The following is a 107,312-nucleotide window of genomic DNA, read 5'->3' as shown; positions in this document are numbered from 1 at the left end:
GCTTGTTCTTCCTTTCGTTAATTCATTTCACATATTAATTCATATATTAGAAAAGATTTATTTCGTTCAACATAGAATGAGATAATTTTTTTTATGTGATTTTTGTTGAAACTGTTTCGTTCGTATTCACAAAAAAAAGAAACGCCCTGTTAGATATTTAATAGAAAAACAGAGCTATAAAATATGAACTTTATCAATAAAAAACACTTTCATACACATACCCACACACTGTGGATATGTGTTATACAATTGCCGGGGAAATCATTGTCCACAGATTATCAACAATTGTGGATAAAATATTTCCCAGAAAAGAATTCCACAAAGTAAAACACAGTTATCGTATCAAATAAAGTGAGCTATTTCAATACTTAATCAATCTTATCCACATAATCATATGTTATTCGAGTCATAGTTGTCCACAGGGAATTTATATGTGAAAAAGCTGTAGATAAACGTTGTGGATAATTTTTTAAGAAAAAAAACTACTCACAGGCTGAAGTTGAAAAAATTTTATGGATTGTGGATAACTGTATAGAGGAAAGGTAAGGGGAATGAACTAACAAATTCTTTTTAAAATAGAAAAATAAATAGAAGGATTGACAAATGGGTTTCATTATTTATATAATATCATGGTCTGTATGTAGAGATAGATATAGTAACGCTCGAATTCAGGAGGTGTATATAAATGAAACGCACGTACCAACCTAAAAAACGTAAGCACTCTAAAGTTCACGGTTTCCGCGCTCGTATGAGCACTAAAAACGGCCGTAACGTATTAGCTCGCCGTCGTAAAAAAGGAAGAAAAGTATTATCAGCATAAGTCCACTGAGCCACATCAGTGGTCTTTTTTTTCTTTTATCTTCATTCAGTAGAAAATACTTATCTGTATAGGTAGGGGATGCATGCTTGTTTTGTCAGTTCCGTCAGGTGTTGTAAACACTGAATGAAGATAAGCCTCTGGCAGATGGCTCAGATTTTTAAAGGTAATTTTTTACCGGAAATCTGGACGCAATTACGCCTAGGTGTAATTGATTGTTTCGACAGAAGCAAAAAAAGTACCAATGATTAGATGGAGCAGGTGAATGGATCATGAATAAACGCCAACGAATAAAGAAAAATGAAGATTTTCAAAAGGTGTTTAAAAAAGGTAAGTCATTTGCGAATCGCCAATTTATTGTTTATTGCTTGAAAAAAGAAGAACAAGAGGCGTTTCGTATTGGCTTATCAGTAAGTAAAAAAGTGGGGAATGCTGTCACTCGAGTTCAAGTGAAGCGTTATATTCGCCAGGCTTTTCTGGAAATAAAAGATGAAGTAAGACAAGATATGGACTATGTTATTATCGCCAGAACGCAGGCGGCCACAATAGATTTTCATGAAACCAAAAAAAGCTTGCAGCATGTATTAAAGGTTGCAAGAGTATATAAAGGTTAATATCGCACTAAAAATTTACTATAAAATTATTCGATAGTTTGAAATAAAGATACGATAAAATTTAAATTATCGGAACAATTAGTAGTGTACAAACGTATGCACATGGTAAACTGTTGTCATAAAAAATTGAATAGGTTTGCTTTAGGAGGAAGAAGGTTGAAGAAAAATCTTTGGATAATGCTGTCGCTTGTCTCTGTAGTATTACTACTTTCAGGCTGTACAGAATTTGACCAGCCGATTTCATCTGAAAGCGATGGCTTTTGGAATGAATATATCGTTTGGCCACTCGTATCATTCATCAAGCTTTTTGCTGATATGTTCGAAGGCAATGCTGCGAATTATGCTTTTGCAATTATTATCGTAACAGTTATTATTCGTTTAATTATTTTACCTTTAACAATCAAACAAGTTAAAAGCTCTAAAAAAATGCAGGAAATGCAACCAAAGTTAAAAGAGCTTCAAGCAAAATACAGCTCTAAAGACGCAGCAACTCAACAAAAGTACCAGCAGGAAATGATGCAGTTAATGCAAACTTCAGGTGTTAACCCATTAGCTGGATGTTTACCGATTCTTATTCAAATGCCAATTCTGATTGGTTTCTATCATGCAATTAGCCGTATGAATGCAACACCGGACGCATTTGAATTAGGAACATTTTTAGCGGTTCCATTAGCAGAGCCAAGTATTGTATTTGCTGTTATCGCAGGTCTTATCCAGTATGTTGTATTAATGACTGGACCAGCAGTAGATAATCCGCAAATGAAAATTATGATGTACATTATGCCATTAATGATTGTTGGTTTCGGTATTATTTTACCTGCCGCTTTATCATTATATTGGGTAGTCGGAAACTTTGTATCTGTATTACAAAACCTTGTTATTTACAAACCTTGGAATAAAAATAAACCGGATGCTACCGATGCAGGAGGAGCGAAATAAGTGAAACAAACTACGCAAATAGGCGCAACAGTAGAAGAAGCGATCTCATTAGCGTTACAAAAGCTTGGCCATACTCGGGAACAAGTTGATGTAGAAGTTTTACAAGAAGGTAAAAAAGGATTTTTAGGTTTTGGTGCACGAAATGCAGAAGTTCGTGTTACTGTAAAAGAAATTGTTCAGCAACAAGTGAATAAAGAAACGACTTCACATCCTACACCTGTAGTAGAAGAACAGTCATTTATCGAAGAGACCTTTGAAAATGAGTCGGTTTTAGTTAATGAAGATCAATCAATTCATCATGAACAACAACAACAAGTGGACCCTATTGAAGAAGCAAAGTCGTATTTAACGAATATTGCTTTAGGAATGGGAATTACAGATTTAACAATTGAACATGAATCAGATGGCAAATATGTTTCTTTTAAGTTATCGAGTGAAAAAGCAGCATTATTAATTGGTAAGCGTGGTCTTACTTTAAATGCGCTGCAACATTTAACACAGCTCATTCTTAATAAAACTGCCAAATCATTTATGGTTTTACAAATGGATGTAGAAGATTATCGTGAACGACGTCAAGTTGCGCTTGAGCAGCTAGCATTGCGGATGGCCGACAAGGCAGTACGTACACGAAAACCGGTCTCATTCGAACCAATGGCTTCTTATGAAAGAAAAATTATTCATAATGCATTGGCTAACCGTCTGGATATTGAAACATATTCAGAAGGTACAGAGCCAAATCGCTATTTAGTCATTGAGCCAGTAAAATAAATGCATACAGACAGTGTCGGCCTATTCATTTGGATAGGCCATTTTTTTATGTTAATAATACATGTAAAAAACAACATTGCTTTAGATTTTTTTTAAAATATGTTAGTCTAAATTGTTAGAAAGTGTAGCACGGATGTGATTTATCCACATGTGGATAACACAAAATTAGGAGGATATAAGATGGAATTCGATACAATTGCTGCGATATCCACACCAATGGGCGAAGGAGCCATTGCCATTGTTCGTCTAAGCGGAGATGAGGCAGTAGCGATTGCAGATAAAATATTTAAATCACCAAATCATAAGCGTTTAAACGAAGTAGCATCACATACGATTCACTATGGACACTTAATCGATCCAAAAACGGATGAGGTCGTAGAAGAAGTGATGCTGTCACTGATGCGCGGTCCAAAAACGTTTACACGTGAGGATGTAGTCGAAATAAACTGTCATGGTGGTATTGTGTCAGTTAATCGTGTTTTACAGCTTGTATTACGCTATGGTGCACGTTTAGCTGAACCTGGGGAATTTACTAAGCGGGCATTTTTAAATGGTCGTATAGACTTATCACAGGCAGAAGCTGTTATGGATTTAATTCGTGCAAAAACAGATCGTGCTATGAATGTTGCACTCGGTCAAATGGACGGGAAGCTTTCGCGTCTCATTACGTCTTTACGCCAAGCATTATTGGAAACATTGGCACAAGTAGAAGTAAATATAGATTATCCAGAGTATGACGATGTTGAAGAAATGACGATTCCGGTACTGCTTGAAAAATGCGGTTGGGTACGTGAAGAAATTATTAAATTACTTCAAACATCATCACAAGGGAAAATTTTGCGTGAAGGCTTATCAACCGTTATTTTAGGTAGACCAAATGTAGGAAAGTCTTCTCTTTTAAATAGTTTAGTTCAAGAAAATAAAGCGATTGTAACCGACATCGCAGGTACTACTCGTGATATTATTGAAGAATACGTAAATGTACGCGGTGTACCTTTACGTTTAGTTGATACTGCGGGTATTCGTGAAACAGAGGATATCGTAGAGCGAATAGGTGTTGAACGTTCTCGTGAAGCGTTAAAAGACGCTGATTTAATATTGCTTGTTTTAAATTATGGAGAAGCATTGACGATTGAAGATGAGCGGTTATTTGAAACTATTCAGGCAATGGATTATATCGTCGTTGTTAACAAAACAGATATCGAGCGCAAAATCGATTTAAATCGTGTCCATGAATTGGCAGGTAAACATCGTGTCGTAACGACTTCGCTATTAAAAGAAGAAGGTGTAATGGAGCTAGAAGAAGCGATTGCAGCGTTATTCTTTGAAGGGCAAGTAGAAGCAAATGATTTAACATATGTATCAAATGCACGTCATATCGCTTTATTGCATCAAGCTCAACAAGTAATTGAGGATGCGCTGGCTGCAGCAGAATCTGGTGTACCAGTTGATATGATTCAAATAGATGTTACGCGTACGTGGGAAATTCTTGGTGAAATTATAGGGGATACTGTTCAGGAAAGCTTAATTAATCAGCTATTCTCACAGTTCTGTTTAGGAAAATAAATTTAAGTAAAGGAAAGGAAGAACAACATGTCATTACAATATGAAGCAGGTAATTTTGACGTAATCGTTGTTGGTGCAGGACATGCTGGTGTGGAATCAGCATACGCTGCCGCGAAAATGGGTGCTAAAACACTCATGCTTACAATTAATTTAGATATGATTGCGTTTATGCCATGTAACCCTTCAGTCGGCGGACCTGCAAAAGGAATCGTTGTTCGTGAGATTGATGCACTTGGCGGTTTAATGGGACGTATTATCGATAAAACACATATCCAAATGCGTATGTTAAATACGGGGAAAGGTCCAGCAGTACGCGCATTGCGTGCACAAGCGGATAAATTCCAGTATCAACATGAGATGAAACGTGTATTGGAAGAAGAGCCAAACTTGCAAATTCATCAAGCAATGGTCGATGAACTAATTGTAGAAGATGGAGAAGTAAAAGGTGTAATTACACAAGTGGGAGCCATTTACCGCGCACCAGCTGTTATTATTACATCAGGTACGTTTTTACGTGGAGAAATTATTTTAGGGAATCTGAAGTATTCTTCAGGTCCAAATAACCAACAGCCATCGATTAAATTGGCGGATAACTTAAAAGAATTAGGATTTGACTTAGTCCGTTTTAAAACGGGGACACCACCACGTGTAAACAACCGTACAATTGATTATTCAAAAACCGAAATTCAGCCAGGTGATGAAGTACCGCGCGCATTTAGCTTTGAAACGACAGAATATATTATGGATCAGCTACCTTGCTGGTTAACTTATACAACAGAAGAAACACATCGTACAATTGAAGAGAATTTACATTTATCGCCAATGTTTTCAGGGATGATTAAGGGGACAGGTCCACGTTATTGTCCATCAATTGAAGACAAAGTAACGCGCTTTAGTGATAAGCCTCGTCACCAGATTTTCTTGGAGCCTGAAGGACGCAATACACGTGAAGTATATGTCCAAGGGTTATCGACAAGCTTACCTGAACATGTTCAAAAGAAATTACTTGCCTCTATTCCAGGATTGGAAAACGCGGAAATGATGCGTGCCGGCTATGCGATTGAGTATGATTCAGTAATTCCAACACAATTATGGCCAACACTAGAAACGAAAAAAATTCAGGGTCTTTATACGGCTGGTCAAATTAATGGTACTTCAGGTTATGAAGAAGCAGCAGGTCAAGGTTTAATGGCTGGTATGAATGCAGCAGCAAAAGTTTTAGGGCGTGAAGAAATTATTTTAGGTCGTTCTGATGCTTATATCGGTGTTTTAATTGATGACTTAGTGACGAAAGGTACAAATGAGCCTTATCGTTTATTAACATCTCGTGCAGAATATCGACTACTTTTACGTCATGACAACGCGGATTTACGTTTGACGGAAGTAGGCTATAAGGCGGGTATGATTTCAGAAGAACGTTATGCAAAATTCCAGTTGAAAAAAGCAAAAATCGAACAGGAAATTGCCCGTCTACGTGAAGTTATCATCAAACCAAATGCTACTACTCAAGAGGTAATCCGCTCTGTTGGCGGAGCAGAACTTAAAGATGGTATCCGCGGAGCAGACCTTTTAAAACGTACAGAAATGACGTATGATTTAGTTGCTTCGTTAACACCTTCAGAAATTGAACTATCAGACGATATAAAAGAACAAATTGAAATACAGCTAAAATATGAGGGTTATATTCAAAAAGCACTTCAACAAGTAGAAAAAATGAAGAAGCTTGAAAATAAGAAAATCCCTGAAAATATTGATTATGATGCGATATCAAGCTTGGCGACAGAAGCTCGTATGAAGCTAAAAAGTGTTCGACCACTTTCCATTGCACAGGCTTCACGTATTTCTGGAGTTAATCCTGCAGATGTATCGATTTTACTTGTTTATATTGAGCAAGGGAAAATTGCAAAAGTAAGTACGAACTGAATGATGTGAGCGTCTTTATTCAGAAAGGCGCTCATTCTTTTGAATATGGAGGAGTGCATTTTATGAACGAAAAGCAGTTTATTGAAGCATTGAAGGAAAAGGGTATTGAGCTTTCAGAGCAGCAAATTGCACAGTTTAATAAATATTTTGAGCTATTAGTTGAGTGGAATGAAAAAATGAACTTAACTGCCATTACAGATCTAGAAGGCGTATATTTAAAGCATTTTTATGATTCTATTAGTGCCTCATTTTATTTTGATTTCACGAAAGTCACATCGGTATGTGATGTAGGGGCAGGAGCTGGATTCCCAAGTATTCCAATTAAAATCTGTTTCCCACATTTAAAAATTACGATTGTGGATTCTTTAAACAAACGAATTACATTTTTAAATCATTTAACAAATGAGTTAAATCTTGAAGGTATGACATTTGTACATGCCCGTGCAGAAGAGTTTGGACAAAATACTGCATATCGTGAAAAGTTCGATGTTGTTACTGCTCGCGCGGTTGCACGTCTTTCTGTTTTATCTGAATTATGTCTGCCAATGGCAAAAGAAGGCGGATATTTTGTGGCATTAAAAGCCGCTGCAGGTGCAGAAGAGTTAAAAGATGCGACGAAGGCTATTTCCACTTTAGGAGGCAAACTAAAAGAAGAATTTGCGTTCCACCTACCTGTTGAAGAAAGTGAACGCTCGCTCTATGTATTTGATAAAATTAAGTCAACACCAAAAAAATATCCCCGTAAACCAGGTGTACCAAATAAGACACCAATTATTTAAAATTTAAATAAAAAATAAAATAAAAATATAAAATATGAAATGTTTTCACCTTTTGAAGCATACATATTTATATTTATGTTGTTTTTAAAAAAATTACTGTTCATTGAACACTGTACATTTTCGTATGAATCATAAATAATATGGTATAAGAGATAGATAGTTTCCTAAAGGTGGTGCCACACGGATGAAAAGTACTTTTTCACGTTTTTTCGGAGGCGGGAGCAAAGAGCCAGAAGTAAAAAGTGAAGTAGAAGTAATAGAGAACTCGTTGGCTTCAGAAGAAGTAATAGAGAATATCTCGATGGCTTCAGAAGAAGTAGTTAAAATTCCAATAGACAAAATCATTCCGAACCGTTATCAGCCACGTACAGTTTTTGATGATGAGAAGATTGAAGAATTAGCAAGAACAATTCATACACATGGTGTTATCCAACCGATTGTTATCCGTCCTATGAGCGATGATTCAGATAAATACGAAATCATTGCTGGAGAACGTCGTTATCGAGCTATGAAATCACTACAATGGACTGAAGTTCCTGCTATTGTCCGCCAATTAAATGATCGTGAAACGGCTTCCATTGCACTTATAGAAAACTTACAACGTGAAGAATTATCAGCAATTGAGGAAGCGCTTGCTTACCAACAATTATTAGGCTTGCACTCGCTCACACAAGAAGCACTCGCACAACGTCTTGGAAAAGGCCAATCAACGGTAGCTAATAAATTACGTTTATTAAAATTACCTCAGTTTGTCCAAGATGCTATATTAAATCGTGAAATTTCAGAGCGTCATGCGCGTGCTTTAATTGCTATTAAAGATGAGCAATTACAAATGCAGCTTATTGCTGCTACTAAAGAATATGATTGGAATGTAAGACAACTAGAAGAGCAGATTAAAAAACTTCTTAATCCAGAAGAACCAGAAGTGAAAAAACGCAAACCTACTCGTAAAGCGATTAGTAAAGATGTGCGTATTGCCCTGAATACAATTAAGCAATCGTTAACAATGGTGACGAAAAGTGGAATCGACGTGAAAACGGAGGAAGAGGATACAGATGATTACTATCAAATCACTGTTAAAATTCCGAAGAGAAAATAAATTATTTAGCTGCCCGAAAGATTCTACCTTTTGAGGCAGTTTTTTAGTGGATAGAAAGTATTAAGTTTTAAAAATAAATTTATTTTCATAGCATCGCTTTGTCACTATTTTTGTTAATATAAAAGTAGATGTGTCATAATAGAGAAATATTCTAAGTTTTTTAAACTTTGAAAAAATACCTAAATTGAAGTGATGAAAGCAGGTGCGGATATTGGGACGTATAATTGCGATTGCCAATCAAAAAGGTGGCGTTGGAAAGACGACATCTTCTGTAAACTTAAGTGCATGTTTAGCTTTTTTAGGAAAGAAAGTGTTATTAATCGATATCGACCCACAGGGAAACGCTTCAAGCGGACTAGGTGTGCGAAAGGGAGACTTAGAAAGCTGTATTTATGATGTAATAATTAATGATGAAGATATAAAAGAAGTGATACAACAGACAGATGTGGAAAATTTATATATAGTTCCCGCTACAATTTCATTAGCGGGTGCGGAAATTGAGCTTGTCTCAACCATTTCACGTGAAGTAAGACTAAAAAAGGCGGTACAGGAAATTAAAAATAATTTTGATTTTATTATTATTGACTGCCCACCGTCTCTTGGCTTATTAACTATAAATGCATTAACCGCTTCTGATGCATTGATTATACCTGTTCAATGTGAATACTATGCATTAGAAGGTTTAAGTCAATTGCTCTCTACGGTTCGTCTTGTTCAAAAGCATTTAAACAAGGAATTAATGATAGACGGTGTGCTATTAACGATGTTGGATGCACGTACCAATTTAGGGCTTCAAGTAATAGATGAAGTAAAACGCTACTTCCAGGATAGGGTTTATCGTTCTATTATCCCCCGCAATGTGCGGTTAAGTGAAGCACCCAGTCATGGAAAACCCGTAATTTTATACGATTCAAAATCACGTGGGGCAGAAGTATATTTAGAGTTAGCAAGGGAAGTGATTAAAAATGGTTAAAGGGTTAGGTAAAGGGATTGACGCGCTTTTTAGAGAAGAGGCCGTACATAAGGAAGATCAGGTACAGCAAATTGCCGTCACAAAAATTTTGGCAAATCCATTTCAGCCACGTAAGATTTTTGATGAAACCGCTATTGAAGAATTGGCAAGTTCCATTATTGAGCATGGTATTATTCAGCCAATTGTTGTTAGAAAATCCGGCAGAAAGTATGAAATCGTTGCTGGGGAACGGCGATACCGCGCTGCTAAGCTTGCCGGATTAGCAGAAGTACCTGTCATTGTAAAAGATTTTACAGAGCAGCAAATGATGGAAGTCGCAATTTTAGAGAACTTACAACGGGAAGATTTAACTCCAATTGAAGAAGCAGAAGCATATAATAGTTTAATTGGTAAACTGAATTTCACACAGGATGATTTAGCGAAGCGATTAGGAAAAAGTCGCCCGCATATTGCAAACTTAATTCGTTTATTACAATTACCCGATGAAATTCGTGACCTTGTCAATGAAGGAAAACTGACAATGGGCCATGGGCGAGCATTGCTTGGTTTAAAAAACAAACGACGAATTCCAGAAGTGGCGAATAAAGTAATTAAAGATCATTTAAATGTACGTCAATTGGAAAAGTACATCCAGGATATAAACGAAACCGTTTCACGTGAAACAAAGGCTACGAATAAGGATATTCATACAGAAGCAACAGAATCCCAACTGCGTGAATATTTCGGAACGCAAGTACAAATAAGAAAAGCAAAAAATAAAGGGAAAATCGAAATCGAATTTTATTCAGAGGATGATTTACACCGTATTTTAGAAATATTAAATATAGAAGAACAGTAAAAAATGTGCTGAGCATTACGTTTCAGCGCATTTTTTACTGTGAATGTAATGATTATTATCGTAGTACATAGGCTATAAAAGAATAAGCAGATAGCAACTAGAAAGAGGAAAGATCATGGTATTATTAGGCTCTTTATTAAACTCACTATTTATTGTAATTGGGACATTAGTGGGACGATTATTTAGAAATATTCCGGAATCAATGCAACAAACTGTTATGTCAATTATCGGTTTAGTTGTTGCTCTCTTAGGAGTTCAAATGGGATTAGAGGGTGATAACTTCATTCTATTAGTAATTAGTTTAATAGTGGGAGCTGTTATCGGAGAATGGCTCAACCTAGAGGAAAAGTTCAACCGCTTTGGTCAATGGATTGAATCCCTTTTCGGAAAACGTGCACAAAAAGGAACGATTGCAGAGGGGTTTATTACTGCATCGCTCATTTTTGTTATAGGTTCCATGGGAATTATTGGTGCCCTTGATAGTGGTTTACGTAATGATCATAATGTATTAATTACAAAAGGAATAATTGATGGTTTTATGTCGATCATTTTAGCCTCAACGTTAGGCATTGGCGTAATATTGTCAGCAATATCTGTATTAATATATCAGGGAAGTATTGCATTATTTGCAGGTGTCATTAGTACATATATTCCAACAGAAGCGCTTAATCTATTTATTAAAGAAATGACAGCTACAGGTGGTGTTATGATTATAGCAATTGGGTTAAATATTGCGGGTCTAACGAAAATTCGAATAGCCAATTTGCTGCCAGCGATTTTGATGGTCGGAATACTCGTAACGATTATTTTTCTGTTTCAGTAAATGACGCTGCCATGCTAAAACGAGTGCACGTACAATTTTATCACTCATAGAATAGGTAACATGAAGCCTTGTATTTTGAAGTACTTTTGCTTCCATAAAGCCTCCTACATTAACAATTCCTTTAATAGAAACATTTCCAATGGGAGGTAATTCCTTTTTAACAGCCTTTCCAGGAAAAAGAGGACCATGCTGGATTAAAATTGAACCAATTGCATTAGACTCTCCTAAACAAGCATCAATGGCGATGATGAATGCATTTTCATTTTCTTTTATGAGCTGCTCGTAACGGTCAACGATATTCAATGCATGAAGGGGTGCTTCTAGGGTTCCAACAACCGGGAATGGGAAAGAAAAGGTTTGGTGCAGCTGGCTCCCGATAATCGGACCTAATGCATCCCCAGTTGAGCGGTCTGTACCGATACAACAAAAAATAAGTTTTTCATGTTCAAATGGAACCATTTTCAAAAAGATTTCACTTAGCTCCCAAACAGCGCTTGTCTGTTCATAATGGACGCTATAGTTTTCTGGACAGGCTTGTGTCACATGTAGTCACTCCTTTAAATTTAAGTAGATTATATTACTCGAGAAATAGTGTGAAATACGATATATTTATGCAGTATATTCATTTTTAAAGTTTGTTATACAAGAGGTGGTAAATTTGGAAGAAGATTTAAATTTAGAAGAAGAAATTAATTTTGAAGATATAGCCACTACGGATTTAAAAGGGCTTGCTCGCTATACGACACAACTTTGGGATTACGTCACTAGCCAGGATTTTTGGGATATGATTATATTGGCTAGCGCAAAAATCCTAGCAATCCTTGTTATTTCATATATCGTTGTTTTTGTTGGTAAAAAGGTGATTCATCGTGTCTTTATGCTGCGTGTAAGAAATAATGAGCGTCGACAGCTTACGATTGTAAAGCTCTTACAAAGTGTACTGAGTTATTTAGTGTATTTCTCTGCTATTATGGGAATTTTATCTGCTGTGAATATTCAGGTAGCAGGTCTATTAGCAGGGGCAGGTATTGCTTCTGTGGCAATTGCTTTTGGAGCTCAAAACTTAGTGAAGGATGTCATTACTGGTTTTTTCATTATTTTAGAGGATCAATTTGGAGTAGGGGATTTTGTGAAAATTAATACGGCAGAAGGTACCGTTATGGAAATTGGTCTTCGTACAACGAAAGTAAAGGGCATAACAGGGGAACAATTCATTATTCCAAATGGAAGCATTATAGACGTTGTTAACTATTCCATCAATAACTCAAAAGCTACGATTAGTATGCAAATTCCGCTTGAGACAAATATTGAAAAAGTTCAAATGATAATTCAAAACTATTTGGATACGTTGCCTGAAAAACACGAAGAGCTTGTTACTGCTCCTGTCTTTTTAGGAATCACAAATACGACAAGCACAGAAGCTACAATTGGCATTACACTCGAAACATTGCCTTTACAACAGTATTCAATTTCTCGAGTGATTCGAAAAGATGTAATGGATATCTTAACACGTAACGGTATCCCTCTTGCTGTACCAAAAATGATGTTTTATGAGCGAAATCAAGGAGGAGAATAAAAGATGGAAGCAAAACAATACGCTCTTAATGACGTTGTAGAAATGAAGAAACAACATCCTTGTGGCACAAACGAATGGAAAGTAATTCGACTAGGTGCTGATATTCGCATAAAGTGTGAGGGCTGCGGACATAGTGTTATGATTCCACGGCGTGAATTTGAGAAAAAAATGAAGAAAGTTTTACGTCAAGCAGAAGAAGTATAAAAGCAAAATAGACTTTTAAGTGTGTAATCAATATAATAGACAAGGTTATAGAAATTTAATGGACAGAAAAATCCATATAATTTATGATTTCAAATAAAAATGAAGTGAATATAGAAAGGTTGTGTCAAAATGGCATTAACAGCTGGTATCGTAGGTTTGCCGAACGTAGGGAAATCGACTTTATTCAATGCAATTACAAAAGCAGGTGCTCTTGCGGCTAACTATCCGTTCGCAACGATCGAACCAAACGTAGGTAGCGTAACTGTTCCAGATGAGCGTTTAGACAAATTAACAGAATTAGTTGTACCGAAAAAAACAGTTCCAACTACATTTGAATTTACAGATATCGCGGGTATCGTAAAAGGCGCTTCTACTGGTGAAGGACTAGGGAATAAATTTTTAGCTCATATTCGTGAAGTAGACGCAATTTGCCAAGTTGTTCGCTGCTTTGAAGACGAAAATATTACCCATGTTTCCGGCACAGTAAATCCAATTGATGATATTGAAGTTATTAACTTAGAGCTAATCTTAGCGGATATGGAATCAGTGGATAAGCGTATTGCACGCGTTGCAAAAATGGCAAAGCAAAAAGATAAAGAAGCAATGGTAGAAGAACCAATTCTTCAAAAAATTAAAGAAGTATTAGAAGCTGAAAAACCAGCTCGCTCGGTAGAGCTTTCAGATGATGAGAAAAAGATCATCAAAGGACTACACCTTTTAACGATTAAACCAATGCTTTACGTTGCAAATGTTTCAGAGGATGAGGTAGCTGATCCATCTGAAAACAAATATGTGAAAATGGTGCAAGAATACGCAGCAACTGAAGGCGCTCAAGTAATTACAATCTGCGCGAAAATTGAAGAAGAAATTTCTGAGTTGGAAGATGAAGAGAAAAAAGAATTTTTAGCGGAATTAGGAATTGCTGAATCAGGTTTAGACCAATTAATTAAAGCTTCATATAGCTTATTAGGTTTAGCAACTTATTTCACTGCTGGTGTTCAAGAGGTTCGTGCATGGACATTCCGTAAAGGGATGAAAGCACCACAATGCGCGGGTATTATTCACTCTGACTTTGAGCGTGGCTTTATCCGTGCTGAAACTGTGGCATATACGGATTTAGTAGAGTACGGTTCGAAGCCAGCTGCTAAAGAAGCAGGACGCGTACGCGCTGAAGGTAAAGAATACGTTGTACAAGATGGCGACGTACTGGAGTTCTTATTTAACGTATAAAATTTAAGCGAAGGAATTGACCGGAAAATGATTTTCGGGGCAATACCTTCGCTTTTTCTTATTCAATTTAGCCATTAGATTACTAGAAAACAATTAGAAATAAACATATAATTTTGGCTCTTTCGAATCGTCCTTTACAGTTGCATCGTTAGGGTATTTCCGCAATTCTTTATACATATAAAAATCGCCCATTGCTCCAGCTATTAAAAACGCTCCGACAATAACTATCATAAAGTTATCAAGCGTTAAACCGATAATTGTGGGTACAATACCTGTAGTCCAAAATGGAAGTAATAATGCTTTTTTCATGGCCGCATTTGTTAGTGGTTTTTTTGTAGTGGCATAGGCGACACCAAGTTTTAAATTGATACCATAATCCAGTTCTTTATATGGAACACCGCCAAATAGCATAAAACCAATTAAGTGAAACGCTTCATGAAGAATAATGAGTACTATATATGCTACAAAAAAATTGAAAAAATCAAACAAGGTAAATTCACCTGTAAAACGCTGATGAATAAGGGCATTTAAACCAACTAATAAAACAATTAAAATGATAGTTAATATTAGATTATCCCGCGCTATCTTTTTCATATTCAATTCAATTACTACTGGCTTTTTATCATACATAAAATCCCTCCCTTACAGAGAAGTATAACAAAAATTGAATAAACATAAGAGTTATATTAGGTTGCGTCTAATAGGAAACTATGTTACAATTCATTGATGTGAGTAATAAGAATTTACTTACTCCTTGCTCCCTATTTAATAGGAGAGCCCAAGTCCATAAGGAGGTGCAAACACAAATGAGAAAGTACGAATTAATGTACATCATCCGCCCAAACATTGAAGATGAAGCGAAGAAAGCTTTAGTAGAGCGTTTCAACGAGATCTTAACTTCAAATGGTGCAGAGATCACAGAAGCAAAAGATTGGGGTAAGCGTCGTTTAGCTTACGAAATCAATGACTTCCGCGAAGGTTTCTACCAAATCGTGAAAGTTAACGCTGGTACTGAGGCTATCAACGAATATACTCGTTTAGCAAACATCAGCGAAGACATCATCCGTCACATCGCAGTACGCGAAGAAGAAAAATAATTTTTAACTTAAATGCTGAAAAAAGGAGGGTGCATTGATGATTAACCGTGTAGTATTAGTCGGAAGACTTACAAAGGATCCAGAGCTTCGTTATACGCCGAGTGGAGTTCCAATGGCACGTTTTACGGTTGCCGTAAATCGTACTTTTTCGAGCCAGTCAGGTGAACGCGAAGCAGATTTCATAGGCTGTATTGCTTGGAGAAAACAAGCTGAAAACTTAGCAAACTTCATGAGAAAAGGGAGTTTGATTGGTGTAGAAGGTCGTATTCAAACAGGAAGCTTTGAAGGACAAGATGGAAAGCGTGTGTACACAACAGATGTCATTGCCGATGCAGTGCAGTTCTTAGAACCGCGTGGAGGAGCTAATGCATCTCAAGGTTCACAAGGTCAACAATACAGTGGTGGGCAAAATTATGGTGGTCAGCCATCTTATAATCAGCCAAACCAGCAATTTGGAGGCTCGCAACAACCACAGGATTCTTACGGTTCTTATCAACAGCCATCTCAAAATCAGCAAAATTATACACGAGTAGATGAAGATCCATTTGCGAATAGCAAAGGACCAATCGAAGTTTCTGAAGACGATTTACCGTTCTAAGAACTTAGCATCTATTATTAAAAATTAAAAGGAGGAACACGATAATGGCACCACGTCGCGGAGGCCGCAAACGCCGTAAAGTTTGCTACTTCACTTCAAATAACATTACGCACATCGACTACAAAGATGTAGATCTTTTAAAGAAATTCATCTCTGAGCGCGGTAAAATTTTACCACGTCGCGTAACTGGTACTTCTGCTAAATACCAACGTAAACTTACAAACGCAATCAAAGTTTCACGTATTATGGCATTACTACCATTCGTTGCTGAAGAAAAATAATATGTTTAAAAGTACAACACAGGCTTAATTGACCTCTGTTGTACTTTTTTTGTTTTCTAAAGTTTTTGCCTATATTCCCATAATAAAAGCTGCCACTAAATTTCTTGTGGCAGCTACAGGAATGCAACAGCCTATTTGCAGACCGTTACATGTATTTCTATTTATTTTTTAATTAACTCAAGCTTTACCGGTATAGTATTTTCAACTGTTTCACCGTTTAAATAAGCAATCGCAGTCTCCATCGCAATATTCCCGATTTCATCTGGTTTTTGTGCAACAGTAGCGGCTAGTTTCCCTGCCTTTACAGCAGCCACAGCATCATCAGTCGCATCAAAGCCCACTACGACAATCTTTTTACCCGAAGCAGAAATGGCTTCTTGTGCACCTAATGCCATTTCGTCATTGTGTGCAAATACGGCAGTAACATCAGGATTGGATTGCAAAATATTCTCCATTACCGTTAAGCCTTCTGAACGATTAAAGTTTGCTGTTTGCTTTGCAACGACATTTAAAATACCTGTAACAGCTTCATTGAACCCTTGTCCGCGATCACGTGCAGCAGAAGAACCTGCGACACCTTCCAATTCAACGACTTTGGCACCTTCACCAACTAACTCTGTAATATATTCACCAGCCAGCATCCCGCCAGCCACGTTATCAGAAGCGATATGTGATACGACTTCGCCACCTTCAGATGAACGATCCACTGTAATTACAGGGATATTTACTGCATTCGCAGATTCTACAGCAGTTGCAACAGCAACAGAATCTACCGGATTAATGATGATTAAATCAACTTTTTGTTGGATTAAATCTTCAATATCAGAAGCTTGCTTTGACGCATTATCTTGCGCATCTACAACCGTTGTTTTCACTCCGAGCTCTGTTGCCTTTGCTTCCGCATTTTCACTTAACGTCACGAAAAATGGATTATTTAAAGTTGAAATAGATAAACCGATTGTCAACGTATCATTACTACTCTCAGAAGATGTAGCAGATGTACCAAAAGAAGGCTCCAAAGAGAAACCAGGCTTTACCGAACAAGCCGATAACATTACAGTGGCCATAAGTACCATTAAAAATATCAATCGTTTTTTCAAGCTAATGACCTACTTTCTATGCTGTTTTTTTACGGTCAATTAATACCGCGATTAAAATAACAATTCCTTTTACAACTTGTTGGAAGAATGAAGAAACACCGATTAAGTTTAAACCGTTATTCAACACACCGATAATTAAGGCACCAACTAATGTACCAAAAATCCAACCTTTACCACCTGTTAAACTTGTACCACCTAAAACCACTGCTGCAATAGCATCTAACTCATAAGAAGTACCAGCTGTTGGCTGTGCAGAGTTAAGGCGAGATGTTAAAATTAGTGCGGATAACGCAGCTAACATACCTGTTAATGAATAGACAGCAATTTTTATACGATCTACATTGATTCCTGATAATTTAGATGCTGCTTCATTGCCGCCTACTGCATAAACACGACGACCGAATGTTGTTTTATGCATAATTACATATAACGCAATGAAAGCTAGAATCATGGTACATACCGGAACTGGAATACCGAAGAAGTATCCTTTCCCTAACATTTGGAATGTAATTTCATTTCCTAAGTCAGAAACAGGGCGACCATCCGTGTATACTAACGTTAATCCACGGTAAATTGTCATTGTTGCCAATGTTGCGATGAATGGTGCAACTTTACCTTTTGCGATAATAACACCATTTACAGCACCTAGAATAGCGCCTAACAGTAGTGCAGCAAAAATTGTTAACACGGGGTCCATACCTGAAGCAAGCATTGTGGCAGCTACGGCACCTGTAAGGGCTAATGTCGAGCCAACCGATAAATCGATCCCGCCGGTTAAAATAACAAAAGTCATCCCAAATGCGATAAGCGCACTTATTGATACTTGACGTAAAATATTTAAAACATTATCTGTTGTCATAAAGCTTGGATTTAAAATCGTAATGACAATTACAATTAAAAATAATCCTAAAAGAGGACCTAGCTTTCCTAACATTTCTTTTGAGCTAGTTTTTAACAACTTCTTCTCCTCCTGTTGCGTAATGCATAATAGTTTCTTGTGTTAAGTCAACATTGTCTAAAATAGCTGTTTGACGTCCTTCGTGCATGATCATTACACGGTCCGCCATACCTAACACTTCCGTTAGCTCTGAGGAAATCATTAAAATGGCTACACCTTCCTCGGCTAACTGGTTCATAATCGAGTAGATTTCTTTTTTTGCACCGATATCAACACCGCGAGTCGGTTCATCCAAGATTAAAATATCCGGTTTTGTACTTAACCATTTCGCGATAACTACCTTTTGCTGATTCCCGCCGCTTAATGAGCCAACAGCTTGTGTCGCATCACTGCAGCGAATATTTAGCTGTTCAATATATTTTGCTGCTTGTAATTGCTCTTGTTGTGTTTGAATAAAGCTACCCTTTGCAATTAATTTCAAATTTGTTAAAAACATATTTTCTTTAATTGAAAAATCTAAAACAAGACCCTCTGTTTTACGGTCTTCCGTCACAAATCCAATTCCGTGTTTCATCGCTTGGATCGGATTTTTTATCGTCACCTTTTCACCGTGAATTAAAATCTCACCTTTTGACTTTTTAAGGTTTCCGAAAATTGCTTGGGCCACTTCTGTACGGCCTGCTCCCATTAAACCGGCAAAGGCTAAGATTTCCCCTTTACGAATTTGGAAGTTAATATCTTTGCATACCGCAGGACATGTTAGCCCTTTTACTTCTAATGCAACCTCACCAATTTTTGCGTCACGGCTTGGGTAACGTTCACCAAGTTCACGTCCAACCATCATTTTGACTACTTCATCAAAAGTTGTACTAGGAATTTCACGTACGCCAACATATTCACCATCACGCAAAATCGTAATACGATCACAAATTGCAAAAATTTCTTCCATACGATGCGAAATATATACAAAGGAAATGCCTTTCGCTTTTAGTTCGCGAATCGTTTCAAAAAGCGTTTCAATTTCACGGTCTGTTAAAGCAGCTGTCGGTTCATCCATTACGATGTATTTCGCTTCTGAATTAATTGCTTTGGCAATTTCAATGAGTTGTTGTTTTCCCACTGATAAGGAACCTGCAGGCTGACGTACATCAATGTGTAAGCCGAGCTTTGCTAACAGGGTCTGTGCTTCTTTATTCATTTGGCGCGTACGCAGGAACCCCGTACGACCAATTGTTTTTTCTTTTCCTAAAAACAGGTTTTCCGCTACAGATAAATGCGGCAGAATATTTAATTCTTGGTGAATTACGTGAATACCTAAGCTTTCCGCGTCCTTTGCAGAAGTAAAGGTATAGGACTGTCCGTCTACCAGCACATCACCTTCGTCACGTGAGTAGATGCCAGCCAGAATCTTCATCATTGTTGATTTACCGGCACCATTTTCACCCATTAGCGCGTGGATTTCTCCATCTAAAAGCGTAAATTCAACATTGTTTAATACGACGTTGCCGCTGAATGCTTTTTTTATGCCCTTCATTTCGATCATATTCCGACACCTACCTTAGAAAATTACGCCACTTTGCAGCATGATGTTAGCGTATGGCGTCATTTCGCCAGTGCGAATAATGACCTTTGCTTCGCTAGACATCTGTTTGAATTGCTCATGTGATAAATATGTAACCGGTTCCACATTTTGCAAAATAAATGAATGAATTGTTTTGTTTGCTACTTTAATTTCTTCAGCTAAGTAACTATGTTCTACCTCTAAATCTTGTAACACAGTTTCTAAAATAGCTTTAAATCCGGGTTCACCTAATTTATAGGCTAAATCTATACATGTGACACCGTCTGGAATCGGTAAGCCACAATCTGCAATGACAATTTTATCTGTATGACCTAAACGTGCAAATATACCTGCTAATTCACGATTTAAAATGCCTTGTTTTTTCATTTTGTGCCTTCCTTTCGAGCAATCAGTTCCTCTAATTTTGGCATACCACCTTGAGCGCCAAATTTTTCAACGGATAATGAGGCTGCAATATTTGCGAAAAATACCGCTTCTTCAATTGATTGTCCATTTGTAACAGCATGCGCGAATGCACCGTTAAATGTATCCCCGGCACCTGTTGTATCAACAGCTATCGTTTTGTATCCTTTTACATGTACATGTTTTTCACCATCAAAGTAGCGCGCACCATTATCGCCTAATGTCACAATTAATTGATTTGGATATTTCTCTAATGCTGCTTCTACATCATTTCCAAATAATAGAGCACACTCAGTTTCATTTGGTGTTAAGTACTTTATATATGGCATCCATTCTATATCGAAGTTTGCTGCTGGAGCAGGGTTAAGTAGTACTGGCACTTGAAGCTCTTTACATAATTTCAAGCTGTATTCAATCGTTTCTACTGGGATTTCAAGCTGCATTACAACTAACTGACTGTTTTCAATAACAGTTTTAGCAGAAGCAATCACCTCTGGGGTTACTTTAGAATTGGCACCTGGTACAACGACAATACGATTATCTGATTCATAAAGTAAAATATTTGCGATGCCTGTCGCCCCATTTGTATTCATAACTAAGCTAGTATTTATATTTTCTTCATTCAGATTTGCACGAAGTTCCGTACCGAAACTATCTGAGCCAACAGCACCTAACATTTTAACTTGACTGCCTAAACGTGCAGCAGCTACAGCCTGGTTTGCCCCTTTACCCCCTGGAACCGTTGTAAATAGACTTCCTAAAACGGTCTCTCCTTGTTTTGGAAATACATCCATTTGAACGACTAGGTCCATATTGATACTTCCTATTACCGTTATCATTTTGCAGCTTCCTTTCTCGTCGTACCACGTACAATTAATTGTGCATCTATATTTAATACCGTTTGTTTCATTTCTTTGCCTTTAATTTGCTCAATTAACATGGTTGCAGCAGCAGCACCCATTTTATATAAGTCCTGACCGACTGTTGTTAGAGCAGGTGATACCATCTCACCGAGCGAGATTCCGTCAAAGCCTACAATTTGCAGTTCTTCCGGTACACGCTTTCCTAGTTTGTGTGCAATATGAAGCGCAGCAATTGCTAATGTATCGCTGCTCGCAAAAATACCATCAATATGAGGGTGTATAACTAAAGTCTGTTCAATCACCTTAGCAGCTTCTTTAAAATCAAATGAAGTTGCTACAACAATTGGATCTAGTCCTTGTTCATCAATCGCTTCAAGAAAACCTAAAAGGCGATCATCTGCAGTTTTTAAACCTTGTGGACCTCGTATACATAATAAATTTTCTGCACCATTTGTGAGCAAATATTCAGTCCCAAGCTTGGCCCCTTTTCGGTTATCAGTCGTCACAGTAGGTATTGTTACATCAATTATCCGGTCAAGTGCAACTATTGGTGTATTGATGGACATGTAAACTGAGGGATCCATTAAGCTTGTCGTCACAATTAAACCTGCAACATATGTTTGCGATAACCGCTCGATATATAACAATTCTTTTTCAATTTGCTCGTCTGAATTACAAAGAACTACCGTATAACCATAAGACCAGGCCATGTCTTCAACGGCACGAGCTAACTCTGGAAAATATGGGTTTTTTATATCTGGCACAATCAGGCCGATTATATTTGATTGTTTTTTACTTAATGAACGTGCAACACTGCTTGGCTTATAATCAAGCTCTTGAATGGCTTGTTCAATACGTTCTGAGGATCTTTTACTTACATAACCATTTTGGTTTAGGTAGCGTGATACTGTCGCCACAGAAAGATTCGCAATCTTTGCAACATCTTTAATGTTAACCATCACTACGCCCCCATAAAATGAAATATGTTACCGGTTACATAATATATGCTATACAATACAAAATGTCAACGAAATAAAGGACATAACAGACAGGAAATGGGCTTTTAAAACATAGAATTTGGTTATTCAAAAGAAAAATACTCCATATTAAGCTATACTAAAATATTTAAAATGACATACTATTACTTTGTTTAGTGTTTTTGTTACTTGAATAATAAGGTAAAAACCCAATCTACTCCTATAAATGGTAGGATATCATCCCGCCCATTACACGAGGTCGAAGCTGAATGTATTATATATCGACTAATTCGTACTTCTCATCGTAACCGTTAGTTTGTTTGGTCATTCAAAAATGGTACAATGGAAAGGTGAGAAAAGTTGAAAGTAGACAAGTCAAAATATCGACAAAAGATGGTTGCAAAGCTCTGTATGCTACATGCACCATAGCGTCTTACCAACAACAGATAAGGAAGGTTCTCCATGCAAATTAATCAAACAAGAAAGTTAGCACATGGTGCTATGATGATAGCTATTTTTACTGTGCTTATGGCTATCGTATTTTATATTCCTATGGCGAATATTATTGCAGCCGTCATAGCTCCTTTACCGATGATTTGGTATAGCGCCAATTACGATCGAAGGTCATCATTTTTAGTTGCAATAATTGCTGTAATCGTCACTTTTTTTATTGGCGGTTTACTACTGATACCCGCTTCACTGATTTTTGCAGCATCAGGTGTGGCAATTGGGGATGCTATTTACAATAAAAAAAGCAAAGTATTTATGTTTATATCTACGAGCATTGTCTTACTCGTAACATTTGCTATTCAATATGTCATATCATTACGTTTGTTTGAAGTAGATTTTATCCGTGATTCGATGGAACTCATGAAGACAAGCTATATTGAATCGATTAAAATGACGGAAAAGCTTACAGGACAGGCAACACCAAAAGAAGTAATGGATAATATAAACAATATGCTGAATATGTTAGAAATGACTCTACCTGCTTCCATTACGTTGGCAATGCTGCTTGTATCCTTCATACTCATCACTGTTAACTTACCGATTCTAAAGCGATTGAAAGTAGATGTACCAAAGTTTGGGAAGTTTAGTGAGTTACGCTTACCAAGATCGGTCCTATGGTATTATCTCATTGCTTTATCCATTAATTTATTTGTTCAGCCTGAACCAAACTCTTCATTAGCCGTTATTATGTTAAATATTTCAATGATTTTATGGATATTGCTAACATTACAGGGGATTTCTTTTATCCATTTTGCTATAGATGCATTTGGTTATCCTAAATTTATAAAAGTACTAAGTACAATTGTTGCCATTCCACTTTATTCTTTTGTTATATTAATTGGTATTATCGATTTAGGCTTTAATGCAAGAGATTACATTCGGGAAAAGAGTCAAAAGTGAGGAGCTGATTGAAATGGGCAATTTTCGCAAAAGACCAATTCGATATCCACTAGTAGTCTTGTTTTTACTAGGTGTAGTGGCAGCTATCCTTATGATGATATGGAATGTATGGATTGGGGTCGCATTTATAATCGTGTATTTAGGAGTTGCCTATTATACGTTAAAGATTGAAGCATTGACGTACAAAGACACAGAGCAACATATAGAAGCACTTTCCTATCGGATGGAAGATGTGGGAAAAGAGGCATTTCTTGAAATGCCATTCGGAATTGTATTATTAAATGATGACTTTACTGTGGAATGGGCAAACCCATTTATGCTTCGGGTATTACAGCAAGAATCATTAGTCGGAGTTGAATTGGATACGATTTCAGATGAATTACCTATACTTATAAATGAAGAACAGAAGAATGAAACGGTTGTGGCGATACATGACCGAAAATATCATATTTATTATAAAGAAGATGAAAAGTTATTTTACTTCTTTGATGTTACCAAACAAGTTCAGATAGAAAAGCAGTACTTGGCAGATCGTACCGTGTTGGCAATACTATTTATTGATAATTATGATGAGCTTACATCAGGTATGGATGACCAAGCGAGAAGTGTAACAAACACAATGATGACTTCTATTGTGAATGAATGGGCCGCACATTACGGTATTTTCGTAAAAAGAATAGCATCCGATCGTTTTATGGCCGTATTGAATGAATCGATATTAGCAGAGCTTGAGCAAAAGCGTTTTTCTATATTAGATGTAATACGAGAGCGAACGATGATGCAGAAGAACCTGTCATTAACTTTAAGTATTGGGATTGGAGCAGGCTCTCAATCATTAGTGGAGCTTGGCCAATTAGCACAGTCAGGTCTGGATTTAGTATTAGGACGCGGCGGTGACCAAGTGGCTATCAAGCAATCAAATGGTAAAATTCGCTTTTATGGTGGGAAAACAAACCCTGTTGAAAAGCGAACGAGGGTGCGTGCCCGTGTAATTTCGCATGCACTTAGTGATTTAATACAAGATAGTGATCAAGTATTTATAATGGGACATAAAAATCCAGACATGGACTCAATAGGGGCTAGTGTCGGTGTACGTAAAATGGTCGCAATGAATGGAGTCGAAGGATTTGTAATCGTAAATTTTGATGAAGTGCGCGGCAGTGTAGGCCGTTTGATGACCGAATTGGAGCAAAAAACGGATTTTTACAATCGTTTTATAACACCTGATGAAGCTTTATCAAAAATAACACCAAAATCTCTCGTAGTCATTGTGGACACTCATAAGCCAAGTATGGTAATTGATAGCCGATTATTAAGCAGGACAGATAAGGTTGTTGTCATTGACCACCATCGTCGCGGTGAGGAATTTATTAATAATAGTCCAACATTGGTATATATGGAGCCATATGCTTCCTCCACTGCAGAACTTGTTACAGAATTGTTGGAATATCAACCACAAAACGAAAAATTACTGCCTCTTGAAGCAACAGCGTTATTGTCTGGTATTATAGTTGATACAAAGAGCTTTACACTTAGAACAGGTGCACGTACATTTGAAGCTGCTTCCTATTTACGTACATTTGGAGCAGATACGGTTTTAATTCAACGCTTGCTAAAAGAAGATGTAGGAACATATGTCGAGCGATCAAAAATTATTCAGACAGTTCAATTTCCTTATACAGGCATTGCAGTCGCGCATGGTGAGGAAACTAAAGTATATGATTCAGTATTAATCGCCCAAACTGCGGATATTTTACTGACTATGAAAGATGTGGGTGCTTCTTTTGTTATTGCACATCGCAATGATGGATTAATTGGCATTAGTGCACGTTCTTTAGGAGACATCAATGTACAGCTTGTAATGGAAAAGCTTGGCGGCGGCGGGCACTTAACCAATGCAGCTACACAGATGAAAGCAGAAACTATTGAAGAAGTAAAAAATCATTTAATTGAAGCTATTAGCGAAATAGTCGAAGGGAGCAAGGAATCATGAAAGTAGTATTTTTAAAAGATGTAAAAGGTAAAGGTAAAAAAGGTGAAATTAAAGAAGTTGCTGAAGGTTACGCACGTAACTTTTTAATTAAAAATGGTTATGCAAAAGAAGCGAATAATCAAGCGTTGAGCGAAATTCAAGGTCAAAAGCGTTTAGAAGAAAAAAATGCAGCTGCAGAACTACAAGCAGCGAAAGATCTAAAAGAACAGTTAGAGGCTATTACAGTAGAAGTAAAGGCGAAATCAGGTGAAGGTGGACGTTTATTTGGTTCAGTTTCTACAAAGCAAATTGCAGATGCACTACAAAAAAAGCATGGCTTTAAAGTAGATAAGCGTAAAATGGATTGTAATGATGGAATCCGTTCATTAGGCTTTACAAATGTTCCTGTTAAGTTACATCAAGATGTAAAGGCAACGTTAAAAGTACATGTAATTGAAGAATAAGGAGCGACAACAATGAACGAATCCATGATGGACCGCGTTCCGCCGCATAATAATGAAGCCGAACAATCGGTTATTGGCGCAGTTTTCCTTGATCCACAAGCTCTTATAACAGCATCTGAAATTGTTATTGCAGATGATTTTTATCATATTGCACATCAGAAGATTTTCCAAACGATGCTGAATTTAAGCGATCAGGGGAAAGCGATTGATGTTGTAACTGTTACAGAAGAATTATCAGCGAAAAAAGAGCTGGAGGATATAGGTGGCTTAAGCTATATAACGGAACTGGCAAATGCAGTACCGACAGCTGCCAATATTGCACACTACGCAAAGATTGTAGAAGAAAAGGCGATATTACGTCGCCTTATTCGCGTTGCCTCTAAGATTGCGGATGATGGATATACGCGTGAAGATGAAGTAGAAGTGCTCTTAGCAGAAGCTGAGAAAAAAATGCTTGAAGTTTCAAACCGAAAAAATGCGGGAGACTTTAAGCACGTAAAAGATGTATTAGTTCAGACATTCGATAATATTGAACAGCTACAATCACGTGCCGGAGACGTTACAGGTATTCCAACCGGTTTCCGTGACTTAGATAAAATGACTGCTGGTTTCCAACGCAATGATTTAATTATCGTGGCAGCTCGTCCATCGGTTGGTAAAACAGCCTTTGCATTAAATGTTGCACAAAGTGTTGCCGTAAAGGCGCGTGAAAATGTTGCGATTTTCTCTCTTGAGATGGGTGCCGATCAACTTGTCATGCGTATGTTATGTGCGGAAGGCAATATTGATGCACAACGCCTACGTACAGGGGATTTGCAAAATGAGGACTGGGGTAAGTTGACGATGGCGATGGGAAGTTTATCGAATTCGGGAATTTATATTGATGATTCACCAGGTGTTCGGATGGCGGATATTCGCGCCAAATGCAGACGATTAGCAAAAGAGAATGGGTTAGGAATGATTTTAATCGACTACTTACAGCTAATTTTAGGTAGTGGTAAGCCTGGCGAGAACCGTCAACAAGAAGTATCCGAAATTTCACGTTCATTAAAAGGCTTGGCGCGTGAATTAAAAGTTCCAGTTATTGCGCTATCACAGCTATCACGTGGTGTAGAACAACGTCAGGATAAGCGTCCGATGATGAGTGACTTACGTGAATCGGGTTCGATTGAGCAAGATGCGGATATTGTAGCGTTTTTATACCGTGATGATTATTACGATAAAGAATCGGAAAGTAAGGATATTATCGAGATTATTATCGCGAAACAACGTAATGGTCCAACAGGTACAGTAAGTTTAGCATTCCGGAAAGAATACAATAAATTTTTAAATTTAGAATTTACCCCTCCACCACGCGAGGAATAGACATTAAACACGAACGTTTCACATAATCGACATGTGTACGTTCGTGTTTTTTATTGACTTTTATGTTTCGGAATTGTTAAAATGTTCATGCTTCATCATTAAGGAATAAAAAGTAAGTTTTATTAAAATGAATAGGATACTTAATACTTTTTAAGGATTCAATTCGTCGGAGGTGCTCGTATATGACAGCGGTAGTTGTAGTAGGTACACAATGGGGAGACGAAGGAAAAGGTAAAATTACAGATTTCCTTTCTAAAAAGGCAGATGCAATAGCTCGCTTTGCAGGTGGCGATAATGCAGGACATACAATAAAAATTGGTGAAGAAACGTATAAGCTTCACTTAATTCCATCTGGGATATTTTATTCTGATAAATTGTCGGTAATCGGCAATGGTGTTGTTATTAATCCAAAGTCCATTGTAACTGAATTAAAAGGTTTACAGGAAAGAGGTATTGATACTTCTAATTTGAGAATTTCAAATCGTGCGCATGTAATTTTGCCGTACCATATTCATCAAGATATCGTTGAGGAAGCGAGCCGTGGTGATGAGAAGATTGGTACAACAGCAAAAGGAATTGGACCATGCTATCAGGATAAAGTAGCCCGAATCGGCATACGTATTGCCGATTTAATGGATAGACCGACTTTTGAAAAGAAGTTACGTGAAAACTTAATTTTAAAAAACCGCCTATTTACGAAATTTTATGAAGTAGAAGGCTTAAATTTTGAAGATATATTTGAAGAGTATTACGCGTATGGACAAGAAATAGCCCAATATGTAACGGATACTTCAAAAGTGCTGAATGATGTAATTGATGAAGGTGGAAAAGTGTTATTTGAAGGAGCTCAAGGAATTATGCTTGATGTCGATCAAGGAACATATCCTTTCGTAACTTCATCAAATCCTGTTGCGGGAGGCATTGCGATTGGATCAGGCGTAGGTCCTACTGCAGTAGAACGCGTAGTAGGCGTATGTAAAGCTTATACATCCCGAGTGGGAGATGGTCCGTTCCCATCAGAACTACACGATGAAATTGGTCAACAAATTCGTGAAGTGGGCCGTGAATATGGTACAACGACAGGTCGCCCACGCCGTGTTGGCTGGTTTGACGCGGTAGTTGTTCGCCATTCACGTCGCGTTTCAGGAATTACTGACTTAGCATTAAACTCCATCGATGTATTGTCAGGCCTAGAAACAGTAAAAATTTGCACAGCATATGAGTATAATGGAGAGCAAATTACAGAGTACCCGGCTAACCTTGAAATAATTAAACAATGTAAGCCAGTATATGAAGAGTTACCTGGATGGTCAGAAGATGTAACGGGTGTCCGTACAATGGAAGAGTTGCCGGAAAATGCACGCAACTATATTAATCGTATTGTAGATCTTACAGGAATTCCGTTAACAACATTTTCAGTTGGTCCAGCTCGTGAACAAACTAATATTGTTAATGGTATCTGGGAATAATAGAAGTGCGCTGTAGAGGGGTATTAAAAGTCATTTGGCTTTTGATACTCCTTTTTCTATGCTATTCAAGAGTTAAAAAGAATAAAAAGGTACTAAAAAATATAAAAATAGCTCGATTAATTAGAATGTAACAATTTTTTAGATAATAATACAATTTCATTACAAAAATATTGAAGTAGTTCATTTGGTATGAGAAATATGGTACAGTGGCAAAGTGTGTTTTAACGCTTAAAGATAAATAGATGGACTAAAAATTATAGATTAGACATAGTTGGAAGGAGCTTTATCATGAGTTCAAAAGGAAACAAGTTAGGCTTGGGCAATTTAAAACAAAGTCTAAGGAATCGTCATAATGGAAAACTAAAAATGACTGCAATTTTTGCGTTACTCGTTTCTACGGTGACATTCAATCTAGGTTTCGCGAATGAAACAGATAAAGAAAAATTCGCTAAAATTTTCCATGTTTATGTAGCTGATACATATGTTGGATCTGTTGCAGATGAAGCAACAGTAGAAGAAGTTGTACTAAATAAAGAACTAGAGGCTAGTAAAAAGTATGAAGATTTAAAGGTCGATGCTAGTGCCGAAGTTAAAATTATTCCTGAGCAAGTATTTACAGTAGATGCAAATGAAGAAGAAACGATAAAAAACCTTCAAGAAGCATTGACGGTTCAAGCTCAAGCTTACTCGCTACAAGTAGAAGAGACAGTCGTTGCTTCATTGAAGGATAAAGAAGATTTTGAAGCTGTAATTGACGGATTAAAGCTTCAGTATATTACTCAATATCAATTGAATAAATTGAAAAACAACTCAACTAATGATTCATTACCCGAATTGAAAAAAGATGAAACACGTTTAATCGATGTTGCCTTATCAGCTCCAATTACGGGACAGGAAGATTTAGCAAAGCCTGAAGAAATTGTTTCTGTTTCAGAGGCGGTCCAGTTATTACAAACAGGTTCAATAGAGCAAGAAGCCTATACTGTAAAATCTGGGGATGTGTTGGGCTCCATAGCATCTGCACATGGTTTAACAACGGCACAATTGCTAAATTTAAACCCTTCTCTTAAAGAAAATACAGTACTTCAGATTGGTCAAGAATTAAATGTAACAGTAGAAAAACCATTTGTTACTGTGAAGGCAGTTTATGAGAAGAAAAAAATTGAAGAAATTGATTTCGCCAAAATTGTTGAAGAAGATCCAACAATGTTAAAAGGTGAAAAGCTTGTTAAGCAAGAAGGTAAAAAAGGTAAAAAAGAAGTTACTTATTTAATTTCAGAAGAAAATGGTGTACGAACAGAGCGACTTCAATCTGTGGAAAATATATTAGTAGAACCTGAAAATCGTATAGTCGTTGTAGGAACGAAGGTTATTCCTTCTGTTGGAACAGGGACATTTGCTTGGCCAGCAGTTGGAGGTTATGTTTCAAGTAATATGGGGCATCGTTGGGGACGCTATCATTATGGAATCGATATTGCGCGACCATCCAATTATACGATCAAAGCTTCAGATAATGGGGTTATTAAAACAGCTGGCAGTCATTCAACTTATGGGAACTATGTTGTGATCGACCATAATAATGGTTTTGAATCACTATACGCTCACTTATCGCGTATTGACGTATCAGTTGGACAAGTAGTAGAACAAGGATCGGCGCTTGGACAAATGGGTTCAACAGGTCGTTCCACAGGAACTCATTTACATTTCGAAATTCACAAAAATGGTTCAGAAGTAAATCCATTATCATATTTAAATTAATCTGGGAGGTGTGTTAAAAGCTTTGTCTTTTAGCACACTTTTTTCAATATACAGCACTTTTCGAATTTAGAACTAAAATTCGAAAAAAATTAAAAAATATTTCCTGGAAAATAATTTATGGGAAACATCTGTATAATGCATCAAATCGTAAAGCGTGATAGAGTAATGATAGTAAATTATAAAATTACTTTTTATTTCATATAGAATTTATTAGGAAAGAGGTATATAGATGATGGATAAAACAATTTTAGTTGTAGATGATGAAAAACCAATTGCAGATATTCTACAATTTAACTTAATTAAAGAAGGTTATCGTGTAATTTGTGCATACGATGGAGACGAAGCACTACAAAGAGTTGAAGAAGAGCAACCAGATTTAATGCTGTTGGATATTATGCTTCCAAAGCGTGATGGGATGGAAGTATGTCGTGAAGTCCGTAAAAAATATGATTTCCCTATTATTATGCTAACAGCAAAAGGCTCGGAGATTGATAAAGTATTAGGTCTTGAAATGGGTGCAGATGATTACGTTACGAAACCATTTAGTACGCGTGAACTAATCGCACGTGTGAAGGCAAATATGCGTCGATTAAATGTCCCTGCTCAAGTAGAAGAAGCAACAGCTGAATCGAATGATATTGTTGTAGGTTCATTGACAATTCAGCCTGATGCATATTTAGTGTTAAAGCGTGAAGACTCCATTGAGTTGACCCATCGTGAATTTGAATTATTACACTATTTAGCAAAACATATTGGCCAAGTAATGACACGTGAACACTTGCTGCAAACGGTTTGGGGATATGATTACTTTGGAGATGTACGTACAGTAGACGTGACAATTCGCCGTCTGCGGGAAAAAATTGAAGATAATCCTAGTCATCCTTTATGGATTGTGACAAGACGAGGTGTCGGTTATTATTTACGAAATCCTGAACAGGAGTAGACTGCATGCAAAAAGTAAGCTTTTTTAAATCAATTCATGTAAAGCTTGTATTAATCTATGTACTTTTAATTATTATTGCGCTCCAAATTATTGGTATTTATTTTTCAAAGCAGCTTGAGACGAATTTGAAATCAAATTTCCAAGATTCCATTCGTCAAAGGATCGAGCTTGTACACTATAGTATTCGTGAAGAAATGATTAAAGAAGTGGATGATACGGCACCTTCAATAGAGTTAAGGTTAAGCACAATTTTACAGGAAGTTTCTACAGAAGATATTAATAAAATTATTGTTGTTAATAATCGCAGTCGTATTCTAGCTACCTCGGATGCAAATAATCAGTCTCTAGTGGGTCAACGGGCAAATGAAGATAATATAAGTAAAGCGATGTCCGCCGAAACGTTATGGGATAGTATATCGCTCGACCGTGATACAGGGCAGCGAGTCTGGCTGCTTGCATACCCCATAACCGATACAGTGGGGCCAAATGGGGAAGTAAGAGGTGCTATATATGTCGAATCTAATATTGAAAAAGTATATGAACAACTAAATGAAATAAACCGTATTTTTGCTGCCGGTATTGCAATGTCTCTGGCTATTACAATTATTTTAGGAATACTTGTTGCACGAACGATTACAAGACCCATTTCCGATATGCGTAAACAGGCGCAAGCGATGTCAAAAGGAAATTATTCGCGAAAAGTACGTGTATACGGAACAGATGAAATCGGTCAGTTAGCGATTGCTTTTAACCATTTAACTAATCGCCTACAAGAAGCGCAGTCTACGACAGAAGCTGAACGCCGAAAGTTGGCAAGCGTTCTAAGTAACATGACAGATGGAGTTATTGCAACAGATCGCAAAGGCAAAATTATATTAATTAATGAGCCTGCTTTGGATTTACTTCATGATACACGGGAATCTACATTAAATCGTCCAATTGCTTCTGTTTTAGGGCTGGATCAGGAATATAGCTTTGAAGATTTAATTCATATGAAAGATCCGGTAAACCTTGATTTTAGCATGAATGATGCACCTTATATTTTACGAGCTAACTTCTCTGTTATTCAAAAGGAAACAGGCTTTGTTAATGGTTTAATTACTGTATTGCATGATATTACCGAGCAAGAAAAAATTGATATGGAACGTCGAGAGTTCGTAGCGAACGTATCTCATGAGCTTCGTACACCCCTTACTACAATGCGTAGCTATTTAGAGGCATTGGCAGAAGGTGCTTGGCGTGATGAAAATATTGCACCGACGTTTTTGAATGTAACACAAACAGAAACCGAGCGCATGATTCGTTTAGTAAATGATTTATTACAGCTTTCTAAAATGGACAGCCAAGAGTATGAATTGAATTTAGGATTTGTAGAGTTTAATAAGTTTTTCACTCAAATTATTGATCGCTTTGAAATGTCGAAGTCACAAAATGTAGATTTTATCCGCTTACTTCCAGAGAAAAGCTATTTTGTTGATATTGATACCGATAAGCTCACACAGGTAATCGATAATATTATTTCAAATGCATTAAAATATTCTCCAGATGGTGGTAATATCCGATTTGGGTTTACTGTACATGATAATATGCTTCGTGTCATGATTTCGGATGACGGGATGGGAATTCCAAAGGAAAATGTAGCACGGATATTTGATCGCTTCTATCGTGTAGATCGAGCACGTGCACGATCAATGGGTGGAACTGGCTTAGGACTTGCAATTGCCCGCGAAATGATTGAAGCACATGGCGGAAAGATTTGGGCAGAAAGTGAGGAAGGTCAAGGTACTACGATATTCTTCACTTTACCATACGAATTGGATGAAGCGGGGGATTGGGAATGAAATATGTCGAACAAGTAAAATCAATTTTATTAACATTCCTCGTTTTGCTCAGTATTATTTTGACGCTTCTTATTTGGAACTATAAGCCTGACTATGGGTTAATAGAAGAAACACAAATTGAGGAAGTTATGGTCGGGGATTCAAAGGAACTGAAAGATGTATTAAAGCCTTATCGACTGTTGTACCGGCAAAACGACGAATTTTTTGGCACAGTATCTCCAAGTGTTTTAAATGAACTCTACAGCTATTTACAATCATGGCAAACGAATGAGCTGATTTTAATTAATAGCAACCTATCAGATGAAAAAATAAATGAAATTATAAAAACGAATAATCGTATCACGATGTTTTTCAATGGTGAGGTTCCGTTACAGGTTTTTTCAAAAGTTGTATCATTTAATGATAAGACAATACCGGAAGCAAGCTTTACTCGTCTAATTTTAGACTGGTCAACTGTAGAAACAAACAATCAGTTACAACTGCTCTTTTTGAATACAGAAAAACGGATATTATATAGAGCATATGTAGATTTAGTAAATAGAGACAAGTTTTTGACAGAAGTAATTAAGCCTGCAAAAGATTATATTCCATATGTAGAAATAGAACGAGATTCATTACGTTCATTGTATGTCTCAAAAGATCCGATTCAATCAACACGCTATACGTATTTAATACAGGAGATTCCTCCAAATTTATTTAAATCAATTGTTTTTACACAACCGAAAATTGTACAGCGAAATACTGAAAGTGAACATTCGGAAAGGTATAGAGATGATACATCATTAATGACGGTGGATACTAAGAATCGCATGCTTAATTATGTGTATCCGCCTGCAGAAAGTATTGCGCCAATTCTATCATCGAGATTACTGATTGATAGCTTTGATTATATAAATGATCATGGTGGATTTACAGGAGACTATCGATTCTCTTCGATGAATATAGATAAGCATATAACTGAATATCAACTGTTTTTACATGGATTGCCGATTTATAGTAATAGTAATATGACGACGACAACCCGCATCATAACAACATGGGGTGAAAATCGTATTTTCCGTTATCGACGTCCTTATTATTCTATCGCAACAGAAGGCGAAGTTTATAGATCACAGAAAGAATTAGTTTCTGGTGAACAAGTAATCGAATATATTCGAAAAACGGATAACTCATTTAAAGATATTGATGAAGTTGTTGTTGGCTATTATTTCGCGCAAGATGAAGCGTTCATTTTAGAACCTAGTTGGTTTACCATTTCAAACGATGAGTGGACCCGCATTTCACCTGAATATACAGGGGGGATTATAAATGGATTGGAGTAGAACCAAATCTATTTTTATATGGGTGTTTTTAATATTGAATCTCTTTTTATATACGCAATATCTAGAAAGCTATAACGAAGGTCAACTAATTGAGGTTTTAGGAGAAACGACGAAAAAAATCGAAGCGCGTTTGAAAGAAGATAATATTACTTATATAGCACTTCCAAATAACAATGAGAGTGCAGCTTATTATTCTGGGCAAATCAAAAAATTCTCACCGGCAGAAATTCCATTTTTCCCAAATCAGTTTACACAAATCGAAAATGAAAACAAGCTGATTGTCACGATGGAAAAGCCAGTAAAGCTTCAGGAAAACGGTGGCAGGAATCCATTTCTTGAATTTCTTTATAATTATGTACATGAAGGCGACTCCTATGTATTATGGAATGTTGATGAAGAAAAAAGAGAGGCTACATTTTTCCAGAAGGTAAATAACTTAACACTGTATTACAATGTACGAGGTTATGTGAAAATTTACTGGGATGATGAAAATCGTGTGTATGCGTATGAGCAAACAATGCTGGAAAAACATGAGAAGCTAGATAAACAACAAAATTTATTAACGGCAATACAAGTTTTGCAGATCTTAGATAATAAAAATTTATTAAAACCAGATTCTCAAATTTTAGAGATGAATATTGGCTATTCCACAATTTTGCAATTACCACCAACTCAGGTTTTTGCGCCTACTTGGGAAGTGCGTGTGAAGCTAAAAGATGGTCAAGAAGAAATACATTTTGTAAATGCAGTACAAGGCAAGATTGTGGAATTACAAAATGATTTATCCGAAATCGTCGAAGAGACGGAGGATTTGGAAGAGTAGGGAGTTTTAACAATGCGATTTAGCGTTTTAGCAAGTGGCAGTACAGGAAACGCAGTCTACGTAGAAAATGATGAGCATTCATTTTTGATTGATGTAGGCTTAAGCGGAAAAAAAATGGAGCAACTGTTTGCTAATATAGATCGTGATATGAAAAATTTATCAGGTATTTTAGTAACTCATGAGCATAGTGATCATATTAAAGGTCTTGGAGTTATTGCACGTAAATATAATATACCAGTATATGCAAATGCAAAAACATGGACAGCAATGGATGGTTTAGTTGGTACAATTCCAACAGATTTATGCTTCGATTTTGATATGGAAACAGTAAAAACATTTGGCAGTCTTGATATTCAATCGTTTGCCGTGTCGCATGATGCCGCGGATCCAATGTTCTATACATTCCATGATAATGGCCGTAAGCTTGTTGTCATTACAGATACGGGCTATGTAAGTGATCGGATGAAAGGATATATCTCAGCAGCAGATGCGTATGTATTTGAAAGTAATCATGATGTGAGTATGCTGCAAATGGGTAAATACCCTTGGAGCATTAAACGACGTATCTTATCTGATGTCGGCCACGTTTCAAATGAAGATGCTGCAGTAGCAATGGCAGATGTCGTAGCGGAAAAGCAGACGCAAATTTATTTAGCCCACTTAAGTAAAGACAATAATATGAAAGATTTAGCTCGTATGAGTGTCGAACAAACGTTGCAGTCTTGCGGAATTATAACGGGGGAGTATTTGCATTTACATGATACAGATGCAAACGAACCTACCAAGCTTGTGATGGTATAAATATGGGTAAAGGGATGTGTTGAAAGTCTATACTTTCAACACATCTTTTTTTTAAGGAGGTTTTAAGTAATTTTCATCTAATTTTAATGTTAAATGTGTATGCTATGAATAAGAAAAGTAATGAAAGGATGAACATCATGGGTTATTTTCCTGAAGATGAAAATGAAAAAAAGGATGGCCAAAACAACCATATTACAGAGCTTGAGGCTCGTTTAAAAAGAGAAGAGGAAGAAAGACAGCAGCGCCTAAAAAACAAAGGTAATAAAACTAGTAAATTAGGCTACTTTATATCGGGACTGAGCGGTGTTGTTGTAGGTGCTTTATTATTATGGCTACTTTTACCGTCTCTTGCTAATCAGTTGCCAGGTTCAAATGAAATAAACTCTATTTCAAGTGAATCATCAAACTCAACAATTAATCAAACTGCAACGGAAGTAACGACTGATGTTACGAATGCAGTAGAAAAAGTATCGAGCGCTGTAGTAGGGATAACAAATATCCAAAAAGTTGCACCAAATTTCTGGAATCAAAGTACCGGGACTGAACAAGCTGTAGGAAGTGGTTCAGGCATTGTTTATAAAGTAGAAAAGGATTTTGCTTTTATTGTTACGAATCACCACGTAGTAGAAGGTGCAGAACAAATTGAAGTAACATTGGAAGATGGCGAAAAGGTTGAAGCACAGCTTGTTGGCTCAGATATTTGGACAGACTTAGCAATTATCTCTATTCCGAGTGAAGGAATTGAGACAGTGGCGCAATTTGGTGATTCCGACGTATTAAAACAAGGTGAAACAGTTATTGCAATCGGTAACCCATTAGGCTTAGAATTCTATGGATCGGTAACAACGGGTGTTATTTCAGGGAAGGATCGATCTGTACCAGTTGATTTAAATGAAGATGGTGTAGAGGATTGGTCGACTGAAGTATTACAAACAGATGCAGCAATTAACCAAGGGAATTCCGGCGGTGCTTTAATTAATATTGCCGGTGATTTAATAGGCATAAATTCCATGAAAATTGCGCAATCTTCAGTAGAAGGTTTAGGTTTTGCAATTCCGATTAATTCAGCAATACCTATTATTGATCAGTTAGAGAAGCATGGAGAAGTTCAACGCCCAACAATGGGTATTTCATTAGTTGATTTGACAGAGGTTCCGGCTTATTACCAGCAGCAGACATTACAATTACCTGAAGAGGTAACGAACGGTGTTGTCATTTCACAAGTTGTGCGCGGATCTGCTGCAGATAAAGCAGGTTTACAGCAATATGACGTTATTGTGGAGATGGATGGACAAAAAATCGAGAATTCGATTCAGCTCCGAAAACATTTATATAATGAGAAGGCAATTGGGGATACATTGCAAATTAAAGTGTACCGTGAAGGAGAAATAGTTGAAGCACAATTGGAATTAGTAGAGAATGCACAATTATAAATTGTGGATAACTAAATATTAGAACTATTTTATGCACAATGGGTAGAGAAGAAAAAGGCTTTTCTTTTCTACCCGATTTTTGTTTGTTACAATGGATTGTGGATAACATTTAAAAATTGTGAATAAGTTTCTAGAAATTTCAGAAAAGAAAGAAGGATTAAAAATGAAAAAATATAGCTGCGAAACCCATATAGATCACGCTTTAGATATGCTGGTAGCTGAGACAGAACAATTTCCAACGATGGACTTTTTAACAGAAGATGAAAAGTTATCAACAACTTGTTCTTACTGTGAAGAGCAAGCAACATATATAGTATCAAGTAAATAACTTTACACCATATATAGGTTTTAGTTGTGGATATGTGTATAACTTTTGTGGATAACTTGTTTGTAAATGGAATGTAAAGGTGGATAAGTTGTGAATATAACAATCATTTCAGTAGGTAAACTTAAAGAAAAATATTTGAAGTTAGGTATCGAAGAATACGTGAAGCGTTTAGGCGGATATGCAAAGATTGATTTAGTAGAGGTTCCGGACGAAAAGGCACCTGAACAGTTGAGTGAAGCCGATATGGAAATTGTGAAACGTAAAGAAGGTGAGCGCATCCTAGCAAAAATTAATGAGGGTACATATGTTATTGCGCTCGCTTTAGATGGCAAAATGAAAACAAGTGAAGAAATGGCCGCTGATTTAGAATCTCTCATGACATACGGAAAAAGTAAAGTCGCCTTTGTTATTGGCGGTTCATTGGGGCTGCACACCGATGTATTAAAACGAGCAGACGAAAAGCTGTGCTTTGGAAAAATGACGTTACCTCATCAGTTAATGAAGCTCGTATTAGTAGAACAGATTTATCGTAGTTTTAGGATTATTAAGGGAGAACCGTATCATAAATAGGAGTATTAAATGGACACTCAATTTTTATATTATAAGAAATATAAATCATATGCAGTTCCAGTTGATTATGTTAATTGGGCCTTTAAAATGTTGGGAAATGAGCTTTCTTCTCCATCGCTAAATATACTGGCTTCCTTGAGAGAACCATTTAATATTTTTGAGGTGGAACGATATTTTAAAAACGCAATGTTTGAATTAAAATTGCCAGAGCCGTCGCATAAAGAAAGCGCGGAAGGTTACGTGCAATACTTAATGCAACAAATAATACTAGGTAACGGTAATGTTATAGATAGGGCATATGAAGTTTATAAAATATTACGGGAATATTGGGATTATGATGATGAAAAACTAATTGTTTGGTACAGAATAATTGAGATGATTGATGACTTTTATTATGGTGACAACGTAAATAATATTACCGAAGATTTTCTCTTAAATGTTATTGCACGAGAAGCAAATGTGCAGTTAGAGAAGGGTTACTGAGAAGTAGAAATATCGCACTTAGCAATATTAAGGAGAAGCGGATTTTTTCGATGTGAGAAAAGCTTTAGTCCAAGTTCTAAGTCGAACCGGACTAAAGCTGTTCTTATATGCCTCTGTGCTTTGTCACTTCTTGTGGAGGATTATTATGAATCACTTGGTTAAACTCTTTGGAATACTCTTCACGGTGATTAATATCTTTTTTAGGCTTTTTTCTTTTTGTAAAAGTTGTTTTACTTTTCTTAGCCATCAATCGTTCACCTCCATTTTATGAGTCAAAGCTATGCGACAGAGTCAAAATTAATTTGTTCAGAACGGTTAATTTTATGCTTGATTTTTAATGGTTTTTAAATTAAAAAAATAACTTTAATTTACTAATTAAGTACACAATAAAGAATGCTACTTGAATTGCTGGATTGGCAGCTTACCAGGTAGCGTTACTTCTCTTTTCTAGTGCATATAAGAGGAATTAAGGATAAATAATAATGCGCATTTATCATAATTAAGTGAAGTTTTTAAAAGTACCACCTAAGACGTTGATTTGTCATCGTTTTAGGTGGTTTTACTTTTTTTTATAGTTACTTAGATACTTGCCTTAAGTAATCCTTTTCTTTTTTTTGAGCAAATTGTCTAGGAGTTTTTTACTTCATATTCGTTTTATCTGGGTTATTTCCAACATATATTAGAAAACGTTGAGATTATAGGAGGTGTTTAGTTGCTGCTGTTTTTTATTTTATTTACTATTTGCTGCCTTATCTATGCACTAATAAAAAAACGTTTTATTGCACTTACCTTTCCTGTAGTTGCACTAGTTATTTTAATGATAGTCAAAGTACTGTTGGTTCCGCTTCCTTTAATGGAAACGCTTCAATTCATTTTTGATCTGAGATAAATTAATGAAGAAAGGTGGTCCGAATGAAAAAGATTGATCAAAAGGTTGCTGATGCTTATTTCCGTGAGAAAAATAGGTACATGCTCGTTTACTTTGTTATCTGGTTTCTTGTGTCTTACGTCGTCGTAGCGTTTGCAGACTCGTTGACTGAAATTCAATTTTTAGGCTTCCCATTCCATTATTTCATGGGAGCAATTGGAGCATTGTTTACTTTCATTGTTTTACTGTTTGTAAATGCGATTGTCGGTGACAAAATTGATAAAAAGTATGGGATTGATGATGAACGCAATAAAGAAATAGGCGCAAAAAATATGATAGATCACTAATGGAAGGGGGATGAATAATGGATAGTCAATTTTTAGTGTCACTGGTGATTATATTAAGTACATTCGCTTTGTATATTTGGATTGCAGTATTTAATACTGCTAAGCAAACATCTGATTTCTATGTTGCTGGCCGTGGAGTTCCTCCTATTTTTAATGGGATGGCAATCGGAGCAGACTGGATGAGTGCAGCATCCTTTATCGGAATGGCCGGAACGATCATGTTACTTGGCTATGATGGCTTAGCTTATATTATGGGATGGACTGGCGGGTATTTATTTTTAACGATATTACTTGCGCCGCAACTCCGTAAATTTGGGCGCTTTACTGTACCTGAATTTATCGGAGACCGTTTTAATAGTAAGGCAGCACTAATAATAGCGGCTATATGTACAATAATAATAAGCTTCACGTATTCCATTGGACAGCTATCAGGTTCTGGTGTAGTAATCGGACGCCTTTTTGAAATAGATGCAAAATTAGGAACAATGATCGGCGTTGTGTTAATTGCCTTTTATGCAGCATTTGGTGGGATGAAAGGTATTACTTGGACACAAGTAGCACAATACATTATTTTAATTATTGCTTACTTAGTACCAGTTATTTTTATGTCATTACAATTAACGAGTAATCCTTTACCGTGGATTTCCTATGGTGAAATTGTAACAAAAATGGGCGAACTTGACCGAGAGCTCGGAATCTCGGAATACTTTGCGCCATTTACAAATGGAACCAAATGGCAATTTTTAGCGCTTATGTTCACATTAATGTGTGGTACAGCCGGACTTCCCCATGTTATTGTCCGTTTTTATACGGTAGGGACTATGAAGGCAGCGCGTTGGTCAGGTGCATGGGCACTAGTGTTTATCGGACTTTTATATTTTAGTGCACCAGCTTATGCAGCCTTTGCACGTTTCATTTTAATGACGGAAATCGCTGGTAATAAGATTGCGGAATTACCGGCCTGGACTCAATCATGGATTGATACAGGAAAACTAGGGATAGTCGATACGAATGGTGATGGCATTCTTCAGTGGCTTGAACTTAAAATCGCTAATGACATTGTCGTAATGGCTACCCCTGAAATCGCAAATCTAGGTGTATTTGTTATTGGATTAGTAGCTGCAGGTGCAATGGCGGCTGCGTTATCTACTGCTGGTGGCTTGATGATCTCAATTTCTTCGTCGTTTGCACATGATATTTATTATCGCATCATCAATCCTCAAGCCTCTGAACAAAAACGTCTACTTGTAGGTCGTATTTCCATTGTCGTTGCAACATTACTAGCAGGAATTATTGCATTGAATCCACCTGGTGCCATTACACAAATTGTCGCATGGGCATTTGCACTTGCTACCGGTACTTTCTTCCCAGCACTTGTATTGGGCGTCTGGTGGAAACGAGCGAATGCAAAAGGAACTATGGCTGGTATGCTTGTCGGTTTAACTGTGACACTCGTTTACATTTTTAGTGCGAAGTATGGCGGATTTACGATATTAGGAATTATCGATACAGGTGCGGGTGTTTTCGGAGCAATAGCTGCCTTCGCTACTAATATCATTGTGTCACTCTCAACGCGTCCACCTTCACAAGAACTTCAGGATGCGGTTATAAACCTACGTTATCCTGAACAAATGACGTATAAAGACGGTGAAGTTTATTTAAATGACGGCTCAATGAAAGATTTAAATTAAGTGGGGGAATTATTCCACTTACAGAATGGCTAAACTAAAAAGATGCCAAAACGTTGTTAATTAGACGTTTTGGCATCTTTTTATTCCTCATTAAAGGATAGGATGGCCTCTACCTTATGGCTGAGAAAACTAGAAGCATCGTATTGTCATGCAAGTGTTCCTTTAATTAAATTACATAATTTACTTAAGTAAGATCCTTTTCTAAAGGAAACAAAAAAGGCAGCATCTCACAAGGAGATGCTGCGGTAGAATTCTTTGTTCCTGAAGAACTCTAATGGGTTTGGCACCCAATAATGCTGATTTCGCAATCTTAAATTACCATTATTCGATGTCAACAAGTATTAGTGTTTTTCTACTTATTCAATATACCATAGTTATCAGTGAAATCTTAAATAATTATGTATTCTGTGTATAAACTTGAAAACAGTAGTTTGTTTTAATGAAATGTAAGAAATGTTTCTTCTAAAATTTCGATGGTTTATATAGTATAACTTGCCAAATTTTATAATTTCCCCTACTTTAAAAATAGAAGTCTATTAAACATCATAGGGAGGGGGGAATGATATGAGTAAAAAAGACGAAGCCTTAACACAAATTGAGCGGATATTGAAGGAACTAAAAGAGGGCGAAGAAGAAAGTGCAGCTACTGCCGTTGTTGGACAAAGTAGGAGAAGTACCAATATTTCAGGAGCATTATTGAAGGTGCTATTTAAATTTTGGGGATTAAAATTTATTTTAATTGTATTGTTTCTCATCGGCCTCGTATCTGGAGGTGCTTGGTTATACTTTGGAAGTACATTTAAAAGCGAAAGTACAGTATTTGTAGAACAAGTCCAGGAATTAGCCACGCTTGCAACAGCTGAAGCCCATGTAACTGTAACTATTGAGGAAGAAGACAATAAGCTGTTCGGAAATAATATTGCAGTTAATTTGCCAGGTACAAAGAGGGAGCTGTTATTAATAGTTCCTGCTACAGTTATCGCAGGAGTAGATCTTAAAGGTATCACTTCAGACGATATAAAGGTGAATGATGATAAAAAAGAGTTAGAAATTATTCTGCCAAAGGCAACACTTATACATGATCCAGCAATCCAAATGGATCATGTTAAAACTTTCTCTGACGAAGGAATATTCCGTGGGGAAGTGAAATGGAATGAAGGATTTGACTTGGCAGCAATAGCGCAGAAAGATATTAAAGATAAGGCTATTGAAATAGGCTTATTACAATCAGCAGAAAAAAGTGCGGAGAAAGTTCTCAAAGGTTTCTTTAGCAACCTAGGCTATACGGTGAAAGTAACGTTTAAATAAAATGGTAATCTTAAAATCGAAATAACCAGTTTTTCTAACAGTCTAATGAATATCATTAGACTGTTTTTTATTTTGGAATATAATAATGCATTTAGCCTAACTTTTCTAACTTTTCTCAAAAAAATATTTTAATATAACAATTACTATTCATTTATGTGTAAAGATGTTATATAATCATTTTATTAATTTTCGTAAATAAACAATATAAAACCTAAAAATAAATATCAATAACAATATTTATTAATAAATTACGAACATAAACTATAATTTTAATTATAATGTTCGTATTTTAAGGTTAATAGGATAACGAAGGAGTTTTATTGTGGGAAAGTTTGAAAATAAGTGGATTCGTGCTGTAATTCCAGCTTTGTTGATTCACTGTAGCATCGGTACTGTTTACTGTTGGTCATTGTTTAAGGCAGATATTGCCTCTTACATTGGAAATTCTGTCGGTGAAGTGGAATGGGCATTTAGTATAGCCATTTTTGTTCTGGGAATGTCTGCGGCCTTTGGTGGAAAATTTGTTGAAAAAGATATTCATAAGTCGTCATTGCTTGCGGCAATATTTTTTGTTGTGGGGATGGCAGCAACAGGTTTCTTTATTTATCAAAAGTCGTTACTAGGTATTTATATTTCTTATGGAGTGATTATGGGAATTGGGCTTGGAATTGGGTATTTAACACCAGTAAAAACACTGATGCTTTGGTTTAAAGAGCAAAAAGGTTTAGCAACGGGTCTTGCTGTTGCCGGCTTTGGTTTAGCAAAAGTCATTGCTAGTCCGTTAATGGAAAAGTTACTTGGTGAAAGAAACAATGAAGGAATTTTAGTGAATCCAACCAATATCTATACAATGTTTTACGTTTTGGCTGGAATCTATTTAGTAATGATGGTTATTGGACACTTAATTTTAAAGAAACCATCAGGATTCGAAGAGGAAAGTATACAAATGCAAAGCTTTAGCTATAAAAAAGTATTAACGAATAAAACGTTTATCGGTATTTGGTTGATGTTCTATATTAATATTACATGTGGCTTAGCATTAATTTCACAAGAAAAAGGGATATTAGCATTCATTGGATTTGGAGCAATTGGTTTAGTTAGTTCATTAACAGCTATTTTTAATGCAGGTGGGCGAATTGCATTTTCTGCATGGGGGGATCGTTTAAAAGATCGTAACTCCATATATAAAATTATATTCATTTCTTCCATTGTCATAATTTTATGTACGGTTGTGTTTGATGGCATTAATAATTCTATGGCAATTCTTATTATTGCTTTACTTTGTATCGTAAATGCAGGTTACGGCGGTGGGTTCTCTTCTTTACCACCACTGTTATCCGACCGCTTTGGTTTAGACAGTATTTCAACTGTGCATGGCTTAGCTTTATCAGCTTGGGCATTTGCAGGATTGTCAGGGAACCAGTTAAGTGCATTTATTCTGGAAAAGACACAATCCTATGACATGGTATTATATGTAATTATGGCTTTGTTCACGCTTGCGACTTTAATTAGTATTTTCGTTGTGAAGCCTGAAAAAGTAAACTTGGAAAATGATGAGTTTAATAAGAAAGAAGAAATAGTAGTAGGTTTAAGATAAATATAAAAGTAAAAAGAGAAATTGCACTGTGCAATTTCTCTTTTTGTTTAACTAAAATTTAATTATAGCTCAGACTCGGTAACTTCATTATTGTGCTTAGGACCATTGCCGTTACCATTGCCGTTACCATTGCCGTTACCGTTACCGTTACCGTTGCCGTTGCCGTTGCCGTTACCGTTGCCGTTACCGTTGCCATTGCCATTGCCATTGCCATTACCAGGCTTAACAACAGTAACATCGAACGTCAGTGTATGTTCACCATAAGTTACTGTAACAGATGTAGTACCTTGGCCTTTACCTTTTACAGTACCGGCTTTTACAGTAGCAATCTTGTCATTTTGAACTTTGTAATTCGCTAGCTTTGTAACATCTTTTTCTGTTGTTGCACCGTTTAAAGTAGTTACTTCAGTAATCGTAACGTTTACTTCTTTACCGATGCTCGTCTCAACGTTAGTTTGGTTGATTTCCAGTGTTACGACTGGTACCTCTACAACAGGTGCTGTAACTGTAACATTTACAGTTACTTCGTTTTCACCGTATGCAACAGTAATTGTTGTTGTACCTTCTCCTACTGCAGTTACTAATCCATCGACTACTGTTGCTACATTTTCATCTGCAATAACATAAGTAGCTTTTGAGGTTACATCTTCTTCTGTTGCATCACCTTCAGCAGGTGTTGATGTTTCTGTTACTGCAAGCTGTGCCGTTTCGCCAGCTGTTAAGCTTAGTTCAGTAGGGTTAACAGAAAGTGTTTTTACCGGTTCAACGATTTCATTTTCAAAGATAATCGCTTCGCCAACATTTCCCGCAGCATCATTAATTACCACTGTTACAGCGTTCGTTTCTGCTGTTACCGGGAATGTGAAGCTACCGTCTTGATTTAAGTTAAAAGCAACCGGAGCTTGTACTTCACTATTTACAGTCGCAACATATGAAGCTTTTAATTTATCATTTAAATTGTAATCTAAACCGTATAAATATAACTCTTCATTATAGTCAATATACTTATCTGTTACTTGTCCTGTAACGATACCTTCAGCTACTGTACCTGTAATTTCCGGTTTAGTTGTTTTCACGACAATTGGTCCAACATAATCCGAAACTACTCCTGTAGCTGCAAGACCTGTGAAATCAATTGTATATAGACCATCTGGAATCGTTGTTGCAGGTGCACTGCCCCATGGCTTATACTGACCGCCAACATTCAGTGTATATGAACCTTTTCCAAGTGAAGTACCTGAATGAAGATAACCAATATACCCATCTCCATATTCTCCGCCTTCCGGATTCATAATATCCCAAAGCTCAATATAGTTCGTTGTTACATCTCCAGTTAATGTGAATGAAAGTACCGCTGAGTCTTTCACACCATCACCGTTAAATGATAAGTCTGTTTCCGTAATTTTAAAATCTTTAATTTCTGTTGTTGCTGCACTACCGAAGTCAGCCGCGAATGGCAATGAAGCTTCTGTAGCGCCACCGTTAATGTGGATAAAACCTAAGATTTCAGAGCCATTTGGTGCCACAGCTTGAGAAGCAGTTAAGGTAATATTTAAAAGCTGCTCACCAGCTAAATTAAATGTCGGCTGATCTACTGTAATCGTTGCATCACCGAAAGTTTTCGTTACATCAACGGAAACATTATAATTACCGCCATTACCTTTAATATCTTTTACTAAAACTTGTTTCGTTACAGAAATATTGCCATCTTTTAGTGATTGAGGACCGAAAGTAACAGTACCTTTCAGATTTTCAACAACAGCACCTGTACCATCTAAAATAGCTTCATCAAGTGCATATGCAAGAATTTCTGGATGAGCCGCTGCATAAGCATTTACACGCCCCGCACCTTGAGAAAACACATCATATTTTGCTTTATCTAATACTTTTGCTGTATTGGAAAGTGCTACTTTTACATCAAAAGCGCTCCAATTCGGATTTGCTTGCTTCACTAATGCAGCAATACCTGCAATGTGCGGTGTTGCCATAGAAGTTCCTGTTTTACGAGCATAAGCTTCCGTATAATCTGCATCAGGGAAGTCTGCTTTGTACATAGGAATTGTTGACATAATATTTGTTCCAGGCGCCGTTACATCTGGTTTAATGTCAAAGTTTGGAGTAGATGGCCCACGGGAACTTGAAGAGTTTACATCATCTCCAGCTGTCGTTGTGGAAGCAAATTTTCCAAAGCTTACTTTTCCAATTCCGTCAGCTAATGCAGCGCGGATTGCAGCACCATCCGTTACGGACATATCAAATGTTGGAAGGAACTCAAATGAATCCCCAAGGAAAGTTCCTGAAATGTCTGGTGCATTCGATCCACCGGCAAAGTTATGAATAATTGTTGCAACGGCACCATTGGCCTTTGCATTTGCAATTTTATCAACGAATGCAATATTGCCTCGAGAAATTAAGGCTACTTTACCTTCTACATCAATTCCTTCAAAATCTTTTACTTCTCCGTTTCCTGGAATCGCAACTAGGTCGAATTCACCTTGAAGCTGTGTTGCTAAATCTTTGCCAAAAGTTGTTCCCATTAATGGAAGCTGTTTTGTTAAGTTGTAATCACCAACTGTGATATTAACTTCTCCGTTATACATTTTTTCTGGATTTGTTGTGTTACCAACAGCAATCCCTAAACGAGCAGTTGCTGGTGTTCCCATTGTCCCACGATTTGGACCAGAGTTACCTGTTGCAATGACTCCGATTGTTCCCGCTATCATTGCGTTGTTAATCGCGAATGAACCAGCATCGGTTTCAGAGTTAGCTCCGCCACCAAGTGAAAGATTGATAATATCCATTTCTTCTAAAACGGCAGTTTCGATAGCTTTTACAATACCTGATGTAGCACCACTACCATATGCTCCAAGAACTCGATAAGCATAAAGGTCTATTTTTGGAGCAATTCCTTTGATGCCAAATTCGTTAGCTCCGATTGCTGCAATTGTCCCAGCAACATGTGTACCGTGAGAAGTATAGAATGAGCTACCGTTTGCATTAAATTCAGGTGTCCCAGCTGGGCGCTCTGAAGGTAAAGTTTCCGACGCATCGTCATCTGCACGAGGTTTATTGTAAGTTGAAGAGTGAGGAATAAAGTTTTTACCACCTTTATAAATTCCAGCAAATTCCGGGTGATCTGCATCAATACCCGTATCTAGTACTGCTACTTTAACTCCTTGTCCTTCAATACCTTCGTTCCATAGCTGTTCGATGCCAAGGAAGGAATTACTTGTATTCATATAAGCTTCTAATGTTTCTTCCTTAATAAGCTCCGATGATTTCATGTTTTGATCTTCTGATGCATAAACCGTCGCATCAGGCTCAATCAGTGTGATTCCGTCTACTGAAAGCAGTTTCGGAAGATCATTTGCTTTAATAGTTGCTGCGAAACCGTTTAAAACCGTATCAAACGTATACCCTTGAGTCATCTGTACATTTTTGACAGCTAACTCTTTTTTTACTTTTGCTTGCTGGGCTTTTACATTTGAACGAACTTCATTTGCTCTAGCATTGGAGAATTTTTTGCCTTTAACTTGGCTCATCCCTTGCTCTAGTGCAACAGGCTTTTCAGATAAATGAACAATAACTGCAATATCCTGATTGCCCGATACATTTTGTAAGCTTTCGTGAAGAGTTGGACCATCTTTAGACAAGCTTAGCTGTTCAGCAATAGCCGCCTTTAGTTGAATCGTGCTTTCACTTTGATTATTCTGCTTGAATGATTTTAGTTCTTCAGCATTCACACTCGAGAATGGCAACAATAAAGAAAGCACCATAACGAAGGCTAGAACACTACTAAAGAACTTCGTAAACTTAAACTTACTCAAATCTCATTTCCCCTTCACCTTTAATTTTCATACTTTTCAGTTTAGTATGACATTTCCAATTTATCACAGGTAAACCAATTCGAATATCGAAATTTTTAAATATTCTAAAATATTGATAATTAGTATCAGATATTCAAAAATATGTTAAATCTATCTACCTATGAAATTAATGAAAAAGTAGAACTTTTTGCATTAAATAAGAATATCTTCACCTAAGTAAAGTAGAGAATAAGTTTAGAAAAATCATAAAGAACGATTAAATTATTTTTTTAAAATAATAATAAGGTTCGCTTTATACTTTAAAACTTCAAATTATTTCATTAGAAATAGAAAAAGGATAGTTTAGACCATATAGTCCCAACTACCCTTTTTCACTTATTAACTTTTTATTTGTGTTTTACAATAAATCTCTACAAAGTGAGAGGGGGTTAAACTTTCCCCCGTTATATTACGTATTTTATCATTCCAGTTATAGAGTGCGGCTGGTTTAAAAAATTGATTGATAAGAACTTCCCCCGTTTCTTTTGTGAAAAATTCCGGAGATACCTCTGTTTCGATATGACGAAGTAGCTGTGCAGCCATTAATTCCCCTAGAAGATAGTTGTGGTAATAAACTGGTGCAAGTGAAAAGTGAATCTTTGCTGCCCAATCTGGATTATCTGTTGAATCCGGGGGTGTGACAAGCTGAATTTTATGGACAATTTTCCACCATAAAGCGTTTAAATTCTGATCAGGATTTTCATATAGTTCTCTTTCAAAAAGAACAAAGGTCACAATCCATCTTACGGCGATTAGCATTTGTAACTGCAGAAACTTTTCTAGTTCAGGAGAGAGCGCATTTACAGTTTCTTCATCTACTTGTAGGAATCGTTTTAACCAGCGGGGATCTTTTCCCATTTTCCCGAATAGCATCGCAATCGACTCTGTTGTTAAAATATGACTTTCAGAGCGTAATAGGAATGGGAGGTTAGAGTCTATATACTTATAATAAGCTGCATGGCCGAACTCATGAAGGTTTGTTTCCATCCAATACGTATCCGCCACTATGCTACAAAGGACACGAATGTCGCCTTCACGGTTCATATCTATACAAAAAGCAGTTGGATTTTTATTATCACCAGGGAATAAATCGCTTTTTGCATATAAGTCGTTAATTTCGATACCCATTGATTTGAACGTATCGGTAGTAAGCTCTAAAATATCTTTCCCTTTATAGAAAGAGTCTGTGTTTGTTAACTCAGATGGAGGTGCTTCTTGGAAAAAGGGGTCAATATAATGCCATGGACGTATATCCTCTGGCGTAATACCAAATTTAACTGACAATTGTTCATCAAGCTCTCTTTTCATCGAGCGGTAAGCTTCATCTGATTGAAGAACGAGGTCGTTAAAAATAGCAAATACCTCATCGCGGTCAAGTTCTTGAAGAGCAAAGCTCATGTGATGATGATTCTCATAACCGAGCATTTGCGCAGCTTCATTGCGTTTTTTTACGAGCTCAAGCAACCCTTTTTCCACAACTTTTCCAACTTCTTTACTAGCAAACCATACTTTTTTGCGTAATTCCTGGTCATCGCTATACATTAATATTTCCCGAATTTCGTTCGCAGAATACGTTTTCCCATCCACCTCAGGGGAGTAAGTGTTAAATAATAAATTTAATTCAGAACTTCTTTTTGATATATCAGCAATTACTTCTTCGGGAAGTTGGTTGGCTTCCATTCCATATAATAAAAGTTGAAGCTGACGTTTTTCAGTCTCCGTAATATTTTCCATTGCTAAAAATTGCTTTGTTTTCTCATAGGTATCTTTTGAAGAGAATAAAAGATTGTATTGTGTGTCAGCTTCACTCAATTTATCTGCCCACATAGGGTCTCCGGTTGTTTGAGCCATCCATGCTGCTTCAGTCGCAGCATTGTGCAATACTTGCATTTGATTATTGAAATCATTTAGAAAAGTTTGTAATGTCTCCATAAATCGCTACCTTCCTCAATAAAGTATCCTGCAATTTTTACAATATTAATAATTCGGTAAAGATATGCTAACACCTTTAAAAATTGAATAAATTATTGGAAAGTATTGTTTGAAAATACAATTTAATGTTTTTTATGGAATAATAAATTTGAAATTTCCTAATACTTTATATAGAATGTCCTTATAAAAGAATGCCCGGAATTGAACGGGAGAGGTTCATAGCTTATACCCTCTATAAAAAACTATGGAAACATGACAACTTGCCATGTCCATAAAGGACGTGGCTTTTTCTGTTTTTACATATGTTTTAATAGAATGAATCATAGTGCCTCTCTTGAAATGTGTCGGGAAGATTTTCAGGGAGGAGTTTTTAATACATGACTAATTTTAGAATTGTTGAAAAGCTACAAAAAATTGATGAAGATATCCAGAGTAATCAATTAAAATATCATTCAAAACGTGTTCTCATTAGCAAAGAATTTACGTTTGATGCAGCTCATCATTTACACAACTATGAGGGCAAATGTAAAAACTTACACGGTCATACGTATCGTGCAGTCTTAGGATTGAGTGGTTATACCGATGAACGAGGAATTGTAATTGATTTTGGTGACATCAAGGAGATTTGGAAACAAAAAATAGAGATTTATTTAGATCATCACTATTTAAATGAGACTTTGCCACCGATGAATACGACTGCAGAAAATATTGTCGTCTGGATTTTTGAAAAGTTGAATGAAGCCTTGCTTGATGAACATCGATTTCAAGGGGCACGAGTAGAATTTATTAAGCTATATGAAACTCCAACAAGCTATGCCGAAGCAAGAAGGGAGTGGATGGAAATTGAGTAAAGTCCCGGTTTTAGAGATTTTTGGTCCGACGATACAAGGAGAAGGAATGGTGGTTGGTCAGAAGACTATGTTTGTACGCACAGCTGGCTGTGATTATTCTTGTTCCTGGTGTGACTCATCTTTTACATGGGATGGCAGTGGCAAACACCTTATTGTTCAAATGACAGCACAAGAAATTTGGTCAGAGTTAAAACGCCGTGGGGGAAACGGCTTTTCATTTGTCACAATTTCAGGAGGAAATCCTGCACTACTGCGTAATCTGGAATCGCTTGTTAAAGTTTTAAAAGAGAATAATATAAAGATTGGCGTTGAGACACAGGGAAGCAAGTGGCAAGATTGGTTGTATGAAGTAGATGAATTAACAATTTCACCTAAGCCCCCTAGTTCCGGCATGAAGACTGACTTTTCTATGCTTTCTTATATTTTGGAAAAGCTTAGAGATAGAAGCAGCAATCAGAGTATCTCTCTTAAAATTGTGGTCTTTAATGAAGAAGATTATGCCTATGCTAAACAAGTACACCTTCAATTTCCGAATACTCCTTTTTATCTTCAAGTTGGAAATGATGATATTACATCTAATAATACATCAGGATTGGTTGAGCATTTATTGGAAAAATACGAACAGTTAATCGATAAAGTAATGATGGATACAGAATTAAAAAATGTGAAGGTATTACCCCAGCTGCATACCCTTATCTGGGGAAATAAAAGAGGTGTTTAGCAAGAGAAGAGCTCGGTCATACCGGCTCTTCTTTTATTATAAGTTAATCAAAATTAAATGATGATTTTGTGGGCCTTTTCTTTAATGTGTAGTCGAATTAAAGTTTCATTTATGTCAACAGTCCTGAAGTTACGGTTTTTCTTTTTCTTGTTTTTTACTTTCCTCATATTTCTTCATATACTCTTGATATTCTTTCTCTACATCTGAAGTTGCTGGAAGAAAGGGTTCGTTACTCGAATCGATACGTTTCCCATACCTAATCATTTGATAAATAATCATACCGTTATTAGGCTTGCCGTTAAACGTAACCATTGGGACTATATCAAACAGTACATAATAAAAGGCATAAAAAACAAAACGATCCCAAAATGTTTTGTATTCTTCTGCCCAGCCATTGGCAATTAAAAAGTTGATTGTAAGACCTAAGAAGAGATTAATTAGAATAGGGCCTGAATAAATACAAATATAGGAAAACTTGCTTTCATATTTCAACTCATCATACGAAAACCAACTATAAATATGATAGTTTTTACGAATATCAAACATCCCAAGTTTCATAAATCTTGGTCCAGATCCGATTGTTAATCTTGGTTCTTTTACACCAAAAAGCCAACTTACAATTATATAGCCCATTTCCCGAAGAAATACAACAACAGGCAATATAATAAATGCAGAAATGATAAGTGAGATAAGGTCAGATATTCCGAACATAATATTCTATACCCTCCCCATAAATACTTATATGTTGTTACCCCTCACTAATTATCCAAAACATAAGCAAGCGCTCTCTTTCATCACTCCTGATTCAACAATCCATAAATAAAAGAAATAATAAATGCATAAAAAAAGAAAAAGAGGGTAGAGATACGTTGTAATCAAAATGGAGAGGTGTTGAAGTGTAATGACTGAAAAATTATTTACTTCTACTGCAACAGCATCTGGGGGTAGGGAAGGGAAAGTACAATCTGAAGATGGAGTAATCCATTTCGATACAGCAATGCCAGGTACGCCACGCGCAAAGAAGATTGAAAATGCAACAAATCCGGAACAATTATTTGCAGCTGGGTATGCCGCTTGTTTTGATAGTGCTCTCCAATCAACAGCAAGTAAAGCCCGTATCAAGTTTACCTCTGAAGTGACAGCTAATGTTAGTCTGTTAAAGGACGAACAGGATCAAGGTTTTAAACTTGGCGTTGTTTTACAAGTTAAAGGGACAGGTATTGAGCGTGAAAAATTAGAAGAGCTTGTGTATAAAGCACATGAAGTATGTCCTTATTCAAAAGCCACTAGAAAGAATATCGAGGTAACGCTGGAAGTTATTTAAATAGCTAGCTATTCTGTAGGTGCAATGCTCAGAATAGCTTTTTTTAATTCTAAAATTCTTTTACACTTCTTAAAAAATATTCTTTAAATAATTGTTCTTCTTAACCTATTACTTAAAAGGATTTTAAGATAATAAATACGCTTTTAGTACTTTTATGTGAATATTTAGTTTAATGATAAGTGATTTAGGGAATAGAATAAGCGACTCTAAATTTCTGACAAATGTTCCTAATAAATAGAGGGGCGCTTTTTTAGGTGTGGAAAAGTTGATTAAACATAAAACCATATTCTATTAGAGTACTTGCTAGATAGAGTTAGGATACTTTTGTACAAAAGTAGGAATCAAGCGAAGCTTAAAGAATTGAAAATCAGCCTAGCTAAAAACAGTATTCTTATGGAAGTAACCGTCATTTCATTGAATAACAGCAAGACGGCAGTAAAGTATTACAGCTCAGATTTGCTGCTTAAGAACGAAAGGATGCGATTCATTTGAAGCAAAAAATACTATTTATTTCTGATCATGGCGATCCTTTAATTCCGCTTGGAAGTAAACAGGCAGGCGGACAGAATAATTATGTGAAACATTTAGCATTGCAGCTTGATGAACTTGGGTACAGTGTAGATATTGTTACCCATTGGAGCAATGAACAAAAGCCGGCTGTTGAACAGCTGGGAGAGCGTAGTAAAGTCTACAGATTTGCTGGAGGTCAAAAAGGCTTTGTTGATAAGCAGCAGATGTTTGCTATTCTGCCTAGTATTTATGAAGAAATGAAAGAGACATTAGATCTAAGCAGCTATGACGTTGTTCATACTCATTACTGGTTATCCGGTGTACTCGCATATTATCTTCAAAAAGAATATTCTTTCTACTGGTGCCACACAAATCATTCACTTGCAATTGCAAAAGAGCAAGGTACAGGATTTATTGATCAAAAGCGCAAGCATTTTGAAAAGATAATTATGCAAAAAGCCGATGTTGTCCTCGCTACAACTCCAAACGAGAAAAAACAAATTGAAGTCTTCACAAAACATGTAAGCGAAGTATCTGTTGTGCCGGTGGGAGTATCACCGGTTTATTTAGCGGCATCAGAAGATACGAAACAATTTACATTTCCATATTATTTTTATGCGGGGCGACTTGAAACATCAAAAGGAATTTTTGATCTTTTAAATGCATTCCGACATATGTTAAAAAAGAACGATGTACCAGATAATGTGAAGCTACTTATTGCAGGGGGCTGTCCAGAATCGGTTGATTTAAAGAATTTTAGTCCAAAAAGCGAAAAGCTAAAAGAAGCAATAAAAGGGATGGAAGACCGCGTACTATTCCTCGGCCCAAAAACCGAGAAACAGTTAAAAAGTCTTTATGCAGGTGCATTAGTTACGATTATGCCGTCTCATTATGAATCTTTTGGTATGGTAGCAGCAGAAGCTCAGGCATGTGGCTGTCCGGTAATTGCGACACATGTGGGTGGATTAAAAGACGTTGTTAAATCAGGCGTAACAGGATTCCATATTCCAAAAGCCAATATGCAAAAGTTAAGTGAAAGCATGGTCTATTTCTTAAAGAATTCTCAACAGATATTAAAAATGCGTCGAGATGCTAAGGAATATGCAAAAAGAGAATTTAACTGGACTCTTATTTCCCGTAAAGTGAAGGAGCTGTATGAACGTAAAAATGCCTACGTATCCTTACCTTAAACCTCATATTTTAGCTACAGATTTAGATAATACAATTGTTAGTGAAAAGGTGCCCCACAAAGAGCTGTGGGAAACGTTAGCACTAGAAAATACATCTCTTATATATATTACAGGAAGATATAAACAGTCGGCGATTGATTTAATTGAGCGCGAACAACTGCCAAAGCCAGATATTTTAGTGTGTGATGTTGGGGCTTCTATTTATGTTGGACCAACATATGAACTTGATGAGGAGTGGGCCCGCAATATTAAGCAAAATGACTTTGAACAGGTTAAAACAATAGCCACTTCTATTGGAATTGCACAACAGCCTATAAATACACATTGGCGTCTTGCTTATTTTGCAGAGAGTAAGCAAGTTCAAATACTTAAAAAATCCGTCCAACAGCTTAATTTGGCAGTGGATATTGTATTTAGCAGTGACAAAGATGTAGATATACTACCTGCTAATATTAATAAAGGGTCTGCCCTCACATATATACTTAATAAGTGTCAATATAAAGGAAAGGTTGTTGTGGCTGGTGATTCTGAAAATGACCTCAGCTTATTCAAACTCGGCTATCCAGCCATTGCAGTAGGAAATGCTTGCGAGGCTATTTTAAAGCTACCAGAATCACAGCATATCCATTTTGCTACTGAACATGCAGCAGCTGGCGTTAAGGAAGTATGGACTAAAATTTACGGTCCATTATCTGTAGATTAAACATTAGACGACAAGCATTTAAGTATCTCCCATTAAAAAATTATTTTGAACTATAGGCAATTAAATAGGTACCAATGGAATCCTTTCATACGTTAGTAAAGAAACATCAACATTATGGAAGGAGGATATAATTGGTTAATAGAAACTGGTTTGAATCATTTGATGAGGAAAGAGTTCAAGCGTTTCAAAATTATGGGCAAGAATTACCGGTCCAAACAGCGCCAACACAATTTGGATCACCACAAATGTCACCTACAAGACAATATGTTCAAAGAAATGTAACGAATATGGTGGTACCACATGTTCATCCATCTCATTTAACAACGGTTAACCAACAATACATTAATAATCAACATTATTTCCCACATACAGAATCCGTAAGACATGAATGCTATGAAACACATACAATGTGTGGAACACCATTTAGACCGGGTGGCTGCGGTTGTTCAAAACGCAGAGGTTGGTAATAATATTTACTTCAAGAGTGAATGTCGTATAAACATTTGATGCTTATTGTAAAACATATAATAGCACCGTCCGAAGGGATAGTGCTATTATTTTCAGTTTTATAAATTCCACCATATTCTGTATATTTTTTTAAATTTATAAATACATTGAAAGAAAATAACTCATATAAGGAGAAATTATTATTCCAAAAATCGCTTCAGTTAGTTCATATAAACCGCCATTCACGTTAGCTCAATCTAATATTGAGCAACTAACGAAAGAGCTTTTTCAACATAAGATTTCAAGACTAGATCGATTATTAAAGGTTTTTGAAAATGGTGAAATAAAGACACGTAATTTCTGTGTTCCACCAGATTGGTATCGAGAAGAACATACTTTTGAAGAACGTAATGAGCTTTATATTCAGTTAGCTACAGAATATAGTGTGGAAGTAATTAAGAAATGTTTAACAAATCGATCGTTTTTAAAAGAGGATATCTCTACTGAAGATATCGATGCCATATTCTTTATTAGTAGTACAGGCATCTCTACGCCAAGTATAGAGGCACGAGTAATGAATATCCTCCCTTTTTCAAATCAGCTTGTTAGAATCCCAATATGGGGATTAGGTTGTGCTGGTGGAGCATCTGGGATTAGTAGAGCGTTTGATTACTGCAAAGCTTATCCAGATGCAAAAGTGCTCGTAGTTTGTGTGGAACTATGCAGTCTCACATTCCAAAAGGAAGACTATTCAAAAAGTAATTTAGTAGGAGCATCGTTATTTGCAGATGGTGCTGCTTGTGCTCTCGTATGTGGGGATAATGTAGAGTTTGGACAGGATATATCAGTCCCTCATATTATTGGACGAGGTTCCAAATGGATGCCGGATTCTGAAGATGTAATGGGTTGGGATGTTAAAAATAGTGGGTTACATGTAGTATTTTCCAAAAACATACCCGTTATTATTTCAAAATGGCTAGGTCCGTTTATTCATGAGTTTTTAAATAATCATGATGTATTACCTGAACAAATTGTTAATTTTGTTGCACATCCTGGTGGGAAAAAAGTTTTGCAAGCATATGAAGAAGCGCTTCAGCTCACATCAGCGCATACAAATGTTTCACGTGAAATATTACAGGCAAATGGAAACATGTCATCACCAACGGTACTTTATGTGTTAGAGGAATATATGCTAAAGAAAAATAAGCAAAACACACTGGGTCTCTTAGTAGCTCTAGGTCCTGGCTTTAGTGGAGAAGTAGTTTTATTAGAATGGAGGGAGTAAACTGTTTTTTTATTTAGTACTAGCTTTTATTATTATACAAAGATTAGTAGAACTACTTATAGCAAAAAGAAATGAAAAATCCATGTTGGCGAAGGGGGCATATGAGGTTGGTGCTTCCCACTATCCATTCATGATTTTACTCCATGTGAGTTTCTTTGTAAGCCTTATAGTAGAAGTAATCTATTTTACGGGACAACTTACACCACAGTATATTTTAATATTCATCTTTTTGTTACTACAATTACTAAGAGTATGGTGTTTAGCGTCTCTAGGTCCATTTTGGAACACAAAAATTATAATCTTACCTGGAGCAAATGTTGTTGTTAAAGGTCCCTATTCATATATTAGACATCCAAATTACTTAGTTGTCTGTTTGGAAATAGCTGTAATTCCTCTCATGTTCCAAGCATATTTTACAGCAATCTGTTTTACTATTTTAAATTTAATAATTCTCTCCATCCGTATTCCTTTAGAGGAAAAAGCTTTAAAAGAAGTAACAGACTATGCTTCACCATTAAACCAAAATTTAAAAAACCGGTAACAATCAAGCACTAATTCTTCACAGAATTAGTGCATTTTTAATTTTATGTCTAATTTTTCAACATCAGGGTAAATAAATTACAGATTGACTTTGTTGAAGTTCAAATCTAATACTTTATCCAACAGGAGGGGTCTTTTTGAAAGCAGTAACGTACCAAGGTGCCAAAAAAGTAGAAGTAAAAGAAGTTCCTGATGCAAAAATTGAAAAGCCAGATGACATTATTGTACGTATTACCTCTACGGCAATATGCGGATCAGATCTCCATATTTATCGTGGGGCAATCCCAACGAGAGAAGATTTTGTTATTGGACATGAACCGATGGGAATCGTGGAAGAAGTCGGACCTGATGTGACGAAAGTAAAAAAAGGAGACCGAGTTGTTATTCCTTTTAATGTTGCATGCGGTGAATGCTTCTACTGCCAAAATCAGTTGGAAAGCCAATGTGACAATGCCAATGAAAATCCAGCTATTGATTCGGGTGCCTATTTTGGCTATACAGAGCGCTACGGCAATTTCCCAGGTGGACAGGCGGAATACCTCCGTGTACCGTACGGAAACTTCATACCATTTAAAGTACCAGACAACTGTGAACTAGAAGATGAGGCATTACTGTTTATATCGGATGTATTGCCGACTGCCTATTGGAGTGTAGAGCATGCAGGAGTGAAAAAGGGCGATACAGTTATTGTATTAGGCTCAGGACCAATTGGATTAATGGTACAAAAATTTGCGTGGATGAAAGGTGCGAAACGTGTATTAGTAGTAGATCCTCTTTCATATCGTCTAGACCATGCGAAAAAAACAAATAATGTTGAAATATTTAACTTTGATGATTTTGATGATGTTGGTAATCACCTTCATGAAATTACACATGGAGGAGCAGATGTAGTAATTGACTGTGTAGGAATGGATGGTAAAATGTCGCTAGTAGAGAAGGCACAGCAAAAACTGAAATTGCAAGGCGGAACATTGAGTGCGATTGATGTAGGGATAAAAGCTGTTAGAAAGTTTGGTACAATTCAGCTGACAGGTGTATATGGTTCAAAGTACAACATGTTCCCATTAGGCAATATATTTGAGCGCAATGTAACGGTGAAGATGGGCCAAGCACCTGCAATTCATTATAGTCCTATGCTGTATGAAATGGTTGCTGAAGGAAAGATTGATCCAACAGAGATTATTACGCATAAAGTGCCATTATCTGAAGCTAGTGAAGCCTATCAAAAGTTCCACGATCACGAAGATCAAAGCATTAAGTTTATATTAAAACCTTAAATAAAGCGCGCTCTAATTGATGAATCACCTAATTGTTGATATAGCAATGATTAGGTGATTTTTATATAAAAACTATATACGAGTTGATGCTCTTTTTCATAATTCCATAGTATGATGGAAGTATATTGGAAAAGGAGTGAGTAAGTTAATGAAGAAATTTTATTGGATGTTTTTTATGGCCATTTTAATGCTAGGGTTAGCTGCATGTGGTACTGAAACCACAGATAATACCGAGCAAGGAAGCGCGGAAGACTACACAGCTGCTATAACAGAAAATCCAATCGTGACAATTACGATGGAAAATGATGAAAAAATTGTTATTGAATTAGAGCCGAAAACTGCACCAAATACTGTGGCTAACTTTATTTCTCTTGTAGAAGAAGGATTTTATGATGGACTTATTTTTCATCGGGTTATTCCAGGATTTATGGTACAAGGTGGAGACCCAGACGGAACAGGAATGGGAGGCCCCGACTATTCAATTAAAGGGGAGTTTTCATCAAATGGATTTGAAAATACACTGACACATGAGCGTGGTGTTTTATCAATGGCTCGTACACAACAGCCGGATTCAGCAGGTTCTCAGTTCTTTATTATGGTTGAGGCGGCATCTCATTTAGATGGCGATTATGCATCTTTTGGTAAAGTCATTGAAGGAATGGAAGTTGTCGATAAAATCGTTGCAGTTGAGCGGGATGGTAGCGATAAACCTAAAGAAGATCAAATAATGAAAACTGTAGAAGTAGATACGAAAGGCTTTGATTATCCAGAGCCAGTTATACAAAAATAGGAAAGAAGTGACCGGTTAATTTTAGTCGGTCACTTCTTTTGAAATTTAGCGGCAGCAATTAAGTATTCAGAAGGTAATATTAATAGTTGATTGATATCATGAAATCCCTCGTTTTCTTGAAAGGCTTCTACAATTCGATAACCTATACAGTAGCCAATCCAAGGCGGTAGGTTTAAAGCCATATCTCCAAACAAATAAGCTCTATGTTCATGTAATCCCCGTATATGCAGGGCAGGAGCAAAATGGGAATTCCAATAGCTAATGGCTTCTTCCATAGAATAACGCTTCGTCCATGAACTTATAGCGTACTCCCCAAATAAGCTTTCAACTGCATGCTCCGCCAACCCTTCCATAATTACAGAATCAAGTAATGTAGGAGGTTCTGAAATGAAGCGTCGCCTACAAATGTGGTGATATTCATGCGCAAGTAAGGCATGTAGCTCCTTTATCGTAATCCTTGATGAAATAAATAAACAAATACCGAATGGGTAGGCGACGCCATTTTTTACAAAGCCATTTTTAATGGGCAAAATAGCAATGGGTACATCCGGTCCATCCCATGCAAGCATAAGTTGTTCAAGTAATCTCTCAGCGATGTGCCAAACATCTAATGTTAAGGGCAATTCGCCATTTTGAAGAAGACCTTGTTGTAACAACTCAAATTGAACAGCCTCGGGTGGTTGCTGAGGAAAAATGGACTGTACAGAGTGATAGGCAAGTTGTTCGCGTTGATCGTTTTTTTCAAATAACATTTTTGTATCGAGAATTGGCATGATGTCCTCCTTTTTCTTTTAGTGTATGACTTAGACGATAGGCTCGTATGTGCTTAAAGCCTGAACATATAGTAGAAAAAAGTATGGAAGGGAGGTACACTGATGAATCCACAAGATGCATATAATTTATGCTGTCAATATCAAGGTAAGCGGGTGAGAATATCCGATAATTGCGGAAATACTCATGTTGGCCGGATTACAAAGGTCGACAATCGACAAGTATGGATTATGCCTGATAATAATGGGTATGGTATAGGCTTTTGGGGCTTTGGGCCTGGTGCCGGCTTTGGCTATGGTATTGCATTAGGAGCAATTACTGGAATCGCATTAGCAGGACTATTCTTCATATAGAATGAAAAAAAGCTGTCTTGGATTAACTTCCAGACAGCTTTCTTTGAGGATTTTATTTGTTATTTGTGAAGAAAATGGCGATAGTGCCACGCCCAACATGTGCCCCAATGACAGCCCCGATTGTTGTCGTTTCAATTGCCTTAGGTTGTAGGGCATCTTGAATGGCAGCCTTTACTTCGTGCATTAATTCTTCATCATTACTATGTGAAATACCAACGACTTTATTTGTAAAATCGCCACCGCGATCTTTCATCAGTGCAATCATTCGTTGTGTAGCTTTTTTAAAACCACGTGTTTTTTCAAGCGGGATTAGCTTACCATCTTCCATATTTAGAATCGGTTTGATGTTTAGTAACCCACCCATAAAAGCACTTGATTTCGAAACACGCCCACCTTTTGCCAAATAATTTAAATCCCCAACAGTAAACAAATGCTCCATTGAATTTGCCATAGCTGTTAGTTGATCTACGGCTTCTTCAAATCTGATACCCAATTTATTTAAACGAACTGCCTCTTTCACAACTAAACCTAAGCCGAAGGAAGCACACTTTGTATCAATAATAGCTAATTTCAAGTTAGGATAATTTTCTAGTACTTGGTTTTTTGCGAGTATAGCTGTTTGGCATGTACCTGACAACTCTGATGAGAAGGCTAAATAGATACCTTCCTCTCCTGATTTTGCTAATTGTTCAAATGTGTTTAAAAAAACTTCCAATGAAACTTGTGATGTTTTTGGTTGTTCACCTTCACTAATGGCAGCGTATACTTGGTCTGTCGAAATGCCAATAATATCATCGTACTCAACGCCTCTTACTAATACACGTAGTGGGAAAAGATGAACATCTTCCTTATCAAAAAATGATTTAGATAAGTCCGATCCACTATCTGCAAAAATTTTCATAAAACATCCCCCTAATCTCATTCAAATTTAATTTTAACTTGAATTTCTGTATTGAACTATTTATATTTGTCATGTCTTGCTCATAATATTTATCCTATTTCTCTATTATATGCAAAGAATGATGATTAACATTCTTACAAAATATTCTAATAATTTATCCAAGCTTCGCGAGTATATAATAGAAGGAAAAGAACATTCTTAATAAATATAACTTAAAAATATTGAAAAAAATACTCTGTAATTGTTAGAAAATAAAAATAATTTATATTCCTCTAATACGTAAATTGCTTAAAAATGTTAAAACTTTTCTCGCAAATGTCAACCTTTTCATATGCGTACTTACAGCAATCTGTATATATTTTAATCTTTTCGCAATTGTGTTACACTACAATAAGGTAATAACAGATCTAGAATGAATGGACCCGCCTCCTTTTTTAGATTGTCGATAGTAAATTAGAGCGCTTACATTATTCTAAAAATCTTAATATATATAAAGGGAAGGTAAAAATGAGTAACAAGCATATAAAATCAGACGTTATCTTAATTGGTGCCGGAATTATGAGTGCAACTTTAGGTACAATGCTTAAAGAATTAGCACCAGATTGGAAAATCAAAGTATTTGAGAATTTAGCAAAAGCAGGTGAGGAGAGCTCTCACGAATTAAACAATGCCGGAACTGGGCATGCAGCTTTATGTGAGCTTAACTACACAAGCGAGAAAAAAGACGGAACAATCGATATTACAAAAGCTATTAACGTTAACACGCAATTCCAAGATTCACTACAATTTTGGTCTCATTTAGTTAACACAAAGCAAATCGAAAAACCTGAAAATTTCATTATGCCATTACCACATATGAGTATGGTACAAGGTGCTAGCAATGTTGAGTACCTTAAAAAGCGTCATGCAGCAATGACAGCTAACCCATTATTCGAAGGTATGGAGTTCTCTGATGATCCTGAAACATTAAAACAGTGGATTCCATTAATTATGAATGAACGTAAATCAAATGAGCCAATTGCTGCAACTAAAATTGACTCTGGTACGGATGTGAACTTTGGTGCGTTAACTCGTACTTTAATCGCAAACTTACAAAAACAGGATGTAGACGTAAACTACAATCATAATGTTACTGACGTTAAACGTTTAAAAGACGGTTCTTGGGAAGTAAAAGTCCATAACAAGGAAAACGGTAAAGTAGAATACCATACGTCGAAATTTGTGTTCTTAGGAGCTGGAGGCGGTAGCTTGGAGTTACTGCAAAAGTCTGGCATTCCTGAATCAAAACATATCGGTGGGTTCCCAATTTCAGGTTTATTCTTAGTTTGTAAAAACGAAGAAATTATTAATCAACACCATGCAAAAGTATACGGTAAAGCAGCAGTAGGTGCACCACCGATGTCAGTACCTCACTTAGATACTCGTTATATCGATGGTCAAAAGTCATTATTATTCGGACCGTTTGCTGGCTTCTCTCCGAAGTTCTTAAAAACAGGTTCAAATATGGACTTATTTGCTTCAATTAAACCGCATAACTTATTTACATTACTTGCTTGTGGTGTGAAAGAAATGTCGTTGAGCAAGTATTTAGTTTCTCAGTTAGTTCTTTCAAAAGAAGCACGTATGGAGGAATTACGTCAATTCATTCCTACTGCTAAGTCAGAAGACTGGGAAATCAGTGTTGCAGGTCAACGTGTTCAAGTTATTAAAGACACAGACGCTGGTAAAGGTACATTACAATTTGGTACGGAAGTAGTAACTGCACACGACGGATCAATTGCAGCTTTACTAGGTGCATCTCCAGGTGCTTCTACAGCGGTATCTGTAATGTTAAAAGTAATCAAACAATGTTTCCCAGAAGAATTAAAAACTTGGGAGCCTAAGATTAAAGAGATGATCCCTTCTTACGGGGAAAACCTTGTTGAAAATACAGCACTTCTTAAAGAAGTACATGAAACAACAACTAAAGCATTAGGTTTACAAAAAGCATAATTAATAATGAGAGAACCTTTAATCAATATCAGATTAAAGGTTCTTTTTTCATTCTCGTAAATGCGCTATAGTACAAAGATAAGGGAAGGGGAGAAACACTATGCATAAGTTGGATTATGCTTCACCGATAGGGGTTATTGAGATAATCGGAACAGAACAATTTATTTCATCGGTATTATTTGTGGAAAGAGAAATTCAGTTTTTACAAAAGATTGACACACCTGCGCTATTACTAGATTGCTATAAAGAGTTAGATGAATATTTTAGCGGGCAACGTCTAGAGTTCTCTGTATTTTATAAACTTGAAGGTACAGCTTTTCAAATTTCCGTATGGGAAGCATTAAAAAACATACAATACGGTCAAACTGCTTCATATAAAGAAATTGCTCAGCAAATAGAAAATGTTAAAGCGGTACGTGCTGTCGGTATGACTAATAGCAGAAATAGGATATGTATTATCGTCCCTTGCCATAGAATTATAGGAGCAAATGGTAAGCTGACAGGATATGCAGGAGGTTTATGGCGTAAAGAATGGTTGCTGAATCATGAGTTAAAACATCAATATATTTTATCGTGATAAAATATATGGGTATAATAAGTAGTAAGATATGAGGTGAATTAATGAACGAGCAACAATATGATAAGTTATTAAATATTCAAACGGCAGGCTTTCAGTATGGGTTTCCAAAGTTAGCAAAATATCATCGCTATGAACCGACCCCATATAGTGGGCTAGAACAATTATTTGAAACATATGAAATGCCATCGAATGCTCGATTCCTCGATATTGGATGCGGGAAAGGCCGTGTCCCGATTTATATATACAATCGTTTCCGCATTCCGGTCATAGGGATTGAAATGGATCAAAAATTTTTTGCAGAAGCCGAACATAATGCCGAGCAATACTTGAAAAAAATCAAAAAGAAGAAAGCACCTATTCAATTTTTGAACATCATTGCAGAAACATATGAAATCAAAAAGCAGGATAATGTTTTTTTCTTTTTCAATCCATTTTCCATTCATGTTTTTCGCGAATTTATCAATATCCTTTTTAAGTCATTCAATTTACATCCACGAACTATTGATATAATTTTATATTACCCTTCCCCTGAATACATGCATTTTTTACTAGAAGAAAAAATGCTGGAATGTTATTTAAATATAAAACTCCGACATGAAAAAAATGAAAATGAACGAATCGTCGTTTTTCGTATTATGAACGAATAATGACGTTTTTTTATGGTCTTTAAATATACAAAATTTACAGAAAAATCACACTAGACTAATAATTTAGTATCGTATACAATACAGAAGTTGGAATAAATGAGAATTTTATTGCAATGACATCTATTCTGAATATTTAAAAATTAGATTGTAGGAACTTGGAAGATTGAGTATAATTATCTGAAATATCAAATATTTCAAGTTTACTAAGGGGGAAATAATAATGGCAAAGCACAACAAAACAAAAAAGTACGGGTCATTATTCATGGCAACAGCACTATTAACTGGACTTTTAGCAGGATGTGGAACTGATGATTCCGGTTCTTCTAGTTCAAGTGGAAGTGGCAATACAGCAGGGGAAACTATAAAAATTGGTGCAAACTTAGAATTATCCGGTGCGGTTGGTTCTTACGGGTCATCTATTAATGATGGAGCAAAATTAGCAATTGATGAAATCAATGCATCAGGTGGTATTGATGGTAAGCAAATTGAATATATTCCTATCGACAATAAATCAGAAACAGCTGAGGCAACATCTGCAGCGATTAAGCTAGCGGAGCAGGAAAAAGTAGTGGCAATGTTAGCGCCTGCAACTTCTGGTAACTCTGTTGCAACTGTGCAAATTGCAAATAACCATAAAGTTCCAATGGTTACTGGGTCAGGTACAGCTCCGAATGTAACAGTGAATGATGACGGAACAGTAAACGAATATGCATTCCGTACATGTTTCATCGATCCATTCCAAGGTACAGTAGCAGCAAACTTTGCGACAAATGAATTAGGTGCTAAAAATGTAGCAATTTTTGCGGATAATGCATCTGATTATGCGAAAGGTTTAGCTGCATCATTCAAAGAAACTATTACAGCAAACGGCGGTACAGTTGTTACTGAAGAGGCATATGTTGCAAAAGATGTAGACTTTAAATCTCAATTAACGAACATTAAAGGGAAAAATCCTGACTTCATCTTCATTCCTGGATATTACGAAGAGGTTGGAATAATCGTAAAGCAAGCACGTGAAGCAGGTATTACCGTTCCATTAATGGGCGCTGACGGTTGGGACTCTCCTAAATTAATCGAATTAGCCGGAGAGGATGCTTTAAATAATACTTTCATTACAAATCACTATTCATCTGAAGATCCAGATGCAAAAATTCAGGATTTCGTTAAAGCTTTCAATGATAAATATAGTCAGGCGCCTAATGCATTCCACGCTTTAGGTTATGATTCAATTTACTTTATCGTAGATGCTATTAAACGTGTAGATGGAGATGTTACGAGTGAAGCAGTTCAAAAACAGCTAGCATCAACGAAAGATTTAAGTTTAGTAACAGGTACTTTCACAGTTGACGAAAACCACAACCCAGTAAAATCAGCTACAGTTCTAGAATTCGTAGACGGTAAACAACAGTTCAACTCTAAAGTTAATCCTTAATTTTTTTCAAGTAAGGGGGGGCGGAACTTGCCTCCCTTTTTCGTATTTTCATAGTTAATAGTTGAAAAGGAAGTGAACTTATGGAGTGGATTCAACAATTAGTGAACGGGATTTCGCTAGGTAGTATTTATGCGCTCATCGCTTTAGGCTATACGATGGTTTACGGGATTATTAAATTAATCAACTTTGCCCATGGTGACGTTTTTATGCTAGGTGCCTTTATCGGTTTTTATGCAATTGCACGTTGGGAAATGAACATATTTTTAGCCCTTATTTTAGCAATGATTTTATGTGCCGTTATCGGAGTAATTATTGAGCGTGTCGCCTATAAACGACTGAGAAATGCGACGCGTATAGCAGCACTTATAACCGCCATTGGGGTATCGCTGTTAATTGAGTACACAGTAATTTTCTTCCGTGGATCATCTCCTGAGGCATATCCGACAGTGTTTACAACGAAGAATATTGAAATTTTTGGTGTTCAAATTAGCACACTAGCCATATTCATTTTGTCTGTATCGATCTTTTTAATGCTTCTCCTACAATTCATTGTACACAAGACGAAAATTGGAAAAGCGATGCGTGCAGTATCACATGACGCTGATGCAGCCCGCTTAATGGGTATTAACGTTGACAATACAATATCTGCAACATTCGCCATTGGTTCTGCTTTAGCAGGAGCAGCTGGTGTAATTTTTGGTATTTACTATACTCGTATCGACCCATTAATGGGGATTATGCCGGGGATTAAGGCATTTATCGCAGCCGTTTTAGGTGGTATAGGTATTATCCCAGGGGCGATGGTAGGCGGTCTTGTTCTTGGAGTAGTAGAAACCGTTGTTTCTGCACTAGGTTATTCTTTATGGCGGGATGCAGCCGCATTCGTCATCCTTATTTTAATTCTAATTTTACGTCCAGCGGGTATTTTCGGTAAAAATACACGCGAGAAAGTGTAGGTGAACAGCATGAAAAAATCAAAAATCTTTTGGGGTTATGCCGTCCTAGCACTTGTTATTTATGCAGTTGTTCAATTATTAATCTCAAATGGTGTTATTCAGAACTACTATCAAAATATGTTTATCGCAATGTGTATTAATATTATTTTAGCAGTTAGTTTACATGTCATAATCGGAGTTACAGGTCAATTTTCGATAGGGCATGCAGGATTTTTAGCAGTCGGTGCTTACATATCGGCAATTTGTACAATGAAGTTTGGCATGCCATTTATTACAGCAATTTTAATTGGTGCAATTGTTGCCGCACTGGCTGGACTATTGGTTGGAATTCCATCTCTTCGTTTAAAAGGGGACTACTTAGCCATTGCAACGCTCGGATTTGCGGAGATTATTCGAATTGTATTTGTTAATACGGACTATGTAGGAGGCGCTGCAGGTTTGCAAGTGACTCACCAATCAACGTGGACATATGCATTCTTTGGAGTATTCATAACTATTTTAGTCATTTCCAACTTCACGAATTCCCGGCATGGTCGCGCATGTATATCCATACGGGAAGATGAAATTGCTGCTGATGCAATGGGAATTAACACGACCTATTACAAAGTAGTCGCATTTGCAATTGGATCATTTTTTGCCGGCGTTGCGGGTGCAATTTACGCCCATAACTACTATATAATTCAGCCAACTGCATTTGGATTTTTAAAATCCTTTGATATTTTAATATTCGTCGTTTTAGGCGGGTTAGGAAGTTTATCAGGATCTGTAATTGCTGCGATTTTATTAACCGTCGTTTCAACGTATTTACAGGACTTCCCGGAGACACGAATGATTATTTATTCATTAATTCTAATTCTAGTTATGTTATATCGTCCGACGGGATTATTAGGTTCAAAAGAAATTACAGCATACTTTAAGTTTGGTAAAAAGGGAGGTACACGCGTATGAGTGCACTTCTAACCGTAGAGAATTTAGGTATTCAATTTGGTGGATTAAAGGCTGTACAAAACGTTGAATTGTACATGAACCAAGGTGAATTAATTGGTCTTATAGGTCCAAATGGAGCAGGGAAGACAACGACATTTAATATGCTAACCGGTGTTTATTCGCCAACAGAAGGAAAGATTATGTTTGATGGCAAATCAATAGGGGGTCTTGATCCATATAAAGTAACAGGCCAAGGAATTAGTCGTACATTCCAAAATATCCGCCTATTTAAGGAGTTATCCGTCCTGGATAATGTAAAGGTGGCAAACCACGGTTTAGCGAAGCACAACTTAGTTTCAAGCATTTTCCGCTTACCAAGCCATTTTAAAGGCGAGGAGAAGATGGAAGAGGAGTCACTGGCTTTTTTAAAGATATTCGGACTGGATGTTTACCGTGATGAGCTTGCTAAAAACTTGCCGTACGGGATGCAACGTCGTTTGGAAATTGCTCGTGCATTGGCAGCAGCTCCAAAGCTATTATTATTAGATGAGCCAGCAGCTGGAATGAATGCAAAGGAAACACATGATTTAATGGAGCTTATTGCATTCATCCGCAAGGAATTTGATTTAACGATTTTATTAATCGAACATGATATGAACTTGGTTATGGGTATTTGTGAACGTATTTACGTGCTGGATCACGGTCAATTAATTGCAAACGGGACACCGGCAGAAATTCGTTCAAACCCGAAAGTAATTGAAGCTTACTTAGGTGAGGAGGTTACAGAATAATATGCTAAAAATTAATGATATTGATGTTTTCTATGGTAATATTCAGGCATTGAAAGGAATCTCCCTCGAAGTAAATGAAGGTGAAATTGTTACATTAATTGGGGCGAATGGGGCAGGGAAAAGCACTTTACTTAAAACAATTTCCGGATTACTAAAGCCAAAGCGTGGCTCAATTGAATATTTAGGTTCTGCAATTGATGGTAAGCCGGCACAATCTATTGTGAAGTCAGGAATTTCCCATGTACCGGAAGGAAGACGTGTATTTTCAAATATGTCAGTAGAGGAGAATTTGGAGCTAGGAGCTTATTTGCGTTCAGATCGAGACGGGATTAAGAAGGATATGGCTCATGTATTTGATTTGTTTCCTCGTCTTTTAGAACGTCGCAAACAGCTGTCAGGGACCCTTTCAGGTGGAGAGCAGCAAATGCTTGCGATGGGGCGCGCTTTAATGGCTAAGCCAAAACTAATCATTATGGATGAGCCTTCAATGGGCTTGGCACCACTAATGGTAAAAAATATATTTAATATTATCGAGATGGTTAATAAAGAAGGTGTTACTGTTTTACTAGTAGAACAAAATGCAAATATGGCATTATCCGTTGCGCACCGTGCCTATGTTCTGGAAACAGGTAAAATAGTGCTTGCAGGCTCTGCGAAGGAACTGCAGGAAAGTGATGAAGTAAGAGCCGCTTATTTAGGTGGATTATAAAAACAAGAAGGCTGGTTATTTAACCAGCCTTCTTTATATGTAAGTATATAAAATATTGCTACCAAATAATCGCTTCTTCATCTGGATACTTTAATGTCAGCTCTACTTCATAAAAAGATTGCTTTGATAAGCTTGTTACATCTAAAAGCTGCTGAATTAATACTTTATAAGTCTCGTCTTCTGTTAAAAGGCGCAATGCGAACGAATTTATATGTTTTTCGCGTTCTTCTTTAGACAATGAAAGATACTCCAGATTCAATATATCAACATACTGCGGGGCATACTGATGAAACAGTGGTGACTTCGTATGTAGCGTTGTTAAAAACAACATATAATGGTCCTCTGGAAAAAATGAAGAGATGGATTCGGCTACAAGTGCCTGGAACTTGCGAACTGTAGTTACCGGCATACTCCACTCCGAATCATCTATTGTTTCTTTATAAAGTGAAATGAAATCATTTAATGCAAGCGCAGAAAAAATGAGCTCAGGGACAAATAAAGGCACACTGTAATAAATATTTTTATCAGGATAAATTGTATGTATCTTCTTTAGCACATTTTTATTTATCCCATTGGCAATATAATCAATACCATGTTCACCTTTAGAAGCTTGGCGTAACTTTAAGCAAACGGCTAATAATCGCTGCCTTACACCTTCATAATGGAAATAGCGCTTTTCTTCCCCGATGACCTCATAAACTGCATGTATTAAATCATCCAAATCCCAATAGTCCCCACTTACCGTTAAACCTGTTAAATTCTCAGTTGGCTGTATTGTTAGCATAACGATGCCTCCTATGCCTAGTAAGCAGCTCTCCCGGTTATGGGAGAGGATTACTTATTGTTTTGGTGTATAATTCAGTAATTTAAATAGTTCATTTCTTTCTTTTTCCGTTAGATCACGCCATTGTCCAACCTTTAAATTGCCAATATGAATATTCATGATACGGATGCGTTGGAGTCTTTGTACAGAATATCCCAGTGCCGAGCACATACGACGAATTTGGCGGTTTAAGCCTTGCTCCAAAATAATTTTGAAAACTTGCGAAGAAACTTTTTCAACACGGCAAGGTAATGTCGTTGTATCCAAAATTTCCACACCTGAGCTCATGTCTTTAATGAATTTGTCGGTAATCGGCTTATCGACTTGTACGACATACTCTTTTTCATGATGATTTTCTGCACGTAAAATCTCGTTTACAATGTCACCATCGTTTGTAAGAAGGAGCAATCCTTCCGAGTCTTTGTCTAAACGGCCAATATGGAAAATACGCAACGGATGATTTACAAAATCAACGACATTGCCTTGAATATGCTTTTCCGTAGTACTTGTAATGCCAACAGGCTTGTTCAGAACGATATAGACTAACTTCTCTTCTCTTTTTACAAGTTTGCCATCTACAAATACTTCGTCACCTGGCTCTACTTGGCTACCATTTGTTGCAAGGGCACCATTTATCTTTACACGTCCATCTTCTACCCATTTATCTGCACCGCGACGAGATACGATGCCGGTTTCTGCTAAATATTTATTTATACGCATAATTTTTTCACCTACTAATAGAATATCTTCAGTATACATGAAATGACTTATAAATTCGTCTCACGTCGTTTTAAATTATTCATATTAATTCAGAACTAATGATTTAAATTGTTCGAGTGGCATAGAATTTTGAACAGGAATCCGGGGTACATATAACCGAGGACTCGTTATTTTTGTTTTACCACCTTTATTTAAAAATGCTAGCGAAATATTATTTTCTATAAATGTAGCTTCATGATTTTTATTAAACTTCCCGTATGGATAGGAATAGTAATGAACTTGTATATTAGGGTCAATTTGCTTTAGTACTTCATTCGTTTGCTGGATATCGTAATGTAAATCTCGAGCTGATGTAAGCTGGAGCTGACTTCTTTTTAATGTATCATGGTAAACATGCAGCGCATAAGTATGATGCTCGATTTCAATAAGATCCATTACACTTTGAAGTTCTTTAAATCCTGCAAATTGTACTATTTTTGCCTCACTGTTAAATGGAGGAGTTTCTTCTTTTACTCGATTTCCAATGACAAAGGTAGTACCATGCATATTTTTTTCTTTTAAAATGGGATAGACCATTTTCTCCAGAGATAAATTGGCATCATCGAAAGTGAGGGCGACTGCTTTTGCAGGAAGTGCCTGCTTTTTTTGCATCCACTGGTCTACATCCTTTAATGAAATAGTCGTATAGCCTTCATTTTTCAAAAATGCCATTTGCTGTTCAAAGTCTCCAATATCAACAACAGAGATATTCTTACGAAAATTGGATTTTTGAATGTTTTCCACAAAGTGGTGATAAATCAAAATTGGAACACCATCGTCAACCTGCATGTTTTTAATAGGAATATATCCAAGCTTTCCACCAATAACAACCTCATAAAAATAGCCTTTTACGCCATTGGAGCTAATACGTGTATTAGCGCTTAATGTAGCAATTTGTCTACTACTATTGCGATGGGAATTATAAACGGGCGTGGGGTCATCGGTTAAAATCTGTATTTTATTATTGTTTTGCGCAGGAGTAATTTTTTCATTTATGCTTCTCGCATCTTGTTTATCGATATGAACCTTTGCATTGCCAATTTCGATCATCCAGTTTCGGTCCTCTAAAGTAGCGAGGTATGTTTCGCCTTTGTTTAAAGTAATGTACTTTACTTCTTGGTTATTATGCAAATAAAAATAGGCCGTTGTATCCTTTTCTATTTTTACTGTTTCTTGTGCCGAAGCGTATGTAACATTTGGAAAGATAAATGATAAAAACAATAAAATAAAAAGTGTACTAAAATATTTCATTTGTCTACTTCCTTTTGGTTAATAGTAATAATTACCAGTATAGCAGAATATTTAAAATAAAATATTCTTAAAATTGTAGTTTAATATTTGAAATTATTGGATTCTTCTGACAATATAATAGTTAGAGATACCTCTCACAACAAGGTGAGCTATTAAATAAAAACCAGTAGATGAGGGTATGGTCACAACAATTTTTGCAAAGGGGAGAGAATTCAATGACAGCAGTGTATCACAATCCTAACACAGATGGCGCATTAGTGAATTTTAAGGAGCGCTATGACAACTTTATTGGTGGTAAATGGACACCTCCAGTAAAAGGGGAGTATTTTGACAATATAACACCGGTTACTGGAAACGTTTTTACGCAAGTTGCTCGTTCAACTGAAGAGGATATCGAACTCGCATTAGATGCAGCGCATGCAGCAAAGGATGCTTGGGGTAAGACATCTGCCGCAGAGCGATCAAATATTTTACTGAAGATTGCTGATCGTATGGAGCAAAACCTAGAAATGTTAGCGGTTGCAGAAACATGGGACAATGGTAAAGCTGTACGGGAAACATTGAATGCAGATTTACCGCTTGGTATTGATCATTTCCGTTATTTTGCGGGGGTATTACGTGCACAAGAAGGATCGATTAGTCAAATTGATGATAATACAGTTGCTTATCATTTCCATGAGCCAATCGGAGTTGTAGGACAAATTATACCGTGGAACTTCCCTTTACTTATGGCGATATGGAAGTTGGCGCCAGCACTTGCTGCAGGAAACTGTGTAGTATTAAAGCCGGCTGAGCAAACGCCAACGTCGATTTTAGTGTTAGTTGAGTTAATTGAAGATTTACTGCCACCTGGTGTAGTGAATGTTGTGAATGGTTTTGGTTTAGAAGCAGGTAAGCCATTGGCATCTAGTCCACGTATCGGAAAAATCGCCTTTACAGGGGAAACAACGACAGGGCGCCTCATTATGCAGTATGCTTCACAAAACTTAATCCCCGTTACATTAGAGTTAGGTGGTAAATCACCAAATATATTCTTTGAAGATATTATGGAGGCAGACGATGCCTTTTTGGACAAAGCCGTGGAAGGTTTCGTATTGTTCGCTTTAAACCAAGGGGAAGTATGTACTTGTCCATCCCGTGCGCTTATTCAAGAGTCGATTTATGAGAAATTCATGGATCGTGTATTGAAGCGTGTTGAAGCGATTAAAACAGGAAACCCTTTAGATACAGATACAATGATGGGTGCTCAGGCTTCTTCTGAGCAAATGGAAAAAATCCAATCGTATTTACAAATTGGAAAAGAGGAAGGTGCTGAATGCTTAATCGGTGGCGAGAAAAATGATCTTGGCGGCGATTATGCAAACGGTTACTATATTAAGCCAACTGTATTTAAAGGTCATAATAAAATGCGTATTTTCCAAGAAGAAATTTTCGGTCCAGTTGTTGCAGTAACAACATTTAAAACGAAGGAAGAAGCTTTAGAAATCGCAAATGATACACTTTATGGATTAGGAGCGGGTGTGTGGACGCGTGATATGAATACTGCCTACCGATTTGGCCGTGGAATTGAAGCAGGACGTGTATGGACAAATTGCTATCATGCATATCCGGCCCATGCAGCATTTGGTGGGTACAAAATGAGTGGTATCGGTCGTGAAAATCATAAAATGATGTTAAGTCATTATCAACAAACGAAAAATCTTTTAGTAAGCTATGATGAAAACCGCTTAGGCTTCTTCTAAGAGAGGGGGTGCAATTTTGGTTGAACGTGTAACCGCAACCGATGCAGCACTACAATTAATTAAGAAGTTAAAGGAACGTCATGGACCGATTATGTTTCATCAATCGGGAGGGTGTTGTGATGGCTCATCGCCAATGTGCTATCCAGATGGAGATTTAATAATTGGTAATCAGGATGTGCTGCTCGGCCATATTGGGGATAGTCCGTTTTATATGCATAAAAATCAATATGATTATTGGAAGCATACCCAAATTATAATTGATGTTGTAGATGGACGGGGCGGGATGTTTTCATTGGAAGGTGTCGAGGGAAAACGCTTTTTATCAAGATCACGTGCATTTACAAAAGAAGAGCTTGAACAGCTTTAAGGATAATGTGAAGAGTAAACACTGATGGATTCCCATTGGTGTTTACTTTTTTTTACAAACAAATACATTATTTTTCACCTCAAATATTTAGGCGTATAATAATGGTTAGGAGTGTGAAGATATGGAAAAGTCATCTTTTATTCAATTGCTTAGCCAAAATTATGAGCGGATGGAGCTCTTTTTTGGGACAAATGAAACCAGTAATATTCGAATACCTTTAGCTAATCAGTTTACATTTTCACGTGAAACATTTAATGGACCAAAATTTGATGATAGTGTTAAAAAAATACATAAGCAAAAACCAAAGAAAAAGTTGATCGATATTTTATCACCATCCAATAATATATCTGCATTGACTTATAGAATTTTAGTGCACCTTGTATTGCATCCAGAACCTGAGCAAGAGCTGAAACGCTTAATCTCAAATGAACAGTTGCTAATAAAGGCAGGATTTAAAAATAGTGCCTATCAAAATATAGCTGCATTATTTTTAACAGATGAAGAACATGCATTTCGAGCTAAGAAGTTGCATACTGAAATGAAAAAACATCACTATTTTTTAACTGGCAAAGATGACATTCCTTACGCAGTATTATTAACAAATCAATCCAGTAATTATGGAACGTTGGCTGAAACGATGCGGCAATATTATGATGGCTTGCAGAAAGAAGGTTTTAAAATTGGTGATTCATTACAGGCGATGACCCAGCTTTTGGCACTATATCAAGAGGAGTTTCAGCCTACTTTAATTGAATATACTGTTGCGATTAAACAATCATTTACTAACAAAAAGGTAAAGGTGGGTAAGAAATTTTATCCATATTTAGCTTTGCTCGCTTTAGTAGCTGCAACCTCTGAAGTAGTGGATGAAATTATTGAGCTATCTCAGGAATTAAAAAGTCTATCTATGTTTGCAAGGGAAAAGGAATATGCGTTAATAACGGCAACCCACTATGTACTGCATAGCTTAATAGAAAACAATCAATTAGCTGATTTTAATGATAGTCTACTTTTTATGCAAGCAGTTGATATGAGTAATTTCATTAATGATATGACATTTTTTTTAGCATTGGATATTCTCGATATATTTATTTAAATTGGGTAGATAATATAGAGGAGGGATTAATTATGAAAGAAACAAAATTATGGATTAATGGCAAATGGGAAAGTACAGCGGAGTTAAGCGAACTAACAGCACCCTATACGGGAAAAATAATTGCGAAAGTTGCAAAAGCCTCTGTTGCTGATGTGGAAAGAGCGATTGAAGGGGCTCATAAAGCGTTTTTGTCATTTAAGAAGACAACGGCATATGAACGTGCAGAGATTTTATATAAAGTTGCGGCAATTATGCGTGACCGTAAATTTGAGCTTGCAAAAATTTTAGCAGATGAAGCGGCAAAACCGTTATCAGCAGGACTTACTGAATTAGATCGTACAATTACTACGTATCAATTCGCAGCAGAAGCGGCAAAACAAATTACAGGTGAAACTGTTCCAATGGATGCTACACCTGGTGTTAAAGATCGAATGGGCTATACAAAGCGAGTACCATTAGGAGTAGTCTCTGCAATAACACCGTTTAACTTTCCGTTTAACTTAGTGGCGCATAAGTTAGGGCCGGCCTTTGCTGTAGGGAATACAGTTGTATTAAAACCGGCATCACAAACACCATTAAGTGCGCTTGCGATGGCGGAAATTTTTAAAGAAGCTGGATTACCGGACGGGGCTCTGCAAATTGTGACTGGTGGTGGCGGCGATTTAAGCGATACGCTTGTGACACATCCGCTGGTGAAAAAAGTTACATTTACTGGTAGTGGGCCGGTTGGACTGAAAATTAAAGAAAAGGTCGGCTTACGTAAAATTACATTAGAGCTAGGTTCAAATGCTGCATTAATTGTAGAGCCTTCAACACCAATAGAAAAAGTTATAGCGCGCTGTGTAGGCGGGGCATTTGGCTTTGCGGGACAAGTCTGCATTTCTCTACAGCGTGTATATGTTCATAGTTCTATTTACGAGCAATTCACGAAGTTGTTTGTTGAAGAGACAGAAAAGTTAGTAGTTGGAGATCCACATGATGAACAGACAGATGTGAGTGCCATGATTCACCCTGATGAGGTAAAACGTATTAAGAATTGGATTGAAGCCGCGAAACAACAAGGTGCGGTTGTTGCAACAGGGGCGGAATTTACGGATCGTACATGCTCGCCAACTGTTATGACAAATGTGAAGCCGGATATGAAAATTGTATGTGAAGAAACCTTTGCGCCTATTGTTTCAATCGTTCCATATGAAACGTTAGACGAGGCAATAGCGCTCGTAAACGAATCAGATTTAGCCTTAAATGCGGGTATTTATACAAACGTTTTCACAGATGCTATGAAAGCAGCAGAGGAGATTGAAGCAGGAACGGTAGTTATTAATGATGTTCCTACATTCCGCGTAGATAATATGCCATATGGTGGTGTAAAAAATAGCGGCTATGGCAAAGAAGGTATTAAGTATGCTGTGGAAGAAATGACAGAGCTGAAATTTATAACAATGAAGCTGACATATTAAAAATTCAAACTAGCACTTTGCCCTATCGAATAGTAACATGGAGTGTAGTTAGAAAGGAGGATATTTATGAAAACTACTTTACCAATGAGTTATTCAAAATCTATCCAAACTCGATTAGTACTACCTCCTGATACGAATCACCATCAATCTATATTCGGGGGAAAAGTATTAGCATATATTGATGAGATTGCGGCAATTGCAGCAATGAAACATTCTCAGGGAGAGGTCGTCACAGCATCTTTCGATTCCGTAGATTTTGTCTCACCAGCATATGCAGGTGATATGATAGAGCTAGAGGCAGTTGTTTCTGGGACGGGACGTACATCAATGGAAGTGTATGTACGTGTAGTTTCTAGGAATGTTAAAACTGGTGCAAAAAAGTTAACGACAGAATCTTTCGTGACAATGGTTGCAATTGATGGAAATGGCAATCCGAAAGAAGTACCAGGTGTTGAACCGGAAACGGATTTTGAACGTCATTTATTTGAAACAGGTCCTATTCGTCAAGAACATCGAAAGCAAAAGCGGGTCTTATCAAAAAATCGTCTGCTTAAATGACAATTTAGGAATAATCAAATGAGGCAGTGATAAAGGGAAACCTTTTACCACTGCCTCTTCATTTTTCTTAATAGCTAATTAGAACACCGCTAATTGAAAATTAGTTATTTAATTCATGAACGATGCGCAACAACGAATCAGAAGAAGTTGAGACAAGATTTGTTGTATGTGTTAATCCCGTAATGACAGAGGATATGGTATGAATGTCTTCATTAGTATTTTCATATTTCTTTTTAATGCCGGATACAGCTTCTGTAATAGAAGTAAATGAATCCGCTAAATTTTTTTGAGTATCGACACTCATTTTGACCTGCTCATCGACACTCGAAACAGAATGAGACATTTGGGTAATACTGAGCTCAGTTTCTTTAATTAATTGCGACACATTTTGAACTGCTTTTTTCGTTTCTTCTGCAAGCTTTCGAACTTCATCCGCTACGACAGCAAAACCTTTACCATGTTCTCCCGCACGGGCAGCTTCAATAGATGCATTTAACGCTAGTAAATTCGTTTGATCAGCGATACCTGTAACTAACCCTACGATATCAGCAATTTTTTGAGAGGATTGACGAAGTGTAACCATTGAAGTTTCCAATGTCTCTACTCGGTCTAAAATCGTCGTCATAATTGCCGTTTGACTCACTAAATAGGTTGTGCCGGTTGTCGATTTGTCTTCTGTCTCCGCGACTAAATTTAAACCTTGCTCTGTATTAGAAGCGATTTCTTCAGATTGGCTGGCTATTTCCTGTAAGGAATCGTTTGTTTCATCACTAATGCTATACAATTCCTGCGCGGTATTTTGAATGCGGTCGATTAGTTTTGTTTGCAATTCTACATTTTCCAAACGAATGCGCTGTTCTTCCTTTTCATAAGCTTCGATAACAAGCTGCTGTTCGAGATTAATAATTTTCGAGAAAGCATTAATGGCTTTGCCCATTTCTAAGTTCGGCATATCAATCTTTTCGATAAACTCAATAAATGTCGTTACTAAGGATTGGAACGAAGCGATATACCATTTTGATTTTAAACCAATTCTGACATGTACATGTGCAATTGTCTGACGCTCTTCTAAGTAATGCGAATCAATTGAAGCTTTAAAAATACTTTCTAAATGTTTGTATAGAGTAACTTTTAATCGGTCTATTTTACTTGTATTATTTATAATATCAGTAAGCTCCGTGCTTAAACTAATTGCTGCATAGAACTGTTCCACCATAGTAGGAATGATTTCTGGTGCAAAGGGCTCCAGCTGTTTGATTATGGCTAAGTCATCGTTTGTTAATTTTAATAATTGAAGCTGTTTATTTAAATCGGGATACTTCGAAACATCTAAAGAAACTTCTTGAGAATATTTATCTATATCAAAGTAAGGTTTTTTCGAAACTTTAGTCGCTCTTGCAAATAGAATGCCCATACTATTCCTCATTTCATTAATTTTCCAACTATTACAATCTTACTGTTTTTTATTGGTATTATCATTATTATTTCGGTATAAATTCTTATTATTGAAGAATTTGTAATTTAAAATTAAACGAGGTATGATAGAAACTAACAAAAATAGATTCAAAGGGCGTAGAAAAAATGAAATTTCATAAAGGTCGTTTAAAATTTGTTATACCATTGTCATTAGGGGTTGCAATTGCTTCTTATATTATGTTAGTCAATAATTATGCAGAAGTAGGCGACCGTGATCGAATATTGATTGTGATAGGAGCTACCATTTTAACAGCTATAATTTCGTATTTTTTATTTCCTCAAGAAGGGGATAACCCGGATGATAGAGGTCCATATTAATCAGAAGTTTATTCTCTAAGAAATCTCGATAAAAGAATCGGGATTTTTTTATTCCTGCTATGAAACTTTTATGAATATTATTCGTAAATAAGTTAACAATACAAAGTGAGGTTGATAACAAATGGAATCTAAATGGTCAAAAATTATTATACATGCGAGTGCCTTTTTTGCTCCTTTCTTAGTACCGATTCTATTTTTCTTAATAACTACTGAATCCGAAGTAAAACGTACTGCAATGCAAGCATTACTATTCCAAGTTGTATTTGGTATTTTATTAACAATTGCAGGGATCTTCACAATTGTGTTAATCGGTTTACCATTCTTATTGGTGTTCTTCATAATCTTCTGGGGTGCTCCAGTGATAGGAATTATAAAAGCATTATCAGACCAAGATTGGAATTATCCAATTGTCGGTCGTTGGGTCTAAGATTAAGCGGTCGAGTTTGTACAAAACAAACTCGGCTGTTTTTTTACATTAATAGGGATTTATTGTTGTGATTTAGGGGAAACTTAAGTAAGAGCAAATAGTTGCATTACAAAAAATAAATATTGTATATTTAAGTCAAAGATAGTCAAAGTCAGTTGATGAGAGGTGAGAACAGCATGAGGAATATATCTGACATAATTGAAGGGTATTTGAAGGAAGTTATTGAATTAGATGGACAGGGACATATTGAAATAAAGCGAAATGAATTAGCGAAGCAATTTTCCTGCGCTCCTTCCCAAATCAATTACGTCATCAATACGCGTTTCACGACCGAACACGGATACTATGTAGAGAGTAAACGCGGGGGTGGCGGTTATATTCGAATTTTGCGAGTAACAATCCACTCAAAGAAAAACTTATTAGATGAAATGGAAACACAGATAGGGAATGCCATTGCACAGACGAATGCAGAGCATATTATTTATCGATTGTTGGAAGAGGATATTATTACCGAGCGTGAAGCAAGCATTATGAAAGTAGCCCTCGATCGTGTCACATTACAGGTAGGTTTACCACTCCGTGATCAGTTAAGGGCACGCATTATGCATGCAATGCTACAAACGATTTCTTTTGAAAAGTAGAGGTGTAAATATATGATATGTGAGCATTGTAAGCAGCGTCATGCAAATGTAACGGTAACACAAGTTCACAACGGTCAGAAAGTGGAACGTCACTATTGTGAAGTATGCGCTACACAATTCCATCCATTTCAATTTGATGTGAGTGAAGAGCCAACATCTCTTCAACAACTAATATCGAATTGGTTCAATTTTGTACCAGTGAACGCAAAAAAAGAAAATGCAACGAAACAGCCTACTACTCAAAAGGCGTGTCCTTCTTGTGGGTTTACGTACCGACAATTTTTAAAGCAAGGTAAATTTGGTTGTGGTCAGTGTTATGAAACATTTAGCGAGCAATTACCACAGTTGCTTGAGCGCATTCAAGCAGGCACACAGCATGTAGGGTACGAAAAAAATGCCCCATCAAAAGAAAAAATTGAACAACAAATTAACGAACTCCGTACATTATTACATCAGGCAATTGCTGAGGAACGCTTTGAAGATGCAGCCTCGATTCGTGATGAAGTCCGTGAATTGGAAAATAAAATTAAACAGGAAGGAGAGGGGAACGCATGAACATCGAGCATTTTCTAACGAATGCTAGTCCAAGCTGGATGCAACATGAAAGCGAATCGGATATCGTCATAAGCACACGCATTCGACTTGCTCGTAATATTGCCAATACTCGATTTCCGATAAGTTTTACAGAAGAAGAGGCACAGGTAGTCGAAGATAAAATGATGAAGGTGCTACTATCTACAGACGTAAACCCTTATCAATTTTCCTACTTCCAAATAAAAGATATGCCTGTATTACAGCGTCAAATCTTAGTGGAGAAGCATCTTATAAGCCCTAACTTGGCGCGAAGAAAAAAAATAGGATCATTTTTTTTAACAAAAGATGAATCCATTAGCATATTAGTAAATGAAGAGGACCATATTCGAATTCAGAGCCTGACACAAGGTATGAACTTAAAAGAAGCCTTTCAGGAAGCTAGAACAATTGACCGCTACTTGAGTAAGTCAATCAACTATGCATATGAAGACCGATATGGATACTTAACAAGTTGCCCGACCAATGTTGGAACGGGACTTAGAGCCTCTGTCATGCTTCATTTACCAGCACTTACGATGACTAAACAAATGAATGCCTTAATTCAGATGATGACAAGATTAGGAATGGTAGTGAGGGGTATATATGGAGAAGGAAGTGAAAATTTAGGTAATATTTATCAAATCTCTAATCAAATCACTTTAGGTAAATCTGAAGAAACAATTTTGCAGGAGCTTCAAGAAGTAGTAGAGCAAGTTATACAAAAAGAACAGCTTGCTCGGAAGAATTTGTTGATGCGAGCGCCTTCAATATTAGAAGACCGTTTAAGTCGCTCACTTGGTACATTGAAGTATGCAAAAATTTTACCGAGTGAAGAAGCCGCAAGCTGTTTATCCAATGTCCGTCTTGGGGTAAGTTTAGGATTATTAGAACCTATTTCACAGCGTAAATTAAATGAGTGCATGCTTTTAATGCAACCTGGACTCATTCAGCAATATATTGGTACTACTTTGCAACCAGCAGAGCGCGATATGTATCGTGCAAAGCTTTTACAAGATAAGTTAAACGAGCAAGATGAAGCTACAAACAATGGGGAAAAAGGAGAGGATTTTTTATGATGTTCAATCGATTCACACAACGTGCTCAGAAAGTATTACAACTTGCTCAAGAAGAAGCAATTCGCCTTAAGCATAAAGAAATTGGAACAGAACATATTTTACTTGGCTTAATTCGTGAAGGTGGCGGGATTGCCGCAAAAGCATTAGAAGCAATTAATATAAGCCCTCAAATGATTGAAACAGGTATAGAGGAATTAGTAGGAAAAGGTACCGAGGAAGTTGGGCCTATCGTACATTACACACCGCGTGCTAAAAAAGTAATCGAACTTTCATTGGATGAATCACGTAAATTAGGTCATGCATATGTAGGTACAGAACATATCCTATTGGCATTAATTCGTGAAGGAGAAGGTGTTGCAGCACGTGTATTGGCTAACACAGGTGTAAGTATTAATAAAGCACGCCAACAAGTTTTATTACTGTTAGGAAATAATGATGCCAATAATAGTGGAACGTCAAATATGGCGCAAACTGTAAATACACCGACGCTGGATAGTTTAGCACGTGACTTAACAGCAGTTGCCCGAGAAGGTTCACTTGATCCTGTCATTGGACGCTCAAAAGAAATTACACGTGTCGTGGAAGTATTGTCACGCCGTACGAAAAATAACCCAGTACTAATCGGGGAGCCAGGTGTCGGTAAAACAGCCATTGCTGAAGGATTAGCTCAGCAAATTATTAATAATGAAGTACCTGAAACACTACGTGACAAACGTGTTATGACACTTGATATGGGTACTGTAGTAGCAGGTACAAAATACCGCGGTGAATTCGAGGATCGTCTGAAAAAAGTTATGGATGAAATTCGCCAAGCCGGCAATATTATTCTGTTCATCGATGAGCTTCATACACTTATCGGCGCAGGTGGTGCAGAAGGTGCAATTGATGCATCTAACATTTTAAAACCATCTTTAGCCCGTGGTGAATTACAATGTATCGGTGCCACAACACTTGATGAATATCGTAAATATATTGAAAAAGATGCCGCATTGGAGCGTCGTTTCCAACCTATCCAAGTTGATGAGCCGTCTGTTGATGAAACAATCCAAATTATTAAAGGCTTACGTGACCGTTATGAAGCACATCACCGTGTGAAAATTTCGGATGAAGCAGTAGAAGCGGCGGCGAAATTATCAGATCGTTACATTTCAGACCGTTTCTTACCGGATAAAGCAATTGACTTAATTGATGAGGCAGGTTCGAAAGTTCGTTTACGTTCATATACAGTACCACCGAATTTAAAAGAATTGGAAGATAAGCTAGAAGGCATAAAATCTGAAAAGAATGCTGCTGTTTCAGGTCAGGAATTCGAAAAGGCAGCAGCGTTACGCGATTCGGAGCAAAAGCTAAAACAAGAGCTGGAGCAAATGAAAAAGGAATGGAAAGAAAAACAGGGTAAAGAAGAGTCGACAGTATATGTGGATGACATTGCCCAAGTTGTTGCAATGTGGACTGGAATTCCGGTTTCTAAAATCGCACAAGCAGAATCAGCGAAATTACTGAACCTTGAAGAAGAATTACACAAGCGTGTAGTCGGTCAAGGTGAAGCGGTGGAAGCAATTTCACGAGCTATTCGTCGTGCACGCGCGGGATTAAAAGATCCTAAACGTCCAATCGGTTCATTCATCTTCCTTGGTCCTACAGGTGTCGGTAAAACGGAACTTGCACGGGCGCTGGCAGAAGTAATGTTCGGTGATGAAGATGCGATGATCCGTGTAGATATGTCAGAGTATATGGAGAAACATTCGACTTCACGTTTAGTTGGTTCACCTCCAGGCTATGTGGGCTTTGATGATGGCGGTCAATTAACGGAAAAAGTTCGTCGTAAACCATACTCAGTTGTATTACTTGATGAAATCGAAAAAGCACATCCAGATGTATTCAACATCTTATTGCAAGTACTGGAAGATGGTCGTTTAACGGATTCAAAAGGTCGTGTTGTAGATTTCCGTAATACGGTAGTTATTATGACATCAAACGTTGGTGCGGATGCATTGAAATACCGTAAGCATGTTGGATTTAGTGCAGGATTAAATGAATCGAAAGATAAAGATATGAAGGGTACAATGCTGGAAGAACTGAAAAAAGCATTCCGCCCAGAGTTCTTAAACCGTATTGATGAAATGATTGTGTTCCACTCATTAGAGAAAGTTCACTTAAAAGAAATCGTATCATTAATGGCTAACTCTTTAACAAACCGTCTTAAAGAGCAAGAAATTGAGCTGCACCTTACAGATGCTGCACTTGAAAAGATTGCTGAAGAAGGCTACGATCCACAATATGGTGCTCGCCCATTACGTCGTGCATTGCAAAAACATGTGGAAGATCGTTTATCTGAAGAACTGTTAAAAGGGACATTAGATAAATCGCAAACAGTGGTACTTGATTATGTAAGTGATGAGTTTATCGTCCGTACTCAAGAAAAAGTATCATCAAATTAATGGAATAAAAAGATGAGGTAGGTTAATTCCTGCCTCGTCTTTTTTTATCCATTTTTGAAGCCCAAAATGAATTTTACGACTGATTAGTGGGTATTCGATTTTGTTTCGTGTACAATTATAGGAACAAACATTCGAAGGAGCTAGCAAAATGGCAAAAAAGAAATCGAAATTTATGTGCAGCAGCTGTGGCTATGAAGCGGCAAAATGGATGGGGCGTTGCCCAGGGTGTGGCGAATGGAATACGATGAATGAAGAAGTCGAAGTCATCACAAAAGGGCCGCGTGGTGCGTTCCAGCATTCTACAACCGCTACAAAGGCAACACCTATTATTCATGTGGAGGTACAGGAAGAAACACGTATTGCCACAGAAATGAATGAATTTAATCGCGTTCTAGGCGGCGGAATTGTCCCAGGCTCACTTGTTTTGATAGGGGGAGACCCGGGAATAGGGAAGTCGACATTACTATTACAAGTATCTGCTCTTCTTTCTAATCAAGGAAAGCGTGTGTTATACATTTCCGGCGAGGAATCTGTACGTCAAACGAAACTAAGAGCCGAACGCTTAGGAGTTCACACTCCAGAGCTTTATATTTACTCGGAAACAAATCTGGAATTTTTAAATCAAACAATTGATGAAGTACAACCGAAATTTGTTATAGTCGATTCAATTCAAACAGTACATCATCCAGAAGTAACGAGTGCGCCGGGGAGTGTTTCTCAAGTACGTGAATGTACAGCAGAATTAATGCGTATTGCGAAAACGAAAAACATCGCGATTTTCTTGGTTGGTCACGTTACAAAGGAAGGTCAGATTGCAGGGCCGCGTATTTTAGAACATATGGTAGATACTGTTTTGTATTTTGAAGGGGAGCGTCACCATAACCACCGTATTTTACGGAGTCAAAAAAACCGTTTTGGTTCTACAAATGAAATTGCTATTTTTGAGATGCTCCACGGTGGATTGAAAGAAGTATTGAATCCGTCTGAGCTGTTTCTACAGGAACGTTCACAAGGTGCACCAGGCTCGACAATTGTGGCGTCAATGGAAGGGACACGACCAATTTTGGTGGAAATACAGTCACTTATCACGCCGACAAGTTTCAATTATCCAAAACGCATGGCTACAGGGGTTGATCAAAACCGTGTGCAGCTTTTAATGGCAGTATTGGAAAAACGGATGGGTATGATGCTTCAGGCACAGGATGCCTATATTAAAGTTGCCGGTGGTGTGAAGCTGGATGAGCCGGCAATTGATTTAGCGGTATTAACGAGTATTGTTTCGAGCTTTAAAGATCAAACGGTACGCCCGACTGATTGCTTTATTGGGGAAGTAGGATTAACTGGGGAAGTACGCCGCGTTTCTAGAATTGAACAGCGTGTACAGGAAGCGGCAAAGCTAGGGTTTAAACGCGCATTTATTCCAGCCTCCAATATTGGTGGCTGGGAGTTCCCTGCAGATATTCAAGTAGTCGGTGTTGAAACAATTAGTGATGCACTTCGGGAATCTTTTCAAAATTTATAATACACTTATTATCATGCTCTTTGCAGATAAAAAAAGCGTCGCAAATGTTAGTATACATTTTGCGGCGCTTTATTTTGTCCAAGTCCTATGAATTATGCTTTTACAGTTTTATCTTTCTTTTCAAATGCTTCTCTTGTGAAAATGCCAAAAGGCTTTCCAATCGGTAAGAAGTTGAAGCCGAAATGCTTGTTTAATACATTAGCCCCTGCACCGTAAAGTGATAAAAGCGCAATAATTAATTCAGAATAAGCGGCTAATAAATGCATACCATGTTCCATTATGCCAAATGAGCTTAAAGCCAAACCGATAAATAGTAAATCAATCATTACAAAGATAGAAAATAAAACTTTATTTGTTTCAGCTGCACCAATCGTCATAAATAGGGTAAAGATTAAATACCCTAGATACACAACGCCAAGCTGACGTGTATCAACAGATGCTTGCAATGCTTCACCGAACACACCGGCTTGAACGAACCAGCTCATACCTACACCCATCCAAAATAAACCATATGCGCCAAATGCTGTCGTACCAAATGTATTATTATGCTTTGAATCTAATACTGACGCGTAAAATTGTGCAATCCCACCTAAGAAAATTGCCCAGGGAATGACTAAACCTAAACCTTCAGTCCATCCCAATTTTTGAGTTGAAGCGACAAATGTTACAATAGCTAAACCGAATAACCCGATTGCAGATGGGTCAGCGGTTGAAATTTTTACTTCTTTCGTTATATCCAAAACGTATTCTCCTATTCTATGTTGTCATTTTTCTATTATTTTAAAATAATATCTAAAATCGTTATTTATTACTATGTAAGAGTATAATTTTAAATGAACTCTGTAATAATCGAAAAGATATGATGTAAATTCAACAAATACAAAGGGAGAATTCTCTGTAAATGTTTAATATTAATAAAGGCATGGAACTTACATAAATAGAGTCTTTAATTAATATTTCTATTTTGCTGCGATATTGATGGTTGTGCTTCGCATGAACAGGGCATTATATGTATAATTATTGATGGAGGTGATAGTAATTGTTAAAAAGAATTATTCAAGTAGCATTTTTATTTATCGGTGGAGCATTAGGTCTCATTTTCTTACCGCCATTATATGAATTTATGAATTTATCATCCAATCCGTGGCTTAATAATCCGTACATTAGTGTTGCGATAGGTGCTGCTTTATTATTTGTTCTATCGTTTGCGTTATCCGATTACTTTGTAAAATTAATTACATGGTTAGAAGAAGTATTATTTAAATTGCCTGCAGCAGATTTATTGTTTGGGACGCTTGGCTTAATTGTAGGGCTAAGTGTAGCAACATTAGTTGGTGTGGCAATTAATCAAATGAATATACCTGTAATTACTGCGGTTGTTCCAGCAATCTTATCGATTGTACTTGGATATTTAGGCTTTAGATTAGGCTTTAGTAAGCGTGATGAGCTTATGCAGATTTTTACAGTGAAATCCACAAAGAAACGTATTAATGATGCATCTGGAAAAGAAGTGCAGGAACAGGAGCAAGATCAATATAAATTGCTTGATACGAGCGTTATTATTGATGGTCGTATAGCGGACATATCCGAGACTGGGTTTGTTGAAGGAATTTTAGTCGTGCCTCAGTTTGTGCTAACAGAGCTTCAGCATATTGCAGATTCTTCTGATACGTTAAAACGTACGCGTGGTCGCAGAGGGTTGGATATTCTAAAGCGTCTTCAGGATGAACGGTCATCCAAAGTCCTTATTACTGAAGTAGATTTTGAAGATGTGGCTGAAGTGGATTTAAAATTGGTCCGTTTAGCTAAAAATATGAGCGCACAAATTTTAACGAATGATTTTAACTTAAATAAAGTTTGCGAATTGCACCGAGTAAAAGTATTGAATATTAATGATTTGGCAAATGCGGTCAAGCCTGTCGTTATTCCTGGTGAAGATATGCAAGTAGTTGTGATTAAAGATGGTAAAGAACACAATCAAGGGGTAGCATATTTAGATGATGGTACGATGATTGTTGTAGAAGGCGGTCGTAGTTATATCGGGCAGGCGATTAGAGTAACGGTAACAAGTGTATTACAAACATCAGCCGGACGAATGATTTTCGCGAAGCCAAAAGAAGATTAGGAAGTGAAGTATTTTGCGGTATGAAGTCGTTTTGCCGGCAGCAGGTAGTGGGAAGCGTATGGGCGCTGGGCAAAATAAATTATTTTTAAACTTAGCGGATAAACCCATTTTAGTGCATACTCTTCTTGTTTTTGAACAAGATGCAAACTGTACAGGAATTTGGCTGGCAGTAAAGGATGAGGAACGATCATTTATACAATCGCTCATCGAAAATTACAATATTACAAAAGTAAAAGGGCTACCTACTGGGGGAGAAGAACGACAACATTCGGTGCACTCATGTATTAAAGAAATGAAGGCAGTAGAGGTTGTTCTTGTTCATGATGCAGCAAGACCTTTTATTACGATTCCAAAAATTACAGAACTTGCAAAGGTTGCATACGAAAAAGGAGCAGCCATTGCAGGCGTTCGTGCAAAAGATACGATGAAAATTGTGCAGAATGGACTCATTAAAGAAACAATTGACCGTGAGTCTTTATGGATGGTTCAAACACCGCAAGCATTCCGGTATGATTTATTGGCTGAAGCAGAAGATGTAGCTGAAAAGGTTGGTTTTTTAGGAACGGATGAAGCGATGCTAGTAGAACGATTAGGGCATGATATTCACATCGTAGAATGCAGCTACGAAAATGTAAAAATGACGACTCAGGAAGATTTGATTTTTGGTGAAGCTATTTTAGAAAAACATAACTTTAGAAAGAGCCTTGAAAAGTAAAAGGTTTTCAAGGCTTTTTTTGTAGAAGTTGATTATACTATGGGTAATGAGATTAGCAGAAAGAAGGTGAAAGCTAGTTTACTTTGTAAGCTAGCATTATTATGTTTCGAATAGGACAAGGTTTTGACGTTCATGAATTTGCAGAAGGACGTCCATTAATTTTAGGTGGGATTACAATTCCTCATGAGCGCGGCTTACTAGGGCATTCAGATGCTGATGTACTTTTGCATACTGTGACAGATGCAGCATTAGGGGCAATTGGTGAAGGGGACATTGGTCGTCATTTCCCGGATACAGATCCGGAATGGAAAGATGCCGATTCAGCAAAGTTACTTGAATTCATTTGGAAAATGGTTGAAGAACGGGGCTACAGATTAGGTAATGTAGATTGTACAATTATGGCTCAACGCCCAAAGATGGCACCATATATTTCGCAAATGCAAAACCGTATCGCTGAATTACTAAATGCAGAGCCTTCACAAGTAAATGTAAAAGCAACAACGACTGAAAAATTGGGATTTGTTGGTCGTGAAGAAGGTATTGCGGCAATGGCAACGATTCTTTTAGTGAAAGCTTAAGGCGAAATCAAGTGTTAAAATCAACATATGTTACTTTAACTTAGTAACTGACAGTGGTAGAATGGACAAGGTTTAAAAAGACACTTATTGTGAAAGTATAGTGCAATATAATGTCCTTTCTTACACATATAAAAAATTGTATACTTTTTATATTGAAAATGGTCGAGCGTTTTAACGCTAAAATTAGGAGGCAATATTATGACGAAAACAGTTCGAGTTCGTTATGCACCATCGCCAACAGGATTTTTACATATCGGTGGCGCACGTACAGCTTTATTTAACTATTTATATGCAAAACACCATAACGGAACTTTTGTAGTACGTATTGAAGATACAGATATCGAGCGTAATGTAGAAGGTGGAGAAGCTTCTCAACTTGATAACTTGCGTTGGTTAGGTATTACACCAGATGAGTCAGTGGATATTGGTGGTCCATATGCGCCGTATCGTCAAATGGAGCGACTGGATATATATAAAGAACATGCAGAAAAGATGTTGGAATCAGGTCAAGCATATAAATGTTTCTGTACATCAGAAGAGTTGGAAGCAGAGCGTGACGCGCAAAAAGCGAAGGGTATTGCTGCTCCAATGTATGGCGGGAAATGCCGTCACTTAACATCAGAAGAAGTTGCAGCAAAAGAAGCAGCGGGCGATCCATATACAATTCGTATGCGTGTACCAGCAGATGTAACATATAACTTCGTTGACTTAGTGCGCGGTGAAGTATCATTTGAATCAAAGGATGTCGGTGACTGGGTTCTTGTGAAAGCAAATGGAATTCCAACATACAACTATGCTGTTGTATTAGATGACCACTTTATGGAAATTTCGCATGTATTCCGAGGAGAAGAACATTTATCGAATACGCCAAAACAAATGATGATCTTTGATGCTTTCGGATGGGAATATCCACAATATGGACATATGACATTAATCGTAAATGAAGAGCGTAAAAAATTATCGAAACGTGATGAATCAATTATTCAATTCGTTACGCAATATAAAGAACTTGGTTATTTACCAGAAGCAATGTTTAACTTCTTTGCCTTACTAGGCTGGTCTCCAGAAGGAGAAGAGGAAATCTTTTCTCATGATGAACTTGTTAAGCTTTTTGATGAAAAGCGTTTATCAAAATCGCCATCTATGTTTGATAAAACAAAACTTACATGGATGAACAACCAATATATTAAAAAAATGTCTCGTGAAGAGGTTGTAGCACTAGCATTGCCACACTTACAAAAAGCAGGCTTACTACCAGAACAGTTATCAGAAGAGCAACATGTATGGGCTTCTGATTTAATCGCACTTTACCATGAGCAAATGAGCTTCGGGGCAGAAATTGTAGAATTATCGAGCCTATTTTTCACAGAAGAAATTGCATATGATGAAGAAGCAAACGAGGTATTAGCAGGTGAGACAGTGCCAACTGTTATGGCTGCATTTAAAACTCAGTTAGAAATTTTAGAATCCTTTGATGCAGACTCAATTAAAGCGGCTATTAAAGCCGTGCAAAAAGAAACAGGTGTAAAAGGTAAAAACCTATTCATGCCGATCCGTGTTGTGACGACTGGTCAAACACATGGACCGGAATTACCGAATTCCATTGCCCTAATTGGCAAGGAAAAAACAATTGCCCGTGTCGGAAAGTTTGCTGAATAGATATCTAAGGGTAATATTAATGATTGATTTTTCAGAAAATAAATGTAAAATGAGTTTAAATTGTATATAATGTTAGCGCGTTGAGAAGGAGAAGTACGCGGCGCATACCTTATTAGAGAGGATCATCACCGGCTGAAAGTGATCTAGGTTAAGGCAAAGCTGAAATGCACCTTCGAGTATTTAACTGAAATTGTAGTAGGTTAAATCGATTTGTCCCCGTTATAGGACTTTCAAGCGGAAAAAGTATTCGTATTTTTTCAACCAGAGTGGAACCGCGCGTATAGCGTCTCTGTCACCTTCAACTAGGTGATGGAGACGCTTTTTTGCAGAAATAAAAAGTGAACAGTTAATTAAAAAAAGAACGTTTATAAAGAGGAGCGGCAAAATGAGTATTCAAATCTTCAATTCGTTAACGAGACAAAAAGAGCCCTTTATTCCATTAGAGGATGGCAAAGTGAAAATGTATGTATGCGGTCCTACTGTATACAATTACATTCATATTGGAAATTCACGTCCAGTCATCGTATATGATACGGTACGACGCTATTTCCAATATGCTGGCTATGAAGTGAAATTCGTATCGAATTTTACCGATGTTGATGACAAAATTATTAAAGCTGCCAATGAGCTGGGAGAAGAAACGTCGGCATTAACAGACCGCTTCATTGCTGCATATTTTGAAGACATTACTGCATTAGGTTGCCAAAAAGCGGATGCCCATCCACGTGTAACAGAGCATATGGACGATATTATTGAATTTATTAAAGTGCTAATTGAGAAAGGTTATGCATATGAATCTCAAGGCGATGTTTATTATCGTACACGTAAATTCGATGGCTATGGAAAGTTAAGCCACCAATCAATCGATGATTTAAAAGTCGGCGCTCGCATCGAAGCAGGCGAAAAGAAAGAAGACCCGCTAGATTTTGCCTTATGGAAAGCAGCCAAAGTAGGGGAAATTAAATGGGACTCTCCGTGGGGAGAAGGACGCCCAGGTTGGCATATTGAATGTTCTGTTATGGCACGTGAGCATTTAGGTGATACAATCGATATTCACGCAGGAGGGCAGGATTTAACATTCCCTCACCACGAAAATGAAATTGCGCAATCAGAGGCGCATAATGATAAAACATTTGCACGTTATTGGATGCATAATGGCTATATTAATATTGATAATGAAAAAATGTCAAAATCTCTCGGTAACTTTATATTAGTGCATGATATTCGTCAGCAAATCGATCCGCAAGTACTACGTTTCTTTATGTTGTCGGTTCATTATCGTCACCCAATCAACTTCGCACAAGATTTAGTGGAAGCTGCGAAAAACGGATTAGATCGTATTCGTACTTCTTATGCAAATGCTGAGCACCGTTTGGCATTATCGGCAAGCTTAGGGGATGACAGCGAGCAATGGCTTGAGAAAATTAATCAAGTGAAAATTGATTTTGAAAATGCAATGAATGATGACTTCAATACAGCAAATGCGATTTCGGCGTTGTTTGAACTATCACATATTGCCAATGTTTATTTAAAAGAAACTAATACGGATAAAGCTGTGTTGCAAGCGATATTAAATATGTTTGATGCAATTGGAGAAGTATTGGGAATTAAAGTGAAAATTGAAGCTGGTTTATTGGACGAAGAGATAGAGGCATTGATTGAAGAGCGTAACCAAGCCCGTAAAAACAGAGATTTCGCACGGTCAGATGAAATTCGTGACCAATTGTTAAGTATGGATATTGTGCTGGAAGATACTCGTCAAGGAACGCGCTGGAAACGAGGACAATAGATGCAAAACTTAACACCGCATGATGTCATACAGTTAAATGCACTGGCGCTCGCCTATATGGGGGACGCCGTGCTTGAACAAAGAATTCGGGAATATTTAATTTTATCTGGTCGCGCAAAGCCAAATACATTGCATAAAGAAGCGACAAAATATGTTTCGGCCAAATCTCAATCAAACATCGTACATCGCATGATTGACGAAAATTATTTGACGGAAGCAGAACAAGCCGTTTTCCGTAGAGGGCGTAATGCCAAATCAGGCTCTGTTCCAAAAAATACGGATGTCCGAACATATCGAAATAGTTCGGGCTTTGAGGCTGTTTTAGGGTATTTATTTTTAAGCAAAGAACATGTCCGGGCAAATGAAATTATAGATTACGCAATAGAAATCGTAGAACAATCAAAAGGAGAGTAACTATGGCAGAAAAAAGACAGCAAGGTCGTAAGCCGCGCGATGCTAAAGGTCGCGACAAAAAGGCGGATACCTTTAAAGCTCACGATAAAAAACAGCAGGAAGAAAAACCTCAAGCTGCCCAAGAGGAAGTAACCGGAGAAATGATTGCCGGGAAAAACCCAGTATTAGAAGCGCTACGAGCAGGTCGTGAAATCAATAAATTATGGATCGCTGAAGGTGTTAAGAAAACTGGGGTACAAGAATTAATGGACTTAGCGAAAGAGCAAGGTGTGTTAGTACAATTTGTACCAAAGCAAAAAGTAGATAAATTAGCAGAAAACCATCAAGGAATTGTTGCATCTGTTGCAGCGTATGACTATGCAGAATTGGATGATCTATTTAACGCAGCGAAGGCAAAAAACGAAGACCCGTTCTTTTTAATACTGGACGAATTGGAAGATCCGCATAACTTAGGCTCAATTATGCGAACGGCAGATGCAATCGGTGCACATGGTATCATAATACCGAAGCGTCGTGCCGTAGGTTTAACAGCAGTTGTTGCAAAAGCTTCAACAGGTGCTATCGAGCATGTACCTGTTGTGCGTGTAACGAATTTGGCCCAAACAGTGGACGAGTTAAAAGACCGCGGCGTTTGGATAGCGGGAACAGATGCAAAAGGTTCGGCCGATTATCGTAAAATGGATGCTACATTACCGCTTGCATTAATTATTGGGAGTGAAGGTAAAGGGATGAGCCGTCTTTTAAAAGATAAATGTGATTTCTTATATCACTTACCAATGGTTGGTCATGTTACATCATTGAACGCTTCCGTAGCAGCAGCACTGCTAATGTATGAAGTGTACCGTAAACGACAAGAAGCTAACGGATGAGGTTATGCAAAACATTTTGCTAGTAGACGGCTATAACATGATAGGTGCATGGAGTGAGCTGCGTCCATTGCGTGAACCCCACTTTGAAGATGCGCGCGATCGCTTGATTGAAAGAATGGCTGAATATAAAGCACATACAGGGTGGCGTGTGATTGTTGTGTTTGATGCACACCTTGTACCAGGTACAGAGCAGTTATATATTCAGCACGCTGTGGAAGTAATCTACACACGTAAAAACGAAACAGCCGATGAGCGTATTGAAAAGTTGTCGACCGAGTTGAAAGGGCGCAAAATTCAAATCCATGTGGCAACTTCCGATATGACAGAGCAAAATGTCGTATTCGGTCACGGTGCTTTAAGGAAGTCCGCACGTGAGCTTGAAATTGAGATGCAAATTATTCAGTCGAAAATTTCTTCCAAAGTAAAAGAATCGACTGACGAAAAGCCCCCCTCAAGAATTAAATTATCGAAAGAAGTAGAACTACAATTTGAAAAGTGGAGACGAGGGATTAAGTAATAGTTTGCCCGCAATTTCCAATTAAGTTATACTATTCCTAATAATTCTAGCGTAGCTGAGGTGATTTTCGTTGCTTAAAAGTGAGAAGTTACAAATGGTACTGCATTTAGAACGTTTGACAGATGAAGGGCTTGTAGAGCAGGTGCATCTAGGCAATACAGATGCGTTAGATTTTTTGATTTCGAAATACCGGCTTTTCGTTAAAGCAAAAGCACGGTCATATTTTTTGGTGGGTGCCGATAAAGAAGATATTATCCAAGAGGGTATGATTGGTTTATATAAGGCCATCCGAGATTTTAGAGAGGATAAGCTTGCTTCGTTCCGTGCATTTGCCGAGTTGTGCATAACAAGGCAAATTATTACGGCGATTAAAACGGCTACACGCCAAAAGCATATCCCTTTAAATTCTTATGTGTCCTTAGATAAGCCGATCTATGACGAAGAATCAGAGCGGACATTAATGGATATAATTACGAGTCCACTTTCTGATGATCCGGAGTATTTGATGATTAATCGTGAAGACTATGTCTATCTAGAACAAAAGATGGGCGAGGTATTAAGTGAGCTAGAGCAGCAAGTATTGGCTCGTTATCTAGAGGGCCAATCCTACAATGAAATTTCTGAAGAATTAAACCGCCATGTTAAATCCATTGACAATGCCCTACAACGGGTAAAGCGTAAATTGGAGCGGCATCTTGAACTAAAAGAAATAACTTAAACACTGACAGCCTTTATTGACAGTGGGAAATTTAGGTGTTAGTCTTTAAAGGACAAACTGCCGAAAAGGTGATATAAATGGCAAAGAAAGTCGTTTTAAGCTGTGAAAAATGTGGTTCAAGAAACTATAGCGTTCCTAAAAAAGATGGAGCGACTGAGCGCTTAGAATTGAAGAAATTTTGCTCGCATTGCAATGAGCATACAACGCATAAACAAACGTTATAAATAAAAAATAGATTAATTCGTTGTTCGGGGGTTAGCCAAAATGAGTAAGGTAACAAACTTTTTTCAAGAAGTCGGCTCGGAAATGCGTAAAACAAGTTGGCCAAAAAGCAAAGAGTTAACGAAATATACGGTAGTAGTAATTTCAACAGTTATCGTTATGGCGTTATTCTTTACGGTTACAGATTTAGGAATCTCAGAATTATTCCGTTGGTTCTTGTCTCTATAAGCTATATCATGTTAATATTTCGAAATAGCCCGTCAATTTCAAATAACGGGTTTTTTCATTTGTTAAAAAATGTTTTATAGTTAATAAATAGATTATTGAAGTTTTGTGATCGGGGAAATATATACCCTAACACATTAAAGTAAAGGAGGGACGGACGATTTAGTCCTACCTATATGGAGAAAAATTGGTATGTAGTTCATACGTATTCTGGTTATGAAAATCGAGTGAAAGCTAATCTTGAAAAACGTGTAGAAACAATGGGTATGCAAGATAAGATTTTCCGAGTAATCGTAGCTGAGCATGAGGAAATCGATGTAAAAGAAGACGGTAAGAAAAAAGCGGTAATGCGTAAAATCTTCCCTGGTTATGTTTTAGTAGAGTTAATTATGACGGACGACGCTTGGTATGTAGTCCGTAATACACCAGGGGTAACTGGATTTATCGGTTCTTCAGGTGGTGGGGTTAAACCAACGCCATTATTACCGGAAGAAGCAGAACGTTTACTTGCACAAATGGGCATGAACGAGTCTCAATTAGGCGAAGTTGAAATTTCTGTTGGAGAAGTTGTCGAAGTGCTTGAAGGGCCATTTGCACATTTCCAAGGTCGCGTAGAAGAAGTAGATGTCGACAAAGCGAAACTAAAAGTATTAGTAGATATGTTTGGTCGCGAAACAGTGATGGAACTAGATTTCAACCAAGTACAAAAAATATAGAATTATTTAGACTTGATTAAGCAATTTAAAAGTGTTATCATTTCATAGGTCAGACTGTCTAACTTTAGATGTTTGATTTTAATTAGTTTTAATGTTATCGGCTTAGCTGACGAACAGATATTGAGTGGGAGGGGCAACCCTATTACCACATCACGGACTTAAGGAGGTGTGTCTCGTGGCTAAAAAAGTTATTAAAGTTGTAAAACTTCAAATCCCTGCTGGTAAAGCAAACCCAGCGCCACCGGTTGGTCCTGCATTAGGTCAAGCAGGTGTAAACATTATGGGATTCTGTAAAGAATTTAACGCTCGTACTGCTGATCAAGCTGGTCTTATTATTCCGGTTGAAATTTCAGTATTCGAAGATCGTTCATTTACTTTCATTACGAAAACTCCACCTGCAGCAGTGTTACTTAAAGTAGCGGCTGGTATCCAATCTGGATCTGGTGAACCAAACCGTAAGAAAGTTGCAACGGTTAAACGTGATAAAGTTCGCGAAATCGCTGAACAAAAAATGCCAGACCTTAACGCTGCTTCAGTTGAAGCTGCTATGTTAATGGTTGAAGGTACTGCACGAAGCATGGGCATTACGATCGAAGACTAATCCCATCTTCAACACTTGATGATGTTTTTGTTTTTTGGAAGGTTGCTGCACTCTGATACTAGTTTGATGAGTGCGCAACCTTTATTCGTGGGAGGTCCAAATCCGTTACAACCACAATCAAGGAGGAAATTATAATGGCTAAAAAAGGTAAAAAACTGCAAGAAGCAGCTAAATTAATCGACCGCGCAACTTTATACTCTGTTGAAGAAGCAGTAGCATTAGCGCAAAAAACAAGCTCAGTAAACTTTGATGCAACTGTAGAAGTAGCATTCAAATTAGGTATCGACACTCGTAAGAATGACCAACAAATCCGTGGTGCGGTAGTATTACCACACGGTACTGGTAAAACTCAACGCGTTTTAGTTTTCGCTAAAGGTGAAAAAATTAAAGAAGCAGAAGCTGCTGGTGCTGATTATGTAGGCGATGCAGAATACATCCAAAAAATCCAACAAGGTTGGTTTGATTTCGATGTAATCGTTGCAACTCCTGACATGATGGGTGAAGTTGGTAAATTAGGTCGTGTATTAGGTCCTAAAGGTTTAATGCCAAACCCTAAAACAGGTACAGTTACATTTGACGTAACAAAAGCTATCGAAGAAATCAAAGCTGGTAAAGTAGAATACCGTGCTGAAAAGTCTGGTATCATCCACGCACCAATCGGTAAAGTTTCTTTCGATACAAACAAATTAGTAGAAAACTTCTTAGCTGTATTTGAAGTAGTTCAAAAAGCTAAGCCAGCTGCAGCAAAAGGTACTTACATGAAGTCTGTAAATGTTACAACTACAATGGGTCCTGCTGTAAAAGTTGACGCTGCTAACGTTTCTGTTAAATAATTCATTCCGATTTTTTTAAAATCGTTTAATAAAAATTATTGACAACGCGCTTCTTACTTGGTAAGATGAGTGCTGTTGTGAATCATCCATTTGTACCGTAGACAGTAGGGGTGCCAATATTGCACTTAATGAGCCTACCGAGGACATCGGAGTTCGGATTCTTTTTAAGATGATGTACTTTCAGCCTCTATGTCTATTTTGATGTAGAGGCTTTTCTTTGTCGGTATAAATGACTCATTCTAATAGGAGGTGTCATCATGAGCAAAGCAATCGAAACAAAAAAAGTTCAAGTTCAAGAAATCGCTGATAAATTCTCAGCTGCTGCTTCTATCGTAGTAGTAGATTACCGTGGTTTAACTGTAGCGCAAGTAACAGAATTACGTAAGCAATTACGTGAAGCTGGTGTTGAGTTCAAAGTATATAAAAATACTTTATCTCGTCGTGCTGCTGAAACTGCTGGTTTAGAAGCAATCAATGAATTCTTAACTGGTCCAAATGCTATCGCATTCTCTAACGAGGACGTAGTAGCTCCTGCTAAAATTATTAACGAATTCGCTAAGAAAAACGAAGCGTTAGAAATTAAAGCTGGTATCATCGAAGGTACTGTGGCATCAGTTGAAGACGTTAAAGCTCTTGCAGAACTTCCATCTCGCGAAGGTCTATTATCAATGCTTTTATCTGTACTTCAAGCTCCAGTGCGCAACTTCGCACTTGCAACAAAAGCTGTTGCAGAACAAAAAGAAGAGCAAGGCGCTTAATATTAGCCTCTTAACTTCAACAATCAGGCAAATTGCCTAAACTAATATAACATTCCATAGGAGGAAATTAAAATGAACAATGAGCAAATCTTAGAAGCTATCAAAGCTATGACAGTTCTAGAATTAAACGACTTAGTAAAAGCAATCGAAGAAGAATTCGGTGTAACAGCTGCTGCTCCAGTAGCAGTAGCTGCTGGCGGTGCTGCTGCAGCTGAAGAAAAAACTGAGTTTGATGTAGTATTAACATCTGCTGGTCAAGAAAAAATCAAAGTAATCAAAGTGGTTCGTGAAATCACTGGATTAGGTTTAAAAGAAGCTAAAGAGGTTGTTGACAACGCTCCTAAAGCTCTTAAAGAAGGCGTTTCTAAAGATGACGCTGAAGCTATCAAAGCTAAACTTGAAGAAGTTGGCGCTTCAGTAGAAGTTAAATAATTTTAGTTTAACTTTATTTAATAGCTATGCCTATTGCTTAGCTTGATAAGGAAAGCTCGTCACAATTTTGCGGCGGGCTTTTCTTTATTTAACTTTTAGTGGGTGAGAATGTATAATTTTTAAAAGAAATCCACATAAAGAAAAAAGACAGCATTTCGCATGTTGGTGCAAATGTGTTTTTCTAAGGAGGCATATCGATGTCTGAACATTATTATTCAAATAAGCCTCAATCTGAAAGTAAACCAACCCAATGGAAATTTACTTTATTAGGTAATACGTTTACGTTCGAAACGGATACGGGTGTATTCAGTAAAAGCGAAGTAGATTTTGGTTCCCGTGTACTAATCGATGCTTTTGAAATGCCTGAAGTTGAAGGTGTTTTACTTGATGTAGGCTGTGGCTATGGACCAATCGGATTGTCGATTGCAAAAAACAACCCTGACCGTGAAGTGTTCATGATGGATATTAATTCACGTGCAGTTAGTTTGTCTCAAAAAAACGCCCAACTTAACGGGGTTCAAAATGTACGTATTTTTGAAAGTGATGGATTGGATGCTGTAGATACTAATTCAAAAGTAGCGGCAGTATTAACGAATCCACCAATCCGTGCAGGAAAAGAAACGGTTTTTAAGTTTTACGACCGCGCATATGAGCTGCTTTTGGAAAATGGTGAACTATGGATTGTTATTCAGAAGAAGCAAGGCGCTCCATCAACAATGAGCCATTTAGAAGAAATGTTTTCAGAAGTAGATGTTGTTGAGAAGAAAAAAGGATATTGGATCATTCGTGCAAAAAAATAAGTAAGATCTATATCAAATATTGACTTGACAAATTGAGTGTGATAACATAATAAAATGCAAAATTATTATTTTGAGGTAGTATGCCCATTTGCATTATTTAATCAAATTTACGGGTATACTTGCTAAGAATAAGTTAAGTTTAACCGAAAATGAGGTTTTAAAAAAGTCTCGTTTTCTTTTTGTCTTTCGAAATCATACACCATTTGTATGTTTTTGCAAAGACCTATTATCGCTTTATTGAGGGGTGAATGAGTTGACAGGTCAACTAGTTCAGTACGGACAACACCGCCAGCGTAGAAGCTTTGCGCGTATTAGTGAGGTGCTGGAACTTCCGAATTTAATCGAAATCCAAACAGCATCTTATGAGTGGTTCCTTGAAGAAGGGTTGCGCGAGATGTTCCACGACATTTCTCCAATCGAGGATTTTACAGGAAATCTTTCATTAGAATTCGTTGATTATACTTTAGGTGAACCTAAGTATCAAGTAGACGAATGTAAAGAACGTGACGTTACTTATGCTGCGCCACTACGTGTGAAAGTACGTTTGCACAACAAAGAAACAAACGAAGTTAAAGAGCAAGATGTCTTTATGGGTGATTTCCCGTTAATGACAGAAACAGGCACATTTATCATTAATGGTGCTGAGCGTGTTATCGTGTCTCAGTTAGTTCGTTCTCCAAGTGTATACTTCCACGAAAAAACGGATAAAAACGGTAAAAAAGGCTTTGGCGCAACAGTTATTCCTAACCGTGGTGCATGGCTAGAATACGAAACAGATGCAAAAGACGTTGTCTACGTACGTATCGATCGTACACGTAAGTTACCAGTAACGGTACTTTTACGTGCATTAGGTTTCGGCTCGGACCAAGAAATTTTAGATATCATTGGTGACAATGAGTATTTACGTAACACGTTAGAAAAGGATAACACAGAAGGTACTGAAAAGGCGCTTCTTGAAATCTATGAACGTTTACGTCCAGGTGAACCACCAACAGTTGAATCTGCGAAGAATCTATTATATTCTCGCTTCTTTGATGCAAAACGCTATGATTTAGCGAATGTTGGTCGTTACAAAATGAACAAAAAGCTTCACATCAAAAATCGTTTATTCAACCAAACGATTGCAGAAACATTAGTAGATCCTGATACAGGGGAAATTATTGTTGAAGCAGGTACATTATTAGACCGCCGTAATCTTGATAAGTTAATCCCTTATTTAGAAAGTGGTGTAGGATTCCGTACATTAAACCAAGTTGGTGGCGTGTTGGAAGATGACATTACAATCCAGTCGGTTAAAATCTTTGCACCAAACGATGAAGCGCAAAAAGAAATTAATGTTATTTCAAACGCTTATGTAGATGAAGAAGTGAAAAACATTACACCAGCCGATGTATTGGCTTCTGTATCGTACTTCTTCAATTTATTATATGACGTTGGTAACACAGATGATATTGATCATTTAGGTAACCGTCGTTTACGTTCGGTTGGCGAATTATTACAAAACCAGTTCCGTATCGGTTTATCTCGTATGGAACGTGTTGTACGTGAGCGTATGTCAATCAATGACACAGCAGCAATCGTACCACAACAGTTAATAAATATTCGTCCGGTTATCGCATCAATTAAAGAGTTCTTTGGTAGCTCTCAATTATCTCAGTTCATGGACCAAACAAACCCATTAGCAGAGTTGACACACAAACGTCGTCTGTCTGCATTAGGACCGGGTGGTTTAACACGTGAGCGTGCAGGTATGGAAGTGCGTGACGTTCACTACTCTCACTATGGGCGTATGTGTCCAATCGAAACGCCAGAGGGACCAAACATTGGTCTTATCAACTCTTTATCTTCATTCGCAAAAGTTAACAAGTTTGGTTTCATTGAAACACCTTACCGCCGGGTTGATCCGGAAACAGGTGCTGTAACGAAAGAAATCCATTATTTAACGGCTGACGAAGAAGACAACTATGTAGTTGCACAAGCAAACTCTATTCTAAATGATGATGGTACATTCGCTAACGAAGAAGTTGTAGGACGTTTCCGTGGCGATAACACAGTATTTACAAGAGACCGCATCGACTATATGGATGTATCACCAAAACAAGTAGTATCTGCTGCCACTGCATGTATCCCGTTCTTAGAAAACGACGACTCAAACCGTGCGTTAATGGGAGCAAACATGCAACGTCAAGCTGTTCCGTTATTATATCCAAATGCACCATTCGTTGGTACGGGTATGGAACATGTTGACGCGCGTGATTCAGGAGCTGCTGTTGTAGCAAAATATGACGGTATTGTAGAACATGTTGAAGCACGTTCAATCCGTGTACGTCGTATTGAGTTAGTAGATGGTAAAGAAGTTAAGGGTGACTTAACTAATTATAAATTACAAAAATTCATTCGTTCTAACCAAGGTACATCTTATAACCAACGCCCAATCGTAAAAGTTGGCGACCGTGTAAAACCTCGTGATATTTTAGCTGATGGTCCTTCAATGGAAAAAGGCGAATTAGCACTTGGTCAAAACGTACTTGTTGCGTTCATGACATGGGATGGCTTCAACTACGAGGATGCTGTAATTATGAGCGAACGCCTTGTAAAAGACGATGTTTATACTTCTGTTCATATTGAAGAATATGAATCAGAATCTCGTGATACTAAGCTTGGACCTGAAGAAATCACACGTGACATTCCAAACGTAGGGGAAGATGCACTTCGAAACCTAGATGATCGCGGAATTATCCGTATCGGTGCGGAAGTACGTGACGGTGATATTTTAGTAGGTAAAGTTACGCCTAAAGGGGTTACAGAGTTAACTGCGGAAGAGCGTTTATTACATGCTATCTTTGGTGAAAAAGCACGTGAAGTACGTGATACGTCTCTACGTGTACCACACGGGGCTGGCGGTATCATTTTAGATGTTAAAGTATTCAACCGTGAAGACGGTGACGAATTACCACCAGGTGTAAACCAATTAGTTCGTGCTTATATTGTTCAAAAACGTAAAATTCGCGTTGGTGACAAGATGGCCGGACGTCACGGTAACAAAGGTGTAATTTCACGTATTTTACCGGAAGAGGATATGCCGTTTATGCCAGACGGAACACCAGTAGATATCATGCTTAACCCACTAGGGGTACCTTCACGTATGAACATCGGACAAGTACTGGAGCTGCATTTAGGTATGGCTTCACGTTACTTAGGCATTCATATGGCTTCACCAGTATTTGATGGTGCCAACGAAGCTGATGTTTGGGAAACGATGGAAGAAGCTGGTATGAACCGTGATGGTAAAACAATTCTTTATGATGGACGTTCAGGTGAGCCATTTGATAACCGTGTTTCTGTTGGTGTCATGTATATGATTAAACTAGCGCACATGGTTGATGATAAACTTCATGCACGTTCAACTGGACCTTACTCATTAGTAACGCAACAGCCGCTTGGTGGTAAAGCACAATTCGGTGGTCAGCGCTTCGGCGAGATGGAGGTTTGGGCACTTGAAGCATACGGTGCTGCTTACACGTTACAAGAGATTTTAACTGTAAAATCAGATGACGTTGTAGGTCGTGTGAAAACATACGAAGCTATTGTAAAAGGTGAAAGTGTTCCAGAACCAGGTGTACCAGAATCATTCAAAGTATTAATTAAAGAACTTCAATCATTAGGTATGGATGTGAAGATGCTTACAATCAATGACGAGGAAGTAGAATTACGCGACCTTGATGATGAGGAAGAAGTAGCTCCACCAGCTTCAGAAGCTGGACGCCCATCTGATGATAAAGAAGAAGACCCAGTAGAATCATTTGAATAACTTCAATTGAATCGGGCAGGTATATGCCCTGCCCGATTTTTCTTATGTTTTAGATGCAAGTTTCATTATGGCCTAATATGAAATTTTGTAAGTGTAGAGCTACATTAAAAGTCATTTACGACTTATAACTAAAGGGAGGTAGGCTCCTTGATCGATGTTAATGAATTTGAATATATGAAAATTGGTTTAGCTTCACCTGACAAGATCCGTTCTTGGTCATATGGAGAAGTAAAAAAACCAGAAACAATTAACTACCGTACATTAAAACCAGAAAAAGATGGTCTATTCTGCGAACGTATTTTTGGACCAACAAAAGACTGGGAATGTCACTGTGGTAAATATAAGCGTGTACGTTACAAAGGTGTCGTTTGTGACCGTTGTGGAGTAGAAGTTACACGTGCAAAAGTTCGTCGTGAGCGTCAAGGTCACATTGAGCTGGCTGCACCAGTATCACATATTTGGTACTTCAAAGGTATTCCAAGCCGAATGGGTCTTATTTTAGACATGTCTCCACGTGCGTTGGAAGAAGTAATTTACTTCGCTTCTTATGTAGTAATCGAGACAGGTCAAACGTCTCTAGGATACAAAGACTTACTTTCCGAAAAAGAATATCGTGCATACCGTGAAAAGTATGGTAACGAGTTCGAAGCGGCAATGGGTGCTGAAGCTATTAAACGTCTTTTAGAGAAAATTGATTTAGAAGATGAAACACAAGTTTTAAAAGAAGAGCTGAAATCTGCACAAGGCCAACGCCGTACACGTGCGATTAAACGTCTTGAAGTAGTAGAGTCATTCCGTAACTCTGGCAACAAACCGGAGTGGATGATTTTAGATGTACTACCAGTAATTCCACCGGAGCTTCGTCCAATGGTGCAATTAGATGGTGGTCGTTTTGCCACTTCTGACTTAAATGATCTTTACCGTCGGGTTATTAACCGTAACAACCGTTTAAAACGTTTACTTGACCTTGGTGCACCAAGCATTATTGTTCAAAACGAAAAACGTATGTTACAAGAAGCGGTTGACGCATTAATCGATAATGGTCGTCGTGGTCGTCCAGTAACAGGTCCTGGTAACCGTCCTTTAAAATCACTTTCACACATGCTGAAAGGGAAACAAGGTCGTTTCCGTCAAAACTTACTTGGTAAACGTGTAGACTATTCTGGTCGTTCGGTTATCGTAGTAGGTCCAAATCTAAAAATGTATCAATGTGGTCTTCCAAAAGAAATGGCAATTGAATTATTCAAGCCTTTCGTAATGAAAGAACTAGTTGAGCGTGGTTTAGCTCACAACATTAAATCAGCAAAACGTAAAATTGAGCGTTTACACAATGAAGTTTGGGACGTTTTAGAAGACGTTATCCGTGAGCATCCGGTATTACTTAACCGTGCACCAACGCTTCACCGTCTTGGTATCCAAGCATTCGAACCAACATTAGTAGAAGGTCGTGCAATCCGTCTTCACCCATTAGTATGTACAGCTTACAACGCTGACTTCGATGGTGACCAAATGGCCGTGCACGTTCCACTATCAGCTGAAGCACAAGCAGAAGCTCGTTTACTTATGTTAGCAGCTCAAAACATCCTTAACCCGAAAGACGGGAAACCAGTAGTAACACCATCTCAAGATATGGTATTAGGTAACTATTACTTAACACTTGAGCGTGAAGGTGCTCGTGGTGAAGGCTCTGTATTTTATGATTCAAACGAAGTGTTAATTGCCTACCAAAATGGTCACGTACATTTACACTCTCGTATTGCGATTAAAGCGAGCTCATTAAATAATCCAACATTTACAGAAGAACAAAATAAAATGTTCTTATTAACTACTGTAGGTAAAGTGATCTTCAATGAAATTTTACCAAGCTCATTCCCTTATATTAATGAGCCAACATCAGTTAACTTAGAGCAAAAAACACCTGAGAAATACTTCGTAAACTTAACAATTGACGAAGAGTTACTGAAAGAGATCGAAGCAACAGAAGGCTATGCTGATTTATCTGAAGCAGAAAAAATCGAAGCACAACGCCGCGCTATTTTAGCGAAGCATTTCACAAATATGCCTGTAGTAGATCCATTCCGTAAAAAATTCTTAGGTAATGTCATTGCTGAAGTATTTAAAGAATTCCACATTACAGAAACTTCTAAGATGCTTGACCGCATGAAAAACTTAGGTTTCAAATATTCTACTCGTGCAGGTATTACTGTAGGTGTATCTGATATCGTTGTATTACCAGATAAAGGCGGTATTTTAGAGGAAGCACAAAGTAAAGTAGATAAAGTAATGATCCAATTCCGCCGTGGTTTAATCACAGAGGAAGAGCGTTATAACCGTGTTATTAACGTATGGACAGCTGCCAAAGATGAAATTCAAGGTAAGCTGATGAAATCTTTACAAAAAACAAACCCAATCTTCATGATGTCCGACTCTGGTGCCCGTGGTAACGCATCTAACTTTACTCAGTTAGCAGGTATGCGTGGTCTGATGGCCAACCCGGCTGGTCGAATTATCGAGTTACCAATCAAGTCTTCATTCCGTGAAGGTTTAACAGTATTGGAATACTTCATCTCTACACATGGTGCGCGTAAAGGTCTTGCCGATACAGCACTAAAAACTGCCGATTCAGGTTACTTAACTCGTCGTTTAGTAGACGTAGCACAAGATGTTATTGTTCGTGAAGACGACTGTGGTACTGATCGCGGTTTATTAATCGGTTCATTAATGGAAGGCAATGAAATGATCGAAGCGTTAGACGAACGTATTGT

105 protein-coding genes, 1 riboswitch and 2 other annotated features (1 of these 108 only partly in view) are annotated in these 107,312 nt (G+C 37.3%); of the genes, 86 read left to right on the top strand and 19 right to left on the bottom strand.

Annotated elements, in window-relative coordinates; translation table 11 throughout:
* The first annotated feature begins 685 nt into the window (after positions 1–685).
* The 11 genes from rpmH to NYE67_RS20340 all read left to right on the top strand — a co-directional run bounded on the left by rpmH (position 686) and on the right by NYE67_RS20340 (position 11,139).
* Positions 686–820 (top strand): 50S ribosomal protein L34, encoded by a 135-nt coding sequence (gene rpmH / locus NYE67_RS20390; protein WP_008408389.1) that lies wholly within the window; start codon positions 686–688, stop codon positions 818–820.
* Between the two features lie 269 nt (positions 821–1,089).
* Positions 1,090–1,431, top strand: a complete 342-nt coding sequence (gene rnpA, locus NYE67_RS20385; protein ID WP_191701047.1) for a ribonuclease P protein component — start codon at positions 1,090–1,092, stop codon at positions 1,429–1,431.
* A gap of 156 nt (positions 1,432–1,587) precedes the next feature.
* Positions 1,588–2,370, top strand: a complete 783-nt coding sequence (yidC, locus tag NYE67_RS20380; protein WP_191704186.1) for a membrane protein insertase YidC — start codon at positions 1,588–1,590, stop codon at positions 2,368–2,370.
* Complete coding sequence (gene jag / locus NYE67_RS20375; RefSeq protein WP_340726562.1) at positions 2,371–3,138, top strand: RNA-binding cell elongation regulator Jag/EloR; 768 nt, start codon at positions 2,371–2,373, stop codon at positions 3,136–3,138.
* A gap of 180 nt (positions 3,139–3,318) precedes the next feature.
* Complete coding sequence (gene mnmE, locus NYE67_RS20370; protein WP_340726561.1) at positions 3,319–4,704, top strand: tRNA uridine-5-carboxymethylaminomethyl(34) synthesis GTPase MnmE; 1,386 nt, start codon at positions 3,319–3,321, stop codon at positions 4,702–4,704.
* Between the two features lie 27 nt (positions 4,705–4,731).
* Positions 4,732–6,627: a tRNA uridine-5-carboxymethylaminomethyl(34) synthesis enzyme MnmG gene (gene mnmG / locus NYE67_RS20365; RefSeq protein ID WP_340726560.1), complete on the top strand. Its 1,896-nt coding sequence runs from the start codon at positions 4,732–4,734 to the stop codon at positions 6,625–6,627.
* Positions 6,628–6,689: 62 nt separating this feature from the next.
* Complete coding sequence (gene rsmG, locus NYE67_RS20360; RefSeq protein ID WP_191704182.1) at positions 6,690–7,406, top strand: 16S rRNA (guanine(527)-N(7))-methyltransferase RsmG; 717 nt, start codon at positions 6,690–6,692, stop codon at positions 7,404–7,406.
* A gap of 184 nt (positions 7,407–7,590) precedes the next feature.
* A complete protein-coding gene (noc, locus tag NYE67_RS20355) occupies positions 7,591–8,505 on the top strand; it encodes a nucleoid occlusion protein (RefSeq protein WP_340726559.1) in 915 nt (304 codons plus the stop codon).
* A gap of 211 nt (positions 8,506–8,716) precedes the next feature.
* Positions 8,717–9,478: a ParA family protein gene (locus NYE67_RS20350; protein WP_191701054.1), complete on the top strand. Its 762-nt coding sequence runs from the start codon at positions 8,717–8,719 to the stop codon at positions 9,476–9,478.
* On the top strand, positions 9,471–10,316 hold the full coding sequence (locus NYE67_RS20345) for a ParB/RepB/Spo0J family partition protein (RefSeq protein WP_340726558.1): 846 nt from the start codon (positions 9,471–9,473) through the stop codon (positions 10,314–10,316). The genes NYE67_RS20350 and NYE67_RS20345 overlap by 8 nt, the downstream gene beginning before the upstream one ends.
* 115 nt (positions 10,317–10,431) lie before the next feature.
* Positions 10,432–11,139, top strand: a complete 708-nt coding sequence (locus tag NYE67_RS20340) for a DUF554 domain-containing protein (RefSeq protein WP_340726557.1) — start codon at positions 10,432–10,434, stop codon at positions 11,137–11,139.
* Here the strand turns inward: NYE67_RS20340 and yyaC are convergent.
* Complete coding sequence (gene yyaC / locus NYE67_RS20335; protein ID WP_340726556.1) at positions 11,056–11,682, bottom strand: spore protease YyaC; 627 nt, start codon at positions 11,680–11,682, stop codon at positions 11,056–11,058. The genes NYE67_RS20340 and yyaC overlap by 84 nt on opposite strands.
* A 115-nt stretch (positions 11,683–11,797) precedes the next feature.
* Here yyaC and NYE67_RS20330 point away from each other — a divergent pair, with 115 nt between their 5' ends.
* The 3 genes from NYE67_RS20330 (at position 11,798) to ychF (ending at position 14,149) form a co-directional block, all read left to right on the top strand.
* A complete protein-coding gene (locus NYE67_RS20330) occupies positions 11,798–12,715 on the top strand; it encodes a mechanosensitive ion channel family protein (RefSeq protein WP_340726555.1) in 918 nt (305 codons plus the stop codon).
* 3 nt (positions 12,716–12,718) lie between these two features.
* Positions 12,719–12,919 carry a DUF951 domain-containing protein gene (locus tag NYE67_RS20325; RefSeq protein WP_191701059.1) on the top strand — a complete coding sequence of 67 codons (201 nt, stop codon included), beginning with the start codon at positions 12,719–12,721 and terminating at the stop codon, positions 12,917–12,919.
* 129 nt (positions 12,920–13,048) lie between these two features.
* Entirely contained in the window at positions 13,049–14,149 is a 1,101-nt protein-coding gene (gene ychF, locus NYE67_RS20320) for a redox-regulated ATPase YchF (protein ID WP_340730867.1), read from the top strand.
* 93 nt (positions 14,150–14,242) lie between these two features.
* On the opposite strand, the gene NYE67_RS20315 is transcribed toward ychF, so the two are convergent.
* Positions 14,243–14,779: a DUF3267 domain-containing protein gene (locus tag NYE67_RS20315; RefSeq protein WP_340726553.1), complete on the bottom strand. Its 537-nt coding sequence runs from the start codon at positions 14,777–14,779 to the stop codon at positions 14,243–14,245.
* A 176-nt stretch (positions 14,780–14,955) separates the two neighbouring features.
* Between NYE67_RS20315 and rpsF the strand changes: the two genes are divergently transcribed.
* Genes rpsF through rpsR form a run of 3 tightly spaced genes read left to right on the top strand, consistent with a single transcriptional unit; the run spans position 14,956 to position 16,125 of the window.
* Positions 14,956–15,246 (top strand): 30S ribosomal protein S6, encoded by a 291-nt coding sequence (gene rpsF / locus NYE67_RS20310; protein WP_191701062.1) that lies wholly within the window; start codon positions 14,956–14,958, stop codon positions 15,244–15,246.
* A 37-nt stretch (positions 15,247–15,283) separates the two neighbouring features.
* Positions 15,284–15,844 carry a single-stranded DNA-binding protein gene (gene ssb, locus NYE67_RS20305; RefSeq protein ID WP_191701063.1) on the top strand — a complete coding sequence of 187 codons (561 nt, stop codon included), beginning with the start codon at positions 15,284–15,286 and terminating at the stop codon, positions 15,842–15,844.
* Between the two features lie 41 nt (positions 15,845–15,885).
* A complete protein-coding gene (gene rpsR, locus NYE67_RS20300) occupies positions 15,886–16,125 on the top strand; it encodes a 30S ribosomal protein S18 (RefSeq protein ID WP_191701183.1) in 240 nt (79 codons plus the stop codon).
* Positions 16,126–16,286: 161 nt separating this feature from the next.
* Here rpsR and rbsB read toward each other — a convergent pair whose 3' ends face one another.
* The 6 genes from rbsB to NYE67_RS20270 are packed head-to-tail and all read right to left on the bottom strand — an operon-like array spanning position 16,287 to position 21,929.
* A complete protein-coding gene (gene rbsB / locus NYE67_RS20295) occupies positions 16,287–17,225 on the bottom strand; it encodes a ribose ABC transporter substrate-binding protein RbsB (RefSeq protein ID WP_340730866.1) in 939 nt (312 codons plus the stop codon).
* A 16-nt stretch (positions 17,226–17,241) separates the two neighbouring features.
* Complete coding sequence (gene rbsC, locus NYE67_RS20290) at positions 17,242–18,183, bottom strand: ribose ABC transporter permease (RefSeq protein WP_340726551.1); 942 nt, start codon at positions 18,181–18,183, stop codon at positions 17,242–17,244.
* On the bottom strand, positions 18,170–19,666 hold the full coding sequence (locus NYE67_RS20285) for a sugar ABC transporter ATP-binding protein (protein ID WP_340730865.1): 1,497 nt from the start codon (positions 19,664–19,666) through the stop codon (positions 18,170–18,172). The genes rbsC and NYE67_RS20285 overlap by 14 nt, the downstream gene beginning before the upstream one ends.
* Positions 19,667–19,681: 15 nt before the next feature.
* A complete protein-coding gene (rbsD, locus tag NYE67_RS20280; protein ID WP_340730864.1) occupies positions 19,682–20,071 on the bottom strand; it encodes a D-ribose pyranase in 390 nt (129 codons plus the stop codon).
* Positions 20,068–20,946: a ribokinase gene (gene rbsK / locus NYE67_RS20275; protein ID WP_340730863.1), complete on the bottom strand. Its 879-nt coding sequence runs from the start codon at positions 20,944–20,946 to the stop codon at positions 20,068–20,070. The genes rbsD and rbsK overlap by 4 nt, the downstream gene beginning before the upstream one ends.
* Entirely contained in the window at positions 20,943–21,929 is a 987-nt protein-coding gene (locus NYE67_RS20270; protein WP_340730862.1) for a LacI family DNA-binding transcriptional regulator, read from the bottom strand. Before NYE67_RS20270 ends, rbsK begins: the two co-directional genes overlap by 4 nt.
* Positions 21,930–22,409: 480 nt before the next feature.
* On the opposite strand from NYE67_RS20270, the gene NYE67_RS20265 reads away from it, so the two are divergent.
* The 15 genes from NYE67_RS20265 to NYE67_RS20195 all read left to right on the top strand — a co-directional run bounded on the left by NYE67_RS20265 (position 22,410) and on the right by NYE67_RS20195 (position 38,929).
* Positions 22,410–23,357, top strand: a complete 948-nt coding sequence (locus NYE67_RS20265) for a YybS family protein (protein ID WP_340730861.1) — start codon at positions 22,410–22,412, stop codon at positions 23,355–23,357.
* A gap of 13 nt (positions 23,358–23,370) precedes the next feature.
* Complete coding sequence (locus tag NYE67_RS20260; protein WP_340726545.1) at positions 23,371–25,350, top strand: DHH family phosphoesterase; 1,980 nt, start codon at positions 23,371–23,373, stop codon at positions 25,348–25,350.
* Entirely contained in the window at positions 25,347–25,793 is a 447-nt protein-coding gene (gene rplI / locus NYE67_RS20255) for a 50S ribosomal protein L9 (RefSeq protein WP_340726544.1), read from the top strand. The genes NYE67_RS20260 and rplI overlap by 4 nt, the downstream gene beginning before the upstream one ends.
* A gap of 12 nt (positions 25,794–25,805) precedes the next feature.
* Positions 25,806–27,158: a replicative DNA helicase gene (gene dnaB, locus NYE67_RS20250; RefSeq protein ID WP_191701073.1), complete on the top strand. Its 1,353-nt coding sequence runs from the start codon at positions 25,806–25,808 to the stop codon at positions 27,156–27,158.
* Positions 27,159–27,340: 182 nt separating this feature from the next.
* The gene (locus NYE67_RS20245; RefSeq protein ID WP_340726543.1) at positions 27,341–28,627 is read left to right on the top strand and encodes an adenylosuccinate synthase; all 1,287 of its coding nucleotides are present in this window, start codon (positions 27,341–27,343) and stop codon (positions 28,625–28,627) included.
* 288 nt (positions 28,628–28,915) lie between these two features.
* On the top strand, positions 28,916–30,385 hold the full coding sequence (locus tag NYE67_RS20240) for a M23 family metallopeptidase (RefSeq protein WP_340726542.1): 1,470 nt from the start codon (positions 28,916–28,918) through the stop codon (positions 30,383–30,385).
* 232 nt (positions 30,386–30,617) lie between these two features.
* Entirely contained in the window at positions 30,618–31,328 is a 711-nt protein-coding gene (gene yycF, locus NYE67_RS20235; RefSeq protein ID WP_191701184.1) for a response regulator YycF, read from the top strand.
* A 5-nt stretch (positions 31,329–31,333) separates the two neighbouring features.
* Positions 31,334–33,169 carry a cell wall metabolism sensor histidine kinase WalK gene (gene walK, locus NYE67_RS20230; RefSeq protein WP_340726541.1) on the top strand — a complete coding sequence of 612 codons (1,836 nt, stop codon included), beginning with the start codon at positions 31,334–31,336 and terminating at the stop codon, positions 33,167–33,169.
* Positions 33,166–34,491, top strand: coding sequence for a YycH family regulatory protein (locus NYE67_RS20225; RefSeq protein WP_340726540.1), 1,326 nt, complete (start codon positions 33,166–33,168; stop codon positions 34,489–34,491). Before walK ends, NYE67_RS20225 begins: the two co-directional genes overlap by 4 nt.
* Positions 34,478–35,314: a two-component system regulatory protein YycI gene (locus NYE67_RS20220; protein WP_340726539.1), complete on the top strand. Its 837-nt coding sequence runs from the start codon at positions 34,478–34,480 to the stop codon at positions 35,312–35,314. The genes NYE67_RS20225 and NYE67_RS20220 overlap by 14 nt, the downstream gene beginning before the upstream one ends.
* Before the next feature lie 12 nt (positions 35,315–35,326).
* Entirely contained in the window at positions 35,327–36,115 is a 789-nt protein-coding gene (locus NYE67_RS20215; protein WP_340726538.1) for an MBL fold metallo-hydrolase, read from the top strand.
* A gap of 137 nt (positions 36,116–36,252) precedes the next feature.
* Positions 36,253–37,548, top strand: a complete 1,296-nt coding sequence (locus NYE67_RS20210; RefSeq protein ID WP_340730930.1) for a S1C family serine protease — start codon at positions 36,253–36,255, stop codon at positions 37,546–37,548.
* A gap of 163 nt (positions 37,549–37,711) precedes the next feature.
* On the top strand, positions 37,712–37,876 hold the full coding sequence (locus tag NYE67_RS20205) for a CxxH/CxxC protein (RefSeq protein ID WP_191701185.1): 165 nt from the start codon (positions 37,712–37,714) through the stop codon (positions 37,874–37,876).
* Between the two features lie 90 nt (positions 37,877–37,966).
* Complete coding sequence (rlmH, locus tag NYE67_RS20200; protein WP_340726536.1) at positions 37,967–38,446, top strand: 23S rRNA (pseudouridine(1915)-N(3))-methyltransferase RlmH; 480 nt, start codon at positions 37,967–37,969, stop codon at positions 38,444–38,446.
* Between the two features lie 9 nt (positions 38,447–38,455).
* Positions 38,456–38,929 carry a hypothetical protein gene (locus NYE67_RS20195; RefSeq protein ID WP_340730860.1) on the top strand — a complete coding sequence of 158 codons (474 nt, stop codon included), beginning with the start codon at positions 38,456–38,458 and terminating at the stop codon, positions 38,927–38,929.
* A gap of 103 nt (positions 38,930–39,032) precedes the next feature.
* Here the strand turns inward: NYE67_RS20195 and NYE67_RS20190 are convergent, their stop codons facing one another.
* The gene (locus NYE67_RS20190) at positions 39,033–39,176 is read right to left on the bottom strand and encodes a hypothetical protein (RefSeq protein WP_340730859.1); all 144 of its coding nucleotides are present in this window, start codon (positions 39,174–39,176) and stop codon (positions 39,033–39,035) included.
* A 665-nt stretch (positions 39,177–39,841) separates the two neighbouring features.
* Here NYE67_RS20190 and NYE67_RS20185 point away from each other — a divergent pair.
* The 4 genes from NYE67_RS20185 to NYE67_RS20170 all read left to right on the top strand — a co-directional run bounded on the left by NYE67_RS20185 (position 39,842) and on the right by NYE67_RS20170 (position 44,740).
* Positions 39,842–40,144 carry a DUF4212 domain-containing protein gene (locus NYE67_RS20185; RefSeq protein ID WP_340726534.1) on the top strand — a complete coding sequence of 101 codons (303 nt, stop codon included), beginning with the start codon at positions 39,842–39,844 and terminating at the stop codon, positions 40,142–40,144.
* A gap of 17 nt (positions 40,145–40,161) precedes the next feature.
* Positions 40,162–41,835: a sodium:solute symporter family protein gene (locus NYE67_RS20180; RefSeq protein WP_340730858.1), complete on the top strand. Its 1,674-nt coding sequence runs from the start codon at positions 40,162–40,164 to the stop codon at positions 41,833–41,835.
* Positions 41,836–42,399: 564 nt separating this feature from the next.
* Positions 42,400–43,143, top strand: coding sequence for a DUF4230 domain-containing protein (locus NYE67_RS20175; RefSeq protein ID WP_340726532.1), 744 nt, complete (start codon positions 42,400–42,402; stop codon positions 43,141–43,143).
* A gap of 322 nt (positions 43,144–43,465) precedes the next feature.
* Positions 43,466–44,740 carry an OFA family MFS transporter gene (locus NYE67_RS20170; protein ID WP_340726531.1) on the top strand — a complete coding sequence of 425 codons (1,275 nt, stop codon included), beginning with the start codon at positions 43,466–43,468 and terminating at the stop codon, positions 44,738–44,740.
* A gap of 62 nt (positions 44,741–44,802) precedes the next feature.
* On the opposite strand, the gene NYE67_RS20165 is transcribed toward NYE67_RS20170, so the two are convergent.
* Positions 44,803–48,567, bottom strand: coding sequence for a S8 family serine peptidase (locus tag NYE67_RS20165; protein ID WP_340730857.1), 3,765 nt, complete (start codon positions 48,565–48,567; stop codon positions 44,803–44,805).
* A gap of 378 nt (positions 48,568–48,945) precedes the next feature.
* Positions 48,946–50,538, bottom strand: a complete 1,593-nt coding sequence (locus NYE67_RS20160; protein WP_340730856.1) for a M2 family metallopeptidase — start codon at positions 50,536–50,538, stop codon at positions 48,946–48,948.
* A 205-nt stretch (positions 50,539–50,743) separates the two neighbouring features.
* A riboswitch (PreQ1 riboswitch) is annotated at positions 50,744–50,790 on the top strand.
* Positions 50,791–50,915: 125 nt separating this feature from the next.
* Here NYE67_RS20160 and queD point away from each other — a divergent pair.
* On the top strand, positions 50,916–51,389 hold the full coding sequence (queD, locus tag NYE67_RS20155) for a 6-carboxytetrahydropterin synthase QueD (protein ID WP_340726528.1): 474 nt from the start codon (positions 50,916–50,918) through the stop codon (positions 51,387–51,389).
* A complete protein-coding gene (gene queE / locus NYE67_RS20150; RefSeq protein WP_340730929.1) occupies positions 51,382–52,110 on the top strand; it encodes a 7-carboxy-7-deazaguanine synthase QueE in 729 nt (242 codons plus the stop codon). Before queD ends, queE begins: the two co-directional genes overlap by 8 nt.
* A gap of 129 nt (positions 52,111–52,239) precedes the next feature.
* On the opposite strand, the gene NYE67_RS20145 is transcribed toward queE, so the two are convergent.
* Entirely contained in the window at positions 52,240–52,821 is a 582-nt protein-coding gene (locus NYE67_RS20145; protein WP_340730855.1) for a hypothetical protein, read from the bottom strand.
* Between the two features lie 190 nt (positions 52,822–53,011).
* On the opposite strand from NYE67_RS20145, the gene NYE67_RS20140 reads away from it, so the two are divergent.
* The 8 genes from NYE67_RS20140 (at position 53,012) to NYE67_RS20105 (ending at position 60,176) form a co-directional block, all read left to right on the top strand.
* Entirely contained in the window at positions 53,012–53,434 is a 423-nt protein-coding gene (locus tag NYE67_RS20140; RefSeq protein ID WP_340726526.1) for an organic hydroperoxide resistance protein, read from the top strand.
* Positions 53,435–53,922: 488 nt separating this feature from the next.
* Complete coding sequence (locus tag NYE67_RS20135; protein ID WP_340726525.1) at positions 53,923–55,134, top strand: glycosyltransferase; 1,212 nt, start codon at positions 53,923–53,925, stop codon at positions 55,132–55,134.
* On the top strand, positions 55,100–55,837 hold the full coding sequence (locus tag NYE67_RS20130; protein ID WP_340726524.1) for an HAD-IIB family hydrolase: 738 nt from the start codon (positions 55,100–55,102) through the stop codon (positions 55,835–55,837). The genes NYE67_RS20135 and NYE67_RS20130 overlap by 35 nt, the downstream gene beginning before the upstream one ends.
* A 131-nt stretch (positions 55,838–55,968) precedes the next feature.
* Positions 55,969–56,304 (top strand): CotD family spore coat protein, encoded by a 336-nt coding sequence (locus tag NYE67_RS20125; RefSeq protein ID WP_340726523.1) that lies wholly within the window; start codon positions 55,969–55,971, stop codon positions 56,302–56,304.
* A 182-nt stretch (positions 56,305–56,486) separates the two neighbouring features.
* Positions 56,487–57,569, top strand: coding sequence for a type III polyketide synthase (locus NYE67_RS20120; protein WP_340730928.1), 1,083 nt, complete (start codon positions 56,487–56,489; stop codon positions 57,567–57,569).
* A 1-nt stretch (position 57,570) separates the two neighbouring features.
* The gene (locus tag NYE67_RS20115; RefSeq protein ID WP_445683388.1) at positions 57,571–58,110 is read left to right on the top strand and encodes an isoprenylcysteine carboxyl methyltransferase family protein; all 540 of its coding nucleotides are present in this window, start codon (positions 57,571–57,573) and stop codon (positions 58,108–58,110) included.
* A 136-nt stretch (positions 58,111–58,246) separates the two neighbouring features.
* On the top strand, positions 58,247–59,386 hold the full coding sequence (locus NYE67_RS20110; protein WP_340726521.1) for a zinc-dependent alcohol dehydrogenase: 1,140 nt from the start codon (positions 58,247–58,249) through the stop codon (positions 59,384–59,386).
* 148 nt (positions 59,387–59,534) lie between these two features.
* Complete coding sequence (locus NYE67_RS20105; RefSeq protein WP_340726520.1) at positions 59,535–60,176, top strand: peptidylprolyl isomerase; 642 nt, start codon at positions 59,535–59,537, stop codon at positions 60,174–60,176.
* Positions 60,177–60,205: 29 nt separating this feature from the next.
* Here NYE67_RS20105 and NYE67_RS20100 read toward each other — a convergent pair whose 3' ends face one another.
* On the bottom strand, positions 60,206–60,949 hold the full coding sequence (locus NYE67_RS20100; protein WP_340726519.1) for a DUF2268 domain-containing protein: 744 nt from the start codon (positions 60,947–60,949) through the stop codon (positions 60,206–60,208).
* Between the two features lie 102 nt (positions 60,950–61,051).
* Between NYE67_RS20100 and NYE67_RS20095 the strand changes: the two genes are divergently transcribed.
* Positions 61,052–61,300, top strand: a complete 249-nt coding sequence (locus NYE67_RS20095) for a hypothetical protein (RefSeq protein WP_191701101.1) — start codon at positions 61,052–61,054, stop codon at positions 61,298–61,300.
* A gap of 52 nt (positions 61,301–61,352) precedes the next feature.
* Here NYE67_RS20095 and NYE67_RS20090 read toward each other — a convergent pair whose 3' ends face one another.
* Positions 61,353–62,201: a DegV family protein gene (locus NYE67_RS20090; protein ID WP_340730853.1), complete on the bottom strand. Its 849-nt coding sequence runs from the start codon at positions 62,199–62,201 to the stop codon at positions 61,353–61,355.
* A gap of 486 nt (positions 62,202–62,687) precedes the next feature.
* Between NYE67_RS20090 and NYE67_RS20085 the strand changes: the two genes are divergently transcribed.
* The 8 genes from NYE67_RS20085 to NYE67_RS20050 all read left to right on the top strand — a co-directional run bounded on the left by NYE67_RS20085 (position 62,688) and on the right by NYE67_RS20050 (position 70,235).
* The gene (locus tag NYE67_RS20085) at positions 62,688–64,193 is read left to right on the top strand and encodes a malate:quinone oxidoreductase (RefSeq protein WP_340727301.1); all 1,506 of its coding nucleotides are present in this window, start codon (positions 62,688–62,690) and stop codon (positions 64,191–64,193) included.
* A 100-nt stretch (positions 64,194–64,293) separates the two neighbouring features.
* Entirely contained in the window at positions 64,294–64,770 is a 477-nt protein-coding gene (locus NYE67_RS20080; RefSeq protein ID WP_340726518.1) for a methylated-DNA--[protein]-cysteine S-methyltransferase, read from the top strand.
* 44 nt (positions 64,771–64,814) lie between these two features.
* Positions 64,815–65,420: a class I SAM-dependent methyltransferase gene (locus NYE67_RS20075; protein ID WP_340726517.1), complete on the top strand. Its 606-nt coding sequence runs from the start codon at positions 64,815–64,817 to the stop codon at positions 65,418–65,420.
* A gap of 220 nt (positions 65,421–65,640) precedes the next feature.
* Complete coding sequence (locus NYE67_RS20070; protein WP_340730851.1) at positions 65,641–66,852, top strand: ABC transporter substrate-binding protein; 1,212 nt, start codon at positions 65,641–65,643, stop codon at positions 66,850–66,852.
* Between the two features lie 80 nt (positions 66,853–66,932).
* A complete protein-coding gene (locus NYE67_RS20065; protein ID WP_339214551.1) occupies positions 66,933–67,808 on the top strand; it encodes a branched-chain amino acid ABC transporter permease in 876 nt (291 codons plus the stop codon).
* Positions 67,809–67,817: 9 nt separating this feature from the next.
* Positions 67,818–68,756 carry a branched-chain amino acid ABC transporter permease gene (locus NYE67_RS20060; RefSeq protein ID WP_191701108.1) on the top strand — a complete coding sequence of 313 codons (939 nt, stop codon included), beginning with the start codon at positions 67,818–67,820 and terminating at the stop codon, positions 68,754–68,756.
* Complete coding sequence (locus NYE67_RS20055; RefSeq protein ID WP_340730850.1) at positions 68,753–69,526, top strand: ABC transporter ATP-binding protein; 774 nt, start codon at positions 68,753–68,755, stop codon at positions 69,524–69,526. Before NYE67_RS20060 ends, NYE67_RS20055 begins: the two co-directional genes overlap by 4 nt.
* Position 69,527: 1 nt before the next feature.
* On the top strand, positions 69,528–70,235 hold the full coding sequence (locus tag NYE67_RS20050; RefSeq protein WP_340726515.1) for an ABC transporter ATP-binding protein: 708 nt from the start codon (positions 69,528–69,530) through the stop codon (positions 70,233–70,235).
* 58 nt (positions 70,236–70,293) lie between these two features.
* Here NYE67_RS20050 and NYE67_RS20045 read toward each other — a convergent pair whose 3' ends face one another.
* The 3 genes from NYE67_RS20045 to NYE67_RS20035 all read right to left on the bottom strand — a co-directional run bounded on the left by NYE67_RS20045 (position 70,294) and on the right by NYE67_RS20035 (position 73,068).
* Positions 70,294–71,019, bottom strand: coding sequence for a DUF6904 family protein (locus NYE67_RS20045; protein ID WP_340726514.1), 726 nt, complete (start codon positions 71,017–71,019; stop codon positions 70,294–70,296).
* A gap of 54 nt (positions 71,020–71,073) precedes the next feature.
* Positions 71,074–71,778 carry a 23S rRNA pseudouridine(2604) synthase RluF gene (gene rluF, locus NYE67_RS20040; protein ID WP_340727300.1) on the bottom strand — a complete coding sequence of 235 codons (705 nt, stop codon included), beginning with the start codon at positions 71,776–71,778 and terminating at the stop codon, positions 71,074–71,076.
* Positions 71,779–71,862: 84 nt separating this feature from the next.
* Positions 71,863–73,068, bottom strand: a complete 1,206-nt coding sequence (locus NYE67_RS20035; protein WP_340726513.1) for a polysaccharide deacetylase family protein — start codon at positions 73,066–73,068, stop codon at positions 71,863–71,865.
* Positions 73,069–73,283: 215 nt separating this feature from the next.
* Between NYE67_RS20035 and adh the strand changes: the two genes are divergently transcribed.
* The 5 genes from adh to NYE67_RS20010 all read left to right on the top strand — a co-directional run bounded on the left by adh (position 73,284) and on the right by NYE67_RS20010 (position 78,291).
* On the top strand, positions 73,284–74,810 hold the full coding sequence (gene adh, locus NYE67_RS20030; RefSeq protein ID WP_340726512.1) for an aldehyde dehydrogenase: 1,527 nt from the start codon (positions 73,284–73,286) through the stop codon (positions 74,808–74,810).
* Between the two features lie 16 nt (positions 74,811–74,826).
* Positions 74,827–75,177 (top strand): DUF779 domain-containing protein, encoded by a 351-nt coding sequence (locus tag NYE67_RS20025; RefSeq protein ID WP_340726511.1) that lies wholly within the window; start codon positions 74,827–74,829, stop codon positions 75,175–75,177.
* Positions 75,178–75,298: 121 nt separating this feature from the next.
* Positions 75,299–76,273 (top strand): DUF4003 family protein, encoded by a 975-nt coding sequence (locus NYE67_RS20020; protein WP_340726510.1) that lies wholly within the window; start codon positions 75,299–75,301, stop codon positions 76,271–76,273.
* Between the two features lie 32 nt (positions 76,274–76,305).
* A complete protein-coding gene (locus NYE67_RS20015; protein WP_340726509.1) occupies positions 76,306–77,733 on the top strand; it encodes an aldehyde dehydrogenase family protein in 1,428 nt (475 codons plus the stop codon).
* A gap of 66 nt (positions 77,734–77,799) precedes the next feature.
* Positions 77,800–78,291, top strand: coding sequence for an acyl-CoA thioesterase (locus NYE67_RS20010; RefSeq protein WP_191701118.1), 492 nt, complete (start codon positions 77,800–77,802; stop codon positions 78,289–78,291).
* 100 nt (positions 78,292–78,391) lie between these two features.
* Here NYE67_RS20010 and NYE67_RS20005 read toward each other — a convergent pair whose 3' ends face one another.
* Positions 78,392–79,705, bottom strand: coding sequence for a globin-coupled sensor protein (locus NYE67_RS20005; protein ID WP_340726508.1), 1,314 nt, complete (start codon positions 79,703–79,705; stop codon positions 78,392–78,394).
* Positions 79,706–79,872: 167 nt separating this feature from the next.
* On the opposite strand from NYE67_RS20005, the gene NYE67_RS20000 reads away from it, so the two are divergent.
* The 7 genes from NYE67_RS20000 to radA all read left to right on the top strand — a co-directional run bounded on the left by NYE67_RS20000 (position 79,873) and on the right by radA (position 86,765).
* The gene (locus NYE67_RS20000) at positions 79,873–80,085 is read left to right on the top strand and encodes an acyltransferase (RefSeq protein ID WP_191701120.1); all 213 of its coding nucleotides are present in this window, start codon (positions 79,873–79,875) and stop codon (positions 80,083–80,085) included.
* A gap of 121 nt (positions 80,086–80,206) precedes the next feature.
* Positions 80,207–80,512, top strand: coding sequence for a DUF4870 domain-containing protein (locus NYE67_RS19995; RefSeq protein WP_191701121.1), 306 nt, complete (start codon positions 80,207–80,209; stop codon positions 80,510–80,512).
* Between the two features lie 176 nt (positions 80,513–80,688).
* Positions 80,689–81,153 (top strand): CtsR family transcriptional regulator, encoded by a 465-nt coding sequence (locus NYE67_RS19990; protein ID WP_191704114.1) that lies wholly within the window; start codon positions 80,689–80,691, stop codon positions 81,151–81,153.
* A 12-nt stretch (positions 81,154–81,165) separates the two neighbouring features.
* Positions 81,166–81,708, top strand: coding sequence for a UvrB/UvrC motif-containing protein (locus tag NYE67_RS19985; RefSeq protein WP_340726507.1), 543 nt, complete (start codon positions 81,166–81,168; stop codon positions 81,706–81,708).
* Positions 81,705–82,802 (top strand): protein arginine kinase, encoded by a 1,098-nt coding sequence (locus NYE67_RS19980; protein ID WP_191701124.1) that lies wholly within the window; start codon positions 81,705–81,707, stop codon positions 82,800–82,802. The genes NYE67_RS19985 and NYE67_RS19980 overlap by 4 nt, the downstream gene beginning before the upstream one ends.
* The gene (locus NYE67_RS19975) at positions 82,799–85,243 is read left to right on the top strand and encodes an ATP-dependent Clp protease ATP-binding subunit (protein WP_340726506.1); all 2,445 of its coding nucleotides are present in this window, start codon (positions 82,799–82,801) and stop codon (positions 85,241–85,243) included. The genes NYE67_RS19980 and NYE67_RS19975 overlap by 4 nt, the downstream gene beginning before the upstream one ends.
* 148 nt (positions 85,244–85,391) lie before the next feature.
* Positions 85,392–86,765 (top strand): DNA repair protein RadA, encoded by a 1,374-nt coding sequence (gene radA / locus NYE67_RS19970; RefSeq protein WP_191701126.1) that lies wholly within the window; start codon positions 85,392–85,394, stop codon positions 86,763–86,765.
* Positions 86,766–86,857: 92 nt separating this feature from the next.
* On the opposite strand, the gene NYE67_RS19965 is transcribed toward radA, so the two are convergent.
* The gene (locus NYE67_RS19965; protein ID WP_340726505.1) at positions 86,858–87,505 is read right to left on the bottom strand and encodes an acetate uptake transporter; all 648 of its coding nucleotides are present in this window, start codon (positions 87,503–87,505) and stop codon (positions 86,858–86,860) included.
* 299 nt (positions 87,506–87,804) lie between these two features.
* Between NYE67_RS19965 and NYE67_RS19960 the strand changes: the two genes are divergently transcribed.
* From NYE67_RS19960 to rpoC, 19 genes are all read left to right on the top strand, one after another.
* Positions 87,805–88,890: a PIN/TRAM domain-containing protein gene (locus tag NYE67_RS19960; RefSeq protein ID WP_340726504.1), complete on the top strand. Its 1,086-nt coding sequence runs from the start codon at positions 87,805–87,807 to the stop codon at positions 88,888–88,890.
* A 13-nt stretch (positions 88,891–88,903) separates the two neighbouring features.
* Entirely contained in the window at positions 88,904–89,605 is a 702-nt protein-coding gene (ispD, locus tag NYE67_RS19955; RefSeq protein ID WP_340726503.1) for a 2-C-methyl-D-erythritol 4-phosphate cytidylyltransferase, read from the top strand.
* Positions 89,606–89,706: 101 nt separating this feature from the next.
* The gene (ispF, locus tag NYE67_RS19950; protein WP_340726502.1) at positions 89,707–90,183 is read left to right on the top strand and encodes a 2-C-methyl-D-erythritol 2,4-cyclodiphosphate synthase; all 477 of its coding nucleotides are present in this window, start codon (positions 89,707–89,709) and stop codon (positions 90,181–90,183) included.
* A gap of 198 nt (positions 90,184–90,381) precedes the next feature.
* Entirely contained in the window at positions 90,382–91,842 is a 1,461-nt protein-coding gene (gltX, locus tag NYE67_RS19945) for a glutamate--tRNA ligase (protein WP_340730849.1), read from the top strand.
* Positions 91,843–91,913: 71 nt separating this feature from the next.
* Positions 91,914–92,136, top strand: a binding site (T-box leader).
* Between the two features lie 91 nt (positions 92,137–92,227).
* A complete protein-coding gene (gene cysS / locus NYE67_RS19940) occupies positions 92,228–93,631 on the top strand; it encodes a cysteine--tRNA ligase (RefSeq protein WP_340726500.1) in 1,404 nt (467 codons plus the stop codon).
* Positions 93,632–94,045 (top strand): Mini-ribonuclease 3, encoded by a 414-nt coding sequence (locus NYE67_RS19935; protein WP_340730848.1) that lies wholly within the window; start codon positions 93,632–93,634, stop codon positions 94,043–94,045.
* A 2-nt stretch (positions 94,046–94,047) separates the two neighbouring features.
* On the top strand, positions 94,048–94,914 hold the full coding sequence (rlmB, locus tag NYE67_RS19930; protein WP_340726498.1) for a 23S rRNA (guanosine(2251)-2'-O)-methyltransferase RlmB: 867 nt from the start codon (positions 94,048–94,050) through the stop codon (positions 94,912–94,914).
* 4 nt (positions 94,915–94,918) lie between these two features.
* Entirely contained in the window at positions 94,919–95,431 is a 513-nt protein-coding gene (locus tag NYE67_RS19925; RefSeq protein WP_340727299.1) for an NYN domain-containing protein, read from the top strand.
* A 94-nt stretch (positions 95,432–95,525) separates the two neighbouring features.
* On the top strand, positions 95,526–96,149 hold the full coding sequence (gene sigH / locus NYE67_RS19920) for an RNA polymerase sporulation sigma factor SigH (RefSeq protein ID WP_191701190.1): 624 nt from the start codon (positions 95,526–95,528) through the stop codon (positions 96,147–96,149).
* 77 nt (positions 96,150–96,226) lie between these two features.
* The gene (rpmG, locus tag NYE67_RS19915) at positions 96,227–96,373 is read left to right on the top strand and encodes a 50S ribosomal protein L33 (RefSeq protein ID WP_191701135.1); all 147 of its coding nucleotides are present in this window, start codon (positions 96,227–96,229) and stop codon (positions 96,371–96,373) included.
* 40 nt (positions 96,374–96,413) lie between these two features.
* Complete coding sequence (gene secE, locus NYE67_RS19910) at positions 96,414–96,599, top strand: preprotein translocase subunit SecE (protein WP_191701136.1); 186 nt, start codon at positions 96,414–96,416, stop codon at positions 96,597–96,599.
* 173 nt (positions 96,600–96,772) lie between these two features.
* Positions 96,773–97,312, top strand: coding sequence for a transcription termination/antitermination protein NusG (gene nusG, locus NYE67_RS19905; RefSeq protein ID WP_191701137.1), 540 nt, complete (start codon positions 96,773–96,775; stop codon positions 97,310–97,312).
* Positions 97,313–97,487: 175 nt separating this feature from the next.
* A complete protein-coding gene (rplK, locus tag NYE67_RS19900) occupies positions 97,488–97,913 on the top strand; it encodes a 50S ribosomal protein L11 (RefSeq protein ID WP_008406998.1) in 426 nt (141 codons plus the stop codon).
* Positions 97,914–98,047: 134 nt separating this feature from the next.
* Entirely contained in the window at positions 98,048–98,746 is a 699-nt protein-coding gene (gene rplA, locus NYE67_RS19895; protein WP_340726497.1) for a 50S ribosomal protein L1, read from the top strand.
* A gap of 77 nt (positions 98,747–98,823) precedes the next feature.
* Positions 98,824–98,971 (top strand) — a sequence feature (ribosomal protein L10 leader region).
* Positions 98,972–99,003: 32 nt separating this feature from the next.
* Entirely contained in the window at positions 99,004–99,504 is a 501-nt protein-coding gene (rplJ, locus tag NYE67_RS19890) for a 50S ribosomal protein L10 (RefSeq protein WP_340730847.1), read from the top strand.
* Positions 99,505–99,576: 72 nt separating this feature from the next.
* A complete protein-coding gene (gene rplL, locus NYE67_RS19885; RefSeq protein ID WP_340730846.1) occupies positions 99,577–99,936 on the top strand; it encodes a 50S ribosomal protein L7/L12 in 360 nt (119 codons plus the stop codon).
* Between the two features lie 197 nt (positions 99,937–100,133).
* Positions 100,134–100,736, top strand: a complete 603-nt coding sequence (locus NYE67_RS19880; RefSeq protein WP_340730845.1) for a class I SAM-dependent methyltransferase — start codon at positions 100,134–100,136, stop codon at positions 100,734–100,736.
* 253 nt (positions 100,737–100,989) lie between these two features.
* Positions 100,990–104,547 (top strand): DNA-directed RNA polymerase subunit beta, encoded by a 3,558-nt coding sequence (gene rpoB, locus NYE67_RS19875; protein WP_340730844.1) that lies wholly within the window; start codon positions 100,990–100,992, stop codon positions 104,545–104,547.
* A 147-nt stretch (positions 104,548–104,694) separates the two neighbouring features.
* Positions 104,695–107,312, top strand: the 5' portion of a protein-coding gene (gene rpoC, locus NYE67_RS19870) for a DNA-directed RNA polymerase subunit beta' (protein ID WP_191701143.1). 1,063 nt of this gene lie beyond the right edge of the window; only the first 2,618 of its 3,681 coding nucleotides appear in the window; the start codon lies at positions 104,695–104,697; the stop codon falls past the right edge of the window.

The sequence above is a fragment of the Solibacillus sp. FSL W8-0474 genome, from assembly GCF_038004065.1.
GTDB lineage: Bacteria > Bacillota > Bacilli > Bacillales_A > Planococcaceae > Solibacillus > Solibacillus faecavium.
The sequence above is the reverse complement of the archived record's forward strand: the minus strand, read 5'-3'. Positions and strand labels throughout refer to the sequence as shown.

Excerpts from the sequence above, each read along its gene's own strand:
- NYE67_RS20270 (WP_340730862.1), bottom strand. The coding sequence starts at position 21,929 with ATGGTTAACATTAAAGATGTTGCAAAGATTGCGAATCTTTCTGTGGCG.
- NYE67_RS19880 (WP_340730845.1), top strand. The coding sequence starts at position 100,134 with ATGTCTGAACATTATTATTCAAATAAGCCTCAATCTGAAAGTAAACCA.
- noc (WP_340726559.1), top strand. The coding sequence starts at position 7,591 with ATGAAAAGTACTTTTTCACGTTTTTTCGGAGGCGGGAGCAAAGAGCCA.
- NYE67_RS20080 (WP_340726518.1), top strand. The coding sequence starts at position 64,294 with ATGCATAAGTTGGATTATGCTTCACCGATAGGGGTTATTGAGATAATC.
- NYE67_RS20245 (WP_340726543.1), top strand. The coding sequence starts at position 27,341 with ATGACAGCGGTAGTTGTAGTAGGTACACAATGGGGAGACGAAGGAAAA.
- NYE67_RS19995 (WP_191701121.1), top strand. The coding sequence starts at position 80,207 with ATGGAATCTAAATGGTCAAAAATTATTATACATGCGAGTGCCTTTTTT.
- NYE67_RS20045 (WP_340726514.1), bottom strand. The coding sequence starts at position 71,019 with ATGCTAACAATACAGCCAACTGAGAATTTAACAGGTTTAACGGTAAGT.
- NYE67_RS20160 (WP_340730856.1), bottom strand. The coding sequence starts at position 50,538 with ATGGAGACATTACAAACTTTTCTAAATGATTTCAATAATCAAATGCAA.
- NYE67_RS20205 (WP_191701185.1), top strand. The coding sequence starts at position 37,712 with ATGAAAAAATATAGCTGCGAAACCCATATAGATCACGCTTTAGATATG.
- NYE67_RS20015 (WP_340726509.1), top strand. The coding sequence starts at position 76,306 with ATGAAAGAAACAAAATTATGGATTAATGGCAAATGGGAAAGTACAGCG.
- adh (WP_340726512.1), top strand. The coding sequence starts at position 73,284 with ATGACAGCAGTGTATCACAATCCTAACACAGATGGCGCATTAGTGAAT.
- rpmG (WP_191701135.1), top strand. The coding sequence starts at position 96,227 with ATGGCAAAGAAAGTCGTTTTAAGCTGTGAAAAATGTGGTTCAAGAAAC.
- NYE67_RS20070 (WP_340730851.1), top strand. The coding sequence starts at position 65,641 with ATGGCAAAGCACAACAAAACAAAAAAGTACGGGTCATTATTCATGGCA.
- walK (WP_340726541.1), top strand. The coding sequence starts at position 31,334 with ATGCAAAAAGTAAGCTTTTTTAAATCAATTCATGTAAAGCTTGTATTA.
- NYE67_RS20090 (WP_340730853.1), bottom strand. The coding sequence starts at position 62,201 with ATGAAAATTTTTGCAGATAGTGGATCGGACTTATCTAAATCATTTTTT.
- NYE67_RS20065 (WP_339214551.1), top strand. The coding sequence starts at position 66,933 with ATGGAGTGGATTCAACAATTAGTGAACGGGATTTCGCTAGGTAGTATT.
- NYE67_RS20195 (WP_340730860.1), top strand. The coding sequence starts at position 38,456 with ATGGACACTCAATTTTTATATTATAAGAAATATAAATCATATGCAGTT.
- NYE67_RS20180 (WP_340730858.1), top strand. The coding sequence starts at position 40,162 with ATGGATAGTCAATTTTTAGTGTCACTGGTGATTATATTAAGTACATTC.
- rpsF (WP_191701062.1), top strand. The coding sequence starts at position 14,956 with ATGAGAAAGTACGAATTAATGTACATCATCCGCCCAAACATTGAAGAT.
- rlmB (WP_340726498.1), top strand. The coding sequence starts at position 94,048 with ATGGCAGAAAAAAGACAGCAAGGTCGTAAGCCGCGCGATGCTAAAGGT.
- NYE67_RS20075 (WP_340726517.1), top strand. The coding sequence starts at position 64,815 with ATGAACGAGCAACAATATGATAAGTTATTAAATATTCAAACGGCAGGC.
- gltX (WP_340730849.1), top strand. The coding sequence starts at position 90,382 with ATGACGAAAACAGTTCGAGTTCGTTATGCACCATCGCCAACAGGATTT.
- NYE67_RS20140 (WP_340726526.1), top strand. The coding sequence starts at position 53,012 with ATGACTGAAAAATTATTTACTTCTACTGCAACAGCATCTGGGGGTAGG.
- NYE67_RS20210 (WP_340730930.1), top strand. The coding sequence starts at position 36,253 with ATGGGTTATTTTCCTGAAGATGAAAATGAAAAAAAGGATGGCCAAAAC.
- rbsD (WP_340730864.1), bottom strand. The coding sequence starts at position 20,071 with ATGAAAAAACAAGGCATTTTAAATCGTGAATTAGCAGGTATATTTGCA.
- yycF (WP_191701184.1), top strand. The coding sequence starts at position 30,618 with ATGGATAAAACAATTTTAGTTGTAGATGATGAAAAACCAATTGCAGAT.
- NYE67_RS20055 (WP_340730850.1), top strand. The coding sequence starts at position 68,753 with ATGAGTGCACTTCTAACCGTAGAGAATTTAGGTATTCAATTTGGTGGA.
- cysS (WP_340726500.1), top strand. The coding sequence starts at position 92,228 with ATGAGTATTCAAATCTTCAATTCGTTAACGAGACAAAAAGAGCCCTTT.
- dnaB (WP_191701073.1), top strand. The coding sequence starts at position 25,806 with ATGAACGAATCCATGATGGACCGCGTTCCGCCGCATAATAATGAAGCC.
- secE (WP_191701136.1), top strand. The coding sequence starts at position 96,414 with ATGAGTAAGGTAACAAACTTTTTTCAAGAAGTCGGCTCGGAAATGCGT.
- NYE67_RS19975 (WP_340726506.1), top strand. The coding sequence starts at position 82,799 with ATGATGTTCAATCGATTCACACAACGTGCTCAGAAAGTATTACAACTT.
- radA (WP_191701126.1), top strand. The coding sequence starts at position 85,392 with ATGGCAAAAAAGAAATCGAAATTTATGTGCAGCAGCTGTGGCTATGAA.
- ssb (WP_191701063.1), top strand. The coding sequence starts at position 15,284 with ATGATTAACCGTGTAGTATTAGTCGGAAGACTTACAAAGGATCCAGAG.
- NYE67_RS19980 (WP_191701124.1), top strand. The coding sequence starts at position 81,705 with ATGAACATCGAGCATTTTCTAACGAATGCTAGTCCAAGCTGGATGCAA.
- ychF (WP_340730867.1), top strand. The coding sequence starts at position 13,049 with ATGGCATTAACAGCTGGTATCGTAGGTTTGCCGAACGTAGGGAAATCG.
- NYE67_RS20345 (WP_340726558.1), top strand. The coding sequence starts at position 9,471 with ATGGTTAAAGGGTTAGGTAAAGGGATTGACGCGCTTTTTAGAGAAGAG.
- NYE67_RS20220 (WP_340726539.1), top strand. The coding sequence starts at position 34,478 with ATGGATTGGAGTAGAACCAAATCTATTTTTATATGGGTGTTTTTAATA.
- rsmG (WP_191704182.1), top strand. The coding sequence starts at position 6,690 with ATGAACGAAAAGCAGTTTATTGAAGCATTGAAGGAAAAGGGTATTGAG.
- NYE67_RS20285 (WP_340730865.1), bottom strand. The coding sequence starts at position 19,666 with ATGATCGAAATGAAGGGCATAAAAAAAGCATTCAGCGGCAACGTCGTA.
- NYE67_RS20130 (WP_340726524.1), top strand. The coding sequence starts at position 55,100 with ATGAACGTAAAAATGCCTACGTATCCTTACCTTAAACCTCATATTTTA.
- NYE67_RS20060 (WP_191701108.1), top strand. The coding sequence starts at position 67,818 with ATGAAAAAATCAAAAATCTTTTGGGGTTATGCCGTCCTAGCACTTGTT.
- NYE67_RS20175 (WP_340726532.1), top strand. The coding sequence starts at position 42,400 with ATGAGTAAAAAAGACGAAGCCTTAACACAAATTGAGCGGATATTGAAG.
- NYE67_RS19935 (WP_340730848.1), top strand. The coding sequence starts at position 93,632 with ATGCAAAACTTAACACCGCATGATGTCATACAGTTAAATGCACTGGCG.
- NYE67_RS20315 (WP_340726553.1), bottom strand. The coding sequence starts at position 14,779 with ATGTATGATAAAAAGCCAGTAGTAATTGAATTGAATATGAAAAAGATA.
- rnpA (WP_191701047.1), top strand. The coding sequence starts at position 1,090 with ATGAATAAACGCCAACGAATAAAGAAAAATGAAGATTTTCAAAAGGTG.
- queD (WP_340726528.1), top strand. The coding sequence starts at position 50,916 with ATGACTAATTTTAGAATTGTTGAAAAGCTACAAAAAATTGATGAAGAT.
- NYE67_RS20260 (WP_340726545.1), top strand. The coding sequence starts at position 23,371 with ATGGGCAATTTTCGCAAAAGACCAATTCGATATCCACTAGTAGTCTTG.
- rplA (WP_340726497.1), top strand. The coding sequence starts at position 98,048 with ATGGCTAAAAAAGGTAAAAAACTGCAAGAAGCAGCTAAATTAATCGAC.
- NYE67_RS19990 (WP_191704114.1), top strand. The coding sequence starts at position 80,689 with ATGAGGAATATATCTGACATAATTGAAGGGTATTTGAAGGAAGTTATT.
- ispF (WP_340726502.1), top strand. The coding sequence starts at position 89,707 with ATGTTTCGAATAGGACAAGGTTTTGACGTTCATGAATTTGCAGAAGGA.
- nusG (WP_191701137.1), top strand. The coding sequence starts at position 96,773 with ATGGAGAAAAATTGGTATGTAGTTCATACGTATTCTGGTTATGAAAAT.
- NYE67_RS20035 (WP_340726513.1), bottom strand. The coding sequence starts at position 73,068 with ATGAAATATTTTAGTACACTTTTTATTTTATTGTTTTTATCATTTATC.
- rplL (WP_340730846.1), top strand. The coding sequence starts at position 99,577 with ATGAACAATGAGCAAATCTTAGAAGCTATCAAAGCTATGACAGTTCTA.
- NYE67_RS20190 (WP_340730859.1), bottom strand. The coding sequence starts at position 39,176 with ATGGCTAAGAAAAGTAAAACAACTTTTACAAAAAGAAAAAAGCCTAAA.
- mnmG (WP_340726560.1), top strand. The coding sequence starts at position 4,732 with ATGTCATTACAATATGAAGCAGGTAATTTTGACGTAATCGTTGTTGGT.
- NYE67_RS20265 (WP_340730861.1), top strand. The coding sequence starts at position 22,410 with ATGCAAATTAATCAAACAAGAAAGTTAGCACATGGTGCTATGATGATA.
- NYE67_RS20225 (WP_340726540.1), top strand. The coding sequence starts at position 33,166 with ATGAAATATGTCGAACAAGTAAAATCAATTTTATTAACATTCCTCGTT.
- NYE67_RS20095 (WP_191701101.1), top strand. The coding sequence starts at position 61,052 with ATGAATCCACAAGATGCATATAATTTATGCTGTCAATATCAAGGTAAG.
- NYE67_RS20340 (WP_340726557.1), top strand. The coding sequence starts at position 10,432 with ATGGTATTATTAGGCTCTTTATTAAACTCACTATTTATTGTAATTGGG.
- NYE67_RS20100 (WP_340726519.1), bottom strand. The coding sequence starts at position 60,949 with ATGCCAATTCTCGATACAAAAATGTTATTTGAAAAAAACGATCAACGC.
- NYE67_RS20325 (WP_191701059.1), top strand. The coding sequence starts at position 12,719 with ATGGAAGCAAAACAATACGCTCTTAATGACGTTGTAGAAATGAAGAAA.
- NYE67_RS20215 (WP_340726538.1), top strand. The coding sequence starts at position 35,327 with ATGCGATTTAGCGTTTTAGCAAGTGGCAGTACAGGAAACGCAGTCTAC.
- rluF (WP_340727300.1), bottom strand. The coding sequence starts at position 71,778 with ATGCGTATAAATAAATATTTAGCAGAAACCGGCATCGTATCTCGTCGC.
- sigH (WP_191701190.1), top strand. The coding sequence starts at position 95,526 with ATGGTACTGCATTTAGAACGTTTGACAGATGAAGGGCTTGTAGAGCAG.
- NYE67_RS19925 (WP_340727299.1), top strand. The coding sequence starts at position 94,919 with ATGCAAAACATTTTGCTAGTAGACGGCTATAACATGATAGGTGCATGG.
- NYE67_RS20105 (WP_340726520.1), top strand. The coding sequence starts at position 59,535 with ATGAAGAAATTTTATTGGATGTTTTTTATGGCCATTTTAATGCTAGGG.
- rbsK (WP_340730863.1), bottom strand. The coding sequence starts at position 20,946 with ATGATAACGGTAATAGGAAGTATCAATATGGACCTAGTCGTTCAAATG.
- mnmE (WP_340726561.1), top strand. The coding sequence starts at position 3,319 with ATGGAATTCGATACAATTGCTGCGATATCCACACCAATGGGCGAAGGA.
- NYE67_RS20010 (WP_191701118.1), top strand. The coding sequence starts at position 77,800 with ATGAAAACTACTTTACCAATGAGTTATTCAAAATCTATCCAAACTCGA.
- NYE67_RS20240 (WP_340726542.1), top strand. The coding sequence starts at position 28,916 with ATGAGTTCAAAAGGAAACAAGTTAGGCTTGGGCAATTTAAAACAAAGT.
- NYE67_RS19985 (WP_340726507.1), top strand. The coding sequence starts at position 81,166 with ATGATATGTGAGCATTGTAAGCAGCGTCATGCAAATGTAACGGTAACA.
- rplJ (WP_340730847.1), top strand. The coding sequence starts at position 99,004 with ATGAGCAAAGCAATCGAAACAAAAAAAGTTCAAGTTCAAGAAATCGCT.
- NYE67_RS20000 (WP_191701120.1), top strand. The coding sequence starts at position 79,873 with ATGAAATTTCATAAAGGTCGTTTAAAATTTGTTATACCATTGTCATTA.
- rplI (WP_340726544.1), top strand. The coding sequence starts at position 25,347 with ATGAAAGTAGTATTTTTAAAAGATGTAAAAGGTAAAGGTAAAAAAGGT.
- NYE67_RS20005 (WP_340726508.1), bottom strand. The coding sequence starts at position 79,705 with ATGGGCATTCTATTTGCAAGAGCGACTAAAGTTTCGAAAAAACCTTAC.
- NYE67_RS20020 (WP_340726510.1), top strand. The coding sequence starts at position 75,299 with ATGGAAAAGTCATCTTTTATTCAATTGCTTAGCCAAAATTATGAGCGG.
- NYE67_RS20145 (WP_340730855.1), bottom strand. The coding sequence starts at position 52,821 with ATGTTCGGAATATCTGACCTTATCTCACTTATCATTTCTGCATTTATT.
- NYE67_RS20050 (WP_340726515.1), top strand. The coding sequence starts at position 69,528 with ATGCTAAAAATTAATGATATTGATGTTTTCTATGGTAATATTCAGGCA.
- rpmH (WP_008408389.1), top strand. The coding sequence starts at position 686 with ATGAAACGCACGTACCAACCTAAAAAACGTAAGCACTCTAAAGTTCAC.
- NYE67_RS20185 (WP_340726534.1), top strand. The coding sequence starts at position 39,842 with ATGAAAAAGATTGATCAAAAGGTTGCTGATGCTTATTTCCGTGAGAAA.